Here is a 115,343-nt window from a genome sequence, read left to right on the forward strand (position 1 = left end):
GGAAGGTCAGAACATGCGTCCTGCCAACAGGTGCCGACGGTGTCGGCGTTGAACCCCTGTCCCCGATCAATTCAGGTGGGGGAGTTTGAGGTGGCCATAAGTGGGGGAATTTAGGTGGCCATCAGGGCACAGCGCTGCAAACCACCACAGCGCCAGCCAAAACACGGGCTGGGTGATGGCTGACATCAACTTGGATAAAACAAACATACCGCCTTTTCAGAACTCAAAAATGACAAAAGAGCTCAAGGCTCCTTTGTTTCAATGCCGACAAAATCAGACTTCCATTCAAATGGCTTCACGCTGATTTCGCGTTCTCCATCCACACCCAATCGACCACATCCCCGTCGGGTTGGTAGCCTGGCACCAGCTCTTTGAGCAAAGCGCGAATCTGGGGCACATCGTTGGCATCCAAAACCTGATTCAAAGCATGGAGCTTCGGCTGCAGCTGATCCCAAGGCACAAAGTCTTCGTGCGCTTTCATGATGCGTGGGTGATGGGTCGGCAACGGGTTGTCACCAATCAACAACTCCTCGTACAGCTTTTCACCGGGGCGCAAGCCCGTGACCCGAATTTCAATGTCGCCTGTGGGGTTCGACTCGTCCTTCAGGCCCAAGCCCGACAACTCAACCATCCGTTTGGCCAAATCCATGATCCGAACAGGTTCACCCATGTCCAACACAAACACATCCCCACCAGTGGCCATGGCCCCGGCCTGAATCACCAACTGAGCGGCCTCAGGGATCGTCATGAAATAGCGGGTGATCCGCTCATCCGTCAAAGTGATCGGGCCACCCTCTTTGATCTGCTTGCGAAACAGCGGCACCACCGAGCCCGAAGAACCCAGCACATTGCCAAACCGGACCATGCTGAAACGCGTCTTGCCCGCGCCCACGTGCGCCACAGCGGCATGAGACTGCAACACCATCTCTGCCAAGCGTTTACTGGCCCCCATCACATTGGTGGGGCGTACGGCTTTGTCCGTGCTCACCAGCACGAAATCGCTGACCCCATGCAGGGCAGACTGCAAAGCCGTGATCAAGGTCCCCGTCACATTGTTCTTGACGCCCTCGGCCGGGTTGTGCTCCACCAGCGGCACATGCTTGTAGGCCGCAGCGTGGTACACCGTGCTGGGCTTCCAGGTGCCCAATATCTCGCCCATTCGAGCGGCATCACGCACATTGGCCAGCAAGGGCACCAAGGTCACGCCCTGCTCAGGCGCATCGTCCAGCATTCGCTCCAACTCATGGTGAATGGAATACAGCGCAAACTCTGACAACTCAACCAACAACAAAGTCGACGGCCCCGTGCGCAAAATCTGCCGGCACAACTCCGAGCCGATGGAGCCACCGGCCCCGGTCACCATCACCACTTTGCCGCTGATGTTTTTAGCCAGCATCAATGAATTGGGGTTTACTGGGTCACGTCCCAGCAAATCCTCAATGTCCAAGTCTTTCAGATCGGACACCTGTACCTTGCCCTGGGCCAACTCCAGCACGCCAGGCAAGGTACGTACTTGCACATGGGCTGCACGCACCAATTCCAAAATCTCATTGCGCCTCGCACGCGAGGCTGAAGGCAATGCCAAGAAAACATGCGTCACGCGCAGCCTGGCAACCACACCAACCATGGTCGATGGGTCGTAAATCCTCAAACCATTGAGCACTTGGCCATGCAAGCGGTCATCGTCATCCAACAAGCCCACCACCACCAACTCTGCGCTGGTCTTTAAAGCGGCTGCCAATTGGCGGCCTGCAGAGCCAGCCCCATAAATCATCACACGGGGGGAGTCCTCTTTCCCGACGATGCTTTGGTATACGCCTCCCAACCAATAACGGACAAAAGCCCTCGACAAGGTCACGCCCAAAAGCAGCAACAGCGGCTGCAACACACCCACTGAGCGAGGTACCCCAGGCACCCCCACAAAACTGAAAGCGAAACAATAAATCACGGCATAAAGGGCAATCACCTTCAACACCGTCATCAAAGCAGGCAAGCCCGCATAACGGAAAATCGCCCGGTATAAACCGAACACAATAAACAGTGGCAAAGCAAAAGCCACAGCGCCAACAAACGCCGTAAAGTGCGCAGGAGACCAAGCCGTCCATGACTCCAGCCGCAAATTGAACGCCATCCACACCGTGGCTCCACAAACAAAAGCGTCGGCACCTAAAGCCAAAGCCCGCTTAAGCGGGCGTGGCAGCATGAGCAAAAAGTCAGTCAAATCAGCAGTTTTCATTTGAAACAATCAAAACAGTGAGGCCATATCATCGAGCCTCACCAGGCTTGAGTACAGTGCCCGCCTCAATTTGCACCCCATACCCAATGGCCGATCCCGCTTGCATCCAAGCCAATGCGCCCAAAACGCTGCCGCCAGCCATACAAGCGTTGACACCCAAATGACCAAACTCATGCACTTGCGCATGGTGGTCAACCACAGCACCACAATTAACGATAGCTCCTTGACCCAAAATGGCCTCAGTGCCCACGATGGCGCCAGCCATCACAGCCACACCAGCAGCCAATTGCGCACGTGGAGACACAATGGCCTTGGGATGGATGACACTTGCCAACGAAAACCCAACTGCCCGCAACTGCGCACACAACTTTTGCCGCAAAACATTGTTGCCAATCGCAACTACAGCATGCGCAGCATGACCCGCATATTTTTCAAATGCAGCGGCAGGCCCCAACACAGGCAAACCCCATACATCTTCGCCAGCGGCAAACGCACCATCGTCAGCAAAACCCACCAAGCTGAAATGGTCAGCCATCAAAACAGCTTCGGCCACAGACCGACCGTGCCCACCTGCACCCACAATCAGCAAGCGTGGCTTATCCGTCTTCTGCTGTTCATCGGTCAATGTGATACCCCATCGCGCCGAACAACTTTCACAAAGGTCAGCCACAAAATTCGGATGTCAAACCACAAACTCTGCTTTTGCAAATATTCAGCATCCAGAGCCACCTTTTGTGGAATCGGCAATTCATCACGCCCATTCACCTGCGCCCAGCCTGTCAAGCCCGGCACCAGAATGTGCACCCCCTGCTCTGTACGCAAAGCAATCAAATCTTCTTGATTGAACAAGGCCGGACGAGGCCCCACAAAGCTCATGTCCCCGACCAAAATGCTCCACAACTGAGGCAATTCATCCAGACTGCTTTTGCGCAAAAAAGAACCAATGGGCGTCAGATGCGCCTCAGGGCTAGACAGCAAGTGTGTTGCAACAACTGGCGTACCCACCCGCATGCTGCGGAATTTGGGCATTTTGAAAATGGCATTGTGACGGCCCACTCGATCTGACCAATACAAAGATGGGCCTTTTGAGGTCAAGCGAACTGCAGTAGCCACAACAATGATGGGCACCAGCAAGAAGACTGATGCGACCGCCCCAATGGCCAAATCGAAAAACCGCTTCATTTACACAGTCCAGATAGATATTTTTCCGCCAAATCAACGATCTTCTTTCGATCAAACGCCTGCTGACTGAATTCCATGCCATTTTTGCCCATCGCTTGTCTTTCGCTATTCGGTAATTCAGCCATCTTTCTGACCATTGAAGCCAATTCGGCTGCATTACCAGCAGGAGATGTCAACCCAGCATTGGCGAGGCGGATGACCTCTGCACCCTCACCATTCAATGCTGCAATGACCGGCATGCCTGCCGCCAGATAGGACTGCAACTTTCCCGGAATGGTCATTGCAAAAATTTCCTGATCGGCCAAAGTCACCAACATGGCATCCGCTTTGGCATAAAAGTCCGGCATTCGCTCAACAGGGTAACGACCCAACAAAAGTACATGCCCTTCCAGACCACGCAATGCGATCTGTGATGCAACCCACGCAGACATACGACCATCACCAACGATCAACCAGCGAATAGAACTGTGCTGCTTAAGCAAGGTTGCTGCAGACAAAATGCACTCAAAATCCTGTGCTTCACCGATATTTCCGGCGAACATTACATTGAAGCTTCCATCCTTATCAGGCACCTCAGGTGCCGGAATAGCTTTATGGCTTTTAAAAATTTCCTCTGCCCAACTCGGAAAATAAACAACAGCGGTATTTTTATCCATTGATTTTTTTATCTTAGGAATAAAACTCTGCGATTGCGCAAAAATTAAATCACATCGGTTGTAAATGAAGGTCACCAATTTACCTACAACACTGAGTAATCGTGGTGATTTAACAACCCCCATCGCTTTCAATGTATCTGGCCACAAATCAAGCACCCACATGGCCATTGGTGCATTTTTAAACCATGCCAGAAAGGCCCCTGGCAAGCCGACGGTCACTGGACTCAACTGGCATGTCAAAACGACATCAAATCTTTCACTCTTCAGCTTCCACGGCCCGAGCACACAAGCATTGATCGCAAAAGATAAATAATTTAAAAATAATCGAACCGCACCGCTACCTCTTGGGATAAGAGGCACTCGGATAATTTTAATATTTTCAAGGGCTGTGAAATTTTCAGCATTATCCAGAAAATCTTTGAATATTTTTCCGCTTGGATAATTCGGCAATCCAGTAAGCACTGTCACTTCATGCCCACGACGGGCAAATTCGATTGCAAGATCATTGATCCTAAAATTCTCAGGCCAAAAATATTGCGAAACGATCAGCAAACGCATTTCAATATTTCTTCCAAACCACCCGGTTCACGTAGTCCGTGTAGCTGTGAACAATGCGGACCACCTTGGCGCTCACATTGGGCATGCTGTAGTCGGCCACCAATCGCAAACTGCGCTCTTCACCTCGGGCTTGTTGCGCCACAATGGCCAACCCTTGGCGCACGCGGTCCACCTCCAAGCCCACCATCATCACGGCGGCCTCTTCCATGCCCTCTGGCCGCTCGTGCGCTTCACGCAAATTGAGTGCCGGAAAATTCAAAATTGAAGACTCCTCGTTGATCGTCCCGCTGTCCGACAAAACAGCTTTGGCGTTCATCTGCAGGTTCACGTAATCGTGAAAGCCCAGTGGCTTCAATAGCCGCACGAGCGGGTGAAACTGAGCCCCCGTTGCATCCACCCGTTTTTGCGTGCGAGGGTGGGTTGACACAATGACCGGCAAGCCATGTTCTTCGGCCACGGTGTTGAGCACCTGCACCAACTTGGTAAAGCTCTGCTCGGACTCGATGTTTTCTTCTCGGTGAGCGCTCACCACAAAATACTGCCCCACTTCTAGCCCCAGGCGCTGCAAAGCATCCGAAGCCTTGATTTGAGGGAGATAGTGGTGCAACACCTCAAACATCGGGCTGCCGGTCTTGATGACTTGGTCTGGCGGCAAACCTTCACGCAGCAGATAGTCTCGCGCAATCGTGCTGTAAGTGAGGTTGATGTCAGACGTATGGTCCACGATGCGGCGGTTGGTCTCTTCAGGCACCCGTTGGTCAAAGCAGCGGTTTCCTGCCTCCATATGGAAAATCGGCACCTTGCGTCGCTTGGCTGGAATCACCGACAAACAGCTGTTCGTGTCACCCAGCACCAACATCGCCTCAGGCTGCACCTGAGCCAAAACGCCATCCACCGCCGTGATCAGGTTACCAATGGTGTGGGCCGCACTTGTGCTGCCCTCTGCGCTGTTCAAAAAGAAATCAGGCTTGCGCACACCCAGATCATCAAAAAACACCTGATTCAATTCGTAATCATAGTTTTGCCCTGTGTGCACCAGCACATGGTCGCAGTGCTCGTCCAGTTCGGCCAATACACGCGAGAGGCGAATGATCTCTGGGCGCGTGCCCACAACCGACATGATTTTGAGTTTTTTCATGAGTAGATTAAAAAAGAAAAAACCGCATCGGGCAGATCATCCACGATGCGGTTAAGAAGCCGGGTCACCAGCCTCAAGTGAGTTTTGAATTAACCCTGCGGCAGCAGATGCTCCAGATGCCTGGCCTTGAGCTGTGCGGGCAATTCCTTTTGAACGTAATCGGCGATCGATTTCTTGCTGCGCCGCAGCGAGTCGATTTCGGATGCCGTCAATTGTGGTGAAGCCCACAAGGTAATTGGCTTCGTTGGCTGTGAGCGCTGAAGGCTCGATTCCGAAGACTTCGGTGAATTCATCATCAAACCGCTCCTTGATCAATTGAACAAACTTTTTGCTAGGGACCAGTGACTTGTCGCGGCCAGCGTTGACCAACACAACCACATCATGCACCACACCACCAAAAATCTGAACGTAGTTTGACAATTCTGCCAGAGTTCCACCAAGGTTAGTGACATCGTCCACCAGCACATACTTCGCACCTGAAATCACAACCCCTTCAAATTGAGCCCTGGCAGCCATGCGTTCCATGGGGTCAGCTCCTGTGTGGAATACCCGATCGGACTGAACAATCTCGTTGTCCACCGTACCTTGAAACATCAATGCACAAACCGTAGCCAAGGCTTGGGGAATCGCGTTGTCACCACTCGCTTCTGAAGCATGCGGCGCCAAGAAGATCAGGCCAGGCTCAAAGCGATCTCGGTGTTCGTAGAGCCATGACACAGCCAAGTCCATGAGCAGCCTCACTGCAGCCTGTTCATGCCCTGCTTTAGCTTGCAAATAAGCGCCCGACGCTTTGAGATCAGCATCTTGGGTGAAAAGAAAGAGCGGCTGAGTCTGAACAGGAAAACCAAACGAGCGCAGCATGACCACTCAAACCTTGCTGGTGATCGTGTCCGGATTGGCACGGTCAAATATTTCATTGGCCCAGAGCATGACCACCATCTCGTCATCGCCCACATTGGTGATGTCGTGCGTCCAGCCGGGCACAGTCTCCACCACTTGGGGCTTGGCACCCTCGGTGTCGAGGTGATAAACCTCGTTGGTCAGCATGTGCCTGAAACCAAAACGCGCCTTGCCTTTGATGACCAAAAACTTTTCGGTTTTGGTGTGGTGGTAGTGGCCACCACGTGTAATGCCCGGGTGCGCCGTGAAGAAAGAAAACTGCCCGGCATCAGGCGTTTTGAGCATTTCAACAAACACCCCACGCGCATCGCCATAAGCGGGCACTTCGTAGGCAAATTTGTCTTTGGGCAAGTAGCTCACATAAGTGGCATACAGCGCCCGTGTCAGGCCCGTTCCCACCCGTTCCGACACCAGAGTCGTGCGGCAATTTTTAAAGGCATCGATCTGCTCAGACAACTCACCCAAGGTGATGCTGTATTCGGGCGCGAGTACAGGCCAAACCAGGCCAGACCAAGGAGCCGCCAACGCAGACAGAAAAGCACTGACCACATCATCCACATACACCAAACGAATCCGCGCCGTCGCATCGTTGACCTGGACCGGAAGATCGTGAGCCTTGTTGTGGCAAAAGGTGGCGACCACAGAGTTGTAATGGGGCTTGCACCATTTGCCAAACACACCTGGCAGACGGTAAATAGCAACTGGGTTGCCATGGCTCTGCGCCAACTCAGCCGAGGCCCGCTCTGCAGCCAACTTGCTGCGACCATATGGGTTGTCCAACTCCGCCTGTGCAGACGATGCCAGCAGCAAAGGCGTGGTCTTGCCCAGGGCACGCAAGCCATCGCAAATCTGCCGGGTCAGTCCCGCATTGACTTGCTCAAACGCATCTGGCGAAGCCGGGCGGTTTTCTCCCGCCAAATGGACCACCACATCGGCCAGCACCAAAGCGGCCTGCAAAGCCGCATCGGTGTCGCCGCGTGCAAAAGTCAGCACCTCCGTGTCCGCTTGTTCGCGCAAGCGCAACACCAGGTTCTTACCAATGAAACCATTGGCACCTGTGACCAGCACTTTCATGGCTTATTCCTCCAGCTCGACATGCTCACCCCGCACAATCGCCTGCATGAATCTGAGCTTGAGCAACAAAGACTGCATACCCTCCACATCGAGGCGCGTGGTGTTGTGCGAGTTGTAATCCGTGGCTTCGGAAATTTTGATTTCGCCTTGCTCCACAAATTTGCCGTAATTCAAATCGCGCAAATCGGGTGGCACGCGGTAATAACCGCCCAGGTCTTCAGCTGCGGCCATCTCTTCACGGCTGAGCAAAGCCTCGTAGAGCTTTTCACCGTGGCGGGTGCCAATGACACGCACTTCGTGATCTGGCTTGCCCAACAAACCGGTCAACGCCTGAGTCAACACGTCGATCGTGGCTGCAGGGGCCTTTTGCACAAAGATCTCTCCCGGCTGACCGTGCTCAAAAGCATAGAGCACCAAGTCCACCGCATCGTCCAGCGTCATCATGAAACGGGTCATGCTCGGGTCGGTGATGGTGATGGGCTGAGCGGCACGAATTTGATCGACAAACAGCGGAATCACCGAGCCACGCGAAGCCATCACATTGCCATAGCGGGTAACGTTGATCACCGTCTGCGAACTGCTGCGCGACTTGGCCACGGCGACCTTTTCCATCATGGCCTTGCTGATGCCCATGGCGTTGATGGGGTACACCGCCTTGTCGGTGCTCAGGCAAACCACCCGTTTAACACCGCACTGAATGGCCGCTTCCAGCACATTCTCTGTGCCCATCACATTGGTCTTAACCGCTTCTAGCGGATGAAACTCACAAGACGGGACTTGCTTCAGCGCTGCGGCATGGTAGATGTAATCCACACCCCGCACCGCGTTCATCACCGACTGCGAATCACGCACATCACCAATGTAGAACTTCAGCTTGGGGCTGTTGTACTTCTTGCGCATGTCATCTTGCTTCTTCTCATCACGACTAAAGATGCGAATTTCGCGCAAGTCTGAGTCGAGGAAACGGCGCAACACTGCATTGCCAAAAGAACCGGTTCCACCCGTGATTAAAAGCGTTTTATTGTGAAACATAAAGAATTATCCTCGAGGGATTTATCAATTATTAATTTATCAACTGATGACATTTTACAATAATCGCACTCACAAGTTAACTTTTTTATGCAATGTTGCCGAATATATAAAAAAAGCGACCATATTACTGGCAATTAATCCAAAGATCGCCCCTTTAAATCCCCAACCCAAAACTGATAAAAAAGAAATTGATATGCCAGAAATCATCGCAATCGACATTAATCTTCCAGCCACTTTGGCTTCAAACGCACCGACAACACCCAGATGCACAATTCCAACTGCAGCCGCCAAAACTCCAGCAACAACAAACATAGGGAATAAGTTCAAATGTGAATGGTAATTTTCTGGGACAATGTATTTCAATATGGTGGAACCAATTGTATCTGCAAGAAAAAATCCAACCACACCTAGCAGAATAACTCCCCCAACGAGACGAATCATGAATTCATTAAACCTTATTAAATGCCCACCCTCTTTAGCTGAGAGTTTATATACAATGGGTGCAACGAATGTCTGTACAACACCAAAAATCATGACGACAGGTGAAAATCCAAGTTGAAAGAAAACATTAAATATGGCCAGGTCCTCAACACCTACATTTGCAGCAAGCACCCACCGCTCTCCAACACCCTTTAATGCAACGAAAAATGTTGGCAAATAGAATGGTGCAGCATTAATGAAGAAACTTTTAACAATTACACCAACATCAACCGATGAAATAAAATTCGAACAATAAACTCTCTTCAAATATAAACGCAATAAAATGTGCAACAGTACACATGCCAATGTAAGTGCGACGATCGACTCCAACAAACCTGACCCAAAAATCTTAAAAATTATCAGCAAAATAAATATCTTTACTATGGCCTCAAAAGTTATTGCAGCCCCATATAATCTTCTTTTTTTCAAAATATTCAAAACTGCCAAAGCCATTCCACCGGCACCATTGGAGGAAAAATACAAATAAAAAGTTAATGCAAAAGCAACAGCACTTAATTCATTGAATTTTATATACGCAAAAAGTGCGGCAATTAAGAAGATTAAACCAAACCAGAACAACAATCCGTCATTAATAACATTCATTGCCTTAACTTTATTATTTACCGATTCCCCCTGAGCCAATTGACCGCAATCACGAACTATCACATACGAGATTGGATCGTACAATATTTGCCTTAAAAAAATTGCCGCAGTAAAAAATAAAGTATAGTAACCAAACATCTCCATCGAAAGAGATTTAGTCAAAATACTTATTAAAAAAATATTAACAATCAAAACAAAAAATTGAGATAGAGCTACCGCAATAAAGTCTAATTTTTTATTTAGATCAACCATTATATTTTAATTATTTTTTGACTAAAGAATTTTCAAAATTTATATGAGGTTTTGTAGCGTACTCAAGGTCGCATGAAGGGCAATGCAAATTTCCACCAATAAGATTCAGTGCACCTTTACATTCCGGACAGATCAATATGTCATTAAGGTTGAAGTTTTTTAATCTATCCTTGCGCATGCGCTGTTGCAATGACTCATAAATTGATGATCCTAAAGACCTCCATCCAGTCCTTCTATTTTGATCAACAACAATCTCACTCACCTGAGAACTATTTTTGTAAACATCATCGATCCATTCGCATGATACATCAGGATTGGTTATTTCATAATCTATTTTACCTTCCCAAAAATATCTCACATGAAACAGATCCGGATCATCAAAGTACAACTCACCCCATCGCTTATTTGATCCGAGATAATTCAAATTTGAGATATACGGGTCCAGCAGGTACGATTTCTTTTTGTTGATTAAAAGTTTATTATTGCATAGCGCCACCTCCAAACAATGTGCATGACTTGGTAGAAGTCTTTCGCATATAAAATTTGGAGTTTCAATATAACCCGCCTTCGCCACTCTTTGCAGCTCAGATATGAATTTTCCAGGATCGGGCATATGCTCTAGAACGTGACTGGCAATGACATAATCAAAAGACTTATCTTTAAATGGCAAACTTGTTGCATCACCAATAATTGCAGGCCGATCAATTCGCATAGGATCCCCTCCTCTGTGCTCTGCGCCAATCAGTCTGTCAATGAGAACATCAGCTCTTGGATGAGGATTCCCCCCACTTCCCACATCCAATACGATCGCTGAACTACTCACAGGAAGACGGGTTTTTCTTAAAGCCCACATCAATCTTTTGAAATTTTTCATTTTTAATTACTTTTTTAATTGGCCAAATTTTCATAATTCACATGAAAATCCAATGCTTTATTTTTTATTGTCGCAAGATGTATTCTGTGCTCCAATATGGAACCATCAACAGATTTTTTACTAAAAATATCAAATACATTCATGATTAAAGCAAAGCAAAAAATATGAAAATCTATATTCAGAAATTTATTAATAAACTTGCTACCTTTTTCAAAACAAAACAATCTGTTTTTAATACGCACTCGCTCCAACCAACTCAATTCAGTGCAAATAAGATCCTTATAAACCCGAATTTTATCCTGCATAAAACGCTGATTAGCCACAATATATGTTGAACCCATGGTTCTTCTGTAATAAACCAAAACCCTGTCTATTAATTGATATTTATAATTTGGAAATTGCTGAGCTATGGCGATTTGTAACGGCCAATCCTCAACCACATCAAAGCGCTGCAAATACGCACGCACATTAGGGTGCATCAAACACTCTGTGGCATACAACAAATTCGGTGCGTTGGTGTAAGACAAGTGCTTGAACCGGTGCAACAGTGGGTCATTTTGATAAATTACTTGCGTTGCTGTAGCCAAATGGTTGGCTGTATGGTCCATGCCTAAGTCATTTCCAAACAGGTACAAAGCCCTTCCCGAGACCATCGCCACATCGGTGTCGTGTTGGGTCAATTCAAAAATGTTTTCAAACGAATACACATCATCGCCTGCGGTGAGCTTGCATCGATCGGCCACCATGTTGCTAAGCATATTGTTGACACTCGCGCAGGTGCCTAAATTTTGAGGGTTGTAAATTTTGATAGCGTGGCGAAACAGTTGTGAATTCAATTCCAACCAAGCATCTACCAAACTTCGGGTTTGGTCTTTGGAGCCGTCGTCGTTGACGATCAAGTCCACATCAATGCCTAAAGAGTAGGCTTGCACCAAGTACTTGATGCTTTCCAAGTGCTCCACAATGTATTCTTGGTGGTTGTACGCCAGCACCAAGAAAGCAAAAGACGGCTTGGCATCAACGGACATGGAGCTTGTCACGAACGTAACCCATTACAAAATACATAGCCTTCCAACCCACCATCCGAAATCCTGTTTGCATGAAGCGCAGCTTCCACAGCGTCGTGCGTTTCTCAAACACTGTGTCCGATGAAAAGCCGCGTTCAGACCAATCAATTTTCAAAGGGAAATTCTTGGCAACTTTCTCCACCACCTCCCGCACCCACTTACCACGGTAAATGGCTCCGCCTTTGTCGTGGTTGTAAGGGTAAATGTCTGGCTGTTGGGGGTTGAGTGAATAAAAGATCTTGCCATCGCGCCAAGTGCGGTAGCTGCCAAAAACCTCCCAAGCCCAAGGCGTATCGCCAGGGGCCGTGTACTCTATCAAAGCTTGTCGACGCCAAATGCCTGGTGCCGAGTTAAGCCGGTAATCCACCCGATCCTTGAGCGCGATGAAGGTGTTGTGGGTGTCGTTTTGACTCAATGGCAGCGAGGTGTTCATCAAATACGTCACTACGGCTTGGGCTTGAGACCGCAACAGATTTAAGGCGTTAATGATGCGTTCGTTGCTAACCGGACCATCAAGAATAAAGTCGTCATAGAGCATAAGCACAAACTCGGTGTCAATGCTGTTCAGGGTTTGCCTAAGTCGGTCTCCCCAATCATCCACCCCATTTTGGCTGCGGTGGTTGTGCACGCGCGCAGGGTAATCGTGCGTGTTGGATTCGGTGTTGATCACAACCGGGTAGGGGCAATCAGGCCAATGTGCTTTGAGTGCGCAGAAAAAAACCTCCAACACATCTTGATATGCGTCGCAGGTATTGACCACGATCGTGAGGTCTGAGCGGTTCACAGTTATTTTTTCAGAAATGTTGCCAAACAGGCTTCACGCCCGGAAAGCGTTAACCGCCTCAATCACCAACCGAACATCCCCCATAGCCATGCTTGGTCCTATGGGTAAGCTCACCACCTCTTGGTGAATCGCCTCGGTCACTGGCAACTGCAAGCCGTTGTAAGGCTTGTAGGCCTGTTGTTGGTGCGGTGGAATCGGGTAATGGATCAAGGTTTCAATGCCCGCCGCCTTCAGGTGCGCCTGGAAAGTGGCCCGCTGCTTCACTCGCACCACAAACAGGTGAAACACATGACTGGCCAATGTTTCCAAAGTGCTTTCAGGGCCAATGGGCAAGTGCACCAAAGGGTTGGTGATACCCTGGGCATAGGCCACAGCAATTTCTTGACGCACGCGGGTTTCAGCGTCCAGGTGTTGCAGTTTCACGCGCAAGAACGTGGCTTGCATTTCGTCCAATCGGCTGTTCAGCCCTTGGTACAGGTTTTCGTATTTTTTGTGACTACCGTAGTTACCCAGAGCCCGGACCGTTTGAGCCAGCTCGGGGTCATTGGTGGTCATGGCACCTGCGTCACCCAAAGCACCTAGGTTCTTACCCGGATAAAAACTGAAACCTGATGCATGCCCCCAGTTACCGGCGCGCTTACCGTCTACTGAGGCCCCGTGAGCTTGGGCTGAATCCTCCAAAACCAAGAGCGCATGCTCCTGGGCAATCGCCATGAGTGCTTTCATAGGCGCAAGTTGACCGTAGAGGTGAACCGCCACAATGGCTTTGGTCTTGGGCGTGATGGCTGCCCGCACCTTGTCTGGACACAGGTTGAAACTGCGCTCATCGGGCTCCACCAACACCGGCTTGAGCCGGTTTTCGGTGATGGCGAGCACACTGGCAATGTAGGTGTTGGCTGGAACAATGACCTCATCACCCTCTTGAAGCCTTCCCATTTCTATCCATGCACGCAAGGTCAAGACCAGCGCGTCCAAACCATTGGCCACACCCACACATTGCGTGGTGCCGCAAAAGGCGGCAAATTCTTGTTCAAAGGCTTTGACTTCCTGACCCAAAACATACCAACCGGAGTCGATCACTCTTGTGGCCGCATCGACCAAGGCCTGACGGTATTGCTGATTCACAGCTTTGAGATCAAGAAAGGGAATCATCTGCTAAATACCTCACAATTTTGGCTGGGTTTCCGATCACCACAGCACGTGCTGGCACGTCTTTGGTGACCACAGCACCTGCACCCACAATGGCTTTTTCGCCAACAGTGATCCCAGGCAGCAAGGTCGCATTGGCCCCTATGCTTGCACCGTTCTTGATGGTAACGCCCCGAAATGCATCCGGGTACTGCCGGGATCTTGGGTACAAGTCGTTTGAAAACGTGGCGTTGGGGCCAATGAATACATCGTCGCCAATGACCGACCCATCCCAAATTTGAACGCCCGACTTGACCGTTACCCGGTCACCCATCACCACATCACCTTCGATCAATGTTTGCGCGCAAATATTGCAATCAGACCCAATGCGTGCGCCCTTGAGCACCACCACAAATTGCCAGACTCGTGTACCTTCACCGATGTGACACTCTGCCACATCAGCCAGTGGGTGAATAAAACTCACGGTGCCACGATCCTTTTAAATTCGTCGTAAGAGCGGATGTAATCGGTCTCGTCGTAATGCTCACTGGCCAACACCAACAACACACAATCCGGACTGAAATCGTGCATTTCGCGCCAAACCAAATCGCCAATCAATAGCCCTTTGGTGGGCGAGTCAAGCCAAACGTCTTCACGCTTGTGTCCATCGTCCAACACCATGCGGCATTTACCCGTGACGCAAACGGACACCTGTTGGAGTTGACGGTGCGCATGGAACCCTCTAGATACACCCGATTTGGTGCCAAAAATGTAATAGACCCGCTTGACATCAAAAGGCACGGTTTTATGGGCTTCCAAAGCGACCAATGAACCGCGCTCATCACCCAAAGGTGGGAAATCTATACTTTTGATCAAACTCATCTACTGGCTCCGGTATGAAGAATAAGCACCCACCTTGGCTTGTTCAAATAATTCAAGGCAACCGCTCATCTTGGTCAGCACGCCTATCACCATTGCGGCCTTGGTTGATGTCAAAACCCACCACTGGGCGGTGCTGGCCAAACTCCACCGCCAAAGGCAGCCCCACATAGCCCTAGCCAATGACGGACAGCACTTGATTTTGAGAATTTGGCATGAATGGGCGCAACCTGTACTAAATGTTTGATTTTAAAGCACCCCTCCCCAAAAACGACCTTTTAGAGGGCACAAACAACAAAGGAGCCCAAGGCCCCTTTGAAATCTCAACCATCGGCATCTGACACCGCTCAACATCCACGCGACTCCCAAGCCCAAGCGTGCGCCACGATCGTGTCCAAATCTGCAAACTTGGGCTGCCAGCCCAACTGCTGGCGGATGAGGCTTGCATCGGCCACCAAGCGGGCAGGGTCGCCAGCACGCCGAGGCTCATTGACCACGGGCACCTTGCGGCCCGTCACCCTCTCTGCAGTGTCAATCACCTCTTGCACCGAAAAGCCATGCCCATTGCCCAAGTTGTAGGCCTGGCTGCCCGCCCCACCCATCAATGACTGCAGAGCCAACCAGTGCGCCGAGCACAAATCCTCAATGTGGATGTAGTCACGGATACAGGTGCCATCTGGCGTGTCGTAATCGCGCCCAAACACACCGATGTGCGGCCTGCGCCCAGACGCCGCCTGCAGCACCAAAGGAATCAAATGCGTCTCGGGCTCGTGCCTCTCGCCCAATTGCCCCTCTGGATCAGCCCCGGCGGCATTGAAGTAGCGCAAACACACCGACTTCAAGCCATAGGCACGGTCATAGTCGGCCAGCGCCTGCTCCACCATCAGTTTGGTGCGCCCATAGGGGTTGATGGGCTGTTGGGGGTGCTGCTCGTCGATGGGGGAATATTGTGGTTCGCCAAATGTGGCCGCCGTGGACGAAAAAATAAACCGGCTCACCCCGTGCGCCCGCATGGCATCCAACAGGCCCAGCGTGTTCACCACATTGTTTTGGTAGTACTTGGCGGGCTGCTGCACCGACTCGCCCACCTGAATAAATGACGCGAAATGCATGACCGCATCAAAACCCCGCGACAACACAGCGTCCAGCACACTGGGATCGGCCATGTCACCCTGCACAAAGTCCCCGCACAACACCGCATCACGATGCCCCGAAGACAAATCATCCAGCGTGGTGACGCTGCAACCCCGCTGGTCGAGCATCTTGACCATGTGTGAGCCGATATACCCGGCGCCGCCCACCACCAAAACCATTGTCATTTGTTCAATCTCTTCAAAACTAAGACTTGCACTTCGCTTGAAATACTCTTAAGCACACCGTTTGCGATAATAAAGGCGCTGGGTATTAGACGATATGAACCAGTCTTTTAGTTACAGCACCAATTTTTAAAAGTTATCCACACATTGAACAATGTTAAGTTGAGATCACCGAATAAAGTAAGCCAGAGGGTGCTTTACTTCCTTGCAAGATATGATCAGACTCGAACTTCGACACCCGCCATGTTGAGCGTAAGATCGAAGAGCCCGGCCACGTGGATAGGCGAATGCATACTGGGATCGACAGTACCCATGGGGAAAAATGCAAAGCCTTTTTTTGAGTGCATTCCGTTCTTAATTGCGACAAAGGCCACTTCTTCAAATATGCTGACTTCCTGCCCAGAACCTAGCATTACCTGAGCTGTGGAATGAATTTCGTCAGGGTACGTTAATGTGACGAAAAGACTAAGACCACGATCTTCGATCTCGCCGAAAAGATGTCGGCCATCATGTTTCATTCTCATGTCCTGCAATATTTGTATCGCACGGACAGTGAGCTGGCGGTCGGTGAATGAGACTTCAAAATCACGCGTCATACGTGGCAAAACTTGGCAATGCTCTATACCGACCTTGTTAAGGAAGCTTGAGTGGTTCTTCAGCCGGTAGTAAAACTTTACACGGTCGTAGGCGATTTGAGTGAGCCCGGTAGCGACGATTAGGTTGACATCAGAGTTGGCGAGCGCCAGGTAGTCGCCTAGCATTTGGTCATAGGCTTGAATCATGTCGAACACGGGATCTGCAGCCGGCGGGACATACCACGATGGATTCCGTAGTGGTGAAGAGGAATATGGAGAATTCAGAAAGTAATGATGTTGAATATGGGCGCCGGCGTTAAGAAAGACAAACGAGGCGTCAGGGTGCGTCTTCCTGAACTGCTTGAGGTGTATAAGATGAATCAGGTAGTCAAGAACAAGTGGCCTTATCCAAGACCGCTGTCGAGACCTAGCAATCAATCGGAAAAGTGGCAACGTTTTACGAAAACTTAGGGTACGCAAAATCATCTCGATAATAGATAATTTTGAACGCACTGAAACTGTACCTGTTGCATTTTCGTTGACCGTCTGGCGGAGCATCGCCGTGATACGGCACGAAAATCCAGATGGATCGCTCGGGGTCTCAGTCCACGGGTCTGGAATGAAAAACGCGGGTGAGCGCAGCTCGTTTCGCGCATTCATCGGCGAGATGGCACCTACCTTTAATCCCGCCTGCTCAAGAATTTCAAAAATCTGCATAGATTCAGAGGTGACAATGTCACCTAGGCGAAAAACGCCATGCTCTTCGAATGTTTTACCGGTTTGTGCGGAAACCCACTGAATCCACGGTTCAAGGTTCTGGTACTCATCTTCTCCAAAAGTTTCGATTTGATCGAATACAGAAAGCAAACGCTGAAAGGCTGGCAAATGACGAGTTTTGACGTATTGCCTAACGAGATCAAAGTTAATCTCGTTAAGTTGAACAAAAATGAACGGCTTAGTATTTTTTTTCATCAGTGAATCAATTATTTTAACGATATTTTAATTGCTAAGAATTCTCTTTCGAACCGCGTATAGCAGGTTTCTCGCGCGGCTTGGTAGTAGAATTTTTGAAATAAGGATAGCAAGCGCTAGGGCGATTGAATCCATACGCCAAGGCATTATGTTGATAACGTAGGTGGCGCGGATTCGAAATTCACACCAAGATTTTCGCAAGCCCGAGCGACGAACATCCGTTGCGAGTGTTTGTCGATAGTCTATTAGGTATGCTTCAAGATTCGAAAAACACACGCCCGCGCAGGCCATCCTAGCCCAGAGTGCTACATCCTCGAAGCGAATAGTGTCTGTGGGATAACGCCAGCCTTGGCGAAGGACGGTAGCACGGAAGACAACCGTGGGGTGAACGAAGGGCGAGTCGTATGCGAGCCTTAGTTTGAGGATTCGATCATCATGCGACTTGCAGATCTCGGAAGTTGTTCGACCGTTCTCGTCGATAATTTTTGCCCATACACCGGACACCCCTATGTCGGGTCTGCATCGCATGAATTCGACCTGCAACTTGAACCTTTCCGCATGGCTAACATCGTCTGCATCCATGCGGAATACGAACTCGCATTCTGGGTCAGAAAGTGAATAATCAATTAGATCGTTAAGCACATGTGCAAGCCCTCTATTCTCCGCGTAACGAATCACATCGACAAAGCGAGACTTTGATGCTGTCTCTAGTATTGCATCAACAGATTCCGAGACCGGTCCATCCACACCGATCAATACATGGCCTGCACCTTGGATCGACTGTAAAGCGAGGGCCAGATGATCAGGTCGGTCATTTCGATAAACCGACATGATTACATAGTTAGTCAAATGAACCTCTTAAGTAAATTACGAAAATAACCTAGTGAATTAGGTACCGGTGAGGCTCAACCGACAAAACAGCCCTTTTAGGTTAATGTCGGTGTGAGCCATAAGGACCGGCGGCGCTGTTTCCTCTTGTTTGTGGTGGATCGAATGATTTTTGTGCGTGCATCAACATTCACCACACATTCTTTGTAAAAAGCTAACGCGACGGCGTACACGACACTTGTGGTCAGGGTAGTGGTGAGAGATGCTAGGAATGCGAGTACAAAAAGGAACGCCCATGTGTCCGAGCGCTCGCCCTTCCTTGGAACTAATATCACCAAAACAAGGCAAACTACACCAATAATGCCAAACTGTAGCGTGCGTAGCATTATTTCAGAATCAAATACATGCTCAACCCCAGCTAGATCGGAAGAGGAAAAACCACCCGTAAGGGCGTGTTTTGGTAGATTCTCTAGGAAAATTTCAAGGGTCTTAAGACGCTCTACCACGGATGCCGTAGATCCGACACCGTCACCCAATTCCTCATTTAGGAACTTTAGTAGGTAGAGATCGATGCCCGCCTGCGATATACCCCACACCGTTAGCACGGAAAAAAAGACAAACCCAGATGCCAACGTAAAGAACTTGCGGAATCCTAGTAACCTGCACATTGAAATAGTCTCATATGCGACCAAAATAACTGCAAGGGTGCGATTTGCACTGAGCAGAATTGCGAACAGGGCGAACAATAGTGGCCAAGTCTTGCGCTGATAAAGAAAGATACCTCGGCAGACTATATAGATTACTGTACTGGCAAATATCCCAGTGGGAAAAAGTCCAGGAGGACGGATAGGTAACGTAAGTTTAAGAATTTCCCTTTCGTGGTCGCTTGATGCCACGAAATCGATGCCAGTAGACCATACAAAAGATAATTTTTCGTTGATGTCTGCTAAGTTGAATGCCTGCATTGCCATCACGGTGATGTTGACGCCACACAACCAGAGGGCCCATCGCTGGAGAGTGAGCATCCCGTACGTCGCTGCTAGCGACTGAACTAAGGCAACTGTGCCGATGGCGCCCAAGGGAATGAACAGGTATAGGGCGTTGCGGGTCTCAAAACCAAATAGAACAGCATTCAGCGCAAACAGACCCATCAGGATGGTTGTGGCAACGGCAACCGTCCGCCAGCGTGGTCGATCGTAGCTGCGAGATGCAATCGGGAGGAACGCAAGCGCGATGAGGGATGCGGGCGACACGGGCACCCCCATGATACGCAAACCGGGGAACAGAAAAGAGCTAAAAAAAGCCATTACTGCAAACCAAAGTAATGGTGCTGGAATACGCGTTTTTACGCTCATATCTTGCTATCAACGGCTACGATTTTAGAGCGGAACTTTAAATAGATCCAAGTGCCAATCGGTGCGGAAATACACAGGGTGACGAACGTGTAGACCGCAACGGCGCCAGCGGTTCCAGCCTGCGGGATGAACCAAGTAGACAACCCGGCCATCAGCACACCATTGATTACAGACAGTTTCATGAACGGCTCCTGCTTGTGGGTGCGCAGGTAGACCGACTGAACATAAATTGAATGGCTGCCGATGCAAGCCAGCGCGAGTATCCACGACTGACCCAATGGCAGTAGTCGTGTACTGATACTGAATTCGTGCCAATGGACAATGGTCAACAAAATCATTGCGAGCATAAGAGCTGCTACTAGCGCGGCGAATGATTGGACAACGGATCGTCTAAATAAAATGTCCAATTCAGACTGAATCCGGTTGGCGACCATTCGTCCAAATATTGGGATTCTTGCAGTAACGAAGATGATGCAGATACTGCTGATCGCTGAAAACACCTGCATCGTCATACCCATTCGGCCCGCAGCCTCTGGACCATGCGTGCTGAAAAGCAGTGGGGTTGTGTACTGAAAAACAAAGTAACCGCTCAGCCAGCTCACAGCGATGCGCCACTGAAATGGTAGTATTTCCCTGCGCCAGGCAAGTGCGTGGGAAGGTAGCTTTGCTCGAATCAAGTCCCAAATGAAGCGCCTACGATAGGTCAGGAGATAGGTGATCCCGATTACCAACATTACGCCATACTGAAGTGCAAGTGCTAATAGACCCACGCCCTGGGCGATGGCAATCCAAGCGGCAAAACCCCCTCCAATGAATTGTGCAAAGCGAACACCAGCGACCTCGGTGACGCGGCCCGTTCCTTCAATGATGTTGCAAATTGCCGTCACGATCAGGTTTCCACTTACAAAAAAGACCAGCAAATTCCAGTGCAGCAGCAGGTTCGCAGGAAGAATATTTACAGTGACCGCACGATTGAAGAACCATTCACCAGCAGGGATTAAGATCACTACTAGAAGTATTCCTGAGACGCCGAACCATCCTAGGGCAAAAATCAGAAGGGCCCTAAGGCGGGCCTTGGCTGTCTTGTCTCCCTCCACTTTGCCAGCTTCAGTCCAGTTTAGCTTTGCCATCTCGTGGGCAGAGAACTGTATCAGGACCATGCTCAGACCCATCTCCGCGAAAACCTGCAGCGCGATGAGACTATTGAAGGTGAAGAAATATCCTTGGGTACTCAGGTCGAAAAAGTGGGCTACTAGCCCTAAAGTGACGAACCCCGAAACAAGCTGGGTTGCTCGCGCTAGCAAGCTCCACACCTGGGCAGCCTCCAGCCTGAAAAGCAGCTGCCCTTTCAGGGTGGTACGCAAGTCAGAGCCCCGCATGTCTGGCGACAAACTTTCGTAAGTACTTGCGGCCTGTCGTCTTGCGGTAAAGATAGGCGAGCAGACGCTGCCCAATGGCTCCAAATAAAGGGCTCACAATCAGGGCTGCTAGGGCTACAAATCGCTTTAGTCCATGGCCAAAGAACAAATGTGTGCGTAACGCCTTACGTCGCAGAAAACGGGCCTCATCCTTCATTCGCGGGGCATTCTGGATGGAGACGATGTCCAGAAGCTCCCGGCCGACGTTATGCGCCGCATAGATTTTTCGAGTTATCGCATTTCGCTCATCGCGCGTCAATGGACTGTCTGTAAGGTAGTACGCACATAGGACCACATCAACTGGTGACCATGCCGCATCCTCTTCGTTAGCCAGTGTCCCAATCACCGGCGACAGGACGAAAGGGTGCTTACTGGCTGCGAGTAGCGCTATCTCAACATGTGGTGCATAAGCCGCATTCATAAGATAGCCGAATCGCATAAAAGGCACACACAATCGGCGTTGAAACAAGTATGAAGACATGAACAACAAACTGTTGAAGTCTCCGGGTGCATCCATGAGGGCTCGGACACCAGTGGCCTTGATGGTAGAGGTGTAGTTATGGAATCGCGAAGAAAACTTCACGAATGCAGCGTCGGGATTGGCATCGATTGTGCTGCGCAGTTCACCTAGTCGCAAGGGGTCGATAAGGTCATCATCTCCGCAGAGAAGGAACCAGTCAGTATCTACGTGCTCAAAGCACCTTAGGATGTTGGCTCCACCGCCGATGTTCGTTCGATTCCGAATGATCGTGAATGTTACACCTCTTGAAACGAGCAGCGCATGCAGATCTTGGTCGAAATGGATGGGAAGCTCTGACGCGTTGTCAACTACTAGAATGTGTATCCATGAAGGGAGTGCGCCCGCGACGGTCTTAAGGTTCGCCGCTAGCATTGCAGCACGGTTAAAGGACGGAATTGCAATGGTCAGCTTGTCTTTCGCAATCTCGGGCGCATACAAGTTAGGACTCACCATCAATTAAGACCACCCTCATTGTTGAGGTATTTCTGGGAACCGACTAAACCGCAAACTTCAGGATGCAGTGCCCTTACATTAATACGTGCTCGATTTTGCGGCTCACGGGCCATTGATTCGAGGAGCCAAGAGCCGAACCCGCCGTCCTCAAGGTGGTCTTCAAGTGTAGTAACACTGGCATGCTCGACTACCTGTGCAGCCTGGTCCTCCTTTGTGGCCATGCTCCATAAGGGTAGTGACTTTACAGCACAACCTTGATGGGTGCGAGACCGCAAGTCGAGCGCCAGCCCGAGCGTTGCGCCCGTAGTAAGGAGCACGTCCCTACAGCCGGATTCTGCTTCGGCAACAGTTAGCCACTTACCAGGTTCGACAACGGGTACGTCATGATGAAATACTGGTTCACCTGCCTTACCGAGCCGCAAGTAAGACGGCCCGGGGTGATCGACTAAGTAACGCATACAGGCGCGGGTTTCTAAAGGATCCCCTGGGGCAGCAATGAGCATATTCGGGAAGCAGCGCATCAAAGCGTAGTCCTGGATCGCGTGGTGAGAGTACCCGAGCGCACCATAAGAGAGCCCACCCCCTACAGCAACGATAGTGACGGCCAGCTTTTGGTAGTCGACATCGTTGCGAATCTGCTCGGCACAACGGAATGTTGGGAAGTTGGCGATGGAGTAAGTGAAAACATGATAGCCCTCTGACGCCATACCCGCCGCAAGACCGGTCATATTCTGCTCGGCCACGCCTGCATTGATAAACCGATCTGGGAAGCGGTCGGCAAAGGGCTCAACGACCGAATAACCAAGATCACCCACAACCAGTGCGATATGCGAGTGCTGCTCTGCGAGCAAAACAAGCTCTTCAATAAAGGCATTACGCATCGGGATCCCCTAGTTCTGCCAAAGATGCAGCCAATAGTTTGTCATCAGGGCTACGGTAGTGCCACTCGACCTGATTCTCCATGAAGCTAACGCCTTTACCCTTAACTGTATGGGCCAACAGCAAAGAAGGTTTGCCAGGCTGCCAGGGCGCTTCGGCGAGTCCTTTACACAGTGCGTCGTGGTCGTGACCGTCGACCTCACGCACAGCCCAACCAAATGCAGTCAACTTATCAACTAAAGGCTCAAGCCCAAGTGTCTGTGCGATGGTCGTCAGACTCTGCAGCTTGTTATAGTCGATAATCGCGACGATATTATCGAGACGGTGATGACTTGCAAACATAAGTGCTTCCCAGTTTGTGCCTTCGTCCATCTCGCCGTCGCTAAGCAGAACAAATACTCGCCATGTTTGACCTAGTTTTTTAGCTGCCAACGCTTTGCCAACGCCGAATGGCAATCCATGGCCAAGTGATCCGCTGGAAAACTCTACGCCCGTAATCTTGTGACTCACATGGGTCATGTATTGCGATCCGTCCATTCCATAAGTCTCAAGATCTGAGCGAGGAATGATCCGCATATTCGCAAGCACTGCATACACCGCCGCCGCCGCATGGCCTTTGCTGAGGATGAACCGGTCACGCAAATGCCAACTAGGTTCTTCCGGACGAAAATTCATAATTTGCCCATATAGGACCGCAAGTATGTCAGTTACAGAAAAGCAACTGCCGACATGCGAAGCTCGTGCCCGATACACCATTTTAAGCACGTCTTTACGCATGCTGCGGGCGAGAGCTATGGTTTGCACTGCATCCTGCTTTATTTTATTTACTTCTAGCATGGTAGGTTAAATTGGTTTTTGAGGTTGACTTAATTCAAGGTGGTGCCCGAGGACAAATATGTCACCCAGAAATTTATATTCATCACGCAGTGTCAGTTCAATCTCATTGCGATAAGCCATAGCAGTAATAACCACTGCGGCGAAATCCCCATTCGCAAGGATTGATGGTGCCTCGACTTTGAGGTGGGATACTGGAGTAAATAGACCTTGCTTATGTGGGTCGCCATCGACAAGGAGATCAAGGTCTTGAATACCTGCAGCCGCCATTACGCTTAAACCTTTTCCTCCTGCGCCCCACATCGCCACTTTCTTGCCTTGAGACCGATACTGGGCGATGATTTCTCTAAGCTCCTTACCAAGTGTGCTGACGGTGGTAGCCACTCGATCAAAAGAAGGGGAATCTGCTACCGTCACTAATGCCACGTTGTATTCGCCTAACATGTCATGATGCAGATCGACAACATCGAAGCCATTCATTTCCAGCGCCAGCCGTAACGAGCGCAAAGAGAAGTAGTTGACGTGATCCGGAAAGAAGTCATAGAAGCGCCGATCAATCAATGCCTTTTCCAAGCTTGGCACTTCGATCAGGCCCACGGCTCCAGGCTTTAGATTTAAGCGTATACCAGTAAGGAATCCGTGAATGTCAGGAACATGCTCCAACACTTGACGCGTTACAAACCCGTCATAGGGACCGCCTTCTAGTTGCCGCTGTGCGTCCACATAGCCACTTTCGACCTCGTAACCTCGCCCTACCGCAAGTTCGCGAAAGCGCATCGAGGGCTCTAAGCCAGAAACGACGGCCCCAGCATCGCGTAAGTGGTCAAGATAGCTACCGTCACCACATCCGATTTCCTTAACCGACTTACCTACCAAGCCGAAGCGTTGCACGAAATCCCTTGCCTGTCGCGCCTGATATTGCTGCATCTGCCGCGAGTGAGTCGTAGTCATTAGGTAGTCGTCATAGTACTCGTCCTCCAGAAGCGGTTCAATTTGCACAAAACCACATCTGCTGCAACCGAGTACCTCAAGATTGATAGCTCGATCAAGATGCAAATCATCGAAACTGAAAAGTCGTTGGATATTACGCGGTACATTAGGCACAGACATAACTATCGACAAAGAAGGTTGACTGCAAACTCTGCATATATTATTTTTCATTTGATTTCTCTTTTTTATACCACTCGACCGTTTCAGAAAGCCCCGATTTCAATGACACCGCCGGGCTCCAACCCGAAGCAGACGATAGCGCGGTAATGTCCGCAGCAAGATGCATAACCTGGTCCGGCCGATAAGGCACCTCGCCAAACCCCAAGGTCAACGACGGATCAATCATGTCGCGAATTAGTGAAATAATTTCACGTAAAGGACGCTCCTGACCTGAGCCAAGATTAAAAAATCCACATGCTCCTGCATCGAGTGCTGCTATAACCCCCGCAGCGACATCATTAACATGTATGTAGTCCCAGATCTGTTCCGCTTTTGTGAGGCGGGGTTTTTCACCAGCAAGCAGACTGCGTATCATGTATGGAATCAGCCAGCTTGGGTCGTCGTCTGGTCCGTATGATGAGAACAGCCTCAACCACGCAAATGGTCGTCCGGTGACTGCTGCCGTGCGCTCCAATACAAGACCGGTGGCGAGCTTTGCAGCACCATATGCAGTTGTAGGTCGCGTCGCATTCGACTCACTAATGCGACCCACGGCTGGCCCGTATTCAGCCTGCGAACCCAGGCCGACAAAGTTGCAACAGCCGATCTGCTCAGTCAACTGGTAAAGGTTGACCGATGCGACGATATTGTCCATCTGCACGGCACTATTACGGTCGACACCTTTAACGCCGTCCCAGGCTAAATGCACCACCGCCTCCGGCGAGAAATGCTTGAGAGCACCACGTATTGTCTCAATCTGCGCGAGATCGCCGCGAATCACAGTACATCGGTCAAGCAGATCGTCTATACGACGGCTGTTGCTAGATGCACGCATCAACACAGCAACTTCGCGGCCCTGCTCAACGAGTTGTCGAACTACGCGGGCACCAACAAACCCGGTACCTCCAGTTACAAAAATCTTATTCATCCGATTAACTTCTTTAATACGTGGTTTAGGACTCTCGTCTTCATGCAAAGTTCAACAGTCGCCGCCATTACGCAATTCCTGTCAAAGATGGCTGCAAACTGATACCCAAGTTCCGTCGTAGCTTGGACTCCGAGCTTGCATGCGGCTTGGGCCAAAGCAATATAAAGTTGGGTAGCAATTATTTAAAGAGAATTTGTACACGTTCTTATTTGCACGGGTCTTGTAAGGCTGACATTTAAGTCTCCTTTTGGGTTTGAGCGTAAGTTGCAATCTGCTTCAAGGTAAATTCATTCATGTTCGATACCCCCAGATATTCTTTATGCCAGGCAGCGACCATCTCCAGTGCAACAGCAAGGTTCCAACGGGGCTGCCAGCGAAGGCGCGCTTTTGCCTTAGAAATGTCAAGCTTAAGGTAGTTGGCTTCGTGCGGATGGACACCACTGTCTTGCTGCCAGCGTGTGCCTTTGCCCCAACTATTCACCATATGCTCCACGATCCATTGCACAGGTTTTGCATCTTCATCTTGGGGGCCAAAGTTCCAGCCCTCGGCATAGGCTTGGCCTTGGGTGTAGAGGTGTTCAGCCAATGTAAGGTAGCCACTTAATGGTTCGAGTACGTGTTGCCAAGGACGTGTGGCGTGCGGATTGCGGATAGTTACGGGTTGGTTTTGCTCGAAAGCGCGAAGAATATCTGGCACTAAGCGGTCTGCCGCCCAGTCACCACCGCCGATAACATTCCCTGCACGGGCGCTTGCCACGGCAATACCACGGCTCTGCAAGAATGAGCTGCGGTATGCACTTGTAACAAGTTCGGCGCAACCTTTGCTGTTACTGTAGGGATCGTGACCACCCATGGGCTCGTTTTCTCGGTAACCCCAAGCCCATTCTTTATTTTCGTAACACTTGTCGGTGGTTACGATCACTATTGCCTTGACACTTGGTGTGCTGTGAGCTGCTTCCAATACATGCACGGTACCCATAACATTGGTTGCAAAAGTTGCAACCGGTTCGGCATAAGACAGTCGCACCAAAGGCTGCGCGGCCATGTGGATGATGATGTCTGGTTGTGCTGCTTGCATGGCCTTTTGAACCGTATTCAGGTCACGAATGTCACCGATGGTATGGCTTGCCATACCAACTTCAACTTGCGCAACGGTGAATAGGTTCGGCGTGGATGGTGGCTCAAGCGCCAAGCCGTGTACTTGTGCGCCAAGGCTTTGCAGCCATAGACTAAGCCAACTTCCTTTGAAACCAGTGTGGCCGGTTAAAAAAATGCATTTGCCTCGCCAGAATTCTGAGTTTTCTGTCATGTCAGTCCCACTTCCTCCATGGGGCTTGACCACTGGCCCAGAGATTTTCTAGCGTCATTTTGTCGTGCAGTGTGTCCATGGGTTGCCAGAAACCGTAATGCTGATATGCCATCAACTGACCGTCTGCGGCAAGTTGCATCAGTGGTTGCTGCTCCCAGATTGTGCTGTCGTCTTCAAGGTGTCTGAGAACCTGTGGTGAAAGCACAAAAAAACCACCATTGATAAACGCGCCGTCACCCTTGGGTTTTTCCTTGAAGCGCATCACCTGGTTCTTTTGGATATCAAGTGCACCAAATCTACCGGGAGGGTAGGTAGCCGTAAGTGTGGCATCTTTGCCGTGACTTCGGTGGAAAGCGATTGTGGCAGTAATGTCTACGTCACTCACACCATCACCATATGTAAAGCAAAAGGCTTCTTCATCTTTAACGTAGTCGGCCACGCGGCGCAACCGGCCGCCGGTCATGGAGTTGTCGCCTGTGTCAACAAGTGTGATGGTCCAGGGTTCAGCGCGCTTTTGATGAACTACCATAAGGTTGGATTGCATCTCAAATGTGACATCCGACATATGCAAAAAGTAATTCGCAAAGTACTCTTTAATCAGGTAGCCTTTGTAACCGCAGCAGATAATAAAATCATTTATGCCGTGGTGGGAGTACATCTTGAGGATATGCCATAGGATGGGCCGACCACCGATTTCAACCATTGGCTTAGGTCGTGTCGCGGTTTCTTCGCTAAGACGTGTTCCCAACCCACCAGCTAGGATGACTGCTTTCATTTGTTTGATTCCTTTCTACTGAATTGAATTTTTCAGTTATATTTTGTTAGGCATTTTTAGCTCGGTATATGTACAATTTGCGATGATTTTTTATTACTACATCCACCATAAAATTATGCATAACCACTAAATTTATTATTGCAGAGCAACCAAAAATGCAATTATTTATCATTTGGTTTAACTTTCATTAATATCCTTAAATCCATCACAGCCCTCTTTTACCAAATACTAACTGTTTACATTTTGATAATTTTCAAAATCAAAGTGCATAAATTTGCCAAGCAGAGGAAATTACTAAGGTGTCTATACCTTGACCAGCAAAAAGCCAATGGGCGAACACCAGTGGTACCGCACCATGCGGGCATAAGTGGCGACATAGCCCAAGCTCAAGCCCACGAATGCGGCGGCAGACCAGCGGACCGACCCATGCGTGAGGCTGGCCAGGACGATGGCTGTCAAGGTCATGAAACCAATGAGTGCACCCGTGATGGAGTTGCGCACGCGGTTGCTGTGCTGCCCAAACCAGCGGCGCACATAGCGCTGCTTGACCAGGCTGTGAAAATGCAGACGGTCTGGTTGGCCGGGGCTGAGCTTTTTGATGCGGCGGCGGTAGATGGAAAACAGCACCTCGGTCACCGGGTGCACACACACCACCAAGGGGGCAAAGGCCGAGACGCTGGGGTTGCGCTCGATGAGCAGCACGGCCACCCAAGCCAGCGCAAAGCCAATGAAGTACGAACCGCCGTCGCCCAAAAACAGTTTGCCCAAAGGCCAGTTGACCCAAAAGAAACCCCACACACAAGCCGCCAACACCAGTGCGGTACCTGCCAGCGCGGTGTCGCCAACTTGCCAGGCGATCATGCCCAGGCCCATGAAGGCCAAGGTGGACATGGTGCTGGCCAGGCCGTTGAAGCCGTCGATGATGTTGATGGCGTTGGCCACGCCGCCCACGGCAAAGGCCGTGAAAAGGACCGACACGAGGGTGATGCCCAGCAACCAGTCCACGCCCCAGATGTCGACCCCGCTGATGGATTGGCCGGTGATCCACCACGCCAGAAAACCCGACGCCATGGTGGCCAGCAGGCGCTGCATGACGCCCACGCGTTTGGTGATGTCTTCGGCCACACCAAACATGAAGGCGGGCATGCCGGCCAGTAAGATGGGGGTGAGCAAGGCCTGCACGGCTTGCGGGGCTTTGGCCCAGGCCACCACCAGGCCCAACACAATGGGCACGCCGCCAATGCGGGGCGTGGGTGCGGTGTGGAACTTTTGCACCCCGTCGGTGAAGTCCATGGTCAAGGCGCCGTGCCAGCGCTTGGTGATGACCAGCAGCACGCACAGCACAAAGCTGGCAGCCATGCCCCAGGCGGCTGCGTGCAGTGCGGTTGATTCAAAAACGCCTTGGAGGGCGTGGAGGGGGGTCATGGTTTTCAGTGGTGCAACCAGGGGTTGATGAATTGCAGGCCGGTAATGCCTTCAAAGTCTTTGGTGTTGCGAGTCACCAGTGTCAGCTGCGTGGCCAGTGCGATGGCGGCTATTTGCGCGTCTGCAGTGTCGATCGGCCGACCGGCCAGCTGGCGTTGTGCCCTGACCATGGCGTAGTGCGCTATGGCCTTGCCCCCAAAATCAAAGCATCGGCCTGAAAAGTCTTCTTCAAAGATTTGGCTTGCCGCTTGTGCCATGGCTTCACGCCGCTTGCCTGCGGGCAAGAGTGCAATACCCGCCAGTATTTCTGCATGGGTGATGGCACTGGTTTGCATCAAGTTGGCGTTTTGACTCGCAAACCAGGCCAACACTTGAGGAGCGGGGTTTTCACGCATCAGCTCTGAGAGGACGTTGGTGTCGATGAGGAAACCCGTGTTCATGTGGGATCAAAACTGGGCACTGGGCGTGCCGGCAGGCGTTCGGGGACTGGCAGATCTTCAGCACCCAGACCCTTAAAGCGCTGATTGATGCGAAGCGCAAATTCAAGACCATTGGCTGGGCTGGCGTCTGCCGCCAGCGTGTTTTGCAGGATGTTTCGGACCTCTTGCTCCATGGACAAACCATGACGCGCAGCCCGCAAGCGCAGGCTGGCTTTGAGCTTATCGTCGAGGTTCCGGATGGTGATGCTGCTCATGATGCGCCCCAATTTGATTGCAATGATTGCATTGTAATCATTTGGGAGATTTTAAGAGTGACGCCATGGTGGCCAGCAGGCGCTGCATGACGCCCATGCGTTTGGTGATGACCAGCAGCACGCACAGCACAAAGCTGGCGGCCATGCCCCAGGCGGCGGCCTGCAGTGCGGGTGATTGAAAAACGCCTTGGAAGGCGTGGAGGGGGGTCATGGGGTGGGGGCCGTCAATGGGTTGAGCAGCCAAGTGGTGGCACGGTGCAGTTCTATGCCTTGGGGCAAGGCCAGCACAGCAGGCGATGTGAGGCTGATCAGCATTCGCCTGGCTTGTGGCCAGAGGGTTTGCGTGTCTTGCAGGGCGCGCACTTCGCGCTGCAGCGTTTCGGGGTCGGTCAGGTCTAGGCAGACTTGCACCAGCCAAGTTTCACCTTGGGGCAGTTGGGCACAAAAATCCACTTCGTAGCCGCCTGGTGTGTGCACATAGCCTGTGCTTGCCCCCAGGCGTTGCAATTCGTGCAACACAGCGGTTTCCAGGGCGTGGCCGGTATTGGGTTTGCCGCTCAGTTCAAACAAAGCCATGAGGCCCGTGTCCACCGGGTAAATTTTGCGTGGGTTGACTTGCCTGCGGCGCACCGAGTCACTGGCCAGCTCGACGCTGGTGAGCAAAAAACTGTCTTCCAGGTGGGCCAGCATTTGGTGCAGGCTGTCTTTGCCGATGGCCACACCGCGTGATTTGAGATCGCCATGAAATTTGTTGATGCTGAACGCGCCTGCGGCATTGCCCAGCAGTTGCTGCACAAGCCACCGCAGCACTTGCGGCTGTTGGAGGTTATGCCGCTCAATGATGTCGCGCAACAACACCACATCCACGTAGTTGCGCAACAGCTCAATGCGGCTGCGTGTATCGAGCTGCTGCGCCTCAGGAAAGCCGCCTGTGCTGAGGTAGCCCAGCAAGGCGTGCTCAAGCTTGGAGTGCTCGGCTTTGGTCAGTCGGTCGGTTGGTTTGAGGGGCTCTTGGCCCGCATGGCGCAAGGCTTCGCGAAAGCTGAATGGGGTGACCACGGCTTCAAGTGCGCGGCCACGCATGCTGGTGGCCACTTCGCGTGAAAGCAGTTTGGCGGATGAGCCAGATATGAAGAGTTCGATGTTTTCTGTGTCCAGAAGACGTCGCACGAAGAGTTCCCAACCGGTGATGGTCTGGATTTCGTCGAGAAAGAAGGTGCACCGTTGCGCGTCGCGCCATTCGGGGTGAAGCCGGTAGTATTCGTCAACAAGGACGTCAAGGTCGCTGGCTTTGAGGTCTGCCAGGCGTTCGTCTTCGAAGCTGAAATACAGCAGCGCTTCACGCGGTGCGCCTTGGCTGTGCCTTTGGGCCAGTTGTTGCCACAAAAAGCTGGTTTTGCCTGCCCGCCGCATGCCAATGACGGCCAGCGCCTTGCCTTGCACGGCAGGCAGCCACACATCACGTGGCGTGAGTGTCGGCAACGTGGCGGCTTGGCTGTCCAGAATTTTTTGCCGGACAATGGCGCGAAATTGACTTTGCATGAGGGTTATTTTATTGATTTATTGTCTTTTTGAAAAGGACAATAAATCAATCCTGGGGCTGGGCAGACTGTTTGACATGCCCGACCTGATCGGGGATTCAGCTTGATCTGCCCAAGGCTTTGCGCCAGCTGGTTTGGAGGCGCGCGAGTTTGCTGGCGGATTCTGGGTCTTGGCCTGCGTTGCGCAGGGCTTGGCGGATGAAGACGAAGAGCAAAAGGGCAAAGCCAGCGGCCAGGGTGGCGATGATGGCGATGAGGGCTTTTTTGGGTTTGGATTTTTTCTCGGGCGGCTGGGCGGCGTCGAGCACTTGGATGACGGCGCCTTCGCGCGACTCGTCAACCTTGGCCAGCTCAAACTGTTTGGCAAAGAGTTCAAACAAGGTTTCTTGGTATTTGAACTCGCGGTATTTGGCCACGTAGTCGCCCTGCCCTGTGCTGGCGGGTTGGTCTTTCTCTTGCTTGGCCAGTTGGGCGCGCAGGTTGCCCAGCTCGTTCATGGCTTGCTTGAAGTCGGGGGCCGTCTCGGCCAAGTAGCCGCGCATGGCGCCCACTTTGACTTCTTGTGCAGTGACTTGGGCTTGCAGTGCCGCCACGCCCGCGACGGCGGCGGTGGGGTTGGATTTGAGCGTGCTGCCACTGACGCCTGTGGCGCGCAGGGCCAGTTCGGCCGCGACCATTTTGTCTTTGACTTGGCCGAGTTGCTTTTCAAAGAACATGCGGCGTTGTTGGGCCTCGGTCACGGCCAGCTTGGCCAGCAGTTTTTGCAGCTCATCCACATGGGCGTTGGCGAGATCTGCGGCAAATTGGGGGTCTTTGTCGTCCACCTCGACGGTGATCAGGCCGTCTTTGCCACTGGTGGCGCGGGTGTTGCCGGTCAACGCCAAGCGAGTGTCTGCTTTGAATTTGGTTTCGTAGCGGTCTTGCAGTTTGAAGCGCTCGATCAACTCGTCTTGCACACGGTTGCTTTTCATGAAAGCGAGGTACTGGTCAGCGGGGTTTTTGAGGCCTGCTGCGGCCCCGGCCAAACCACCCAAACCACCCAGGCTGGCGAGCATGCTGGCCGCAGCGCTTTGCTGTTGCTGGGGGGGGAGGAATTTGACGGTGGCGGTGAAGGTAGGGGCAATGGCAAAGCTGATGCCCAAAGCGGCCAGGCCGACCAGCAGCGGGCCCAGAATGAGCAGGCGCAGGTTGTCGACGATGGTTTGCAGCAGGTCGAGCAGGCTGATTTCGTCTTCTTGCAGGTCGAGGGGGGTGTTGGGGGTGTCGGTCACGGTTGGTTTTTTGAGGGATTCGCTTGCGGGGGCAAGCTCCTACAGGGGATTGGTGGTTTGTTGCTTAGTGGTTGATTAAGCGTTGGGCTTCGATCATCATTTTTTGGCCCGCCGCAACCAGTGTGGCGACGTGTTGGTGTCCAGCTTGCAAAGCGCTGGCCAAGATCGCCAAGTCTTCAATGTACTCGTGCACCATTTGGTTGCGAAGTTTTCGAATTTCCAGCCATGTTTCAGCAGATTCGATCCAATCCAGTCGTTCTGCTCGGTCCAGGTTGTCTATGGCCGCGCCGGGTTTTTCTGCCAAAGCCAAGAGGAGTTGGGGCAAAAACTTGTCGCCCAAGTTGTCTTGCAATCGGCCAAAGCGGCTGACAAAGGCATCGAGTCTTTCAGCCAAGATGGGGTCTGTGTCGATTTTTTGCGCAGCATCGATGGTAAAAAGATCGGCAAACAAGCGACGGTCGGTGTCCAGCAAGTGCTGGATTTCTTTTTGGGTGATGCGGCAGAGGAAAGTCAGCCGCTCGTGTTGTGCTGGACTGATTTTCAAAGCCGTATGCCTTCTTGTTTGGCGATGCGGTGAATGGGCTGCTCCATCAAGTTGGGGGCCTTCAAGACCACATCGACTCTGCGCCCATGCATGGAACGAGACACCTGACTGGACAGGCGTGCCGCCAGCACCGCCGGATCAGCAATGGCTTGGGTCACTTCAACCATCAAATCCACATCCCCACCCTTTTGCTCGTCGTGCACCCGCGAGCCAAACAGGGTGACTTGCGCGCCCTCACCCAGCACGGCTTGGGCGGTGCTTTTGATGGTGTCGATTTGGGCGGGGGTCAAGCGCATGGCTGAGGGGTGGTTTGGGGATTCGCTTGCGGGGGCAAGCTACTACAGGGGATTGGTTATTTGGGGACTCGCTTGCGGGGGCAAGCGCCTGCAGGGATCAATTTCGAGGGTATGTGCTTTGGCAGAAGTGGATTAATTGCGCATGCCACTCCAACAAAGCAGGTGCTGACTGAACCATTTGCTCAAAGAACTCATGCAACACAGCGGGATCGTCTTCGTATTCATGGTTCACCGCATTGCGCAATTCACGAATCTCTTTCCACCGGTCCACTGAAGAGATACAGCCGAGCTTTTCCATGTAGAGCAACACGGACGTAAAGGGCTCAGAGGGTTTTTCTTCCTCCACAGCCAAGGCTTTCATGGTTTTGCCCATGTGCTCTTGGTATTCACTGAACCGGATACGAAACGCTGCCAGTGTTTCGTGATGCTCGGGTTGCAGGGCTTGCCAGTTTTGAATGGGCAGCAAAGCAGTGACCTGCTCAATGGAGTAAAGCAAATACACACGCATGCGGACCAGATGGTCCAACTTTTTCCAGATCAAGGCGATGTGCTCGCTCACAGCCGAATGCCTTCTTGCTTGGCGATCATGGCGATGGGGCTGTGGTCACCGTGGGGTTTGACGATGAGGTCAACCGGCATGTCGAGTTGATCTTGCAGGCTGACTTTGCAGCGGATTTTTTTCATCAAATCGGGGTGCGCGGTTTCAACGTACAGGTCCACATCCCCACCCTTTTGCTGGTCGTGCACCCGTGAGCCAAACAGGGTAACTTGCGCGCCCTCACCCAGCAAGGCTTGGGCGGTGCTTTTGATGGTGTCGATTTGGGCGGGGGTCAGGCGCATGGCAAGACACCCAGTCTTTGAAGTTCAGACTCTGTGTTTTTGATCACATCAAACAACATTTGGCTGGCCACTTGGGCAAGTTGCAAGCCCTCGAGGAAACTTTGTGTGTCTTGCATGTATTCATGAACCAAGACGTTGCGCAGTTTGCGAGCGGCCAAAAAGTCATCGGCACTGCACAAAATACCGGCACGTTCCGCAAAGTTCAACACATCAATTTGTGTTCTGTGCTGCTCGCCGACGAGCTGGGCATAGCGGGGGATGAGTTTTTCGCCCAGATGATCTTGCAACCTGCCGAAACGGCTGACAAAGGCCTCGACTTTTTCGGCCAATTCAGGGCGCTGTGCGAGGCTCTCTACCCACTGAAGGTCAATGGAGAGTGCGAACAAGGTACTGTGGCTGTATTGGAAATGGACCGCTTCTTTGCGGGCCAAGTCCAGCGCAAGAAGCGCATTTTGGGCGTGCTCGGAAAGATGCAAAGAGGTGCTCACAAGCGCACTCCCGTTTGTTTGGCGATGTCGACCACCTGGGCTGCAGGGCGCGTGCCATCGTGCAAAAGGATGTCAATTTTTTGGTCGCCCAATTGGCGCACGAGCTGGGCATAGAGTTGCCCCATCGCTTGTGTTTTGTTGGCCACGGGGGCACTCAATTCAACCAGCAAATCAATGTCGCCACCCTTGAGCGCATCGTGCACCCGCGAGCCAAACAGGGTGACTTGCGCGCCCTCACCCAGCACGGCTTGGGCGGTGCTTTTGATGGTGTCGATTTGGGCGGGGGTCAGGCGCATGGCTGAGGGGTGGTTTGGGGATTCGCTTGCAGGGGCAAGCTCCTACAGGGGAATGGTGGTTTGGGGGATTCGCTTGCGGGGGCAAGCGCTTACTGGACAGGTGTCCAGCAAGTGCTGGATTTCTTTTTGGATGATGCGACAGAGGAAAGTCAAGCTTGCAGACTCTGAACCAGTAAGTGTGTTTCAGGTTTCACAATGGCACCCCGGTCTGGCGGGCGATTTGAAAGATTTCGCGATCGGGTTCATCCGGTGAACGCACAAGCAAATCAACATGCGTGTCGCAGGACACTTCCAACTGCCATTGAATGGTGAGTTGGGTTTTTAGATCTATCGAGCGGCTGGTGTTCCAAAGCAAATCAATGTCTCCGCCCTTGCGCTGGTCATCCGCCCTCGAGCCAAACAGCAAAACTTCAGCCTGCGGATCTACAGATCGCAAAATCCTTGTAATGGCTTGTTGTTCGGATGTGGTCAGGCGCATGGAAGAGGGGTGGTTTGGGGGATTCGCTTGCGGGGGCAAGCTCCTACAGGGGAGAGCTGGTTTGGGGGAATCGATTGCGGGGGCAAGCGCCTACAGGGAGATCAGTTCTTCAGGGTTTTGATGGCGGCGGCGCCTATGCCGAGGTTGCTGAAAATTTGGGTCCAGTCGCGCAGGGCGCGCACCAGGAAGTTGTAGCCGCTTTCGCGGTCAACCCGGGCGGGCACGATGAGGGTGTCGCCGGGCATGACTTTGGTGGACTCGAAGCTGTTGAAGAAGCCGGCCGCGCGGCGGCTGAAGACAGACCCGTCGGCACGCAGCAAGAAGGCTTCGCTCGGGTCGGCTTCGTCGGTGGGGCTGGCGGATTTGATGACCTCGCCCACGGTTTTGCCTGTTTTGTAAATCATGACGTTTTCGTTGCTGACGCTGCCCACAGCAGACACAAACATGGGGAGCGAGGGCACGAGGATGGCGTCGCCGTCTTCCAGGGGCAGGTCGGGCAGCTGCTCAAAGTCGGCGGCTTTGCCGCGAGCGCTGCGCAGATGAATGGGTTTGGCGGACTCGCCGGCAGCGGGGTCGAGCTCAAGGGCCACGCGGCCTTTGCTCTTGAGGGCCTTGAGGCGGGCGATTTGGCTTTGCTGCTGTTGCTGCTGTTGCTGCTGCAAGATTTGCGCTTGGGCGGCACGCTCGCCCGTCAGGTTGGCAGCCAGGCTGGCGGCTGCGCTTTGCGCTTGGTTTTCCAGGCGGCGAATGACTTGGTCGAGGTTTTCTTGCTGCTGTTTGCGCACGCTTTCGCGGGTGAATTCAAGGCCGTAAAGATAGGCCTGGGGCATGACCCCACCGGCACGCAGCAGCAGTTGGGGCAGGGTTTCGCCCGGCCGGGCCTGGTAGACACCGGGGGCAGCCACTTCGCCTTCGACCCGAACCAGGCGGGTCTTTCGATCGGAGGGGAGCTGCAGGTCGTTGCTGCTCATGATGGTGATGACGTCACCCGACTGCAGCAACAGGTTGTGGGCCGGGTCTTTTTGGACCACGGCTTTGCCCAGGTTGAAGGGGATGAGTTCTGTGCGCAACTCGGCTTTGTTCAGGCGCTCGATGAGGGCGTAGTCCCAGTTGATTTGGTCGACCATGCCGCGCACACGTTCACTGACGTTGCTGCCAGCGCGTGACTGCGCGCCAGCCTCGGCGGTGCCCGTGATGATTTCGGTGGCCAGGGCCAGGTTTTCCGGCAGCTGCTGTGCTTTTTCGATGGCCTGAATTTGGGCCGGGGTGAGGCCTTGGGCTTTGAGGGTGACCGAGCGGTTTTGCACCAGTTGGTTTTTGCGGCGGTAGTACTCGGGGGTGATGAGGGCTTCGCGGTCGGGGATGAGGTCTTGCACCCGCATGCCCGGGAACCAGGCGTTGCGCAGGGGCTGGGCCACCGTGCCTTGCAAGGTGACGGCATTGCCAAATGCGGGGCTGATGGGCAGCAGGGTCAGGACGTCACCGTCTTGGAGTGGCTGGGCCAGGCCTTGGGCATTGAGCACCAGGTTTTGCACTTGGCGAGGGGCTGCGGCCTGCGCGGGGTCGATGCGTTCGACCAGGGCTTTTTGGGCGCTGGCCAGAGCAGGCACACCGCCGCCCAGGGCCAAGATGTCTTGCACGGTTTGGCCAGGCTTGACTTCGTAGATGGCGCCGTGGTCGGTGGCACCGGTCAGGGCCATGCGTGGGCCTGCGGGGGGAATCATGATGACGTCGCCGGGTTGCAGGCGGGCGTCTTTGCTTTTGTCGCCTTGGGCGATGAAGTCGTACAGGTCGAGCGTGGTGACGGTTTTGCCAGCGCGCTTGAGCTGGATGCCGCGCATGCTGCCGTTGACGCCGGGGCCACCGCTGGCAAACACGGCGTTGATGAGGGTGGACAGGCTGTTCAGGTTGTACGTGCCGGGCTGTTGGGCCTGGCCCACCACATACACCGTGATGCCGCGCAGTTTGCCAAGGCTGGCCGTGAGCGTGACGTTGTTGAACACGGTGGCCACGTGTTTGCGCAATGCGGCTTCGAGGTCTTTGACTTGCACGCCTGCGAGGTTGAGCGTGCCGATTTTGGGCAGGCTGATTTGGCCGTTGCGGTCGAGTGTGTGGGTGCCCGCGTAGTCGACGGCACCCCAGATTTGGATGCGCACTTCATCGCCTTGGCCGAGCACGTATTCGGCGGGTGCGGGGGCCGCGGCGTCGGTGGCGTAGGCCTGGGGGTTGTCAAACAGGTCGGCACCAAAGTGGGGCAAGAGGCGGCCGGTGCTTTCTTGCACAAAGCGCTGGAATTGGCTGGGGGCTTGGGCTTTGCGTGGGCGCGCTTGGCTCAAGAGGCGGTCGGCGTCTGCAGCGCCCAGGTCGGGGCGAACAGGCAATGCGGGCTTGACCGCGGTGTTGACGCCCGCAGCCGGCAGGGCAGCAGCGGGGTCTGTGGCTGGGATGGCGCTTGGCTGCGTCATGCCCGCTTGGGGGACAGTGCCCGCTTGAAACTGCGCTGCGGCAGGCAGACTGCAACTCAGGCAGGCCAGCATGGCGAGTGCAAAGAGGGTGTGCCTGGGGGCTGACTGAAGGTGTTGGGGCATGGGTAACGGCAGGTAAAACACGTGAAGGACCGACAGCGTGAGGGGGCGCGTTGAGGTGGGCGAATTGAGGTGGACGAGTTGAGGTGTCTGACTCGTGCGCCGAGCAGGCTACCGCAGTGTCTGATGCAGCTGAGAGCATGACACTGGGCCTGAAAAGACACGATTTGCGGCGTGGTGCCCCTGAACACCAGAGTGATCAGCACAAGACCACCCGAGTATTCGGCACAAGGCGCAAAACCTTCGATTCTAATTTATGAAGCGACTATGGGATGCTTTTTTTGAAGCATAAATAGCGCATTTATTTTTCTTATTTTTGGGTATTGAGCGTACGCCAGCGAACTGACAGCAAGCCTTCGCGCCAGCACGAATGTGCGGCTGCAAAACAAGAGGGGGCAGGCTCAGAGCGGCGCGGACGAGCCGAAGCGTCGGTCGCGCTGGGCAAACCAGTCGATGGCTTGCTTGAGCCGGGCTGGAGAAAAGTCGGGCCAGAGGTCGTCTGTGAAAAAAAGCTCGGCGTATGCGGCTTGCCAGAGCATGAAGTTGCTGATGCGCGACTCGCCCCCGGTGCGGATGAGCAGATCGATTTCAGGGGCGTAGGCGGTGCTGAGGTGCGAAGCCAAGGCCTCTTCGGTCAAGGCTTGCAGGTTTTGGTCGGGGTTGGCTTTTTGCCAAGCTTGAGCGGCCTGGATCATGTCCCAGCGGCCGCCGTAGTTGGCGCAAACCGTGAGTGTGATTTGGGTGTTTTGCGCCGTTTGCTGCTCGGCGCGGTCCATCAGGTCTTGCATGGCCGGCGAAAAGCGGCTCTTGTCCCCGACCAAGCGCAGACGCACACCGTTGGCGTTCATGTCATCGACTTCTTTTTGGAGATAAGTCATGAACAAGCCCATGAGGCTGGAGACTTCTTCTTCGGGCCGTTTCCAATTTTCGGTGCTGAAAGCGAACAGGCTGAGGTGGGCCACCCCCAACTCGGAACAAGCACTGACGATGTCACGGACCCGCTTGGCACCAGCGGCATGGCCCAAGGCGGCAGGCATGAACCGCTTTTTGGCCCAGCGGCGGTTGCCGTCCATGATGATGGCGATGTGCTTTGGAAACTGCATTAAGGAGGCGGATTGAGTCAAAAAGGGGTACCAAAAATAATACCTGATTCTAGATGGATCGGTGCCCTCTGCGCCTTCACGCCAAATTAAATGGTGTGCGAAGGCTCACACAAGCACGCCATGGGCCTGCTGGTGCGCAGCGCCCCTGCGTGCTCAGGTGCTCAGGTGCTCAGGTGCTCAGGTGCTCAGGTGCTCAGGTGGTCACTTCGACCTGGTGGTGCTCGAGCTGGATCACCAGAGGACGCCCCAGAATTTCGAGCAGCACCGCCACGCGTTTGCTGGAGACGCTTTGGATCAGGCCGTCGATGTTGCCCAGCGCCGTGTGCTTGAGGCGCACGGTTTGACCCGCTTGGAGGTTGCTGAGCTCTTGAAGGGTGGCGTGGTGGCGTTCTTCTTCAAGCTGGCGGATGCACTGCACCAATTCGTCGTGCAGCTGGGCGGGTTCAAAACCGAAACGAACCAGGGTGGCGATGCCTTTGGTGTTGCGCACCACCGAGATGCTTTGCTCGGGCTTGCTGGGCCTGAACAGGATGTAGCGCGGGAACATGGGCTCGAACACGGACACGGGGCCTTGTTCGGTTTTTTTGAACTTTTTGTAAAGCGGCAAATAGACTTCAAAGGCTTGCTGCTCCAGGTTGATCTGGGCGATTTGTTCTTGCCGGGGTTTGGTATAGGCCAAATACCACCGGTTTGATGGCGCATCTGTGCCAGAAAGGGTCTCGGAAGGGTCGGCGTTGCGGGTCATGAATGCGGTATTTGGGCGAGATTCGGCGGTTTGACAGGGTATTTTATGGGCAAGTCTTGAAATGGGCCCCTAAAGCTTTGGGGGCACCAAAACAAAACCCCGCTTGCGCGGGGTTGAGATGCTTGCACGGGATTAATACCGCGCCAATGGCGCTTGACCGTCACCCATTATCCAGTTGGGTGAATGGGCAGCGGCCAAATGCAGGCTTATTTAGGCAATCACGAAAGGTGCGCGGTCTTTGCCATCGATCCACTTGGGCGCTTTGCCTCGGCCTGTCCAGGTTTGGCCAGTGGCTGGGTCGCGGTATTTGGCAGCGACTTTGCTGGCCACTTTGGTGGAAGCCGATTTGGCTGCGCGGCCGGGGAAAACGTCTTGCGCGGTCAAGCCAAATTCGGCGACCAATTCACGCACTTTGGTCACAGCGGCAGAAATCTCGTTTTGACGCGCTTGGGCAATGGCTTGCTCCAAGGCTTCACGCTGGGCCAATAATTCTTTGTAGCTGGTAGTCATATTGATTTCCAAGAAAGTAAAAACCATGAATATACATGATTTATCACTGCCGCATCCATGACATTCATTTTTATTGTGCTGGATGGACGCATCTGATATTTAAAATCAAATTAATCCCAGACAGGTATTTTGATATGTCGAATGATTCACATCAAAACATCAAGATTCAATATCGGATGGTTTGTGTCTGCGTGACCCGGACACTTTGTCGATGCGCCGCCCTTCCAGGTCAAGCACTTGAAAGTGCCACTCCCCCACTTCGACCGTTTGGCCTTTGACCGGCAGTTGGCCCAGCGCGTACATCAGCAAGCCCGCCAAGGTGTTGTAGCGGTTTTTGTCTTCGGCCGGCAACTCTTTGATGTCCAAACGGGCTTTGAGTTCGTTGACGGGCATGATCCCGTCCAGCACCCAACTGCCGTCTTCATTTTGCGTGGCCCAGGCATCGGTTTGGGTCTCTGACTTGAGCTCACCGGTGATGGCCTCCAGCAAATCCAGCGGCGTCAACAGGCCCTGAACTTCTCCGTATTCATCCACCACAAACAGCATGCGGCTGGACTGGTCGCGCATTTGCTCGAGCAACTCCATGCCGGTCAGTGTTTCGGGCACAAAGTGGGCGGTTTGGGCGTGGTTTTCCAGGGAACGCTCGTCGTTGTGGGGCAGCGCCAGCAGGTGGGACAAACTGATGACGCCCATGATGTGGCCCAGACCGTCTCGGCAAACCGGGTACCAAGAGTGGTTGCCTTCGCCGCGCATCTGGTTGATGCGGTCCATGGCTTCCTGGGGCGTGAGGCTGGCTTCGAGCCATTGGATGTCGCTGCGCGGCGTCATCATGGAGGTGAGGGCGCGGTCGTCCAGGTGAAACACATTGCGCACCATTTGGTGCTCGTGTTCTTCGATGAGGCCTGCATCCACCCCTTCGACCAAGCTGGCGGTGATTTCTTCTTCCGTCACGGCGCGGCTGCCGGAGCTGTCAATGCGCATGAGTTTGAGCATGCCTTGCGTCGACAGCGACAGCAATTTGACAAACGGCCCAGCCGCTTTGGCCAGACCCGCCATGGGGCGAGCCACAAGGCGAGCGACGGCCTCGGGGTAGAGCTGGCCAATCCGCTTGGGCACCAGTTCGCCAAAGATGATGGTGGTGAAGGTGATGATGGTGACCACGATGGCCGTGGCCGTGATGGCGGCGACGGGCTCTGTGAGGCCCAACTGCACCAGTTGCAAAGCCAGACCAGCACTGAAGGCGGCCTCTCCCACGATGCCGTTGAGCACCCCAATCGACGTGATGCCCACCTGCACGGTGGACAAAAATTGGGTGGGTTCTTCCAGCAACTTCAGCGCTGCGGTGGCGCCTTTGTCACCGGCTTCGTCCATGGCGGCCAGGCGGGCTTTGCGGCTGGAGGCCAGCGCCAGCTCGGACATGGCGAACACCCCGTTGAGCAGGGTGAGAAAAACAATCAGTAAAAAGTCCATAAACCCCATTGTGCCAAGAGTGGCCACGGCCACCCGCTGCTGCGCATTTGCCAAGGGCATTGGGCATGGACGTTCAGGGTGCTGGATTTGGGACAATGGCCCCCAAGAGGTGCTTATGGCTGTTTATTGGGTCGGTGATGTGCAGGGCTGCGATGCGCCTTTGGGACGCTTGTTGGAGCGGGTTGATTTTTCGGCCAGTCGCGACACGCTGGTGGTGCTGGGCGATTTGGTGAACCGGGGCCCGGCGTCGGCGCCCGTGCTGCGGCGCTTGATGGCGATGGGCAACGCCGTGCAGTGCGTGCTGGGCAACCACGATTTGCACCTGCTGGCCGTGGCGGCCGGGGCCGGACGGCTCAAACCGATGGACACGCTGGACGGCATCTTGCAGGCGGTGGACCGCCCTGCCCTGCTGGACTGGCTGCGCCACCAACGCATGGCGATTTGGGGCCACGGCGTGCTGTCGGTGCATGCCGGTGTGTTGCCGTCTTGGACTCTGGATCAGACCTTGGCCTTGGCCGCCGAGGTGGAGTCGTTGTTGCGCGGGCCCGATTTGAGCGATTTTTTGCACCAGATGTATGGCAACGCGCCTGCGGCCTGGCAAGAGGATTTGGTGGGTGTGGACCGTTTGCGGGTGGTGGTGAACGCCTTGACGCGTTTGCGCTTTTGCTCGGCGCAGGGGGTCATGGAGTTCGCTGCCAAAGAAGGGGCCGATGCGGCTCCGGCCGGTTTCATGCCGTGGTTTGATGTGCCGGGCAGACAGACCGCCGATGTGACCGTGGCTTTTGGCCATTGGTCGACCTTGGGCCAGCTGCCACGCCATGACGTGTGGGCCATGGACAGCGGCTGCGTGTGGGGAGGCTGCTTGAGCGCCATGCGGCTCGATGCCAAGGGCCAGCGCGAGATGATTCAGGTGAAGTGCGAGCAGGCGCAAAAACCGGGCTGAGTAACAAATTCAGTCATAAGTGGGCTCTGCCCCCCTAATAACGTCCTGATGAATTCTGTAGGAGGCAGCCCCTGCTGCCGAATGTTGGCGCATGTTGGCGAAGGCTCAACTAAAAATGGGGTCTGACCCCAATTAAACCCCTGAAGAATTCTGTGGGAGGCAGCCCCTGCTGCCGCATGTTTGCGCATGTTTGCGGATGTTGGCGCAGCCTCAACCACCCGGCTTGAGCAAGACCACCAGCGCACCGGCGCCGCCCTCTGTGGCTTTGGCCTGAACAAAGGCCATGACCTGGTTCTTTTGAATCAACCAACTGTGGACTTTGGGCTTGAGGACCGACGTTTTGCCGGGCGAGCCCAGGCCTTTGCCGTGCACCACGCGCAGGCAGCGCAGGCCTTGTTTATGGGCAATGCGGATGAATTCGGCCAGCGCCACACGGGCCTCTTCGGTGCGCAGGCCGTGCAAATCGATCTCACGCTGGATGGACCAGCCGCCTTTTCGGAGTTTTTGGGTCACATCGATCCCGATGCCTGGGCGCCTGAAACTCAAGGCATCGTCGGTGTCGAGCAAGGAGCTCACGTCAAACCCGTCGCTGAGTGCATCGCGCAACACGGCCTCTTCGTCTTTTTGACGTTGGGCCGCCACGGGGGCCGGTGCTGGGGGCGTGAGGCTGGCTTGGTCGTTGGAAGGCATGCGCTTGACCACACCCACGGCACGCGCAAACAGGTTGGCTTCGGCCTCTTTCTGGCGGGCTGCAGCGGTGCGCGCAGCCTCGGCCGCTTGCGCTTTTTCATGCGCATCGGCGAGTTTCTTTTTGACCTGTTTCAGGTCTTGCAGGGTGTTGATTTTCACGGGCTGACTGTGCCACAAATGCGTGGCCGGTGATGTGGCTGCTCACCATAGTCACCTGCAGGCCCGGCATTTTGTGGGAGAAGAGATCGAAGTTTTGTAGGAGAAGGGATCGTTGTCTTTGTGGGAGCGAGCCCCTGCTCGCGAATGGCCCTGCAGACCACCACGCGCCTTCGGCCGCAGGGGCGGCCTCCCACGGGGGACGCGGCATTGGTGTCTTTGTGGGAGCGAGCCCCTGCTCGCGAATGGCCTTACAGACCACCCAGCACCTTCGGCCGCAGGGGCGGCCTCCCACAGGGGACGCGGCATCGGTGTCATGGTGGGAGCGAGCCCCTGCTCGCGAATGGCCTTGCGGACCACCACGCGCCTTCGGCCGCAGGGGCGGCCTCCCACGGGGGATGCGGCGTCGGTGCTACAGGGGACGCGGCATCGGTGTCTTTGTGGGAGCGAGCCCCTGCTCGCGAATGACTTCGCGAATGAATGCCGGAGTCACTGCATTCCTTCGGCCGCAGGAGCCGCCTCCTGCACACAGGTCACTGGCCGCGGTTGCGCATCCAGTCGGCGGTTTTGAAGAAGCTGGCGTTCAAGCGTTCGCGCAGCAGCGGGTCGACCTGGGTTTCCTGCATGGCTTGGTCCATGCAAGCGAGCCACTGGTCACGTTCTTGCACGCCAATCGAAAACGGCATGTGGCGCATGCGCAGACGTGGGTGACCAAAACGTTCGGTGTAGTGCTCTGGCCCACCCAACCAGCCACACAAAAACCAAAACAATTTCTCCCTCGCGTCTTGCAAGGTGCTGCCGTGCGCGGCGCGCAATTCCTGGTAGCCGGGCTCGATGTCCATCAGGTCGTAAAAGCGCTCGGCCAGCGCCTTGACGCGTGCCTCGCCCCCCATCCATTCAAACGGGGTGTCAAAAGGGGGTTTGTCTTCGATGGGCATGGTTTGTATTTTGCCGCAAGCCGTGGTCATGGCTTTGTGTGGGAGCGAGCCCCTGCTCGCGAATGACCTAGCAGGCCACCAAGCACCTTCGGCCGCAGGGGCGGCCTCCTACAGGGGAAGCGACGTCGGTGCCTTTGTGGGAGCGAGCCCCTGCTCGCGAATGGCCTTGCAGTCCACCAAGCACCTTCGGCCGCAGGGGCGGCCTCCTACAGGGGATGCGGCGTCGTTGTCTTTGGAAAATTGGGATCTGACCCCAATTCAACCTGCCCCCCATTCAACCATTTCAACTACTCGGTGGATTGACGCAGCGTCTGCATGACCGGTTGGCGCAAAACGCCCGACAGGCTGAGGCTGCCAGCGGCCCAGGCCAGCAAAGCGCCCAAAGCACCACCCGCCAAAGGCGCCCACAGCGGGGGCTGCCAGGCAAATTCGAAAGCGAACCGGGCCAGTGCCCAGCCTACCGCCAAGGCCATGCTGCTGGCCATGAAGCCGGCCAGCCAGCCCAGCCCCAACAGCTCGGTGCGCTGCACCTGGGCCAGCAAGGCGCGCCCGGCCCCGAGCGCCCGCATGATGGCGTATTCGCGCTCCCGCTCTTGCCGGCTGGCCCCCACGGCGGCCAAAAGCACCACCAGGCCTGCGGCCAATGTGAAGGCGAACAAATACTCCACCGCCCGCATCACTTGGTCCATGACCCGTTGAACCTGTGCCAGTGTGCTGCGCATGTCCACACTGGTGATGTTGGGGAACTGGTTGACCAACGCGTTGTCAAAGCCTGCAGCGCTTTGCGGCGAGCGAAAGGCCGCCATGTAGGTCATGGGCAGGTCGGGCATTTGCGAGACGGGGAACATCATGAAAAAGTTGGCACGCATGGAGGTCCAGTCCACTTTGCGCAGGCTGGTGATGCGGGCTTCGCGCGTCTGGCCTGCGATGTCGAAACGCAGTTGGTCCCCCAACTTAAGGCCCAGTGTGTCGGCGATGCCTTGTTCCACACTCAGGCCATCGGTTTCTTCGGGCACCCAACGACCTGCGGTCAGGGGGTTGTGGGCAGGCAAAGTGGCCGAATGCGAGAGGTTGATCTCGCGGTCAATCAACCTTTTGGCGCGGTCGGCTTCGAAGTCAATGGGGCTGACTTCACGCCCATTGATGGCCACCAAACGCCCCCGAATCATGGGAAACCAATCCGGCGACTGCACCCCGGCTTTGTCCAGACTGGCCAAGAAATCGCTGGCTTGCTCGGGCTGCACGTTGATGACAAAACGGTCTGGCGCATGGGCCGGCGTGGCCTGACGCCAGCTGGCGATCAGGTCCGTGCGCAGCAGCACCAACAGGGCCAAGGCCAACAAGCCCACCGACAAGGCGCTCACCTGCACCACCGCAAACACCGGGCGCGCTGCCACCTGGCGGGTGGCCAAACGCAACCAAGGTGGGGCCTGCTCGTCGGGCAGCGTTCGGCGCAGCAGCCAAAGGGCCGCGGCGGCAAGACCCGCGAACACCAACAAAGCGACGCCAAACCCACCCACGGTGATCAGGCCCAAAGTCAGGTTGCGGCTGACCATGAGCAGCGTCAAGGCAAAACCCAGCAAACCCATGGCCAACACCAAGCCCGAGCGCACTTGCAGGCTGCCCAGGTCACGGCGGATCACGCGCAGAGGCGGCACCTGCGCCAACTGCAGCACAGGGGGCAAGCCAAAAGCGACCAGCAGGGTCAGGCCCATGCCCATGCCCATCAGGGCCGGTTGCAAGCTGGCTGCGGGCAATTGCGCATCCACCAAGCCGGCGAGCAACAGCACAAAACCCAGGTGCACGGCATAACCCACCCACACGCCCAATGCACTGGCCAACAAGCCAGCACCCAAAAATTCCAAACCGTAACTCAGGGTCAAGGTGCGCTGGCTTTGGCCCAAGACGCGCAGCAGGGCACAGGCATCGAGCTGCCGCTGCGCAAAGCTGCGGGCCGCTAAGGCCACGGCCACGGCGCACAGCAAGGCGGCCAGCAGGGCCACCAAATTCAGGAACTGCGATGCGCGGTCCAGCGTCTGGCGCATTTCAGGGCGGCCACTGTCCAGCGACTCGATCTGCACACCCCGCACATGGGCCAACTCAACTTCGGGCTTGGCCCAGCGCACAAAGCGTTCGGCGGCTGCGGCATCACCGGCCACCGCCATGCGCCAAGTCACGCGGCTGGCGGGTTGAACCAATCCGGTCGACGCCAAATCGGCCGCATTCATCATGACGCGTGGCGCAAAGGTCATGAAACCTGCGCCCCGGTCGGGTTCGCGCTCGATGATGGCCGAGATGCGCAAACTGCGCTCGCCCAAGCCCAGCAGTTGTCCTGTTTTCAAGCCCAAGTTGTCCAGCAGTGCCGGGTCCACCCACACTTCGCCCGCGGGGGGAATGGTGGGTGCCACGCCCGAAGCGGGCGGCTGCCCCACATCCGGCAAGACGCGCAATTGGCCGCGCAGCGGGTAACCTGGCGCCACCGCTTTCAGCGCCACCAAGCGGCTCGCCCCGCCCTGCTCAGCCAAGGCGCGCGCCATGGTAGGAAAACTCACATTGGTGTTGGTTTGCAAACCCATGTTTTGGGCCTGCTGCACAAAAGCCAGCGGGGTGCTTTGGTCACTGACGACCACCGCATCGCCGCCCAGCAATTGCCGTGCATCGCGCCACAAACCCGACTGCATGCGGTCAGCCAAAAAACCCACCGCCGTGAGCGCTGCCACCGCCAAAGCCACCGACAACATGAGCAGGCGCAACTCGCCTGCCCGCAAATCACGCCACAAATTGCGCCCACCCAGCCTCAGGCCATGCATCCAACCTTGTTTGTTCATCTCTCAACCTTACCGCACAAGCCATTCACGGCGGTGACAAAGGCATTTTTCTGCGCCCTCAACCCTTCGGCCGCAGGGGCGGCCTCCCACAGGGGACGTGGCCACCGGTGTCTTTGTGGGAGCGAGCCCCTGCTCGCGAAGGGTTATCTGGCTAACTCGAATGACCTTGCAGACCACCAAGCACCTTCGGCCGCAGGGGCGGCCTCCCACGGGGGAAGCGGCAGCGGTGTCTTTGTGGGAGCGAGCCCCTGCTCGCGAAGGGTTAGCTGGCCAACTCGGCTTGCCAGAGCAGGCGCTCGGGGGCGCTGAAGCAGAGGAAGCGCTTGTTGGTGGCTCGGCCAATTGCACACAAGCCCAGGCGTTTGGCGACGTCCAGCCCCATTTGTGTGATGCCGCTGCGTGACACCACCACAGGCACCCCCATTTGCGCGGATTTGATGACCATCTCGCTGGTCAAACGGCCGGTGGTGTAGAACACCTTGTCTTGGCCGTCCACATCGTTCATCCACATCCAGCCGGCGATGGTGTCCACCGCGTTGTGGCGGCCCACGTCCTCGACGAACATGAGCATCTCGTCCCCTTTGAACAAGGCGCAACCGTGCACCGAGCCAGACGATTTGTAGGTGGTTTCTTGCAGGCGAATGGCGTTGACCAAGCCATACAGCTGGCCTTGCGTGATCTGCGCGGGTGGCAAGGCGATCTCGTCGATGTGGGCCATGAGGTCACCAAACACGCTGCCCTGACCGCAGCCGGTGGTCACCACGCGGTCGGCGCTGCGCTCGATCACGATCTGGGCGTTGGCCCGGGTTTTGACCGCCGCCACACCGGGCTCGCCCACTTCGCCTTCGCCTATCGTCCAATCCACGGTGATCGATTCGATCTGATCCACCGAGTCAATCAGGCGCTGGTTACGCAGGAACCCCAGCACCAGCCACTCGGGCTCAGCGCCCAAGGTCATCAGGGTGACCAGTTCTTTTTTGTCCAGGTAAATCGTGAGTGCGCGCTCGGCCGGGATTTGGGTTTCGGAGGTTTCGCCGAACTCATTGCAGACGGAGACATGTCGCGTGAGGGGTGCACGCGCATGGGTGAGGTGGGGCTTGGGCAGGACCGACTCGGCCGCAGGGACATTCATGGCAACAGACATGGCTTGAGCCTAACGTAAAAATCCCCCGCCGTTGCCGACGGGGGATTTGGCGATGACGCGAGTGAAAGGATCAGCCTTTTTTGGCAGGTGCGGCAGCGGGCTTGGCGCCGGCGGGTGCCGCAGCAGGTGCGGCAGGCGCAGCTGCTGTGGTTTCAGCGGGCTTGTAGGCACCCGGGTCGACGCAAGCGGGCGTGGCGGTGGGTGCCGCTTTGCCTTTGCCATTGGTTTTGTAATAGTGCGCAGCCACTTTTTCGCGGGACTTGCACAACTGGAAATCGGCCACTTTGTTGCCGTGCGCTGTTTTGGCAGCAGCTTCGGCTGCTTTGGCTTTGGCTTCGTCGCTCAATGCGGGCAATTTGGCCATGGCACCAAAACTGATGGCCAAGGCAGACAAGACAAGCAGGTATTTTTTCATGGTGTTCTCCTCGCTCAAACCGAAGCCGTTTTAACGGCTGTCGCTGATGTGGTGGACGCAGGCACAGAGCGCTGTGCAGGGATCTTGCCGGACTTGACGTCGTTGTACCAAAGCTCGTGGTGCTCTTTGGCCCAGGTTTCGTCCACATAGCCTTCGCGCATGGCTTTGTAGGCGCCGCGCATGCCGATCGTGCCCATGTAGATGTGACCGATGAACATGGCCATCATGAACAAAGTGGCGACGCCGTGAATCAGGTTGGCGATCTGCATGGTGCCGCGTTCATAAATCAGACCGGGGATGAGTTTGTCCAGCACCAAGCCAGAGCCCACCACGATCAAGCCGAGGAACAACACGCCGCCCCAGAACACCACCTTCTCACCGGCATTGAAGCGGTGCGAAGGCACTTCGGTGCCCGAAAACAGGCCGCCACCTTTGGCCAGCCACACCAGGTCTTCTTTGGAGGGCAGGTTGTCTTTCAGGAAAGTGACAAACACGATCACCAAAGACACAGCGAACAGGGGACCCGCAAAGTTGTGGATGTTCTTCAGCGCAAAAGACAACCAGCCAAACAAGGTGCTGCCTATGATGGGCAGCAAAAAGAACTTGCCGTAGGCCATGACGATGCCTGAAATGGCCAAGGCGACAAAGGCGATGGCATTGGCCCAGTGGGCGGAGCGCTCAAAGGGCGTGAAACGCTCGATCTTGCGACCGGTTTCTTGGCCATGCAGCTCCATGGTGCCTTTGCTGAAATAAAACAAAGCCATGGCGCCCACTGCGATCAGTAACAAAGCCGCGCCATAGGGGATGACGATGTTGTTGCGCACCTGACGCCACGCTTCGCCCGCCGAAGCCAGACGAGAGCCGGGGTATTGCACAAAGGGCTGAATCAGGTTGCCCGCTTCTGGCGCCTCGCTTTTGGGCAGGCTGCTGTAACCGGTCACGCCCTGGCCGACCGCACGCCACATGGGCGCGTTGTTGCCGGGTTGAACTTGGCCACGCTCGGCGTTGGTTTGGTCTTTGTACTTGGCATCGGCGTCAGCACCGGGGGCCAATTGAAAGACATTGGCGCTTTTCACACCCAAGCTGGTTTCAGCTTGGGCCGTGGGCGCGGGCGCAGCCGGTGCTGGCGTTTGGGCCACAACGCCCACCGCCGCCAAGGCCAGCCCTAAAGTCAATAACATGCGGCGCATGAACTTCTCCTTGGCGCTCACTTGGGTGCGCGGACGTGGTCGTTTTGGCCGTAAGTGGCACGGGCCTTGAGGTGGTTGGCCCAGCCGTCTTTGTCACCGGCTTTCCAGCCAGGTTCTGTGAAGTTGGCCACGCCCGTTCCGCTGTAGGCGGGCTTGTCGGTGCGCACGCCTTTGACCTCTTGCGGCTTTTCGCCACAAGCGACCAACAAAACCGCGCTGCCAAGAATGAAAGCTGCTTTCATGTTCAGGCTCCTTGTTTGGCCGTTTGGGCTTGATTGCCATAAGCAGTGCCCCAACCCCAGACTTCAGCGCCCTTGCCACGGCTGATCACGCGGCCACGCAGGATGTCGGTGATGACGTCGCCATCGCCGGCCAGCAAAGCCTTGGTCGAGCACATTTCGGCGCAAGCGGGCAACTTGCCTTCGGCCAAGCGGTTGCGGCCGTATTTCTCAAACTCGGACTGGCTGCCGTGCTCTTCGGGGCCACCGGCGCAGAAGGTGCACTTGTCCATCTTGCCGCGCAGGCCAAAAGTGCCGTTGGACGGGAACTGGGGCGCGCCAAAGGGGCAGGCATAAGAGCAGTAGCCGCAGCCAATGCAAATGTCCTTGTCGTGCAAGACCACGCCTTCTTCGGTTTTGTAGAAGCAGTTGACCGGGCAAACGGCCATGCAAGGTGCGTCCGAGCAGTGCATGCAAGCGACCGAGATCGACTTCTCACCGGGCACGCCGTCGTTCAAAGTGACCACACGGCGGCGGTTCACGCCCCATGGCACCTCGTGCTCGTTCTTGCAAGCGGTCACGCAACCGTTGCATTCGATGCAGCGCTCTGCATCGCAGATAAATTTCATTCGTGCCATCGTGTTCTCCAGGTGCGCTTAGGCTTTTTCGATGTTGCAGACGGTGGTCTTGGTCTCTTGCATCATGGTGACGCTGTCATAACCATAGGTGGTGGCCGTGTTGACGGCCTCGCCGCGCACGATGGGCGCTGCGCCTTTGGGGTAATGCGCCAACATGTCCGCGCCTTGCCAACGGCCCGAGAAGTGGAAGGGCATCCACACGGTGCCGGTGTCCACACGTTCGGTGACCATGGCTTGCACATTCAAGCGTGCGCCCGTGGCACCCAACAACCAGACGCGGTCGCCATCGCGCACGCCACGGTCGGCCGCTGTCTTGGGGTTGATCTCGACATAGGCTTCTTGCTGCAACTCGGCCAACCAAGGGTTGGAGCGGGTTTCTTCGCCGCCGCCTTCGTACTCGACCAAACGGCCCGAGGTCAGGATGAGCGGGTATTTCTCGTGCACTTTGTCCGCGATGTTTTTGTCCTGCACGGTTTTGTACAAGGTGGGCAAACGCCAGAACGCTTTCTTGTCGTCGTGCGTGGGGTACTTGGCCATCATGTCCGGACGGGTGCCGTACAAAGGCTCGCGGTGCTGCGGGATCGGATCGGGGAAGTTCCAGACCACCGCGCGGGCCTTGGCGTTGCCAAAGGGATGGCAGCCGTGCTCTTTCATGAACACGCGGATCATGCCGCCCGAGGAATCGGTCTTCCAGTTTTTGCCCTCGGCCTTGGCTTTTTCAGCCTCGGTCAACTCGTCCCACCAGCCCAGCTTCTTGAGCAGGATGTGGTCGAGTTCGGGGTAGCCGGTGGTGATGTCCGCGCCCATGGAGTGCGATCCGTCTTCGGCCAAGAGGCTCTTGCCTTCGCGCTCCACACCGAAGTTGGCGCGGAAGTTACCGCCGCCGTCCATGACGTGCTTGGAGGTGTCGTACAGGTTGGGCGAGCCGGGGTGCTTGAGTTCGGGCGTGCCGTAGCAAGGCCAGGGCAGACCGAAGTAGTCACCGGTGAAGTCGTAGCCGGTTTCCTTGTCTTTGCCGCCTTTGGCCTTGAGGGTTTTCACATCGAACACGTTCATGTTCTTCATGTGGGCCTTCAGGCGCTCAGGGCTTTGGCCGGTGTAGCCAATGGTCCAGACGCACTTGTTGATCTCGCGCAAGATGTCTTCGGGCATGGGTTCGTCCATGCCGCCGACTTTTTGCATTTTGTAATTTTTGGACAGCTCTTTGGCAAAGCCCAGCTTCTCAGCCAGCTGGTGCATGATCATGTGGTCCGAGCGGCTCTCCCACAAGGGTTCAATGACCTTCTCGCGCCACTGCAAAGAGCGGTTGGAGGCCGTGCACGAACCGCTGGTTTCGAACTGGGTGGCCGCGGGCAACAGGTACACCGCGCGGTTGGGGTTCAAATCTTCGGCCTTGCCGGGCATGGCGGCCATGGCCGCTGTGGCCGACGGGTAGGGATCGACCACCACCAACAAGTCCAGCTTGTCCATGGCGCGCTTCATGTCGAGGCCACGGGTTTGCGAGTTGGGGGCATGGCCCCAATAAAACACACCGCGCAGGTTGCTGTCTTGGTCAATCAGCTCGTTGTTTTCGAGCACACCGTCGATCCAGCGGGACACGGTGATGCCGTTTTTGCCCATCATGGCGGGGCTGGCGAACTGCTTTTTGATCCACTCGAAGTCCACGCCCCAGGTGTTGGCAAAGTGCTTCCAGGAGCCTTCGGCCAAACCGTAGTAACCCGGCAAGGAGTCTGGGTTGGGGCCCACGTCGGTGGCGCCTTGCACGTTGTCGTGACCACGGAAAATGTTGGTGCCGCCGCCGGTCTTGCCCACGTTGCCCAAGGCCAGTTGCAAGATGCAAGATGCGCGCACGATGGCGTTGCCGATGGTGTGCTGGGTCTGGCCCATGCACCAGACGATGGTGCCGGGGTTGTTCTCGTGCAGCATTTTGGCGATCTTGAAGACCTGGTCTTCCTTGACGCCGCAGGCCTCTTCCACCTTGTCGGGGGTCCACTTGGCCAACACTTCGGTCTTGACCGCTTCCATGCCGTAGACGCGGTCGTTGAGGTACTTTTTGTCCTCCCAGCCGTTCTTGAAGATGTGGTACAGCACACCAAACAAGAATGGGATGTCGGTGCCCGAGCGGATGCGCACGTACTCGTCGGCCTTGGCGGCGGTGCGGGTGAAGCGCGGATCGACCACGATCATCTTGCAGCCGTTTTCCTTGGCGTGCAGCATGTGCAGCATCGACACAGGGTGCGCCTCGGCGGCGTTGGAGCCGATGTACAAAGCGACCTTGCTGTTTTGCATGTCGTTGTACGAGTTGGTCATGGCGCCATAACCCCAGGTGTTGGCCACACCGGCCACCGTGGTGGAGTGGCAAATGCGGGCCTGGTGGTCGCAGTTGTTGGTGCCCCAGAAGCTCACGAACTTGCGCAGCAAATAGGCCTGCTCGTTGTTGTGCTTGGACGAGCCGATGTAGTACACGCTGTCCGGGCCGCTGGCTTTTTTCAGCTCCAGCATCTTGGCGCTGATTTCGTTCAAGGCCGTGTCCCAGCTGATGCGCTCGTACTTGCCGTTGACCAGCTTCATGGGGTAGCGCAGGCGGTACTCGCCGTGGCCGTGCTCGCGCAGTGCAGCGCCCTTGGCGCAGTGCGCACCCAGGTTGATGGGCGAATCAAACACGGCTTCTTGGCGCACCCAAACGCCGTTCTCGACCACGGCATCGACCGCGCAACCCACAGAGCAGTGGGTGCAGATGGTGCGTTTGACTTCGACCTTGCCGGCGCCCACGATGGCGGCGCCCGTGGCGGCTTGGGCTTTTTGCACCAAGCTCAGCTGCGATGCAGCCAAGCCCACGCCCACACCCAGACCCGAGCGGCGCAAAAAGCTGCGGCGGTCGAGTGTGGGCAAAGCCTGCGACAAACCACGGCGCAGGCTGTGGATGAAGGGGGACGAGGCAGCACCTGAGGTGCCAGTTTGTTTTTTGGTCAGCAACATGGAGGGCTCCAGTTGGGGGTGAACAGAAATGAGAACGGAATCGGGTTCAGACGCGGGTGGTCTTGTAGTACTGCTGCACGTGCTCGCTCAGGGTGTAGCCGCCGCCGCGTGTGGGCTTGGGCAAGGCGGTGGCCACTGGCGCAGGTTGTTGGACAACACCGGGCAAAACGGCGGTGGCGGCAGCCACCGCGCCAACGGTTGCCGCACCCGAAAAGAGGCTGCGACGCGAGACAGAGGAAGTTTTGGAAGACATCAAAGACTCCTGAAAAAAAGGGCGAGCCGGTGGCTCAGCGGAACTTATGGCCTAGGCAAAAAGTTACATAGGTGATCTTACTGTCTGCCCGGCCGGCTGGGTATGTAAAAACCCTTAGTTGAAATGCATGGTCGTCAAGCAGGTGACAGCCGGCACCCTCGCTGATCGAAAAAAAACGCCCAGGCACACCAGCCGTTTGGGCTTTGTGTGCATGGGCGCACGGTGTTCTTTTTATTTGTAAAGAACTTCAGGCAACCACATGCCGATGGCCGGGAACATGTAGAGCAGCACAATCGCAAAAACCTGGATGGCCATGAAAGGCAGCATGCCTGCAAAGATCTGGTTCAGCGTGACGTGCGGCGGGCTCACACCCTTGAGGTAGAACGCCGCCATGGCCACGGGTGGGCTCAGGAATGCGGTCTGCAGGTTCAAGGCCACCAACAAGCCAAAGAACAGCGGGTCGATGCCGAAGTGCGGCAACAAAGGGATGAAGATCGGCATGAAGATCACGATGATCTCGGTCCACTCCAAAGGCCAGCCCAACAAGAAAATGACGACCTGCGCCAAGATCATGAACTGCACCGGCGTCAGGTCCATGCCCAGCACCCAGCTGTTGATGATCTCTTGACCGCCCAGCAGCGCAAAGGCGGCCGAGAAGATGCTGGAGCCCACAAACAACCAGCACACCATGGCGCTGGTTTTGGCCGTCAGGTACACCGACTCACGAAGCACCACATAGTTGAGCCTGCGGTACGCCGCAGCCAACAGCAAGCCCCCCAAGGAGCCCATGGCCGCCGCTTCGGTCGGGGTGGCCAAGCCAAACACAATGGTGCCCAGCACCGCCAAGATCATGAGGGCCAAGGGGAAGAAGGAACCCAGCAGCATCTTGAAGATTTCAAGCCGCACAAAACTGAAGTACGCGTAGAAGATGGCCAGTGCCACGGCGCAGCTGGCCAAGCCGATCCAGAACGACAGGGGCGCTTCTTGGCGCTCAGCTGCAGGTACCTCAGCAGGGGCTTCAGCGGCGGCTGTCACAACCGCAGGTGCTGGCGTAGCTTCTTGCGATGCTTGTGCAGCGGGTTCGGCCGCAGCGGGCGCTGCTTCTGTTCCAGGCGGCTGTTGTAAGCCCTCTTCTTCGGGCTCGGACAAGCCACTGATGCTCTCGCCTTCCTCTTCGGTGGCAGCCGAGTCAGACAGCTCACCGCCCATGGCCACCACGCCCTCCACCGCCTCGACGGGAAGGGGTGCCGTGACCTTGAAATAAATCGTGCCCATGATGGCTGCGACCGCCAAAGCAGGCAGCAAAGCGATGCCCAGATGGTTGAGCAATTCACGCATGGGCACCGCCGCGTTGCGCTTGCCTTTGATCGCACCGATCAGGCCAGGCAACACAGTGCTGCTGATGTCTTTGGACACCACCTGCGCAAACGCTGGCAAAGGCACGATGCGGTCTTCGGCCGACATGGGGGGGGCCATGTGCGGCTTCCATTTGGCGATGATGATCACGTAGAGCACATACAAAGTGGCCAACATGATGCCGGGGAAGAAAGCACCCGCATACAACTTGACCACCGACACACCCGCCGTCGCGCCATACACGATCAGCATGACCGAAGGCGGAATCAAAATGCCCAAGCAACCGCCCGCGGTGATGGCACCCGCAGACAACTGCACGCTGTAACCTGCGCGCAGCATGGCAGGCAAAGCCAGCAAGCCCATGAGCGTGACGACCGCACCCACGATGCCCGTGGCGGTGGCAAAAATGGCACAGGTCACGATGGTGGCCACGGCCAAGGAGCCTGGCACGCGGGCCATGGCCAGGTGCATGCTCTTGAACAGTTTTTCAATCAGGTTGGCGCGCTCAATGAGGTAACCCATGAACACGAACAAAGGAATGGAGATCAGCACGTCGTTGGACATGACCGAATACGCACGCTGAACCATCAGGTCCAGGGTTTGCTGGACCGCCAAATCGGGGTTTTGACTCTTGTAGGCAATCCACGCGAAGATCATGCCCATGCCCATCAGGGTGAAGGCCGTTGGAAAGCCCAACATGATCGCCACCACCACCAGCGCCAGCATCAACAAGCCCAAATGCCCGTTGGACATCTCGGCAGGCGCAGGCAGCAAAACAAAGGCCGCCAACACGACCATGGCCATGATGGTCAGGCCAAACCAGACTTCTTTTTTCATTTTTGTGTTCCCTTGGCAGTCACCAGCTCGCCCAATTTAGCGATGTCTTCGTCTTTGACGTTGACCATTTCTTTGAGTTTCTCGACGTCGACCTCGTCCACGTCATCGCCCCGCTTGGGCCACTCGCCTTGCTTGATGCAGACAATGCAGCGCACGATTTCAACCAGGCCCTGCGCCAGCAAGAATGCCCCCGCAATCGGCAAGATGGTTTTGAAGGGGTACACCGGTGGACCGTTGGCCGTGATGTTGGAGTGCTCGTTGATGGCCCAGGACTCGGCGGCAAATCCATACCCTGCGTAAGCCAAAGCAACGACCCCTGGGATGAAAAACAAAATGTAGAGAATCAAATCCAACCAGGCTTGCAAGCGAGGCGGAAAGAAGCCGTACAAGACGTCACCGCGCACGTGGCCGTTCTTGGACAAGGTGTACGCACCCGCCATCATGAACAAGGAGCCGTACATCATGCTCATCACGTCAAAAGCCCATGGATGCGGGTTGTCCAGCGCATAACGCGAAAAGACCTCCCAAGAGATCAGCAGGGTCAACGCCACGATCAGCCAGGAAAAAAACTGGCCAATCCAGGTGCTGATTTTGTCGATGAAGAGCAACAGGTTTTGCATAAGGGGTCACATAAGTAAATCAGCCATCCGGTAGTGCCGGATGGCTGATGGGTTGGCTCAGATCAAATAATCAGGCCTTTTTGGCGCCGAAGAAATGGTTCACAGCCATGCGACGGCTGATGTTGGTGTCCTGGTCCCATTTCACAGCACGGGCTGCGAAGGCCTTTTGAGAAGCGACGATTTCCTTGAACAAGGGGTTTTCGGCGGATTTCTTTTCGACGATTTCAGTCCAGATTTTCAGCTGGTCTTGCAAGATCGCATCCGGTGTTTTGTAGAACTTGACTTTGTCTTTGGTCTGCAACTCGATGTAGTCTTTGGAGTAGCGGTCGATGGCTTTCCAAGACATGTCGGCAGAAGCGGCCTCTGTCGCACCGGCAATGACCGCCTTCAACTTGGCTGGCAAAGCGTCGTACTTGGTCTTGTTGAACATGATCTCGAAAGTCTCGGCGCTCTGGTGGTAGCTTTGCAGCATGCAGACCTTGGAGACATCGGGGAAGCCCAAAATGCGGTCAGACGTCGCGTTGTTGAACTCGGCGCCGTCCAGCAAGCCACGGTCCATCGCAGGAACGATCTCGCCGCCTGGCAAAGCGTTCACAGCAGCGCCCATGGCGGTGAACAGGTCAATGGCCAAACCGTTGGTGCGGAACTTCAAGCCTTTGAAGTCAGACGACTTGGTGATCGGCTTTTTGAACCAACCCAAAGGCTGGGTAGACATGGGACCGTACAGGAAAGATTGAACGTTGCCGCCAATGGAGGCGTACAACTTGGCCAACAACTCGGCGCCGCCGCCGTACTTGTGCCAAGACAAAATCATGTTGGCGTCCATGCCGAAAGCAGGACCCGAGTTCCACAAGGCCAAAGCGTTTTGCTTGCCGTAGTGGTAGCCCAACACGCCGTGACCGCCGTCCAAAGTGCCTTTGGAAACCGCTTCGAGCAAACCAAAGGCAGGCACCACGGCGCCAGCAGGCAGCACTTCGATCTTCAGATCGCCACCGGTCATGTCGTTGACCTTCTTGGCGTAGTCCAAGGCGTACTCGTGGAAGATGTCCTTGGCGGGCCAAGTGCTCTGCCAGCGCATGCTGATCGGGCCGGATTGGGCCTTGGCGATCATGGGGGCAGAGATGGCACCTGCGGCGACAGCGGCGCCCTTCAGGAGGTTGCGACGGCGTGGGGTTTGGGCTTCGGTCAAAGGAGTCTCCAGTGGTTATAAAACTTCTAAGCGTAAAAAGTTACCGCTCGGTTACGATTATGAGAGTTCTGGCGCGCCAGCCGCTAGGTGAAAACCCGAACCTGTTTGGCGATTTTTTTCACACCCGGTCAGAAAAATTTTCAAACCACCAAATCGAAGCCCTGCGACTCCACGCTGATGAAGGCTTCGGTGAATGCCGCCACCCGGGCATAAAAGACGGCACGTGGCTGCGTTTGCAACACTTGGCACAGCGCGGGCAGCCAAGATTGGACGTGTTGGGTGAAAAACGCCTGCTGGCGGGTCAGGTTCGACACCGCCACATCGTCGCCCGCGATCAGAAAGCGCATGACCTCGAACACATAAGCCACATGGTCTTCGGTTTCTGACATGCCTTCGCTTTTGCCCAGGCCCAGCTCGGCCAAATCGTCGCGCAGACGCACCAAGGGCTTTTCGTTCAAAAAACCACTGAGGTAGTGCGAGCCAAACAAATACACCTCGGGCTTGCCCACACCGCCAAACAGGCTGTTGTATTCGGCGGCGATTTGGGCCTGGTCCAAACTGCGGGCGCTGGCCACCAGCTCGCGCCAAGGCTCTTCCAAAAAGCCACCGGCATCGGGCGCTTCGGTCACCGCCACCTGCAATTGGCCCAACAGTTCCGCACTGGGTGCGGCGTAATACAGCTGGGACAACAAACCGTAGATTTCGGCGCGGGCTGTTTCTTCGTCCAGCGCATGGCTGCTGGCGGATGGATTCAGGTCTTGGCTCATGGCAGGTGCTTATTCGGGTTGGGAAGGGTTGAGACCAGAAACACGCGTCTGGTTCTCGTCCGTGAACATGTCCACCACACGGCAGTCGCCGCACATTTTCAGGCGCTCCAGCGCCGCGCCCTGGAACATGCTGTGCCCTGCCAAGCGGCCCAGCATGGCTTCGATGCCCTTGAGCGTGCCGAAGGGTTTGCTGCAGCGGATGCAGGCGTAAGGGGGGCTGCCATGCAAAACACGGACCTGGGTGCGCTCTGGCAACAAGGACAGCCGGGGCTGCAGGGTGATCGCGTTTTCAGGGCAGGTCTTGGCGCACAGGCCGCACTGGACGCAATTTTTCTCGACAAAACGGATTTCGGGCTGAAGCGGGTTGTCTTGCAAAGCCGAAGAAGGGCATGCGCCCACGCAGCTGATGCACAGCGTGCACTTGCTGCCATCGACCACGATGGTGCCCAGAGGCGATCCAGCGGCCGGCAAATCGAGCGCTTGGGGGCGGCTGGCCTCGTCGAGAGCCATCACCGGTGACTGGGCCATCAGGTGGTCGATCACCAGCTCCAGGTTGCTGCGCTTTTCGGCTTGCACCGCGTGGCGTGCCGCGATGGCTGGGCCTGCGGGCAGGCTGGCAGCTTTGAGGCTGCGGGCGCACAAGCGTTGCAGGTCTGCGTCCAAAGACGATGCCGTTTTGGCTTCCAGCAATTGGAAATGCACGCCGGTGTAGCCCAGGCCATTGAGCAGGCTTTGGGCCACGGCCATTTGTTCCATGAGCGCGGCGCGGTATGGCGGCGCTTCTTCGTGGGTGAGCAGCACCATGACCTGGCGGGCGCCGTAGGCCACGGCCGACAGCCACAGCTCCATGCCCACACTGGCGGTGTGCCACAGCGCCACAGGCATCACGCGGGCCGGCACGCCTTGCATGACGCCCAGCTGCGCGCCCCGGCCCAGCTCGTCGACCAGGGCTTGGCCTTTGTCTTGGCTGTGCAGCAGCAGCGCGGCGTCGCGCCCACCAGCGGCTTGGTAGGCCGAAAGCAACGCACGGATCTTGGCGCCCTGCTCTGCCGGGCGGGGGTAGGCGTAGGTGAGGGCCCCCGTGGGGCAAGCCGTGGTGCAGGCGCCGCAGCCCACGCACAGGTTGGGGTTGACCACAATTTGCTGGCGGCTTTTGTCCGAGCGCACGGCCTCCGCGGAGCAGATCTCGATACAGGCGTTGCAGCCCACTTGCTCGTTGCGGCTGTGGGCGCAGAGCTTTTGCTTGTAGGCAAAAAAGCGGGGCTTTTCAAACTCGCCCACCAACTCGCGCACCTTCAGCAGCGTTTGCAGGTCTTGCCCGTCCCAGCGGAAGTAACCCTGCGGCAAGGCGTGCGAGGTGAATGTGGGCGAGGCTTTGTCGCCGCGCAAATCCAGCACCACATCGAAGCGCTCGGTTTGCGGACGGGCGTCGCGGCTGAAATCGATGGCGCCCGCAGCTTCGCAGACCTTGACGCAGTCGCGGTGCGAGGTGCAGCGTGACAGGTCCACCTGGTAATCGAGCCCAATGGCCTGCTCGGGGCAGGCGGCCACGCAGGCGTTGCAGCGCGTGCACAGGTCGAGGTCGATCGGGTTGCTGGCGTCCCACGACACCTCAAAAGCACCCAACCAGCCCTTGAGGCCTTGCAAACGACCCGCCACCACCGGAAAGCGCCGCTCTTGACTCCCCCCGGCGTTGCCGGCGCCTTGGGCAAAAATCGTGACCTGCATCGCGTCGGCCAAAAGAGCAGCGGCGCGTTCGGCGGCGTCGATGGCCCCGATGATGAGCACACGGCCTTCGCTTTTGTAGGTGACGGTGGGTACCGGCTCGGGCTCGGGCAGGCGGGCGGCGGCCAACAAAGCGGCGATCTTGGGTGTGGCGTGCTCGGCTTCGTGGGCCCAGCCACCGGTTTCGCGGATGTTGACAAAACGAATCGGCGAAATCGCGCCTTCGGTTTGCTCGGCCAACTCCGAGAACAGACGTTTTTCCTGGGTGCAGGCCACGGTCACGGTCTCGCCGGTTTTCACGGCTTTTTGGAATTGCCCCGCCTCGCGGCGGCACAAGGTGGTGTGCAGGGTCAGGTCTTCACCCAGTGCTTGGCCCAAGGCTTGGGCTTGCAGGGGCATCGTTTGGTTGCAATTGCAAATCAGGGTCGTCATGTTCTGTCAATTCGGAGACGGGCAGCGCGGGTGGCGGCTGCAGGGTCGGTGCGGGGGCGTTAAGAGATTGCGGGGACTGTGCCACAAGTGGCGCGCCTTCTGCCAAGTCCGGGTCTTTGGGCGTGAACAAACCCAACAATTGGGCCCCCACCATCTTCTCGAGCATGCCAGCGGGCAAAGGGTCTGGGGTGTTGTAGTCGCCAATGTAGATGTCCAAGCCGTCCATCACATTGAAGTGGGGGTCGGTGAACAATTTCTTCATGGCCGCGTTGCGCACCTCGCCGGGCACGCCTTGGCGCATGAAACTTTGAAATTCAGAGGCGGGGGTCAGGTTCTCCACATCGGCCATGGTCGGCAGCGGCGGTTGAGGCGGTTGAGGCGCTGCCTCGGCCAAGTTGTCCTGCTGCGAAGCCGCGACCTGCGAGGCACCGGCAGGACCGGTGGCCCCATGCCCGGGCGGTGCGACCGAGGGGGCGGCTGGGGCTGGGCTGGGCTCTGTCGTCTCCAGGCCTTGCTTGCGCCTTGACCAGCGGCTGAAAAAATTCTCACTCATGGCGCAGGCCTTGCGCCCTTGCGCTTGCTGTCGGTGCTGACCGACACAGGCTGCCCAAAGCGATCGGTCAAGCGCTGAAAACTCTGGGGACGCTGGCGTTTTTTCTCTTCGGGCACAAAGTGCTGCTCTGCAAAGGCCTTCATCCAGTCCACCACCTCTGCCGCAACCGGCATGGTTTCCACGGTTTCCTGGGCATCGAGCCACCGGCCGGCATCGTGGTAGCTCAGGCTCACCGCTTGTGGGACAGCCACAGGCTCACCACCGTCTTCAGCATCGATCAAGCGCCACATCACAAAGTAACACGGCGTGGGTGAGGTGGCATTGAGCCAATAGCCTTCGGCGTCATCTTGAAAAAGGGCCACGGTCCAGCTGGGGTAAAGCCACAGGGTTTCGTGCTCAGTTTGGCGCAAACAACGGGGCTGCGCACCGAAACCGGTTTCCTGGGGCACGACATCCGCGAGCACCCAGCGCCAGGTCTGCCAACGCGACATGGGCCCTTGCACCGGCTCGCGGCGCATGAGCACCGCAACGTCAAATTGGGGTCGGGCAGTGGGAGGGGGCGGCGAAGTCATGCGCCGCATTATGCGGTGATCGCAGAGGCCACTCGCACGGCACAGTATTTGAATTCCGGGATCTTGCCAAAGGGATCGAGGGCGGCGTTGGTCAACACGTTGGCGGCCGCCTCGACATAGGCAAAGGGCATGAACACCGTCCCCAAGGGGGTGCCGCTGTCTTGGCGCAAGACCAGCTCGACGTGGCCACGGCGCGAGACCACTTGGATGCGTTGACCCGCCTGCAGGCCCAAGCGCGCCATGTCGGACGGGTGCATGGACGCGGTGGCCGCGGGCTCCAGCGCGTCGAGCACGGTGGCGCGGCGCGTCATGCTGCCGGTGTGCCAATGCTCCAATTGCCGCCCGGTGATGAGCACCATGGGGTACTCGGCATCGGGCTGCTCGTTGGCCGGGATCAGCCCCGCCGTGACCAAACGCACACGGCCATCTTGGGTCGGGAATTGGTCGTGGAAAACGATGGGCTGGCCCGGGTCGTCGGCGCTCACACACGGGTAAGTGACCGAGCCCGCATTCAGGCGCGCCCAGTCGATGCCGCCAATGGCCGGGGCCATGGCCTGGCGCATTTCTTCGTACACCTGAGCGACACCGTCATGCTCGCCTGCATAGGACCAGTCGAGGCCCATGCGCTCGGCCATCTGCTGGATGATCCACAGATCGGGTTTCGCATCGCCCGGCGGCAAGACCGCTTGGCGGCCCATCTGAACCGTGCGGTCGGTGTTGCTGACGGTGCCGGTTTTTTCGGGCCAAGCGCTGGCGGGCAGCACCACATCGGCCAGCCAGGCGGTTTCGGTCAAAAAGATGTCTTGCACCACCAAGTGCTGAAGGCTGGCCAACGCGTGGCGGGCGTGGTGCAGGTCCGGGTCGCTCATGGCCGGGTTCTCGCCCATGACGTACATGCCGCGCACCTTGTGCGGGTCGCTGTCGGGTGCGAGCGCCTTGTGCATGATCTCGACCACGGTGTAACCGGGCTGGTCATCCAAGGGGGTGCCCCAGAATTTCTCAAACCAGTCGTGCGCAGACTTGTCGCTCACGCGCTGGTAGTTGGGGTACATCATCGGGATCAGGCCCGCGTCGCTCGCGCCCTGCACATTGTTCTGGCCGCGCAGCGGGTGCAAGCCCGTGCCGGGACGGCCGATTTGACCCGTGATGCTGGCCAGCGCGATCAGGCAGCGCACGTTGTCGGTGCCGTGCACATGCTGGCTCACGCCCATGCCCCACAAAATCATGGCGGCTTGGGCGCCGGCATAGGCCCGCGCCACTTCGCGGATGCTGTCAGCGGGGATGCCGCAGATCGCGCTCATGGCCTCGGGCGTGTAGTCGCGCACATGGGCCTTGAGTTCGGCCACGTTGTCGGCACGTTCCCGCAAGAAGGTTTCGTCGCACAGGTTCTCGGTCACGATGACGTGCAGCATGGCGTTGAGCAGCGCCACATCGCTGTCGGCCTTGAACTGCAAAGTGCGCCAGGCGTGACGCCCGATGTCGGTGATGCGCGGGTCCATCAGCACGATGCGTGTGCCGCGCTGGGCGGCGTTCTTCATCCAGGTGGCGGCCACCGGGTGGTTGGCCGTGGGGTTGGAGCCGATGACGATGATGAGGTCGGCATGCGCCACATCGCGCACCGGGTTGCTCACCGCACCCGAGCCCACACCTTCGAGCAAGGCCGCCACGCTGGAGGCGTGGCACAGGCGCGTGCAGTGGTCCACGTTGTTGCTGCCAAAACCGGTGCGCACCAGCTTCTGGAACAAATACGCTTCCTCGTTGCTGCCTTTGGCCGAGCCAAAACCGGCGAGCGATTTGGGGCCGTGTTGTTGACGCAGCGTGTTGAGCGGCAGGGTGGCCAGATCCAGTGCTTCTTCCCAAGTGGCTTCGCGGAAAACGTCGCGCCAGTCGCTGTGGCCCTCCAGCAGTGCGACGTCCTTGACCACGCCCGCCTTGCGGATCAGCGGCCGGGTGATGCGGTCCGGGCTGTGGATGTAGTCCATGCCAAAACGGCCCTTGACGCACAAGCGCCCTTGGTTGGCCGGGCCTTCGCGGCCTTGGACGCTGATGATCTTTTCGTCTTTGACCTGGTAAGTGACCAGACAACCGACACCGCAAAACGGGCAGACGGAATCGATTTCGCGGTCCACCTTCTGCGGGCCCATGTGGCTCTTGGGCATGAGCGCGCCTGTGGGGCAGGCCTGCACGCATTCGCCACAGCCCACACACGAGCTGCCTCCCATCGGGTCGGCCAGGTCAAACACCACTTGGGTGTGTGCACCCCGAAAAGCCAGACCGATCACGTCGTTGACCTGCAGGTCGCGGCAAGCGCGTTCGCAGCGGTTGCATTGGATGCAGGCGTCCAGGTTCACCGCCATGGCCGGGTGCGACAGGTCGGCGGGCACGGCCTCACGCTTGATCGCAGCCAGCGCCGGGCGAACCTGCACCCCGAGGTGTTCGGCCCATTGGCTCAGCTCACCGTGCGGGGCCTCAGCCCTGTCGTCCAGCCACTTGTGGCCCTGCTCGGGCAGGTCGGCCAGCAGCATCTCGAGCACCATCTTCTGGCTTTTGAGCGCGCGTTCGCTGTGGGTCTGCACCTGCATGCCGGGCGTGGCGCTGCGGCAGCAACTGGGGGCCAAGGTGCGTTCACCGGCCACCTCCACCACACAGGCGCGGCAGTTGCCATCAGGCGCCAAGCCTTCCTTGTGGCACAGGTGCGGGATGGCAATGCCCAATTCTTGGGCGATGTTGAAAATGCTTTTCCCCGCCGGCGCTTCAACGCTTTGGCCATTGAGGGTGAATTGAACCGTGCTCATGCCCTGCCCTTCCCTGTGCGCCCAAGTCCCTGTGAGAGGCTGCCCTTGCGGCCGAATGCTTCAGGCTTTTGTGGGAGGCCGCCCCTGCGGCCGAATGCTTCAGGCTTTTGTGGGAGGCCGCCCCTGCGGCCGAATGTTTCAGGGGCTTGTGCCCACAGGCCATCGGGCTTCATCATGCGGCACCTACTTCGTGCGGGAAGTAGTCCAGCACACACCGAATGGGGTTCGGTGCGGCCTGACCCAAGCCGCAAATCGACGCATCGCCCATGACCTGCGCCAAGTCTTTGAGCGTATCGGCATCCCACACCCGGGCGGTCATCAGTTGCGCCGCTTTGTCGGTGCCCACGCGGCAAGGCGTGCACTGGCCGCAGCTCTCGTGCGCAAAAAAGCGCATCACATTCAGGGCGGCTTCGCGGGCGCTGTCGTGTTGGCTCAGCACCATCACGGCGGCCGAGCCGATGAAGCAGCCATGTGGCTGCAGGGTGTCAAAGTCCAGCGGCACATCGGCCAAGCGGGCCGGCAAGATGCCGCCGCTGGCACCGCCGGGCAAATAGGCGTAGAGCGTGTGTCCCTCGGCCATGCCGCCGCAGTATTCATCCACCAGTTCGCGCAGGGTGATGCCTGCGGGTGCAAGCTTGACGCCCGGGTGCTTCACGCGCCCGCTCACGCTGAAGCGGCGCAGGCCCTGGCGGCCGTGGCGGCCCTGCGATGCGAAGCTGTCTGCGCCCTGTTCCAGCAGTTCGCGGATCCAGTACAGGGTCTCAAAGTTGTGTTCCAGCGTGGGGCGGCCAAACAGACCGACTTCGGCGATGTAGGGCGGGCGCAGGCGGGGTTCGCCGCGCTTGCCCTCGATGCTCTCGATCATGGCCGACTCTTCGCCGCAGATGTAGGCGCCTGCACCGCGGCGCAGTTCGATGCGCGGCAAGGCACAGGGCGGATTCGCCTGCAGATCGGCCAGCGCCTGCGTGAGCAGCACACGCGCTTCGTGGTATTCGTCACGCAGGTAGATGTAGACCGCCTCGCAGCCCACCACGCTGGCCGCGATCAGCACGCCCTCCAGAAAGCGGTGAGGGTCGGCTTCCAGACCCGTGCGGTCTTTGAAGGTGCCGGGCTCGCCCTCGTCGATGTTCACCGCCATCAGGCGCGGGGCTGGCTGCTGGCGCACGATGCGCCATTTGCGCCCCGCAGGGAACCCCGCACCGCCCAAGCCGCGCAAGCCCGAGGACTCCAAGACCTGGATCACCGATTCGGCCTCGCGCTCGCCCGCGGCCACTTGCTGGGCCAGGCGGTAGCCCCCGGCTTGCACATAAGCGTCTAGGCCGATGGCGTCGGGCAAGGCATTGGGCGCCGTCTCATGCTGGGCCACACGCCGCGACACTGTTTCAGGCGTCGCATGCGCCACGGCCTGCTGTCCGACCTGCGCGGCCGGGGCCTGCTCGCAGCGGCCCAGACAGGGCACGGGCACGACTTTCACACCCGATCCCTGGCTCTGCACATCGTTTTGCAACTGGCGCAGCAAGCTGTCACTGCCCGCCAGGCTGCAGCTCAGGCTGTCGCAGACCCGCACGGTGATGCGCGGGGCCGTGGCGTCGTCTTTCAGGATCTCGAAGTGGTGGTAGAACGAAGCGACCTCGAAGACTTCCACCACGGACAGGCGCATCTCGGCCGCCAGCGCCACGATGTGGCGCTCAAAAAGACCATGAAAATGGTCATTCAGCACATGCAGGTGCTCGATCAGCAGGTCACGGCGGTGCCCCTCTGGGGGCGGCGCACCGATCAGCGCCTGCACCTGGGCGCGGGCTTCATCGCTGGCCTGTCGGCCTTTGAGCTGCGAACGCGGCTGGCGCAGTTGCTGGCGAAGCTGGTCCAGACCGATGTGGGTGGCGTTCGCCATGCTGGCTCAGTAAGTCTCGAGGTGCAAACGGCCTTCTTTCTTGAGCGTGCCACCGATGGCGTCCCAGTCCAGACCGGCGTTTTGCGCAATGTCGCGCAGCGCCATGACCACGCCCTCTTCCATGCTCTTCAAACCGCACACATAGAAACAGGTGTGGGGGTCTTTGAGCTGCAGTGCGATGTCGGCAGCGCGGTCACGCAGGGCATCCTGCACATAGCGCTTGGACTTGCCCACTTCACGCGAGAAGGCGAACTCGATGTCGATGAAGTCTTTGGGCAAGTTGTTGAGGGGCCCAAAGTAAGGCAACTCGGCGGGGGTGCGGGCACCGAAGAACAGCATGAGTTTGCCGCCCTCGAACTTGCCACTGGCGCGCAGGCGGCGACGCCATTCGGTCATGGCGCGCATGGGGGCAGAGCCTGTGCCGGTGCAGATCATGACGATGTTGCTCTTGGGGTGGTTGGGCATGAGGAAACTCGCGCCGAACGGTCCGATCACTTGCACCTTGTCGCCCACCTTCAGGTCGCACATGAAGTTGGAGGCCACACCGCGAACGGGTTTGCCGTCGTGGTCCTCCAGCACGCGCTTGATGGTCAGCGACAGGTTGTTGTGGCCCGGACGCTCGCCGTTGCGCGGGCTGGCGATCGAATATTGGCGCGCATGGTGCGGCTTGCCGTGGGCATCCAGCCCTGGCGGGATGATGCCAATCGACTGGCCTTCGAGCACAGGAAAAGGCAACTGGCCAAAGTCCAAGACGATGTGGTGGGTGTCGTAGTCCTGGTGCCCAGCGAGTTGGCCCACTTCGGTCACGCGCAGGTTGCCGGTGACGGTGGCGGTGATGGTTTTGTCTTGCGCCTTGGGGCCATACAGGTTGGTGTAGGCATGGGCCGCCGACCAGGGTGGGATGGTCGCGCCGAACAGCGCCGAGTTGAAGCCTGAAGCGGCGGCGGTGCTGACGGCCGAAGCCGAAGAAGCTGCCGCCGCTTGCACAGCGGTTTGTGCTTCTTCTTGCGCGGCATCCACCACACCACCCGCGGCAGCCAGTTCTTGCGCACTCAGTTCTGCGGGCAAGTCGAACCACTTGAGTTGTTCTTCGATGCTGTAGGCCTGGGCTTTGGGCACCATGCGCCAATTGTCAATCGAGCCGGTAGGGCATGGCGAGATGCAGTCCATGCAACCGTTGCAGACATCGGCCTTGACCACGTAATTGAGCGAGTCGTGGGTGATCGCGCCCACCGGGCAAATGGCTTCGCAGGTGTTGCAGCGGATGCAGATTTCCGGGTCAATCAGGTGTTGCTTGATCAGCGTCGCTTCGGTGCTCATGTCTTGACTCTCTTGTATTTGGCGTTTTATGTCTGTGGTCTGCGAGGTCCGCAACGGTATGGCTTGGGGCCGGGCGCCTCATGCTGGGGTAGCCCAAATCGGCGCCCGGCCCCAAGCCATACCGTCGCTCAGTGCCTGCATGAACGTGTCAAGTCTACTGGCAGCCTTGGCATGCAGCTCACCCATGTCATTGAAAGGGCAAGGGGCGGGTGACGATTTTCGGTACCCCGTCATGAGGAACCCGCCCCTTGCCCTTTCAATGACCGCCTCCACTCAAGGCAGAACATAGAAACGACCAGCCACACACCCACCCACAGACGCTCAACAAACACCATGCCGTTGACAGGGGAAGGGGCGGGTGACGATTTGGGGTACCCCAGCATGAGGAACCCGCCCCTTCCTCTGTCAACTGCTGCCCCCACAACGAAGCAGAGGCAGCAGTCAAATCAGAAACTCAATCAGTTGAAGCGGACGTAATCAAAGTCCACAGGCTGACGGTTGATGCCCATGACGGGTGGCGCGATCCAGTTGGCGAACTTGCCTGGCTCGACGACACGGCCCATCAGGCTGGCCACATAGGCGCGGTCTTCGTTGGTCGGCAGCCACTCGCCCACTTTGGCCATCCACTCGGCGTCGGTCACCACACGGCCTTCGGGCGTGATCTTGGAGCCGGACAAAGAACCGATGTTGCGGTGGAACGCCTTGTGAGGGGCGGTCAAGGTGAAAGGAATGCCGGCCTTGGCGATCACACGGTTCCAACGGTCGATACCGCCTTTGGAGTCGGTGATGTAGTCGTCGCGCAGCACTTCGTTCAAAGCGTTGAGCATCGGCACTTCTTTTTCGACCAGCTTGCCGTCTTCGACCGACAAGATCTTGTAGCTGTTGCCTTTCAAGACGTGGTCGTCGGTGCGCTTGCCTTCTTCGTAACGGCCTTTGAGGCCGGAGCTGTAGAAGGTGGCGGCGTTGGACGACTCATCGGCACCGAACAGGTCGATGGTCACCGAGAAGTGGAAATTGATGTAGCGCTGGATGGTCGGCAAATCGATCACGCCGGCTGCGCGCAGCTTGCCCACGTCGTCGGTTTTGAGCTGGTTCATCACGTCCACCGTGCGCTGGATGGTGCGGCTCACGCCCGACTCGCCCACGAACATGTGGTGCGCTTCTTCGGTCAGCATGAACTTGGTGGTGCGGGCCAGTGGGTCAAAAGCCGACTCGGCCAAGGCGCACAGCTGGAACTTGCCATCACGGTCGGTGAAGTAAGTGAACATGAAGAAGCTCAACCAGTCCGGTGTCTTCTCGTTGAAGGCCTGCAAGATGCGGGGGTTGTCTTCGTTGCCGCTGTTGCGCTGCAGCAGGGCGTCGGCTTCTTCACGGCCGTCTTTGCCGAAGTATTTGTGCAGCAAATACACCATGGCCCACAGGTGGCGGCCTTCTTCGACGTTGATTTGGAACAGGTTGCGCAGGTCGTACATGCTGGGCGCGGTCAGGCCCAGGTGACGCTGCTGCTCCACCGATGCGGGTTCGGTGTCGCCTTGCGTCACGATGATGCGGCGCAGGTTGGCGCGGTGCTCGCCAGGCACGTCTTGCCAGGCTTTTTCGCCGATGTGGTCACCGAAATGGATCTTGCGGTCTTGCTCACCAGGGTTCATGAAAACACCCCAGCGGTAGTCGCGCATCTTGACGTGGCCGAACTGGGCCCAGCCTTGGGGGTCCACGCTCACGGCGGTGCGCAGGTACACGTCCATGTCGGTCGAGCCCTCGGGGCCCATGTCGTCCCACCAGTTGATGAAGTTGGGCTGCCACTGCTCCAAGGCGCGTTGCAGGGTGCGGTCTTCCGACAGGTTGACGTTGTTGGGGATTTTTTCGCTGTAGTTGATACCGGACATGAGAGTCTCCAGAAATATAAAGAAGCAACGGTGGGGTCAAATTTCGGTTGCAGGGGGCACCACCGGGAGGCCCACTGCACAACGCCAAAACATCAAACGCGGTTCATGTCGAACTGGACTTTCTCGCCCTTGCCATACACCTTCAGGGCACCTTTTTCGCCCACGGCGTTGGGGCGCTGGAAGATCCAGTTTTGCCAAGCGGTCAAGCGGCCAAAAATGCGGGTCAACATGTTCTCTTGGCTCGCAAAACGCAGGTTGGCTTCGAGACCGGTCAAGGCGTCAGGCGACATGGACGAGCGCTCTTCCAGGGCCAGGCGGATTTCGTCGGTCCAATCGATGTCGTCGGGCGCTGCCGTCACCAAACCCAAAGCCAGGGCCGCGTCGGCGTCCAGCGCTTTGCCGATGGCGCCGCGTGCGGCTTCCATGGCGGGCACTTCTTCGTAGAAGCGGCGCTGCAGGCGGGTCTGGTCATTGACCATGGGGAAGAAACCGAAGTTCATTTCATTGAGCTGGATCTTGGGGGCCTTGGCTTCGTCGTCTGGCAGCGCCAGCATGTAAGCGCGGTCGGCGCAGAAAGCCAATTCGGCGAGTGTGCCGACAAAACATGTCCCCTCTTCGATCAGGGCGAACAGGCTGCGCGAGGTCACGTCCATGCGGGCCAGGGTGCGGCGCAGGTGGCCGATGGTTTCACGCACAAACCAGTGGTCTTTGTGGGCCAGCAGGGTGGCGTCCGAGGCCAAGACGGCCGCGGCATCGCCCGAGGTCTTGAGCACCCAGGTGCCGATGTCGAGTTCGTTGGTGCGCATGTGCAAGATGGCATCGTCAAGTTCGCGCACCATCTGCAGCGGCCACCAGTTCATGCCTGCGGCTTCGATGCCGGCGATGTCGGTGGGCTGGGCCGTGGCAGGCGCCTTGACGGTGAAGGTGGCAATGCGCTTGGCGCGGTCGATTTCCACAGTGATGTTGGTGTAAGTGAGCGCGTCGGCCGAGAAGTTGCGACTCAAGGGGGTCAGCTCAACGCCCTTGACCCCTGCGGGGCGGATGCTGCCTGCAGCCAACTGGGTGGCGCGTGCTTTGACCACGTCCTTGAACACGGCGGGCTTGGCAATCGCGTCCACCAGGCGCCAGTCAACGGCTTTTTGGCCACGCACGCCTTCGACGCTGGTGCAAAAGATGTCGGCCAGGTCGTGGCGCACATGGCGCTTGTCGGTCACGCGGGTCAGGCCGCCGGTTCCGGGCAACACGCCCAGCAGAGGCACCTCAGGCAAAGACACCGAAGAGGAGCGGTCGTCCACCAGCACGATGTCGTCGCAGGCCAAGGCCAGCTCGTAGCCGCCGCCCGCGCAAGCGCCGTTCAGAGCCGCCACAAATTTCAGGCCGTCGTGCTTGCTGGAGTCTTCGATGCCGTTGCGGGTTTCGTTGGTGAACTTGCAGAAGTTCACTTTCCAGCCGTGGGTGGACACGCCCAGCATGAAGATGTTGGCGCCGGAGCAGAACACGCGGTCCTTCAAGCTGGTCACCACCACCGAGCGCACTTCGGGGTGCTCGAAACGGATGCGCTGCAGCGCGTCGTGCAACTCGATGTCCACACCCAGGTCATAGCTGTTGAGCTTGAGCTTGTAGCCAGGGCGGATGCCAGCGTCTTCGTTGATGTTGATCGACAAGGTCGCGATCTCGCCATCAAAAGCCAACTGGATGTGCTTGTACTGGGAAGGGTTGGTTTGGTAATCAACCTGTGGTGCTGCGGTCATGGGTGTCTCCATCAAGGAAGGTGGGATTTGATTTTGGTCAAAAAATGCATTTCACTGCATGTTGGCCTGAAGTTTAGTGCAGACCACGACCCCCATCAATATGCACTTTAATGCATTTACTAAGTGTTTACCCTAGGAAGTAGAAAAAGCCCATCCCCGTTCAGGCGGGCATGGCCAGATGCTGGCGAACCGAAGTCCGCAAGGCGTCAAAAGCTTGGTCTTCGGTGCGGCCACTGGTGTTGATGGCCAGATCGGCTTTGGAATAAAACGCCGAGCGCCCTTCCAGAATGCGCTTGAGGTCTTCCATCGCCTCGCGGCTGGCGGCCATGGGGCGCATGTCGCCTTGCGCAGCCACTCGGCCCATGTGGTCGGCCGCGTCGGCCTGCAGCCACACCGTGGTGCAGTGCGAGAGCAACACATTGAAGTTGGCCGAATCGGACACCAAGCCTCCTGGCGTGGCGATCACCACCTCGGGGTAAATCTGGATCGCTTCTTCGAGGGCGCGGCGTTCGTAGCGGCGGTAGGCGTTGGCGCCATAGAGGTTGTGGATTTCGCTGATCTGGCAACCGGCAAACTGCTCGATCTCGCGGCTGAGCTCAATGAAGGGAAAGCCCATGTCGTCGGCCAAACGCTGGCCCAGCGCGGTTTTGCCGGCACCGCGCAAACCAATGAGGGCAATGCGGTTCTTGCGCTCTTGCGCGTTGCCGCCTTCGCCAAACAGCTCGCCCAACTGCACCCGAGCGCGGCGAAGATCGCTCTCGCTGCGCTGCGACAGGAGCTCACGGATCAGCAGCCACTCGGGCGAACGGGTGGTGACGTCACCCAGCAACTCGGCCAAGGAACACTGAAGGGCCTGCGCCACCTGCAGCAGCACCAGCACCGAGACGTTGCCGGTGCCGTACTCCAGATTGGCCAGGTGCCGCTCGGACACCTCGGCGGCCAGGGCCACCGCACGGCGTGTCATGCCCTGGCGCGACCGCAAGTTGCGCACGCGTTCGCCCAGCGCCTCCAGGAACGGGCTGCGCTTGGTCTGCGGCTCGGTGGGCTCCAGCAACGTGGATTCTTGACTGCTCATGTTCAACTTTGGATCAAAGGCAAGGGAAAACCCTTAATTTTCAACAAACCCAAAACATGCACTTTAATGCATACTTGCAGGCACGCACAATAGTGCATCAACCGGTGTTTATACCGCCAACTGGCCCACCCGAACAGTTTTTTGTTGCATGCCCCCGCCTGCAGCCCACCTGACCCCCCTCATTTCGAGACGACTGAAAGCCATTCACATGACCGCATTGCTCCCCAACTTCTTCGCAGGCCGCTGGCAAACCGGCACCGGCGCAGGCACGCCCTTGTTGGACCCGGTGCTGGGCACCGAGCTGGCCCGTGTGTCGAGCAGCGGCATCGACCTGGCCGAAGGCTTTGCCTTTGCGCGCACGCAAGGCGGCGCGGCGCTGCGCGCCCTGAGCTACGGCCAGCGCGCCGCATTGCTCAGCAAAATCGTCAACGTGCTGCAAGCCCACCGCGACGCTTACTACGAGATCGCCACCGCCAACAGCGGCACCGTGGCCAGGGACTCGGGCGTGGACATCGACGGCGCCCTCTTCACCCTGGGCTACTACGCCAAGCAAGGCGCAGCCCTGGGCGACGCCACGCTGCTGCTGGACGGCGAGCGCATCCGCATGGCCAAGGACCCGGCTTTTCAGACCCAGCACATCCAGGTGCCTACCCACGGCGTGGCGCTGTTCATCAACGCCTTCAACTTCCCCAGCTGGGGCCTGTGGGAAAAAGCCGCACCCGCTCTGCTCTCTGGGGTGCCCGTCATCATCAAACCCGCCACGGCCACCGCCTGGCTGACCCAGCGCATGGTGAAAGACGTGGTGGACGCGGGCGTGCTGCCGGTGGGTGCCCTGTCGGTGATTTGCGGCTCGTCTGCGGGCTTGATGGACCAGCTGCAGGCCTTTGACGTGGTCAGCTTCACCGGCTCGGCCGAGACGGGCAAGATCATCCGCAGCCACCGCGCCGTGACCGAGTTGTCGGTGCGCTGCAACATCGAAGCCGACAGCCTCAACAGCGCCCTGCTCTCGCCCGCCGCCACAGCCGAGAGCGAAGCCTTCCAACTGCTGGTGGCCGAAGTGGCGCGCGAGATGACGGTCAAGTCGGGCCAAAAGTGCACCGCGATCCGCCGCATATTTGTGCCCCGCGCCTTGTACAAAGCGGCCGCACAGGCGATTGGCGCACGCCTGGCCAAAACCACCGTGGGCAACCCCCGCCACGAGGCCGTGCGCATGGGCGCCTTGGTCAGCCTAGAACAAAAAGCCAGTGTGCTGGCGGGACTGGCCCGGCTCAAGACCGAAGCCACGGTGTTGTTTGACGGCAGCGCCGCTGGCCTGGTCGATGCCGATGCATCGAGCGCCTGCGTGGCCCCGGTGCTGCTGGGCACCGAGTCGCCCATGACGGCGCAGGTGCTGCACGCGCTCGAGGTGTTTGGCCCTGTGTCTACCCTCATGCCTTACGACAGCATCGAAGAGGCCTACGCCATGATCCGCCGCGGCGAAGGCTCGCTGGTGTGCTCGCTCTACAGCGAAGACCCGGCCTTCACCGCCCAGGCCTCGGTCGCGCTGGCCAGCAGCCACGGCCGGGTGCATGCGATTTCGCCCGATGTGGCGGCCCTGCACAGCGGCCACGGCAACGTGATGCCCATGAGCCTGCACGGCGGCCCCGGCCGCGCGGGGGGTGGCGAGGAGCTGGGCGGCTTGCGCGCCCTGAACTTCTACCACCGCCGCAGTGCGGTGCAAGGCAGCGCGTTGGCCCTGGACGTTTTGGCTGCACAGGGCGGCAAATTGGCCCTTTGATTTGGACAGGAGGCGGCCTCCTGCAAACCCCTATGGCCAGAACAAAAAATCTGAACAAGATCACAAACACCCCGAGGAGACCCCCATGACCCGCACCGTGACAGCCCCACCCGCCGACTTCAACTTTGCCCAGCACCTGATCGCCACCAACGCTGGCCGCGCCGACAAAACCGCTCTGATCGATGACATGGGCCAGCTCAGCTATGGCGAGCTGGCCGAGCAGGTGCGCCGGTTTGCGGGCGGTCTGCAATCCTTGGGCCTCCAACGCGAAGCGCGTGTCCTCTTGCTGATGCACGACTGCAGCGACTGGGTGGTGGCCTTTTTGGGCTCACTTTATGCGGGCGTGGTGCCCGTGGCTGTCAACACGCTGCTCACTGCCGAAGACTATGCCTTCATGCTGAGCAGCAGCCGCGCCCAAGCGGCCCTGGTCTCGGGTGCTCTGTTGCCCACCCTGCAAAGTGCGCTGGACCTGGTCAAAAACGAGGTGCGCCAGGTCGTGGTCTCGCAACCCACAGGCGCTTTGACGCAAGGCCAATTCAACATGGCCGACTTGGTGGCCCAAAACAAGCCCGCTCTTGCCGCCCAAACCCTGGCCGATGAACCGGCTTTCTGGCTGTACTCATCCGGCTCGACCGGCAAGCCCAAGGGCACCGTGCACAGCCAGGGCAACCTGTACTGGACGGCCGAGCTGTACGGCAAAGGCGTGTTGAACCTGCAAGAAAGCGACACCGTGTTCTCGGCCGCCAAGCTGTTCTTTGCCTATGGCCTGGGCAATGCCCTCACCTTCCCCCTGAGCGTGGGCGCCACGGTGGTACTGATGGCCGAACGCCCCACCCCGCCAGCGACTTTCAAGCGCATGGTGGACCACCAACCCACTGTTTTTTATGGTGCCCCCACGGGCTACGGCGGCATGCTGGCCCACCCAGCGTTACCCACCAAAAGCCAAGTGGCCCTGCGCCTGTGCTCGTCCGCTGGCGAGGCGCTGCCCCGCGACATCGCCGAGCGTTGGACCGCTCACTTTGGCTGCGAGATCATCGACGGCATCGGCTCCACCGAAATGCTGCACGTGTTCCTGTCCAACCGCCCCGGCGACGTGCGCTACGGCACAACGGGCAAAGCCGTCCCCGGCTACGAAGTGCAGCTGCGCAACGAAGACGGCAGCGTGGTCACTGGCCCGAACGAGATCGGCGACCTGTACATCCAGGGGCCCAGCAGCGCCCTGATGTACTGGAACAACCGCGAGAAGACACGCGACACCTTCCAGGGGGTGTGGACCAAAAGCGGCGACAAGTACACGCGCGACGCGGACGGCTATTACACCTACGCCGGGCGAAACGACGACATGCTCAAGGTCAGCGGCATCTATGTCTCGCCCTTTGAGGTCGAGTCCACCTTGGTGCAACACCCGGCCATCTTGGAGGCGGCCGTGATCGGCAAAGAAGACACCGATGGCCTGACCAAGACCAAGGCCTTCATCGTGCTCAAGCCCGGTCAAAGCCTCACACAAGAGGATGTCAAAGTGTTTGTGAAAGAACGTTTGGCACCCTACAAATACCCCCGTTTCATCGAGTTCGTGGCCGAATTGCCCAAGACAGCCACGGGAAAAATCCAACGCTTCCGGCTCAGAGACCAAGAGAAAAACTGAGATTTCAACGCGCAAACCCTCAAAAACCGCCCATCCACCATTTTTTCAATTGGATTCATCCCAACAAATTAAACCGTCAGCAACCTCGGTGAGTCAGTAGAAACCCTTAAGATTGACACGCTGACGCAATGGGCGTTTATTGGGGTGATGCATGCAAGTCAAAACAAGGTTGATGCTGGGGGGTCTGGCGACCCTGATCGGTTTACTGGCGGTCTCGGTGACGGCGCTGTTTTTGGAAAAGTCCAGCATGATGGACGACCGGAAAATCAAGACACGCCATTTGGTGGAAGCGGCGCACACGGTGTTGGTGCACTTTCATGAGCAGGAAAAGTCCGGCAATATGACGGGCCAAGAGGCCAAGGCAGCCGCCATATCGGCCATCCATGCCATGCGGTACGAGCAAAAAGAATATTTTTGGCTGAATGACCTGACCTCCCCCATCCCGAAAATGATCATGCACCCCACGGTGCCCGCGCTCAACGACAAGATCTTGGATGGCGCCAACTTCAATTGCGCCACCACCCTTCAAGCCGGAGCAGATGGCCCCGTGGAGCGGACAGACGGTCGGAAAAACCTGTTTGTGGCCTTCAATGAAGTGGTCCAAAAATCTGGCCACGGTTTTGTGACTTACAACTGGCCCAAACCCAAATTGGGGGGAGGCACCACCGAAGAGTTGTTTGAAAAACTCTCTTACGTCAAGAAATTTGAGCCTTGGGGTTGGGTGATCGGCTCGGGCATCTACGTGGACGATGTCGACAGCAAGTTCTGGCAGATGGCCCAGCAATTTGCGGCCATGGTCTTGGCGGTGATGCTCGTCATTGCCGCCATGATCCACTGGCAAGTGCTGAGCATCACACGGCCCTTGGATGAATTGCGTGCGATGGTGATCTCGATCGAGCGCTCATCTGACTTCTCACGTCGGCTGGGGATTGAGCGCCAAGACGAGGTGGGGCAAACGGCCATGGCGTTCAACCAACTCATGTCTGCACAGCAGTTGGCCATCGGTGAAGTCAATGCGGTGGTCGAAGCCATCGCTGCAGGCGACTTCAGCAAACGCGTGAACGCAGACCTCAAAGGTGATCTGGGCATCATGAAGGCGGCCGTCAATGCCAGCGCACAAAGTGTCGACTCCACCATGCAAGCGTTGCAAGAGGTGATGCACGCCTTGTCCAATGGGAACTTCAGCAAACGCATGTCCAGCGAAGTGCAAGGCGAGCTGCGCACGGCCGTGGACAGCGCCATGCAGGCCATGGAAACGCTGCTGAGCGATGTGGGCACCGTCATGAGGGGCGTGGCTCAAGGCGATTTACGCGGACGGATTCAAGCGCAGGGCCGTGGCGATCTGGCCACCTTGAAGGACAACATCAACCACTCGCTCGAAGCTTTGGGCAACAGCATGGTGACGATCAACAGCAACACCCGCCAAGTGGCGGCGGCGGCCAACGAAACCAGCCAAGCCATCAACCAAATCAGCGACGGTGCGCAAAATCAGATGCACGCCATCAGCCAACTGGCCAATGCGGTGCGTGAAACCGCGGTCTCGGTCACCGACGTGTCGCGCAACACCGAAACCGCCAGCGCCCGCTCTCAAGAGTCGATGGCCATCGTGCGGGCAGGCAAAAACAAGATGTCGCTCATGGTCGAGGTGGTCAACGGCATTGCCGCCAACTCGGAAAAAATCAACAAGATCACCGAAGTGATCGAGAAGATCGCCAACAAAACCAACCTCTTGTCGCTGAACGCGGCCATCGAGGCGGCGCGTGCTGGCGAACACGGCAAGGGCTTCTCGGTGGTGGCCGAAGAGGTGGGCAAGCTGGCCTCCAGCAGCGCCGAGAGCACGCAAGAGATTTCGCAACTGGTGCAAGAAGCCGTGGAACAAGCCCGCCACGCGGTGGCCACGGTGCAAGAAGTCAGCCGTGACATGGAACGCATTGAATCGGGTGCCCACGAAGCCAACGGCATGATGCAACGCATTTCCGCCGCGCTCGAGCAACAAAGTTCAGCGGTTCAAGAGATCAACTCGAACGTGGCCAATTTGAACAAGATCGCCGAATCGAATGCGGCGGCCAGTGAAGAGATTGCGGCCACGGTGATCGAGTTGTCCAAAATCGCAGACGGCACGCGCCACGAAGTGGACAAGTTCCAAGTCTGAGCGGGCCCCATTTCAAACCAAGGCCATCCCTGTGCGCCACGCCATCAGGGGTGGCTTGGTGCCTTCAAGCGGGCCAAAGTGGCTTCGATCTCTTTCTGCAAGATCGCTTGGGACATGGGTTTGGAGACATAGCCATCGGCGCCTGCCGCGATGAAACGCTCTTTGTCACCGGTCATGGCGTGGGCCGTGACCATCAAGACCGGCGTTCTGCGCTGACCCTGGGCTTCACGCGCACGCAGCTCGCGCAAAGCGGTCAAGCCGTCCATCACCGGCATCATCACGTCCATCAACACCACATCAAAGCGCTCTTGGGCCAAGCGGTCCAAGGCCTGCTGGCCGTCCGCCGCCGTGGCGTAAGGGCAGCCCATGCGTTGCAGCATGATTTCAGCCAACTTGCGGTTGATCTCATGGTCCTCCACCAACAAGACCGAACACGCCGGCATCTCGGTGTGGCCGCAGGACGGCAAGGCGGCCAGCTCCGGGGCTTCAGGCAGGCTGGGGCTGGCAGGCTGCAAGACGCGCTTGACTGGCAAGGTGGCGACAAAGGTGGCGCCCTGACCGGGCCGCCCCTGCGCGGTGACAAAGCCGCCCATCAACTGCACCAAGCTGCGCGTGATGGCCAGGCCCAAGCCCGTTCCCCCAAAAGAGCGAGTGACCGAGCCATCGGCTTGCGTGAAAGGGCTGAACAAGGCCTCGGTTCGCTCCGGATCGAAACCCATGCCGGTATCGGCCACGCTGATGCGCAAAAGAACGGTTGAAGCCTGGTCTGAGGGCAACAAGTCGGTTGTGACGGTGACTGCGCCTTGGTCGGTGAACTTGATGGCATTGCCAATCAAGTTGGTCAAGACCTGACGCATGCGCACCGGATCGAGCCACAGCAGCTCGGGCACATCGGGGGCCGTGACGGTGTGCAAATCAATCTGCTTGGCGCGGGCCAACTGCGCCAAAGACCGCACCGTGTCGCGCACCAATTGAGCGGGGCTCACCTCGAGCAGCTCCAACTCCAGCGCCTTGGCCTCGATTTTGGAGAAGTCCAAAATTTCATTGATGATTTGCAGCAAATGGTTCGCCGAGTCGCGCGCCAGCACCAAATACTCTTTTTGCTGTGCCGGCTCGCTGGTGTCCAGTGCCAACTCGGTCATGCCCACAATGCCGTTCATGGGCGTGCGGATTTCATGGCTCATGTTGGCCAAGAACTCTCCACGCATGCGGTTGGCTTGCTCGGCTTTGTTTTTGGCCTCCACCAGCAGGTCTTGGGCACTTTGGATGGCCGTGAAGTCTTGCATCACGCCGATGAAGAAGTGCTCCTTGTCCAGCCGTGTCTCGCTGATCGTCAAGCGCACGGGAAACAAACGGCCATCGCGCCTGCGGCCCTGCAGAACACGCGGCTGGTTCATCAACTTTTTCTCACCCGTGCTGAGGTAACGGTCCATGTAGTGGTCGTGCTGCCCTTGGTCAGATTCGGCCATCAGCATGTTCACGCGCTGGCCCATCAGGGCGTCCATGGGGTAATCAAACATAGCGGCTGTGGCGTCGTTGCATTGCACGATGTGCCCGCGCGAATCCGCCACCACAATGGCTTCCGGCACCGATTTGAAAATGCTGTTCAACTTGCTCTCACTCAAGCGCAGATGCCTTTCCACCTGTTCGCGTTCGGCGATCTCTTGGCTGAGCTGCCGGATGGCTTTTTTTCTCTCGCCCGACAGTTCACGCGAGGTCATCAAAGCGGTTCGGATGCGTTTGATGGAAAACCAAATCAGCAGCAAACCCAAGAACAACAACACCAACAAAACCACAAAGGTGCGGTTGAGCACGCCGGTGCTGGCCAGCTGCCATTGCGAGACGGGCAAGACCACCTCCAAAGCCCCCCGCACATCGTCGACTTGCCAGTCGGTTTTGGGAGAGCCGGGGTAACTGTTGTGGCACGCCACGCAGCTGGGCAACATGCGGTCGGCCTGCGCAAAGCGCAGCACGCGGGTCCCGTTGAGCAGCTCTTCGCGCACAAAGGGCTGGTTCGGTTGGTCTTTCAGATGCGCCAGCGCCTGTTTTTGGAAATCATCCAGCGAACGCTCCGCCACACGCCAGGGGAATGGCCGGTCGCTGTACAAGCGCACCTGGGTGCCACCATCGACTTTGGAGAGGTAATGGCCTAAATCGATCGTCAAGGTGGCGGGCAAGGGCAAGGCGTTGTCGAGCGCGTGGTAGTCGTGGGTGACCGCCAGGCCGCCTTTGATGGCCCGAGGCACCAGCTCCTGCGTATAGAAGTTGCGAAATTGGGTGATGGATGCCGCGTGCGCCTGCGCGCTTTCTGTGGCGTATTGGCGGACCATGACCTCGCTAGACTGGTAGGTGTAGAACACCATCCAAAGACCCGTGGCCAGCAGCACCCCGCCGAGCAACTCCATGGGCCAACGCACGAGCAATTGGCGCATCCCCTCCATCAGACCTTGCAAAGCTTTCATGGGCACCCCGTTGAGAGAGTGCATCATAGCAATGAAAACTTAACTACCCATCACGGGCAAATAGCCACCAACAAGGTCTCTTTCATGCGCTTGAGCGGGGGGGGCAGCGCCCAGCGCTCAAGTGTCCTTGCTGATCTTGATGCTGGGGAACTTGCTGGAAAAATCCTTGGCCTTGGCCGCGATCTTGACCGCGACTTGGCGGGCCACGGCCTTGTAAATCTGCGCCACTTCGCCGTCGGGGTCGTACACCACGGTCGGTTTGCCGCTGTCGGCCTGCAGCCGAATTTGCATGTCCAGGGGCAAGGCACCCAGGTAATCCATGCCGTATTCGGCCGCCATTTTTTTGCCGCCATCCGCGCCAAAAATGTGCTCGACATGGCCACAGTTTGTGCACACATGCACCGCCATGTTTTCCACCAAGCCCAAAATCGGTACGCCCACTTTCTCGAACATCTTCACGCCTTTTTTGGCATCCAACAGGGCGATGTCTTGCGGGGTCGTCACGATCACCGCGCCCGTCATGGGCACGCGTTGGCTGAGCGTCAACTGGATGTCGCCCGTGCCCGGCGGCATGTCCACAATCAGATAATCCAGCTCTTTCCAGTTGGTCTGGCGCAGCAGCTGCTCCAGCGCCTGGGTGGCCATGGGGCCGCGCCAAATCATGGCTTCGTCCGCATTGACCAAAAAACCAATCGACATGACCTGCACGCCGTAATTCTCGAGCGGCTCCATGGTCTTGCCGTCTTCGCTCTCCGGGCGGCCTTCGATGCCCATCATCATGGGCTGGCTGGGGCCGTAAATGTCGGCGTCGAGCAAACCCACCTTGGCGCCTTCCGCAGCCAAGGCCAGGGCCAGGTTGACCGCCGTGGTGCTCTTGCCCACGCCACCCTTGCCAGAGGCCACAGCCACAATGTTTTTGACCTGGGGAAGCAAGGCCACGCCGCGCTGGGCGGCGTGCGCCGTGATCTTGCTCGTCACGTTGGCCGACACATTGGACACCCCCGCCACACCCTTGGCGGCGGCAATCAGCGCCTGGCGCAGCACAGGGATCTGGCTCTTGGCGGGGTAACCCAGCTCGACGTCAAAGGACACATCGCCCCCTTCGACTTGCAGGTTCTTGAGGGTTTTGGTGGAGATGAAATCTTTGCCCGTGTTCGGGTCAATCACGGCTTGCAGGGCCTGGAGGAGTTGTTCTGGGGTCGCCATGGTCACTTTCTAGAATGGGGCGAAGTTTACCGACAAGCCAACGCGTAGACCCTAAAATCAGCGATTCCCCTACAAATTGCCCCACCATGTCTGCCCCCCACGCGCTCCGCCAGCTTTTCGTCACCACCGCCTTGCCCTACGCCAACGGCAACTTCCACATCGGCCACATCATGGAATACATCCAGGCCGACATCTGGGTGCGGTACCAGCGCATGCAGGGCAGCCAGGTGAATTTTGTCGGCGCGGACGACACGCACGGCGCGCCGATCATGATCGCGGCCGAAAAGGCAGGGAAAACGCCCCAGCAGTTCGTGGCCGACATCGCCGCCGGCCGTAAGCCCTATCTGGACGGCTTTCACATCGCTTTTGACAACTGGCACAGCACCGACGCGCCCGAAAACCACGAGCTGGCCCGCCAGATTTACCGCGACCTGCGTGACATTTCCGCCGCGGATGGCGGCTCGCTGATTGAAGTGCGCGCCGTCGAGCAGTTCTTTGACCCCGAAAAGAACATGTTCCTGCCCGACCGCTTCATCAAAGGCGAGTGCCCCAAGTGCCACGCCAAGGAGCAGTACGGCGACAACTGCGAGGTCTGCGGCGCGGTCTACGCCCCCACCGACCTGATCAACCCCTTCTCGGCCCTGTCGGGTGCCAAGCCCGAGCTCAAAACCTCGGAGCATTTTTTCTTCAAGCTGTCCGACCCGCGCTGTGTGGCGTTTTTGACCCAGTGGACGCAAGACGGCAAGCTGCAGCCCGAGGTGGCCAACAAGGTCAAGGAGTGGTTCAGCGTGCGCACCAACCCCGACGGCACCACCAGCGAAGGCCTGGGTGACTGGGACATCTCGCGCGATGCACCTTATTTCGGCATCGAGATTCCGGACGCGCCAGGCAAGTACTTTTATGTGTGGCTCGACGCGCCTGTGGGTTACCTGGCCTCGCTCAAAAACCTGCTGGACCAGCGCAGCGAGGACTACCAGGCCTACATGGCCAACCCGCATCTGGAGCAGTACCACTTCATCGGCAAAGACATCGTCACCTTCCACACGCTGTTTTGGCCTGCCATGCTGCATTTCTCGGGTCGCAAAACACCCAACAGCGTGTTCGTTCACGGCTTCCTCACCGTGAACAACGGCGAAAAAATGAGCAAGAGCCGCGGCACGGGCCTCGATCCGCTCAAGTACCTGAGCCTGGGCATGAACCCCGAGTGGCTGCGCTACTACCTGGCGGCCAAACTCTCCGCCCGCAACGAAGACATCGACTTCAACGCCGAAGACTTCATGGCGCGGGTGAACAGCGATTTGATCGGCAAGTTCGTGAACATCGCCTCGCGCTCGGCCGGTTTCATTGCCAAACGCTTCGGGGGCCAATTGGGCCCGGTGAGCGCCGACGGTCAAGCCTTGCTCAGCGCCTTGCAAAGCGCCGCGCCCTTGGTGGCGACGTGCTATGAACAGCGCGAATACGCCAAAGCCCTGCGCGAAGTCATGCTGCTGACCGACAAGGTCAACAGCTATGTGGACCAAAACAAACCTTGGGATTTGGCCAAGCAAGAAGGCCAAGACACGCGACTGCACGACGTGTGCACCACCTGCATCGAGGCATTCCGCTTGCTGACCCTGCAGCTCAAGCCCGTGTTGCCGGCACTGGCAGCGCAGGTCGAGGGTTTCCTGAACGTGGCCCCTTTCTCGTTTGACCAAGCGCAAAGCCTGCTGGGCGCAGGCCACACCATCAAGGCCTACCAACACCTGATGCAACGCGTCACCCCCGAGCAACTCGACGCTTTGTTCGAGCCGCCCGCCGTGGTCGAAGAAAAATGGGTCCCTGGCGGCGAAGACATCGCCCCGACGATCAGCATCGATGACTTCGCCAAAGTGGACCTGCGCATCGCCGAGATTGTGAACTGCGAACCCGTGGAAGGCTCGGTCAAGCTGCTGCGCCTGACCTTGAATGTGGGCGAAGGCCCGGACGCACAAGGACGCCCCATCCTGCGCAACGTGTTTTCTGGCATCGCCAGCATGTACAAGCCCGAAGACCTGATCGGCAAACTCACCGTCATGGTGGCGAATCTGGCCCCACGCAAAATGAAGTTTGGCGTCTCCGAAGGCATGGTCCTGGCGGCCAGCCACGCCGACGAAAAAGCCGAACCGGGCATCCATGTGCTGCACCCTTGGCCGGGTGCCAAGCCCGGCATGCGGATCCACTGACCCTCCTGGCAAAAGCGCTGAAGATGTTTCCTCTCATTCGTGGATGGACCGATGTACAGCGCAGCCCCGAGGCCAATCTGGGCTTGGGACGGGTTTTGAGTTTTGTGGCCGGCGCCACCAATGCGGGCGGCTTTTTGGCGGTGGGCAGTTACACCTCGCACATGACAGGCATTCTGTCCTCCGTGGCCGATGACCTCATTTTGGGCCACATCACCACCCTGCCCTTGGCCGCTTTGCTGTGGATTTTGTGCCTGCGTCCCTTGTTGACGGACTTGCGGGCCCGCGCCCAATGAACTGGATGCAGGCCACCCACTTCTTTCGCCCCCAATTGCTGGAGAGCTTGCAGGGCTACACCCGGCAACGCTTTGTGCAAGATGTCGGTGCGGGCATGACGGTGGGTGTCGTGGCGCTGCCCTTGGCCATGGCCTTTGCCATTGCCTCAGGCCTGAAACCCGAGGCGGGTCTTTTCACGGCCATCATTGCGGGTTTTTTGATCTCGGCACTGGGCGGCAGCCGGGTGCAAATTGGCGGTCCGGCTGGCGCTTTCATTGTCATTGTTTACGGCATCGTCGAACGCTATGGACTGGCCAACCTGATTTTGGCCACCGCCATGTCCGGCGTGCTGCTCTTCCTGATGGGCCTGTTCCGCCTGGGCAATTTGATCCGTTTCATTCCTGTGTCGGTCGTGATTGGCTTCACCAACGGCATCGCGGTGCTGATCATGCTCTCGCAAATCAAGGACTTCTTGGGTCTGAAAATCGTCAGCATGCCTGCCGACTTTTTTGGCATCTTGCATTCACTGTGGCACCACCTGCACAGCGCCAATTTGGCTTCTTTGCTGCTGGCCCTGGCTTCTTTGTCGCTGCTGATCGGCTGGCTGCGCATGAGCCGCCGCCTGGTGGGCACGCGCTTGCAAGCCCTCAGCATGGTGCCCGGCTCCATCCTGGCACTGGTGTTCGCGACTTTGGCCACTTGGCTGCTGTCCTTGCCCGTAGAGACCATTGGCTCCAAATTTGGCGGCATCCCATCGGCCATGCCCGCCTTGGAATGGCCCGCCTTCAGCTGGGACAGCGCCCGGTTTTTGCTCATGCCCACCTTGACCCTGACGCTCTTGGGCGCCATTGAGTCTTTGCTGTGCGCCCGCATCGCCGACGGCATGACGGGTGACCGCCACAACCCCAACCAGGAGTTGATGGCCCAAGGCGTGGCCAACTTCGTCACGCCTTTTTTTGGTGGCATGCCTGCCACGGGCACCATCGCCCGCACGGTGACGAACATCAAAAGCGGCGGCACCACCCCAATTTCAGGCATGGTGCATGCCCTGACCTTGCTGGCCGTGGTGCTGGTGGCGGCGCCTTTGGCGGCCCACATCCCATTGGCCGCGCTGGCGGCGATCTTGATGTTTGTCGCCTGGAACATGGGGGAGTGGCGCGAATTTTTGCTGCTGCGCCAGTACCGCATGCCTTACCGCGTGACCTTGCTGGCGGTTTTTTTCCTCACGGTGGTGTTTGATCTGACCGTGGCCGTTGAGGTGGGCCTGATCGCCGCCTGCCTGACATTCATTTACCGGATCTCCAGCCTCAGCCGCTGCGAAAACGTGGGCCCACAGGATCAACCCGCCTTGGCCGGCCACGAAGCACACATCCAGGCCTGGCGCGTCTATGGCGCCTTGTTTTTCGGCGCCGTCCAATTGATTGAGAAGATCGAAGACCAGATCAGCACGCCGGTGCTGGTGGTGGACCTGAAAAACGTGATTTACATCGACTCGTCGGGTGCCGACGCTTTGATGAACCTGATCGACACGTGCCGGAAAAAAGAGGTGCACCTGATCGTCTGCGGCTTGTTGCACCAACCGCTGGACATCGCGCGCCGCAGCGGTCTTCTGGCCCACCTGGAAGGGCAGCTGGCGGCCGATCTGCCTTCTGGCTTGCAAAGGGCTGTCCGTCAGTGGCCCCCTCAAGGCCAGTAAAATCCACCCACCCCAAGGTTTGCGCCAAGACGCAGGCCTTGCATGCGCCCTTGGCGCTCTTTGATTGCCCGACCGAAAGACCTGCATGTCCATTTTCCGCCGCCCCGACTACACCTCTGACACCACCCAATTCATTGAGCAACTCAAAGCGCAGCATCCTCAATTGGAAGCCGAACAACGCCAAGGCCGCGCTTTGCTGTGGGACAAACCGGTCAGCCGCGTGGAACAGCAAGCCTTCAAAGATGGCCGAGTGGCTCAAAAACCTTACGTCTACCAGACTCAGGCCTCTTGAGCCTTGCACCGACGCGACGCTGTCAGTCCTAGAACCGCATGGCCTCTGAGGCACGCCCCATGACGACCCCCACCGAACTGATCGACCTGTTGCAGGATGCCCCCGCGTCCATGCCCCAGGTGGTCGACCATGTGGCGGTGGCTCGCCTGTATGGCGAACCCTTGTTCTCCATGCCCACCGACCTGTACATCCCGCCCGATGCGCTGGAGGTGTTTTTGGAGGCATTCGAGGGCCCGCTGGATTTGCTGCTGTATTTGATTCGAAAGCAAAATTTCAACATCCTCGACATCCCCATGGCCGGCGTGACACGCCAGTATTTGGCCTATGTGGATGAAATCCGCCAGCGCAACCTGGAGCTGGCGGCTGAATACCTGCTGATGGCCGCCATGCTGATCGAAATCAAGTCCCGCATGCTGCTGCCGCCCAAAAAGGTGGCCGAGGGCGAAGAAGCCGAAGACCCCAGGGCCGAGCTGGTGCGCCGTTTGCTGGAGTACGAGCAAATGAAGCTCGCCTCCATGCAACTGAACGTGGTGCCGCAATACGGGCGTGATTTTTTGCAGGCACAGGTGTACATCGAGCAAAGCCTGCAACCGCGCTTTCCCGACGTGAGCATGGACGAGTTGCAAATGGCTTGGCGCGACATTTTGAAACGCGCCAACTTGGTGCAGCACCACAAGATCAGCCGCGAAGAACTCAGCGTTCGCGAGCACATGACCATCGTGCTCAAGCACTTGCAAGGCCGCAAATTTGTGGAGTTTGAACACCTGTTCGATCCCACGCTGGGCACGCCTGTGTTGGTCGTGACCTTCATCGCCTTGCTCGAGCTGGCCAAGGAAACCCTGATCGAAATCACCCAAGCCGAGGCTTTTGCCCCCATTTATGTTCGGTTGGCGTACACGCCCAATTGAATCTGTCTTAGAAAACGCCGACTCACCCGAGTCACGCCCACCTTGCCATGATCATTGCCCGTTCCATCGACGAACTGCGCCAAGCCCTGAGCGCATCCGAATGCCCCGCCTTTGTGCCCACCATGGGCAATCTGCACGCAGGCCACATCCAACTGGTCGAGTTGGCCAAGCCCCAGGGCGACTGCACCGTGGTCAGCATTTTTGTGAACCGGCTGCAGTTCTTGCCGCACGAAGACTTTGACAGCTACCCCCGCACCTGGGAGGCCGATTGCGCCAAACTCGAAGCGGCAGGTTGCGATGTGGTGTTTGCGCCGCGCGAAACCGACCTCTACCCCGAGGCCCAGACCGTCAAGGTGCACGCCGACCCGGCGCTGGCCGACATTCTCGAAGGCGAGTTCCGACCCGGCTTTTTCACCGGCGTGTCCACCGTGGTCATGAAGCTGTTCATGAGTGTCTTCGCGGGCAAGGCCCAAGGCGTGGCCGTGTTCGGCAAAAAGGACTACCAACAACTCATGGTGATCCGCCAGATGGTGCGCCAGTTCGCGCTGCCCATCAGCGTGGTGGGCATGGACACCTGCCGCGCCGAAGACGGCCTGGCCCTGAGTTCGCGCAACGGCTACCTGAGTGAAAGCGAACGCACCGAAGCGCTGCAACTGTCACTGGCGCTGCGGGCGCTGGGCCGCGACGCCCTGGCCGCCGCCGATGCGCTGGCCCGCCACCTGCCCGCCCTCGAGGCCAAAGCTATGACGGCCTTGAACCATCGCGGCTGGCAAGCCGACTACCTCACGGTGCGCCGCCGCCACGACCTGCAAGCGCCGCAAGCGGGTGATGCGCTGGTGGTGCTGGGCGCGGCCAAGCTGGGCTCCACCCGCTTGATCGACAACTTCGAAATCTGAGTCCGCTGCCCGGGCCGGGCCAAGCAGACAAAATGGCTTAAACCGCCTCGCCCCGGGGCCCACGCCCCATCAGCACTTGCACGGCATCAAAGGCTTTGAGATGGCCGTCCAGCAAGGCCACCACCGCTTCGGTGATGGGCATGTCCACACCCAGTTGGCGCGCGCGCTGGAGCACGGTGCGGGCGCTGTACACCCCTTCGGCCACATGGCCGAGGGAGGTCACGGCCTGCTCGAGGCTCAGACCTTGGGCCAGCAAAAGACCCACCTTGCGGTTGCGGCTCAGGTCGCCCGTGGCCGTGAGCACCAAATCGCCCAAGCCCGACAAGCCCATGAAGGTCTCGGGCTTGGCGCCCAGCGCCACGCCCAGACGGGTCATTTCGGCCAAGCCGCGGGTGATCAGTGCCGCTCGGGCGTTCAGGCCCAGGTCCAGCCCATCGCACAGGCCTGTGGCAATGGCCAACACGTTCTTGACGGCGCCCCCCACCTCGACCCCCACGATGTCGTCGTTGGCGTACACCCGCAGGGCCGCGCCATGGAAGGCCTGCACCAGCGCATCGCGCACCGAAGCGTGGGGGCTGGCCGCCACCAGGGCCGTGGGTTGGCTGCGGGCCACTTCTTGCGCAAAACTGGGGCCATTGAGCGCGCCCGCCTTGAGCTGAGGGGCCACTTGGGCCTGCACTTCGTGAGGCATGAGACCGGTCTCGGCTTCAAAGCCCTTGCACAGCCAGGCCACCGAGGCGGGCACCCCCTGCAGCGCCTGCAAAGCGCTGCGCAGGCCGGCCATGGGGGTGGCGATGATGAACAGGTCTTGGGCCTGTGCAGACGGCAGCAGTGCGCCCAAAGGGCCTGAGGTGATGCTCAGGGGTGCAGGCAACTCGATGCCGGACAAATAGCGTTCATTGCGACGCTGCTGCTGCAGGGCTTGGGCCTGTGCAGGGTCGCGGACATACAGACTCACCCGGTGGGCACCAGACTGGCGACTGGCGGCAATCGCCAAGGCCGTGCCCCAAGCGCCAGCACCGATGATGGTGATCTGCATGCCGGGTGCGTTTCGCTTTTACTGCTGAGGCGCTGCGGCTTGCTGGGCTTGCTGCTGCTCGTACATGGCTTGGAAATTGATCTCGGCCAAGTGAACGGGTGGGAAACCGGCACGGGTGATCAAATCGGCCACGCTGGCACGCAAGTAGGGGTAAACGATTTGAGGGCAAGCGATGCCCATGACGGGGCCCATTTGGTCTTCGGGCAAATGGCGGATTTCAAAAATACCGCCTTGCTTGCATTCGGCCAAAAAGACGGTTTTGTCACCGATTTTGGTGTGCACCGTGGCCGTCACGCAGACTTCAAACACACCCTCAGCAGCGGGCGTGGCCTCAACACCCAGCTGAATGTCCACGCTGGGTTGCTGCTGTTCAATCAAGATGGCGGGGGAATTGGGCTGCTCGAGGGACGCCTCTTTCAGGTAAACGCGCTGAATTTGGAAAACAGGGGCCAAAGCTTCGGTGTTGACGGCGGTATCGGTCATGAATTTCTCTTCAAAAATGAGGCGGACACGCCCAAACGGGGAGGTCCAAGGTGGGAACTGTTGAATTATCGGCGATCAACATCGCCTTCAAGTCAGGCGGATTGCAACAAAGGCAACAAACCACCCTTGGCGTCCAGGGCCATCAAATCGTCGCAACCGCCCACATGGGTGTCACCCACATAAATTTGCGGAACCGTGCGTCGCCCTGTGATTTGCATCATGTGGTCGCGTTGAACGGGGTCCAGGTCAATGCGGATCTCTTCAATCTGCGCCACGCCTTTGGATTTGAGCAACTGCTTGGCCCGAACGCAATAAGGGCAGACAGCGGTGGTGTACATCTTGACGGTTTGCATGGCATTTCCTTGGGGTTCAGGCTTTTTCGACGGGCATGCTGGCCGCTTGCCAGGCCTTCAGGCCTCCGGCCAGCGACTGCACATTTTCAAATCCGAGTTTGCGGGCAGTGGCGGCAGCGCGGGCCGAACGGGCACCCACTTGGCAAACCATGATCACTTGGGACGATTTGTTTTTGACCAACTGCGCCAGCTTGTCTTCGAGTTGACCCAAAGGCAAGTTTTTGGCGCCGATCACATGGCCGCGGGCGAACTCTTCGGGTTCGCAGACGTCGATGACGGTGGCTTTTTCACGGTTCATCAACTGCACCATGTCTTGCGGATTCAGGCCCTTGCCTGCGCTCAAAACAGGGAAAAGCAAAGCTGCCCCGGAGGCCAAAGCCACGGTGATGAGCATCCAGTTGTCGAGGAGAAATTTCACGAATCAGACCTTTAAAGGCAAAAAAACAAGGGCCTGTGGAAAGGCCGGGAACTGTGGATTCTAAAATGACGGGCTTATCCCTTGTTTTCACGACCCTCAGCGTCCCTTCTGCCCATGTACAAACTTGTCCTTATCCGCCACGGCGAATCCACTTGGAACCTTGAAAACCGTTTCACTGGCTGGACCGATGTCGACCTGACCCCTTTGGGCGTGAGCCAGGCCAAGTCAGCGGGCCAACTGCTCAAAGCCCAAGGCTGGGACTTCGATATTTGCTACACCTCGGTGCTCAAGCGGGCCATCCGCACCCTTTGGCTGACTTTGGACGAAATGGACCGCACGTGGTTGCCCGTGGTCAAGGACTACCGGCTCAATGAGCGCCACTACGGCGCCCTGCAGGGCTTGAACAAAGCCGATATGGCCAAAGAATTCGGTGAAGAGCAAGTGCTGATCTGGCGCCGCAGTTACGACACGCCCCCGCCTGCCCTGGAGAGCAGCGACCCCCGGTGCGAGCGCAGCGACCGTCGCTACCCTGAACCGCAAACTGTGCCACTGACTGAGTGTTTGAAAGACACGGTCGCTCGCGTCCTTCCTGCCTGGAACGACAGCATTGCCCCCAGCATCAAGGCGGGTCAGCGCGTGGTGCTGGCTGCGCACGGCAATTCCATCAGAGCCTTGATCAAGTACCTGGACAACATCTCCGACGAAGACATCGTGAACCTGAACATTCCCAACGGGATTCCCTTGGTCTATGAACTGGACGAAAACCTCCAACCCATCCGGCACTACTACCTGGGCGATGCACAAGCCGCTGCCCAAGCGGCTGCCGCAGTGGCCAGCCAAGGCAAAGCCTGATCCCCCCTGGCCGGGCATTGGCCGGCCCCTCGGGTGTATATTGACCGCATTCTGACTCGATAGACTCAAGCACATGGGACAAAAACTCAAGATCGCTGGCTGGCTCAGCGTTGGCGCATTGGCCGGCGCACTGACCACGGTGTCACTGCAGACGGTGGCACGCGGCAACCTGGCCCCGCTGCCCCTGGAAGAGTTGCAGCAATTGGCGGCTGTTTTTGGCATGGTCAAAAGCGATTACGTGGAGCCCGTGGACGAGAAAAAACTCATCTCCGAAGCCATCTCCGGCATGGTGGCCAGCCTGGACCCCCACTCTCAATATTTCGACAAAAAGAGCTTCAAAGAGTTTTCCGAGGGCACATCGGGCAAATTCGTGGGTGTGGGGATCGAAATCAGCCAAGAGGACGGTTTGGTCAAAGTGGTCTCGCCCATCGAGGGCTCGCCCGCTGACCGTGCGGGCCTCAAGCCCAATGACCTGATCACCAAAATCGATGACACCGCCGTCAAAGGCCTGAGCCTGAGCGAAGCGGTCAAACGCATGCGTGGCGAACCCAAAACCAAGGTGCTGCTCACCATCTTCCGCAAATCCGAGAACCGCACCTTTCCGGTCACCATCATCCGAGAAGAGATCAAGACCCAATCGGTCAAGTCCAAGGTGATTGAGCCTGGCTACGGCTGGATTCGCGTGTCCCAGTTCCAAGAACGGACCGTGGATGACTTCGCACGCAAAATCGAGGAGATGTACAAACAAGAGCCCAAGCTCAAAGGCTTGGTGCTCGACCTGCGCAATGACCCCGGGGGGCTGCTGGACGCGGCCGTGGCCTTGTCGGCCGCCTTCTTGCCCGAAAACGTCACGGTGGTCACCACCAATGGCCAGCTCGAAGAAAGCAAATTCACCTACAAAGCCACGCCCCAGTTCTGGCGTCGCAACAGCAGCAACGACCCCATCACCCGGATGACGGCGGCCACCGGGGGTGCACTGAAAAAAGTGCCTTTGGTGGTGCTGGTGAACGAAGGCTCGGCCTCGGCCAGCGAAATCGTGGCGGGTGCATTGCAAGATTACAAACGCGGCACCTTGATGGGCAGCCAGACCTTTGGCAAAGGCTCGGTGCAAACCGTGCGCCAGCTGGGGCCTGACACAGCGCTCAAGATCACCACCGCCCGCTACTACACACCCAGTGGGCGTGCCATCCAAGCCAAGGGCATCGTGCCGGAAGTGATGCTGGACGAAACCGAGAACGGCAATGTGTTCTCGGCTTTGCGCACGCGAGAAGCCGATCTGGAAAAACACCTCTCCAACGGCAAAGAAGCCGAAGAGAAAAAAGACCCCGCCCGCGAAAAAGCCCGCGAAGAAGCGATCAAAAAACTGGAAGAAGAATCCAAAAAACCTGTGGCGGACCGCCGTTTGCCCGAGTTTGGCTCGGACAAAGACTTCCAGTTGATCCAAGCCTTGAACCAACTAAAAGGCTTGCCCGTCAAGGCCAGCACCACCCTCGCCGAGCGCAAGGCAGAGAAAAAAGACGACTGAGCGCCATGGGTGACGCGCATGGATGACACGCAGCTGCTGCGCTACTCGCGGCACATCCTGCTCAACGAATTGGGCATCGACGGCCAAGAAAAGCTCCTGGCCTCGCACGCCCTGATCATCGGCGCGGGCGGCCTGGGCTCTCCGGTCAGTTTGTATTTGGGCAGTGCGGGTGTGGGGCACATCACCGTGGTCGACCACGATGAGGTCGACGCCACCAATTTGCAACGCCAGATTGCCCACACCTTGGAGCGCGTGGGCCAATACAAAGCCGATTCGGTGCGCACCGCCATCGCCCAGATCAACCCCGATGTGCGCGTCACCCCCATCACCCAACGCGCGGATGCGGCCCTGTTAGACCATTTGGTGGCCCAGGCCGATGTGGTCATCGACTGCTGCGATAACTTTGAAACCCGCCAAGCCGTGAACCTGGCCTGCGTTGCGCACCGCAAACCGCTGGTTTCGGGCGCGGCCATCCGCATGGACGGGCAGGTGTCGGTGTTTGACAGCACACAGCCTGAGGCGCCCTGCTACGCCTGCATCTTCCCGCCAGAACAGCAGCCAGAGGAAACCCGCTGCGCCACCATGGGCGTGTTCGCGCCGCTGGTGGGCATCATCGGCACGGTGCAAGCGGCCGAGGCCCTGAAAATTCTGAGCGGCATGGGCAGCCACATGGCTGGGCGTTTGCTCATGCTCGACGGGCGCGAACTGTCATGGACCGACATCCGCATGCAGCGCAATCCGCAGTGTCCGGTGTGCGCAGCCCACCGCCCCACTTGACCGTTCAGATCCGGCGATCCTTCGGGCGCAGGGGCGGCTCCCCACAAGGCCCGCAGTTTAGGCACAACACCTTGGTGGGGTAGCGCCCCGGCTTGCCTGTGCCTGCACGTTCAACGGCCATGGCAAAGTCCATGGAATTTCCTGAACACGGGCGGCGACATGGCGGCTTCGGGCACCGCAAACACCCCCATTTTTTGTTTTTGCGCCTGGCGTTGCAACAGGGCATAGGGTCCCTTGCCTGTGCGAAAACGGTATGCCCATGCCATGCCGGAGCGCACCATTTCGGCACCCAGGTCGAGGCCATTGAGGCTCAAGCGCCCGATTTGCCGACCGTACACATCCTGGCCCAAATCCACGACCTGAACAGATTTTCGCAACACCATGCGAATCAACTCATCGCGGGACTCTGCGCCGCCGGGCTGACAGCTCTCCGGCGCGTCGATGCCATCGATGCGCAAGGTGATGGGCTCATGCTGGCCTTCGCGCACCAACAACACCGTGTCGCCATCCATGACCCAGCTGACCCAACCCGTCCACACCTGCGAAGCTTGGCCTGTGCAAGGCAGCGCCAAGGCCAACGCACAAAGCCACAAACGCCATCGCGTCATGACGCATCCTTGACGCGCTGACCCCGGCGGCGATTGGCCTTAGGCAAATCGGGGCCCAGCTCGGTGAGCAAAACTTGAGCGCGGACTTGCAAGCGTTCCAGCACTTCGTCAAAGCGGGCGGCTTCTTCGGGCAGCAGCACACTCAGGATTTGGCTGTTGATGGCTTGAATTTGGGGCATCAACACTTCATAAAGCTGTCGCCCTGATGGGGTCAGGCTGACCAATGCGCTGCGACGGTCGTTGGCGGGGATGGTGCGCAGCACCAGCTGCTTGCGGCCCAAGGCCGTCAAGCTCCGCGAGGTGCGGGCGCGGTCACGGTGCATGCGCTCGGCCAGGGCCGATGGCGGCAAGCTGCCATTTTCATACAGTTGGGCCACCACGGCCCATTCGCGCCGCGTGATGCCATAACCGCCCTCACACAAGCGCACCACCATGGCCCCCGCCACGCTCGACAAACGACCGAGCCTGTACAAAAGCAGGTCATCGATCGAAGCCAGACGCTGAGATGGAGACAAGGACATCAGGGTTTTCCGGGGGGATGGTTGTTTAGATCAATTGTGCGTCAAGGCGCTACATTCTGAATGGACTTGCGCTTTCAACAAGGGACCCCCAAATCCCGTTCCACCGGAGACTTTCATGAATGCCATTCACCTCTTGACCCGCCGCGCACTGGGCCTGCTGGCGCTTTCTCTGGCAGTGCTCTCGCCCAAGCTGCACGCACAAGACAAACCACCCCTCAAGATCGTGGTGGGCTTTCCCCCTGGCGGCTCGGCGGACATTCTGGCGCGCATGGTGGCAGACGCCCTGCGCGAGGACTTTGGCACCATCGTGGTGGACAACAAGCCCGGTGCAGGTGGCCGCATTGCCCTGAACGCGGTCAAGGCCGCCAAGCCCGATGGCCAGACCGTGATCGTGCTGCCCAGCGGCCCGATGGTGCTGTTCCCCCATGTCTACAAAAAGCTCGACTACGACGCGGTGAAAGACTTCACGCCTGTTTCGCAAATCGCCCGCTTCCAGTTTGGCGTGGTCTCCGGCCCCGCCAGCAACGCGAAAACCGTGGCCGACATGGTGGCCAAGGCCAAGAGCGACCCCGGCCATGCCAGCTATGGCACGCCCGGCGCGGGCACCTTGCCCCACTTCATGGGGGTGTTGATGGAGCAGTCAGCGGGCATCAGCCTGAACCATGTGCCCTTCCAAGGCGGCGCACCGGCCAACAACGCCCTGCTGGGTGGCCACATCGGTTACAAGTTTGACGTGGTGTCCGAAACCGCAGAAATGCACCGGGCTGGCAAAGTCCGCATCATCGCCGTGACCGGCAACCAGCGCGACCCGCAAGTGCCCGAGGTGCCAACGCTCAAGGAGTCGGGCATCCACATGGATGCCACCGCCTGGTTTGCCATGTATGGCCCTGCGGGCCTCAAAGGCGATGCGCTCACCCGCCTTGAAAAAGCGATGATGAAGATGGCACGCGATCCGGCCATGAAAGACAAAATGCTCAAGCTCGGCTATGAACCCATTGGCTCCAACTCGGCCGATTTGGCTGTGGCGCAAAAGACCGACCTGGCCCGCTGGGAAAAGCCCATCAAGGCCACGGGCGTACAACTGGACTGAACCTCCTGAACCATTCAAGGGTGAACACATGCCACATCCATTTTCACGCACCGGCCTGATCCTCAGCCTCGGCCTGCTGCTGGGGTCTTTCGCACTGGCCCAAGCCCCCTCTTGGCCGAGCAAGCCGGTCAAGTTCATCAACAGCTTTCCACCTGGCGGTCCTTCGGACATCTTGGCTCGGGCCGTTGGCGATGTGCTGCAAAAGCAGTTTGGCCAGCCCTTTGTGGTGGACAACAAACCGGGCGCAGCAGGCAATGTGGGGGCAGATCAGGTGGCCAAGGCTCCCCCCGATGGCAACACCTTGCTGTGGGGCATCGACACGACCCACACCATCAACCCACACATTTACAAAGTCATGCCTTTCAAGGAGGCCGACCTCAAACCCCTGGTGGTGATCTCCAGCTCGGGACTGCTGCTCGGTGTGCATCCGGGCACAGGCATCAAGACGGTCAAAGACTTCATGAAAGCCGCGCGCGATCGCAGTCTGAACTTCAGCTCAGGCGGCAACGGCTCGCCTGGCCACCTTTGGGTCAACATGGCCAACATCTCGGCCGCTACGCGACTGGTCCACATCCCATACCGGGGAAACTCCCCTGCAGTAATGGCCGTGGTGGCGGGCGAGGTGGAGGGTGGCACGCTGGCCACCCCGGGCATGCTGCCGCAAGTCAAAGGCGGGAAAATCAACGCACTGGCTGTGACCAGCCAAAAGCGCTCGCGCCTGGCCCCTGAAGTGCCCACCGTGGCCGAGGTGGGGTTCAAGGATTTAGAAAGTGAAGTGCTCTACGTGGTCATGGCCCCGGGCAACACCCCTGAGCCCCTGATGCAAACCATGGCCAAGGCCATCACCGACGCCTTGGCCCGACCCGAGTTGCAAAACAGGCTGAACGAACTGGACATGGCCTATGAAGGTCTGAGCGGCAATGCCGCCACCCAACGCCTGAAAAGACTCTCTGACCAATATGGCCGGGTGATCCGTGCCACCGGCATGAAAGTTGACTGATCCCCGCCATGACCCTCCAACGCCCCAACATCATCTTCATCGTGGCCGATGACCTCGGCTTTGCCGACCTGGGCTGCTACGGCGGCCGTGACGCCAAGTTCGGCCCCGTCTCGCCGGTCCTCGACCGGCTCGCCGCCGATGGACTCAAGTTCACTCAGGGTTATGCCAACTCGCCCGTGTGCTCACCCACGCGCTTTGCGCTCATGACCGCGCGTTACCAGTACCGCCTGCGCGGCGGGGCCGACGAGCCCATCAACAGCAAGAGCAAAGGCAGCAAGGTGCTGGGCCTGCCGCCTGAGCACCCCACACTGCCGTCGCTGCTCAAGGCCAGCGGATACCGCACCGCCTTGATCGGCAAGTGGCACCTGGGCTACCCGCCGCATTTCAGCCCCATCAAGTCAGGCTACGAAGAGTTCTTTGGCCCCATGTCGGGTGGTGTGGACTACTTCACCCACGCCAGCAACAACGGCACGCACGACCTCTACACCAACGAAGAAGAAAAGCACGAAGACGGCTACCTCACCGATCTGATTTCCAACAAGGCGGTGGACTTTGTGAACCGCATGGCTCCGGGGGCTGCGCAGGGCACGCCCTTCTTTTTGAGCCTGCATTACACCGCGCCACACTGGCCTTGGGAAACCCGTGAAGACCATGCGCTGGCCCAAGAAGTCAAAGACAACCTGTTCCACCTGCATGGCGGCAACATCCACACTTACCACCGCATGATCCACCACATGGACGAGGGCATTGGCTGGGTGGTGGACGCGCTCCAAAAGACAGGCCAGCTCGAGAACACCCTGATCGTCTTCACCAGCGACAACGGCGGCGAACGCTTTTCAGACAACTGGCCCCTGGTGGGCGGCAAGATGGACCTGACCGAAGGCGGCATCCGGGTGCCGTGGATCGCGCACTGGCCCGCCGTCATCGCGCCCGGGGGCAGCTGCGCCCAGCACTGCATGACCATGGACTGGTCGGCCACCCTGGTCGAGCTGGCAGGCGCAAAGGCACATGCCGACCACCCTTTTGACGGCGTGTCGCTCGTCCCCGTGCTGCGCGACACCCAGCACCAGTTCGAGCGCCCCTTGTATTGGCGCATGAACCACCGAGGCCAACGTGCCCTGCGCATGGGCGACTACAAATACCTGCGGGTGGACGGCAACGACTATTTGTTCAACATCTCCGCTGACGAACGCGAGCGTGCCAACCTGGCACAGCACCAACCCGATAAGTTGCAAAACTTGCGTGCCGCCTGGGAGGCCTGGGACGCCACGGTGCCCGCCATCCCAGAAGACGCGACCGTCAGTTTGGGCTACTCTGTCAAAGACATGCCACAGCGCTGACGCCATGACGGCTAAGATCGCTCATGGCTGATGTTCGACGATATTTAACTTTCCTTCAGTGGCCCCGCCTGACAGCACCTCTGGCCCGCACCGAGGTGCTGGCGGGTCTCACGGTGGCGCTGGTCATGATCCCGCAAGCGGTGGCTTATGCGGGCCTGGCTGGCATGCCCTTGATCACCGGGCTTTACACCTGCCTGATCCCGGCTTTGTTGGCCGTGCTGTTTGGCAGCGCCAACCGCTTGTCGGTGGGTCCGGCTGCGCTCACTTGCGTGCTGATTGGCGCCTCGCTCACCGGCATGGCAGAACCGGGCTCGCCCGAATGGGTGGCGCTGGCGGTGTGGCTGTCGCTGCTGTCGGGAGCCATTCAGTTGCTGCTGGGCTTGGGGCATTACGGCTGGCTCATCAATCTGGTCAGTGCCCCGGTCATGACCGGCTTCACCCAGGCCGCGTCTTTGCTCATCATGGCCTCGCAAGTGCCCGGCTTGCTGGGCGTCAAAGCCTGGAGCTGGGACGTGCAAACCTGGCCTGCTTGGCTGAGCAGTTGGCCGGCCCTGTTTGGCCTGGGCAGTCTGGCCATGCTTTTGTTGCTGAGGCGCTTCAAGCCACGCTGGCCCGGCATCATGATCGTCATGGGCCTGGCCTCGGCCATCGCGTATGCCACCGACTACCAGGCGCATGGCGCGGTTGTCGGCCTGCTGCCCTCGGGCCTGCCCGAGTTTTATGGGCCCGTGTGGCCGGGCTTGGACATGCTCAACCAGCTGTGGGTACCCGCCATGGTGATCGCGCTGGTCAGCTTCCTGGAAACGGCGTCGAGCGCCCGCATCGAATGCCGCCGCGAAGGCAAACGCTGGGACGACAGCACCGAACTCTTCGGCCAAGGCTTGGCCAAAATCGCCTCGGCATTTTCGGGCAGCTTTCCCACCAGCACCTCGTTCTCTCGCTCAGCGCTCATGTTGTATGCGGGCGCCCGCTCGGGCTGGGCGGTGGTGGCCTCGGTGGGCTTTGTGCTGCTGGCTTTGCTCATCCTCATGCCTGCGCTGCAATACGTTCCGCGCTCGGTCATGGCTGCGGCCGTGATCGTGGCCGTGCTCAATTTGTTCCAGCCCCGCCAGTTTTTAAACCTCTGGCGAGTGGGCCGTGTCGAAACGGTGACGGCAGGCATCACCTTTGCCATGACCTTGCTGACCGCACCGCGCATTTACTGGGGCGTGATGACCGGGGTTCTGGTGGGCCTGAGCCATTTTTTGCACACCCGACTGCACCCGCGCATCATCGAAGTGGGTTTGCACCCCGACGGCAGTCTGCGCGACCGACATCTTTGGAAACTGCCACCCTTGGCCCCCCAGCTTTACGCCCTGCGCATGGACGCCGAACTCGATTTTGCTGCAGCCAGCGAGTTTGACCGGGCCATCACCGACCACCTGGCCCAACACCCCGATGTGCAACATGTCTGCCTGTTTGCGCAGCCCATCAACCGCATCGACGTGACCGGCGTGGAGACTTTTGCCCAGCTGCACCGCCAACTGAGCGGTCGGGGCATCACGCTGCACATCAGCGGCATCAAGCTGCCGGTCGAAACCACACTGCGCCGAGCAGGCGAGCTGGCAGAAGGCCCCTACCTCCAGCTCTACCGCACCGACGCCGAAGCGCTCAAGGCGCTGGAAAACCTCGACCCGCACCCCGCAGAGGCGGCCGCGCCCGCCGTTTGAGCCCAGCCCCGTGGCAGCAGGGCTTCAGGCCAGCGCCTTTTCAAATTCCGACAAGCGCTTGTAAATGGAACGCAACTCGGTGATGTCGGTCCAGCGCTCGATCAGGTAAGAAAAAGCGTCATTGACCTTGCCGAAGGCGTTGCTCACCTGCTGAATGGCCCCCAAGGTGATCAAGCCTGTGAACAGCGATGGCCCCATGAGCAGGTATGGAAAAATCACCATCGTCTGGCTGTAAAAATTGCTCCACAAATGGAAGTAAGCGTAGTGGTTGAACAAACGGAAATTGTTCAAGCGCACGCCCGTGAACAAGCCCATCACGGTGGGCAAATCCATGCGGGCGCGGTCGTCCTCGGCATAGACCAAGTCCTTGCGCAACGCCGCTTCGGTGCGTTGGTTGTTGTACTCCAGCCCCGGCAAGCGAATGCCCACAAACCAAGACAGCACCGTGCCCCCCACCGCCGTGACCAGGGCCACCCAAAACAGCGAGCCCTCGAACTGCAGCCACGCGATGGCCATGCCCTTGGAGAGCAGCCACAAAATCGGGATGAAGGACACCAGCGTGAGCACTGCCCGCACCAGACCCAACCCCAAGTTTTCTGTTTGGCGGGCAAAACGCATGCAGTCCTCTTGGATGCGCTGCGAAGCACCCTCGACCGTCGTGTGGGTGCGTTGCCAGCGCGGCAGGTACACCTCGGTCAGGGCCTGACGCCAGCGAAAAGCGTAATGCGAAGCCAAATAAGTCTCCAGGCTGCGCAGCAACATGTAGGGAAAAGCGATCCAGGCAAACTGAACCATGAAGCCCCAGAACTTTTCCACCCCGCCCGCCTGCTCTGGCTTTTGCAGCAGGTCATAAAACTCGCCATACCAAGTGTTGAGCTTCACGGTCTGTTGGACCGTGATGAACACCATCGCCACCAAGAGCAGCAAACCACCCCAGGCCCAAAAAGCCCAGCGGCGAGAAAGAAAGAAACTTCGGAACATTGAATCAAGCCTCTTTGGGGTTGACCTCGTCCACCGTCACGGTGTCAAAGTCTGCAGGCAGTACCACCTCCAACAACTCGACATCGGGGCTGTGACCGAGTTCGCGGTGGCGAATTTCGGGCGGCTGGTGCACGCACGAGCCCGCCTCCAGGCGCACCACCCCCTGACCCTCATACTCAAACTCGATCCAGCCCTTGAGCACGTACACCAGCTGGAACTGAGTCTTGTGAAAATGCGGCTGGCTCGAAAAAGCACCGCCCTCGGCCGCTCGGATCACACTGGCCGTGACCCGCCCACCCGTGGCCGCCTTCATGCCCAGATCGCGGTATTCAAAAAACGAACGCAGCCCTTTTTCAAACTGCGCGTCTTTGGCGTGGGTGACCACGAAGCCTTGTGTCGTCATTTGCATCTCCTGAGGGGTGCGCTGAATTCCAGCGAGCCATCAGGCCTATCCTAATGCCAAGTGGTAGGCATAGAATTTTTGATCACGCTCCCAGCCCATGGACGCGTAGAGAGACTGTGCAGGTAAATTTTGCACATTCGTCGTCAAGGACAGGCGCACAGCACCCAATTGGCGAGCATGGTCCGCAGCAGCTGTCAACAAGGCTTCGCCCACGCCGAGCCGCCTGGCCGTGGGTGCCACGAAAAGGTCGTTGAGCACAAAAACCCGCGCCATCGACACCGAAGAAAAGCTCGGGTACAGCTGCGTGAAACCTACGGCTTGGTCTTGTGACTCGGCCAACAGCACCACCGATTGCCCATGCTCAAAGCGGGCTTGCAGAAAAATCTTGGCCGCTGCTTCATCGCTGGCTTGACCATAAAACTGGCGATAACCATCGAACAAGATAGCTACCGCATCCAGATCTGCCAACACAGCTTGGCGGATGGTGATTGAATTCATGGTTTCTCCTGTGATGATGGATTGACGTTGTAGGCCCTCAAGGCCGAAGCGATCTGGGATGCCTCGGTGGTTTCGCCAGGATAAAAGCGGTAACTGGGTGCCACGATGGGGACCACGGATGTGACGCGAATGACCAGAACACTGTGGATGACAAAGCGCTGCCCCACCATGGCCAGCAGCGGTGCGGCCCAGCGGGCGAATGCCGAATCACCGGCAAGCACCTCATGCGCCGAGCCATTGAGCTTGAAGCCCTTTTGCACGAACACATCCACAAAGCTCAAACACACCTGCGGCTGCTGCGCGATGTTGCGGACCGACATGGGTGAGGCGATGTTCGCCACCACCACATGCTGGTCGTCAAAGACGGTCCACACCTCTTTGGGCGAGACATTGGGCAGGCCATCGGTATCCACCGTTGCCAACCAGCAAAGCACGCTGCGGCGGGCAGCATCGCGGACGGATGCATTCAATATAGACATGGGCAATCGCTGAAATAGAAAACGCTCAGAGTGACCGTTTTGACGGTGCCCCAAAGGGTTAGTCCATCATCGTATCCCGCGTCGCCCAAGTTTAGCTATTAAGAAAACATTTATGAAGAAAAATTCTGTACCCGGAAATTCCCCATTGACCTTGATGGACCCTTCAGTATTGACAAGCGGATGACAGGGCATCTATCCAAGGTTCAGGCTTCGTTCAGTCTCAAAAACACAGACATGCGATGCAGTTCATCGTCCAGGGCCACAGCAAAGGCTTTGTCCCTAGGAGCTGTGCTCACCAAGCCCACATCAGGCGTGAGCACCCCCGACTTGGCACTGACGTTGGCCCAGCCGATGACCTGATCACGCCAGAGCAAGGGCATGGCGTAGTGGCCGCGCACACGCTTGGCAGCCGGGGTGTAGGCCTCAAAGCGGTAGGCCCAACCCCACAATTGCTCAAAGCGGCGGCGATCCCACACCACCGGGTCAAAAGGTGCCAGCAAGCGCACCTGATCATTCACAACATGGCGACGCGATGCCGGGTTTTCGCCCTCAGGCCAAAACCAAGTTGTCCCATCCACTTCAGCAGTGGGCAAGCGCAGGCGCGCACGCTGCAGCATGGCCTGGCGGTGCTGCAGCCACTGCGGTACACCGCCCGCCAGCAGCCCAACCAACTGCCCCAGACTGGCTGCAGACAATGGGGCGTACTTGGCCACGATCACATCCACCAGTGCATCCATGATGGCATCGGGGCTCAGCCCACTCGGTTCGTGCTCGCGAACGGCGTACAGGCGCTGACCGCCTTCGCGTCGTACCACACGCAACAGCCCCCGATAGTGCATGCCTTCGAGCAGCTGCGTGCTGGCCTTGCTGTTGCCACCGAACCAGTTGACCACGCGGCCATGGTCAAAGTGGGCGTCCACCTGTGCGGGCCGAACAACACCGACCTCACGCACAAAAGCCAACACCTCTTGCGCTTGCTTCATGCGGGCAGCCGACCAGACAATTCGAGCTGTGCGCGGGTGCATCAGATGGTGCAAGTCACGCCGCACAAAACCGTAGTTGACGAAAAAATCTTCCTCGATGGGCAGCTTGGCATAGCGCGACTCCAGATCCCCCACCCGATAACCCGCCACACGGTGGCGCAGCGTCAGGTCTTGTGCGCGGGCAGGTGCACGCAAGGGGTCAGCCTGCACAAAGCCCAGGCGTTGCAATGCCTTGGGCAAGGTGGTGGGCGCGAACAGGCTGCGCGCCACCGCATAGCGGCGCAGCTGGTCCAGAGTCAACACGGGTGATGCCATGGCCGCACCATGCCGCAGACGTACCTTATGGGGCTGTTATTTTTTAGCCGCCATCCAATAAGCCACAATGGCATTGGCGTGGCCATGTCCCATGCCATGCTCGGTCTTGAGCCACGCCACCATCTCCATGTGCTTCATGCCTTCGCACGATTGGAGCAGCGCCAGCCAATGCGCGATGGGCTGGCCGTACTTCTTCTCGATGGACGGGAAATACGATGCGGGGCCTTTGGGTTTTTCAGGGGTGTTCATCAGGCGGTTCTCCTTGTGACGTTTTTTCGCCTCACGACTTCAGCGCTTCGAGCGCCGCCGCCCTGGCATGAATGGCCGTGGTGTCAAACAGCGGGACCGGAGAGTCCTGGGCGTTGACCAACAGCGAAATTTCTGTGCAGCCAAGGATGATGGATTGCACACCCTGAGAAGCCAGGTCCTGCATCACCCTTGTGTATTCGGCGCGTGACTCCGCCTTGACGATGCCCAGGCACAGCTCTTCATAAATGATGCGGTGAACAATCTCCCGGTCAGCCATGGCAGGGACTTTGACCTGCAGGCCATGGTGATCGCGCAGCCGGTCTTTGTAAAAAGCTTGCTCCATGGTGAAGCGCGTGCCCAGCAGGCCCACAACGGTGTGGCCCGCTGTCTTGATGGCGGCGGCGGTGGGGTCTGCGATGTGCAGCAGTGGGATACTGACGGCCGCTTCGATGGGGTGCGCGACCTTGTGCATGGTGTTGGTGCACAAAACCAAGAACGATGCGCCAGCGGCTTGCAGCGAGCGCGCCGCATGGGCCAAGGCCTGGCCGGCACTGTCCCAGTCGCCCTGGCGCTGGAGCTCTTCAATGTCGTGGAAGTCCACGCTGTACAAAATGAGCTTGGCCGAATGCAAGCCACCCAATTGCGCTTTGACCGTTTCGTTGATCACCCGGTAATAAGGCACGGTGGATTCCCAGCTCATGCCACCGATCAGACCGATTGTTTTCATGGGGACTCCTTGGGCTGCTGATGACAGCCAACGTTCCAGCCTAGCCGTCGGCTGAGGCCAGCAATGCTGACTCGGTCACTGCAAATAATTTTTCCATCGATCTCTATTGTTCAGCAGGTCACCCCACACGGGTGGCCCACTGCGTCACCCCAAAGACAGGTGCGTGGCTGAGCGCAAAGCCTAGGCCGTCACGATCCAGCCCTCCAGCGGATCACATGGGGGCAAGCCGTATTGCGGGTGCCCCGCCTCGTGCTGCTGCTGCGCCCAGGCCGCTTGCATCAGGCACAGGGTGGCGTCGAGCGCGTCGCCGCTCGCGTCGTCGGCCAAGCGCCCCAGCAGCGCGTTGCTGGCCACCAGGCGCAGGCCCAGGCGGGTCTGGCCGCGCTCCAAGGCGCTCAGCAGTTCGCGCCGGGCCAGCAAGCGCTCGGGCGTTTGTTTGGCTTTGTCGTCGCTTTTGTAGCTTTGCTTGCCCAGCACCTCACGCGCCAGCAAGCCGGGGTAGGCCTCCAGCGCCACGCGTCGCGCGTCGCCCGCGCACAGGCCGGGCAGGTGCACACCCGCTTGGCGCAACAGGGGCACGCCTGCGTGCAGCATGTAGGCCACGGGCGGGTTGACCCATTTCATGGAGGGGCTGGAGCCTGCGGGGTGGTCGGCGGCGCGGTGCGCGAACTTGCCGCCTACAGGGCGGGCATTGCAAAACGCGGCAAACTGCTCGCGAATCTGGGGGCGCTCCAAGGCGCAGTAATGGTCCATGCAAGCGGTCCAGTCGGTGGGCCAGCCCAAGGTCTCGACCAATTCGCGCGGCAGGCCAAAAGGCAGGTCAAAACCGCCCACCCAGTCGGCAGGCTGCGCCAGCCAGTCGCCAAAAGCGTTCAGCGTCTCAAAGGTCTGCAGCGCTTGCAGTTGCACCCGGCCCTGCCGGGCCTGACCCAGCGCCAGCACAATGGGTTTGCGTTGGCTGGGGCTGCTGGAGAAATCGCAGCCAATCAGGTTCATGGTTCACTTCGCGACGCAGGCGTCGCGCCAGCAAGGCTCAGGCGCGGCCGATGATGGAGGCCGTGGCCATCAGCTCTTCGAGCAAGGCCAACGAGACTTTGCCCGACACGTTGTACGGGTCCAACTCGGCCCGCTCGGAGTACTTGAGCAAGATGTTGGTGTTGACGCGCGATGCATCGACTTGTCCCATGGTCCAGCCACCGAAGCGGCGCTCCGAGATTTCTTCGTAGTGCAGCAACACCACCTCCTTGTGGCGAGCGTCTTTCTGGATGTGGCCATACAGTTCGCTCACGGCGGTTCGTCCGCCTTCGATGGCTTGCAAAAAGATGCCGCCGCCGTAACACAAGATGCCCGTGATGCCCGATGCCGGATTGAACTGGCGCGACTGGCTCAAGATGGACTCAATGGTTTCAGGTCGGGTATCCACAGCGCGGCTGGCGTAAAGCAGGCGTACCAACATGGTCAGTCCTTTTTGGGAATCAGAGACAGAAATTCACGGCGCAGGTTCGGGTCTTTGAGGAAGGCACCGCGCATGACCGAGTTGATCATTTTGCTGTCCATGTCCTTCACACCCCGCCAACCCATGCAGTAGTGGCTGGCCTCCATCACGATGGCCAGGCCATCGGGCTGGGTTTTGCGCTGGATCAGGTCGGCCAGTTGCACCACGGCTTCTTCTTGAATCTGGGGCCGGCCCATGATCCATTCGGCCAAACGGGCGTATTTGGACAGGCCGATCACGTTGGTGTGCTCATTGGGCAGCACGCCGATCCAGATCTTGCCGATCACCGGGCAAAAGTGGTGGCTGCAGGCGCTGCGCACGGTGATGGGGCCGACGATCATCAGCTCATTGAGGTGCTCTGCGTTGGGGAACTCGGTGATCTCGGGTGCATCGACGTAGCGGCCTTTGAACACTTCCTTGAGGTACATCTTGGCCACACGGCGGGCGGTATCGCCCGTGTTGTGGTCGTTGACGGTGTCGATGACCAAGCTGTCGAGCACGCCCGCCATTTTGACGGTCACCTCGTCGAGCAATTTGTCGAGTTCGCCGGGTTCAATGAACTCAGCGATGTTGTCATTGGCGTGAAAACGCTTGCGAGAGGCGTTGATGCGCTCGCGGATTTTTACCGAAACGGGTACGCCGTCATCTTCGGGCGTGGCAGCAGAAGCAGTCATGGCGTCTGGGTTTTGTTGAATGTGGGCTTCATCCTACCAGCGATTGGCAGCTCCTTAGGGCCAGCGGACCAACGCCCATGTCGGCCAAGGGGAAACCTCTTGTCAATAACGGTTGCCTGTCAAAAACAAGGCCAAACGCATCAGGGCGAAGGCCAGCAGGTCACGCAACCTCAAATGCCACGGACTTTGTGCGAAAGTTTGCACCTCTACAGGCTTACTTTGTTGCTCGATCGCCAAGACCAAACGCTGGTGCAATTGCTGGGCAAAGGCTTTGTCGGCCACCACCACATTGGCCTCGCGCGCCAACAACAAGCTGAGCGGGTCCAAATTGGACGAGCCGACGGTGGCCCAAGGTCGGTCATGGTGCGGGTCCATCACGGCCACTTTGGCATGCAAAAAACTGGCCGAGTATTCGTGGATCTCCACCCCTGCACGCAACAATGCACCATAAACAGGCCGGGCGGCGTGGTATTGCATGAAGTATTCGTAACGCCCTTGCAGCAGCAAACGCACACGCACCCCCCGCTTGGCCGCATGCATCAAGGCCTGGCGCACGCGACGGCCTGGCAAGAAATAGGCATTGGCAATCACGATGTCATGCCTGGCTGCACCAATGGCCTTGAGGTAGGCGCGTTCGATCTGGCCACGGTTCAACACGTTGTCGCGCAGCAGCAAGCCCGCCTTGGCCACCGACAGTGTGGGCATGTCCACACCTTGCGCTTGTGTCCAAGGCAAATGAACCCCACCCGTGCGAAACGAGTTCAAGGCCTCGGGAAACTGCTGGTGCTTGGCATGCTTGACCCCCTGTATGCGCCACCACAATTGGGCCATCGTCTCTTGCATTTGCTGGACCAAGACACCCCTTGCCGAAACGGCAAAGTCCAGGCGAGGTTGCGCCAAGGTGCCGTGATGCGGGTCGTACCAGTCGTCCAAAATATTGATGCCGCCACAAAAGGCCAAGTCCCCATCGATCACACACAATTTGCGGTGCAAACGCCGCCAACGACTGGGGATCAACAAGCCCAAGGTGCCCAACGGGGAATACACGCACCACGCCACACCCGCACGCGAAAACCGCTCTTGCCATTCAGGCGGCAGCCGTGGTGTTCCCACCCCATCCACCACCACCCAGACGCGCAAGCCCCGCCAAGCCGCACGCTCCAAAGCCTCGGCCACCCGAGCAGTCGCCGCGTGAAAGTCAAAAATATAGGTTTCCAGATGCACTTGGCTGCTGGCTTGGTCGATCGCAGAGACCAAGGCATCGAAGTAGGCCTGGCCGCCTTCGATCAAACGAATTTGATGCCCATCGTGCAATGGCATGCCGTGTCCCATGCTCAATCCGTCCAAGCGAATTCGGCCACCAAGGGCAAGTGGTCCGACATGCGCTGCCAAATTCGACCCGAAGGCACCATGGCGTGCAAAGGCTTCAGGCCCCGTGCATAGATGTGGTCCAACTGGTTCAAGGGCAAGCGCGAGGGGAAAGTCGGTGTGGCTTGCTCGCGCCATTCGCCAAACCCTGCCTGCGCCATGCGGCGGCCCAAACCCGTGCCCCAGTCATTGAAGTCTCCCGCGACCAGAACCGGCGCGTGGTCAGGAATGGTTTGTTCGATGAATGCCAACAACTGAAGCACTTGGCGGACACGACTGGCGGGCACCAGACCCAGGTGCACCACAATCACATGCACCACCCTGTCCACCACTTGCACCGTGCTGTGCAGCAAACCGCGTTGTTCAAACCGGTGGTCTGAGATGTCTTTTTGTTGGGACGACAACACCGGCCAGCGTGACAACATGGCATTGCCATGCTCGCCGTGGCGGGTGACCGCATTGGTGCGGTAAACCGCCTCGTAGCCTTCAGGGGCGAGGTAGTCGGCTTGCGGTTGGCTAGGCCAATGCGCAAAATACCGCTCTTCCCGGCGATGCATGCGGCGAACCTCTTGCAGGCAAACGATGTCCGCATCGAGTTGCTCCACCGCATGGCCCAAATTGTGAATTTCCAAGCGCCTGGCAGGCCCCAGCCCCTGTACACCCTTGTGGATGTTGTACGTGGCCACACGCAAAACCGGGTGTTCATGTCGTTGGGGCATGCTCAGCCAACGGGTCTCAAAAAACGCGGCAGCATCAAAATGGCCTCCGCATTCGACGGTGAAAAACACAGGTCTGCGGCCGCCTGCCAAGGCTGCAATTGCCACTCGGTGTGCTCCGATGGGCTCAGTGTGATGGGCCTTTTTTCTGGCACACACAAACCAAAAACACGCTCGGTGTTGCGACTCACTTCAGGCGCGTAACGCCAGCGCCACACGGGATAAATGTCGTATTGGTTTTCAAGTTCCCAGTCGTGCAAAAAGCAGCCCGCTTGCTGGGCATCGATGCCCGTCTCTTCTTTCACCTCGCGGATGGCGGTCTCCAGCCATGTCTCGCCCGGATGGTCTTTGCTGCCCGTGACGGACTGCCAACTGCCCATGTCGGCGCGGCGAATCAGCAACACTTCTTGCGCAGGCGTGTGGATGACCACCAACACCGATTCGGGAATTTTGTAAACCACGGAGACAGACATGGACTTGGATCCTACGTGGGACAGGTACCACTTGGGTTCATTGTAGTCAGCACCTCGCCGGCATGGCGTGTGCCGTCTCAAGCAGCTGATAGCATTGGCGCCATGTTGATTTCGACCCACTTTCATCCGTCAGAAAAACGCCCAGCTGCACTGCAAGTCAGAGGGTTAAACGGCGGCCCGGGCGAGCTGCTGCTTTTCAAGGACTTGAATCTGCAGCTGCCGCCGGGCTTGTCTGCGCTGCTGGGGGACGAAGGCTCAGGAAAAACCAGCCTCTTGCGCTTGCTCTGCGGTGATTTGACGCCCCAATCCGGAGAAATTGAGGTGCGCGGTGAAGTGGCTGCGGTGCTCCCACCACAGGGGTCGGTTTTTTGGACCGATCTGCGCCTGCCCCATGGCGACGAGCACACACCAGGCCATTGCTGGGATGCTTTGGCGCCCTTGTGGCCGGCTTGGTCTGAACAAGCCCAACAATCTTGGTGCACGGCTTTGCAACTCACGCCCCATCTGGACAAGCGCTTGAACATGCTGTCCACAGGCACGCGTCGCAAAGTCGGCTTGGTGGCCGCGCTGGCCTCAGGCGCCGCAGTCACCTTGCTTGACCAACCCTTTGTGTCTCTGGACCAAGCGTCCATCCGCGTTTTACAAGACATGTTGGCAGACAGCTACCGAGACTCAGAGCGCGCCTGCTTGATTGCGGACTATGAGAAACCACCGCACATGCCATGGGCGGCGGTGTTCCAGTTGTGATCGGCCACCTGGGAATTTTTTTGAATGTGGCCCATTTCGTTTGACCATCGCCTGGGGGTTCTCTCGGCGTTTTGCGTCGGGGCGATGACCTGGGCCCATGGCATGGCTTGGAGCCAGACCACCCCCACCGCCCCAACACATCAAGCCTCTGCGGCAGAGCGCTGCTTGGCACCTGCAGCGCAACGACATGGCGTGAACCCCAAGATACTCCGGGCCATTTTGCAAGTCGAGTCCGGCATGCGCGCCCATCTCGTGAACCACAACGCCAACGGCACCATGGACGTCGGGATGGCCCAAATCAACTCCATCCACTTTCCAGAATTGGCGCAATGGGGCATCACACCCGATCGACTTCTGGACCCCTGCGTGGCCACGCATGTGGCAGCTTGGCACCTCAAACGCAGTTTGCTGCGTCACGGCAACACTTGGTTCGGCGTCGCGGCTTACCACTCCACGACACCCGAGCACAATTTGCGCTACCAAGAATTGGTACGGCGCGAAATGGCGCGCACCGGCTCTTTGCGCTGATGCGCCGCCCCCACTCGGTTCAGACCATCGGTCCCTTCCTCTCACAGCGCGCCACCCCCATGGCTTTAGGTTGTGGCCTATTTCCAGCACGCAATGTGCTGGGATCCAGGGTCGCGGCTCAGGGGCAAATGGGCGTTTGCTGGCCTTTTTGAAACAAGGGCAAAAAGATAAGCCGCGTCAGTTTCTCCGGCTTTTCACGCTATGCCCCATAATGTGCTTGTGCACGTCGTGAAAAACGGCACAAGTCAGGTGATCGGTCAGTTTCGCGCGCTACGGCGGCAGTTTTCAGTTTGTTGTGCTTTCGGGACCCCATCGCTTTGTTTTTTTGTATTTCTGAGGAGTCCTCCATGGGCAATAAACTTTACGTCGGCAACCTGCCGTACACCGTTCGCGACGAAGACCTGCAACAGGCATTCGGCGAATTCGGCGCCATCACCAGCGCCAAAGTCATGATGGAACGCGACACAGGTCGTTCTAAAGGTTTCGGCTTTGTCGAAATGGGCAGCGATGCCGAAGCACAAGCTGCTATCGCTGGCATGAACGGCCAGTCTTTGGGTGGCCGTAGCATCACCGTGAACGAAGCCCGTCCGATGGAGGCACGTCCTCCACGCACCGGTGGTTTCGGTGGTGGTGGCGGTTACGGCGGTGGCGGCCGTTCCGGTGGCGGCGGCTACGGCGGCGGTGACCGTTCCGGTGGCGGCGGCTACGGCGGTGGCGGCGATCGCTCCGGCGGTGGCGGCTACGGCGGCGGCGGTCGCGGCGGCTACTAAGCCCTGCACCCTGTCAACGGCGCAAACGCCGTTGCAAAATTGCTGGCTCAGCGCCCGCTGAGCTCAGACATCAAAGGCTTCAAGACTTCGGTTTTGAGGCCTTTTTTGTCGGCGGCACACCATCCCTCTTGCCGGCCCAAAGTCAAAAAGCCAACGCCACCCGAAGGTGGCGTTGGCTTTTGTCGCTTGTCTTTGGCGGTCAGGCTGCTTTGGCCGCATCCAAATTGCGCAAGCGGATGTGCAGTTCGCGCAATTGCTTCTCGTCCACAGGGCTAGGCGCTTGGGTGAGCAAACACTGCGCTCGTTGTGTCTTGGGGAAGGCAATCACGTCTCGGATGGACTCAGCGCCGGTCATCAAGGTCACGATGCGGTCCAGACCGAAGGCCAAACCACCGTGAGGCGGTGCGCCGTATTGCAGCGCGTCGAGCAAGAAGCCGAACTTGAGCTGGGCTTCTTCAGGTGTGATCTTCAAAGCGTCAAACACTTTTTGCTGCACGTCGGCGCGGTGGATACGGACCGAGCCGCCGCCCATTTCCCAACCGTTGAGCACCATGTCGTAGCCTTTGGAGATGCACTTCTCGGGGGCGCTGACCATCCAGTCCTCGTGGCCGTCCTTGGGCGCCGTGAAGGGGTGGTGCACCGCCGTGTAGCGCTGGTTCTCGTCGTCGTATTCGAACATCGGGAAGTCCACCACCCACATCGGCGCCCAGCGGTCTTCAAACAGGCCGTTTTTCTTGCCGAACTCGCTGTGACCAATTTTGATGCGCAGAGCACCAATGGCGTCGTTGACGATTTTTTCCTTGTCGGCGCCAAAGAAAATAAGGTCGCCGTTTTGGGCACCCGAGCGCTCCAGCACGGCATTCAAGGCCGCATCGTGGATGTTCTTGACGATGGGCGACTGCAAACCATCACGCCCTTTGGACAGGTCGTTGACGCGGATGTAGGCCAGGCCTTTGGCGCCATAAATCTTGACAAACTCGGTGTACGCGTCGATCTCGCCGCGGCTGATGCCGCCGCCTTCGACCGAGCCGTTCGGCACGCGCAAGGCCACCACGCGGCCGCCTTTCATGTTGGCGGCACCCGAGAAGACCTTGAAGTCCACATCGCCCATCACATCGGTGACTTCGGTGAATTGCAACTTCACACGCAAATCGGGCTTGTCCGAACCATAGAGATGCATCGCGTCTTGGTAAGTCATGACGGGGAACTCGCCCAGATCAACGCCAATGGTCTTCTGGAAGACCCGCTTGATCATGCTCTGGAACATGTCGCGGATTTCTTCTTCGGTCAGGAACGATGTTTCGATATCGATCTGGGTGAATTCGGGCTGGCGGTCCGCACGCAAATCTTCGTCACGGAAGCACTTGGTGATTTGGTAGTAACGGTCATAGCCCGCCACCATCAACAGCTGCTTGAACAGCTGAGGGGACTGAGGCAACGCAAAGAACTGGCCATCGTGTACGCGGCTGGGCACCAGGTAGTCGCGTGCGCCTTCGGGCGTGCTCTTGGTGAGCATCGGGGTCTCAATGTCGACAAAGCCGTTTTCATCGAGGTACTTGCGCACTTCCATCGCCACTTTGTAGCGCAGCATCAGGTTGTTTTGCATGTACGGGCGGCGCAGGTCCAGCACGCGGTGCGTGAGGCGGGTCGTCTCGGACAGGTTTTCTTCGTCGATCTGGAAGGGTGGCGTCACCGAGGCATTGAGCACGATCAACTCATGGCACAGCACTTCGATCTTGCCGCTTTTCATGTTGTCGTTGGTGGTGCCGTCAGGGCGGGCACGCACCACCCCTTTGATCTGTACGCAAAACTCGTTGCGCACGTCTTCAGCGACCTTGAACATGTCAGGACGGTCGGGGTCACACACCACTTGGACATAACCCTCGCGGTCGCGCAGGTCAATGAAGATCACGCCGCCGTGGTCACGGCGACGGTTGACCCAGCCGCACAGGCTCACGGATTCGCCCGTCAGGGCTTCGGTCACCAGACCGCAGTAGTGGGAACGCATGGACATGTTGTACTTTCAGGATTCGCAGGAACAGGATTCAAAAAGGGGTCAAACGGACTTGGGCAATGCGCTGTCGTTTGCAGGCACAGGGGCAGGTGTGCCAGGCACCACCACCCCCATGGAGATGATGTATTTCAAGGCATCGTCAACGCTCATGTCCAGCTCAATCACATCGGCCTTGGGCATCATCAAAAAGAAGCCGGAGGTCGGGTTGGGCGTTGTCGGCACATAAACACTGACCAAGGGCTGATCAAAGTGGCTGGCGACTTCACCGCCGGGTGTGCCCGTCAAGAAAGCGATGGTCCAGGACCCCTGGCGCGGATACTGCACCAGCAATGCTTTGGAAAAAGCATTGCCACTGCCCGAAAACAAGGTGTCAGCCACTTGGCGGACGCTGGTGTAGATGCTGCGCACGACAGGGATGCGGTTCATCAAGCCGTGCCAGCTGCGCAACCACCATTGGCCAAACATGTTGGCCACAAAAACACCTGTTGAAAAAATGAACAAGGCCACAATGGCCACACCCAGACCGGGCACGCCCCGCAGGTATTCGGCATTGACGTGGATGCCAGGAATCAAGGTGTCGGCCGCATGCAAAACCGCCAAGAACACGGCATCCAACAAACCGACCAACCACATGAGCACCCACACGGTGATCGCCAAAGGCAGCCACACCAACAAGCCGGTGATGAAATACTGTTTGAAGCTGCGGTGTTTCATGGTTTTTTGCAATCGGTGAGGTCAGGCACAAACGTGCTCAGTGGCAGGCGCAGGATGCTGCGCAGCCACCCGCGCTCGCTGTCGTTGCGGCGGGCGATGTGGCGGCGGGTGCCGCTGTGTCCGCACTCGGAGATGGCGCGGGGCTTGAAACCGCGTCAGCGGCCGTGCCAGAAGCTGCTGGCACAGCGGCCGCCCCGCCGCCTTTGAAGTCGGTGGCATACCAGCCCGTGCCTTTGAGCTGAAAGCCTGGCGCGGTGAGTTGTTTGTTGAATTGAGGCGCCGCACAGACCGGGCAAACGGTCAGGGGGTCATCGCTCATTTTTTGCAGGACATCCTTGGCATGGCCGCAGGCGTCGCATTTGTAGGCGTAAATGGGCATGGA

At 58.0% G+C, this 115,343-nt stretch carries 111 protein-coding genes and 1 pseudogene; 20 read left to right on the forward strand and 92 right to left on the reverse strand.

From position 1 onward, the window contains the following. Positions 1-295: 295 nt before the first annotated feature. From B9Z31_RS08505 to B9Z31_RS08720, 45 genes are all read right to left on the reverse strand, one after another. Entirely contained in the window at positions 296-2,236 is a 1,941-nt protein-coding gene (locus tag B9Z31_RS08505) for a nucleoside-diphosphate sugar epimerase/dehydratase (RefSeq protein ID WP_100119147.1), read from the reverse strand. Positions 2,237-2,264: 28 nt separating this feature from the next. Then, positions 2,265-2,816 carry an acetyltransferase gene (locus B9Z31_RS08510; RefSeq protein ID WP_255408653.1) on the reverse strand — a complete coding sequence of 184 codons (552 nt, stop codon included), beginning with the start codon at positions 2,814-2,816 and terminating at the stop codon, positions 2,265-2,267. A 41-nt stretch (positions 2,817-2,857) separates the two neighbouring features. Continuing rightward, positions 2,858-3,418 (reverse strand): sugar transferase, encoded by a 561-nt coding sequence (locus tag B9Z31_RS08515; protein WP_100119149.1) that lies wholly within the window; start codon positions 3,416-3,418, stop codon positions 2,858-2,860. Then, the gene (locus B9Z31_RS08520; protein WP_100119150.1) at positions 3,415-4,632 is read right to left on the reverse strand and encodes a glycosyltransferase family 4 protein; all 1,218 of its coding nucleotides are present in this window, start codon (positions 4,630-4,632) and stop codon (positions 3,415-3,417) included. Before B9Z31_RS08520 ends, B9Z31_RS08515 begins: the two co-directional genes overlap by 4 nt. A 1-nt stretch (position 4,633) precedes the next feature. Continuing rightward, a complete protein-coding gene (gene wecB / locus B9Z31_RS08525; RefSeq protein WP_100119151.1) occupies positions 4,634-5,770 on the reverse strand; it encodes a non-hydrolyzing UDP-N-acetylglucosamine 2-epimerase in 1,137 nt (378 codons plus the stop codon). Between the two features lie 51 nt (positions 5,771-5,821). Continuing rightward, positions 5,822-6,631 (reverse strand): conjugal transfer protein TraN, encoded by an 810-nt coding sequence (locus tag B9Z31_RS08530; RefSeq protein WP_199174465.1) that lies wholly within the window; start codon positions 6,629-6,631, stop codon positions 5,822-5,824. Positions 6,632-6,637: 6 nt separating this feature from the next. Beyond that, the gene (locus B9Z31_RS08535) at positions 6,638-7,744 is read right to left on the reverse strand and encodes an NAD-dependent epimerase/dehydratase family protein (RefSeq protein WP_100119152.1); all 1,107 of its coding nucleotides are present in this window, start codon (positions 7,742-7,744) and stop codon (positions 6,638-6,640) included. 3 nt (positions 7,745-7,747) lie between these two features. Continuing rightward, positions 7,748-8,776: a polysaccharide biosynthesis protein gene (locus B9Z31_RS08540; protein ID WP_100119153.1), complete on the reverse strand. Its 1,029-nt coding sequence runs from the start codon at positions 8,774-8,776 to the stop codon at positions 7,748-7,750. 69 nt (positions 8,777-8,845) lie between these two features. Next, positions 8,846-10,111 carry a hypothetical protein gene (locus B9Z31_RS08545; protein ID WP_100119154.1) on the reverse strand — a complete coding sequence of 422 codons (1,266 nt, stop codon included), beginning with the start codon at positions 10,109-10,111 and terminating at the stop codon, positions 8,846-8,848. 10 nt (positions 10,112-10,121) lie between these two features. Beyond that, positions 10,122-10,985 carry a methyltransferase domain-containing protein gene (locus B9Z31_RS08550; protein WP_100119155.1) on the reverse strand — a complete coding sequence of 288 codons (864 nt, stop codon included), beginning with the start codon at positions 10,983-10,985 and terminating at the stop codon, positions 10,122-10,124. Between the two features lie 14 nt (positions 10,986-10,999). Continuing rightward, positions 11,000-12,013 (reverse strand): glycosyltransferase family A protein, encoded by a 1,014-nt coding sequence (locus B9Z31_RS08555; protein WP_100119156.1) that lies wholly within the window; start codon positions 12,011-12,013, stop codon positions 11,000-11,002. Further along, positions 12,003-12,836 carry a hypothetical protein gene (locus B9Z31_RS08560; RefSeq protein WP_100119157.1) on the reverse strand — a complete coding sequence of 278 codons (834 nt, stop codon included), beginning with the start codon at positions 12,834-12,836 and terminating at the stop codon, positions 12,003-12,005. The genes B9Z31_RS08555 and B9Z31_RS08560 overlap by 11 nt, the downstream gene beginning before the upstream one ends. Before the next feature lie 33 nt (positions 12,837-12,869). Continuing rightward, positions 12,870-13,961, reverse strand: coding sequence for a DegT/DnrJ/EryC1/StrS family aminotransferase (locus B9Z31_RS08565; protein ID WP_369804682.1), 1,092 nt, complete (start codon positions 13,959-13,961; stop codon positions 12,870-12,872). A gap of 10 nt (positions 13,962-13,971) precedes the next feature. Further along, on the reverse strand, positions 13,972-14,448 hold the full coding sequence (locus tag B9Z31_RS08570; protein WP_100119159.1) for an acyltransferase: 477 nt from the start codon (positions 14,446-14,448) through the stop codon (positions 13,972-13,974). Further along, positions 14,445-14,846: an FdtA/QdtA family cupin domain-containing protein gene (locus tag B9Z31_RS08575; RefSeq protein ID WP_100119160.1), complete on the reverse strand. Its 402-nt coding sequence runs from the start codon at positions 14,844-14,846 to the stop codon at positions 14,445-14,447. The genes B9Z31_RS08570 and B9Z31_RS08575 overlap by 4 nt, the downstream gene beginning before the upstream one ends. 344 nt (positions 14,847-15,190) lie before the next feature. Next, the gene (gene galE, locus B9Z31_RS08580; protein WP_100119161.1) at positions 15,191-16,162 is read right to left on the reverse strand and encodes a UDP-glucose 4-epimerase GalE; all 972 of its coding nucleotides are present in this window, start codon (positions 16,160-16,162) and stop codon (positions 15,191-15,193) included. Positions 16,163-16,377: 215 nt separating this feature from the next. Continuing rightward, positions 16,378-17,706, reverse strand: a complete 1,329-nt coding sequence (locus B9Z31_RS08585; protein WP_100119162.1) for a hypothetical protein — start codon at positions 17,704-17,706, stop codon at positions 16,378-16,380. Positions 17,707-17,733: 27 nt separating this feature from the next. Beyond that, complete coding sequence (locus tag B9Z31_RS08590) at positions 17,734-18,537, reverse strand: glycosyltransferase (RefSeq protein WP_100119163.1); 804 nt, start codon at positions 18,535-18,537, stop codon at positions 17,734-17,736. Between the two features lie 95 nt (positions 18,538-18,632). Further along, entirely contained in the window at positions 18,633-19,889 is a 1,257-nt protein-coding gene (locus tag B9Z31_RS08595; protein WP_143473830.1) for a hypothetical protein, read from the reverse strand. Next, a complete protein-coding gene (locus tag B9Z31_RS08600; RefSeq protein WP_158235670.1) occupies positions 19,886-21,253 on the reverse strand; it encodes a lipopolysaccharide biosynthesis protein in 1,368 nt (455 codons plus the stop codon). Before B9Z31_RS08600 ends, B9Z31_RS08595 begins: the two co-directional genes overlap by 4 nt. Before the next feature lies 1 nt (position 21,254). After that, positions 21,255-22,265: a glycosyltransferase gene (locus tag B9Z31_RS08605; protein ID WP_158235671.1), complete on the reverse strand. Its 1,011-nt coding sequence runs from the start codon at positions 22,263-22,265 to the stop codon at positions 21,255-21,257. A 14-nt stretch (positions 22,266-22,279) separates the two neighbouring features. Then, positions 22,280-23,161, reverse strand: coding sequence for a transketolase family protein (locus tag B9Z31_RS08610; RefSeq protein ID WP_100119167.1), 882 nt, complete (start codon positions 23,159-23,161; stop codon positions 22,280-22,282). Further along, a complete protein-coding gene (locus tag B9Z31_RS08615) occupies positions 23,154-23,996 on the reverse strand; it encodes a transketolase (RefSeq protein WP_100119168.1) in 843 nt (280 codons plus the stop codon). Before B9Z31_RS08615 ends, B9Z31_RS08610 begins: the two co-directional genes overlap by 8 nt. Positions 23,997-24,002: 6 nt before the next feature. After that, complete coding sequence (locus B9Z31_RS08620; RefSeq protein ID WP_100119169.1) at positions 24,003-25,154, reverse strand: class I SAM-dependent methyltransferase; 1,152 nt, start codon at positions 25,152-25,154, stop codon at positions 24,003-24,005. Beyond that, on the reverse strand, positions 25,144-26,070 hold the full coding sequence (locus tag B9Z31_RS08625) for an NAD(P)-dependent oxidoreductase (RefSeq protein ID WP_100119170.1): 927 nt from the start codon (positions 26,068-26,070) through the stop codon (positions 25,144-25,146). Before B9Z31_RS08625 ends, B9Z31_RS08620 begins: the two co-directional genes overlap by 11 nt. 235 nt (positions 26,071-26,305) lie before the next feature. Continuing rightward, entirely contained in the window at positions 26,306-27,379 is a 1,074-nt protein-coding gene (gene rfbG / locus B9Z31_RS08630) for a CDP-glucose 4,6-dehydratase (protein ID WP_100119171.1), read from the reverse strand. A 1-nt stretch (position 27,380) separates the two neighbouring features. Then, positions 27,381-28,154, reverse strand: a complete 774-nt coding sequence (rfbF, locus tag B9Z31_RS08635) for a glucose-1-phosphate cytidylyltransferase (protein WP_100119172.1) — start codon at positions 28,152-28,154, stop codon at positions 27,381-27,383. A gap of 303 nt (positions 28,155-28,457) precedes the next feature. Continuing rightward, a complete protein-coding gene (locus B9Z31_RS08640; protein WP_100119173.1) occupies positions 28,458-29,579 on the reverse strand; it encodes a glycosyltransferase in 1,122 nt (373 codons plus the stop codon). Positions 29,580-29,584: 5 nt separating this feature from the next. Then, on the reverse strand, positions 29,585-30,019 hold the full coding sequence (locus tag B9Z31_RS08645) for a type II toxin-antitoxin system VapC family toxin (RefSeq protein WP_100119174.1): 435 nt from the start codon (positions 30,017-30,019) through the stop codon (positions 29,585-29,587). Continuing rightward, positions 30,016-30,273, reverse strand: a complete 258-nt coding sequence (locus B9Z31_RS08650; protein ID WP_100119175.1) for a pantothenate metabolism flavoprotein — start codon at positions 30,271-30,273, stop codon at positions 30,016-30,018. The genes B9Z31_RS08645 and B9Z31_RS08650 overlap by 4 nt, the downstream gene beginning before the upstream one ends. Positions 30,274-30,310: 37 nt before the next feature. Further along, on the reverse strand, positions 30,311-30,484 hold the full coding sequence (locus B9Z31_RS15485) for a hypothetical protein (protein WP_158235672.1): 174 nt from the start codon (positions 30,482-30,484) through the stop codon (positions 30,311-30,313). Further along, on the reverse strand, positions 30,481-31,815 hold the full coding sequence (locus B9Z31_RS08655; RefSeq protein WP_100119176.1) for an ATP-binding protein: 1,335 nt from the start codon (positions 31,813-31,815) through the stop codon (positions 30,481-30,483). The genes B9Z31_RS15485 and B9Z31_RS08655 overlap by 4 nt, the downstream gene beginning before the upstream one ends. A 97-nt stretch (positions 31,816-31,912) precedes the next feature. Next, the gene (locus tag B9Z31_RS08660) at positions 31,913-33,085 is read right to left on the reverse strand and encodes a Wzz/FepE/Etk N-terminal domain-containing protein (RefSeq protein ID WP_100119177.1); all 1,173 of its coding nucleotides are present in this window, start codon (positions 33,083-33,085) and stop codon (positions 31,913-31,915) included. 64 nt (positions 33,086-33,149) lie between these two features. Then, a complete protein-coding gene (locus B9Z31_RS08665; protein ID WP_100119178.1) occupies positions 33,150-33,629 on the reverse strand; it encodes a hypothetical protein in 480 nt (159 codons plus the stop codon). After that, on the reverse strand, positions 33,626-33,925 hold the full coding sequence (locus B9Z31_RS08670) for a nucleotidyltransferase domain-containing protein (RefSeq protein WP_199174466.1): 300 nt from the start codon (positions 33,923-33,925) through the stop codon (positions 33,626-33,628). Before B9Z31_RS08670 ends, B9Z31_RS08665 begins: the two co-directional genes overlap by 4 nt. Before the next feature lie 97 nt (positions 33,926-34,022). Continuing rightward, the gene (locus B9Z31_RS08675; protein ID WP_100119179.1) at positions 34,023-34,484 is read right to left on the reverse strand and encodes a hypothetical protein; all 462 of its coding nucleotides are present in this window, start codon (positions 34,482-34,484) and stop codon (positions 34,023-34,025) included. After that, entirely contained in the window at positions 34,481-34,765 is a 285-nt protein-coding gene (locus B9Z31_RS08680; protein WP_100119180.1) for a nucleotidyltransferase family protein, read from the reverse strand. The genes B9Z31_RS08675 and B9Z31_RS08680 overlap by 4 nt, the downstream gene beginning before the upstream one ends. After that, positions 34,756-35,253: a hypothetical protein gene (locus B9Z31_RS08685; protein ID WP_199174467.1), complete on the reverse strand. Its 498-nt coding sequence runs from the start codon at positions 35,251-35,253 to the stop codon at positions 34,756-34,758. The genes B9Z31_RS08680 and B9Z31_RS08685 overlap by 10 nt, the downstream gene beginning before the upstream one ends. Beyond that, the gene (locus tag B9Z31_RS08690) at positions 35,250-35,549 is read right to left on the reverse strand and encodes a nucleotidyltransferase domain-containing protein (protein ID WP_100119181.1); all 300 of its coding nucleotides are present in this window, start codon (positions 35,547-35,549) and stop codon (positions 35,250-35,252) included. Before B9Z31_RS08690 ends, B9Z31_RS08685 begins: the two co-directional genes overlap by 4 nt. A gap of 190 nt (positions 35,550-35,739) precedes the next feature. Beyond that, entirely contained in the window at positions 35,740-36,027 is a 288-nt protein-coding gene (locus B9Z31_RS15365; protein ID WP_143473831.1) for a nucleotidyltransferase domain-containing protein, read from the reverse strand. 101 nt (positions 36,028-36,128) lie between these two features. Then, the gene (locus tag B9Z31_RS15620; protein ID WP_233200861.1) at positions 36,129-38,615 is read right to left on the reverse strand and encodes a polysaccharide biosynthesis/export family protein; all 2,487 of its coding nucleotides are present in this window, start codon (positions 38,613-38,615) and stop codon (positions 36,129-36,131) included. A gap of 398 nt (positions 38,616-39,013) precedes the next feature. Further along, complete coding sequence (gene uppS, locus B9Z31_RS08705; RefSeq protein ID WP_100119183.1) at positions 39,014-39,715, reverse strand: polyprenyl diphosphate synthase; 702 nt, start codon at positions 39,713-39,715, stop codon at positions 39,014-39,016. A 193-nt stretch (positions 39,716-39,908) separates the two neighbouring features. Then, positions 39,909-40,460 (reverse strand): transcription termination/antitermination protein NusG, encoded by a 552-nt coding sequence (locus B9Z31_RS08710; RefSeq protein ID WP_100119184.1) that lies wholly within the window; start codon positions 40,458-40,460, stop codon positions 39,909-39,911. Positions 40,461-40,670: 210 nt separating this feature from the next. Continuing rightward, complete coding sequence (locus B9Z31_RS08715) at positions 40,671-40,970, reverse strand: H-NS family nucleoid-associated regulatory protein (protein WP_100119185.1); 300 nt, start codon at positions 40,968-40,970, stop codon at positions 40,671-40,673. A 159-nt stretch (positions 40,971-41,129) separates the two neighbouring features. Then, the gene (locus B9Z31_RS08720; RefSeq protein ID WP_100119186.1) at positions 41,130-42,440 is read right to left on the reverse strand and encodes a hemolysin family protein; all 1,311 of its coding nucleotides are present in this window, start codon (positions 42,438-42,440) and stop codon (positions 41,130-41,132) included. Between the two features lie 115 nt (positions 42,441-42,555). On the opposite strand from B9Z31_RS08720, the gene B9Z31_RS08725 reads away from it, so the two are divergent. Then, positions 42,556-43,383 (forward strand): symmetrical bis(5'-nucleosyl)-tetraphosphatase, encoded by an 828-nt coding sequence (locus tag B9Z31_RS08725; RefSeq protein WP_100119187.1) that lies wholly within the window; start codon positions 42,556-42,558, stop codon positions 43,381-43,383. 210 nt (positions 43,384-43,593) lie between these two features. Here the strand turns inward: B9Z31_RS08725 and B9Z31_RS08730 are convergent, their stop codons facing one another. The 23 genes from B9Z31_RS08730 to B9Z31_RS08840 form a co-directional block, all read right to left on the reverse strand. After that, positions 43,594-44,232, reverse strand: a complete 639-nt coding sequence (locus B9Z31_RS08730; RefSeq protein ID WP_100119188.1) for a Smr/MutS family protein — start codon at positions 44,230-44,232, stop codon at positions 43,594-43,596. A gap of 530 nt (positions 44,233-44,762) precedes the next feature. Beyond that, on the reverse strand, positions 44,763-45,167 hold the full coding sequence (locus B9Z31_RS08735; RefSeq protein WP_100119464.1) for a group II truncated hemoglobin: 405 nt from the start codon (positions 45,165-45,167) through the stop codon (positions 44,763-44,765). A gap of 287 nt (positions 45,168-45,454) precedes the next feature. After that, on the reverse strand, positions 45,455-47,995 hold the full coding sequence (locus B9Z31_RS08740; RefSeq protein ID WP_100119189.1) for an ABC transporter permease: 2,541 nt from the start codon (positions 47,993-47,995) through the stop codon (positions 45,455-45,457). Between the two features lie 262 nt (positions 47,996-48,257). Continuing rightward, the gene (locus tag B9Z31_RS08745) at positions 48,258-49,139 is read right to left on the reverse strand and encodes a formate dehydrogenase accessory sulfurtransferase FdhD (RefSeq protein WP_100119190.1); all 882 of its coding nucleotides are present in this window, start codon (positions 49,137-49,139) and stop codon (positions 48,258-48,260) included. 70 nt (positions 49,140-49,209) lie between these two features. Beyond that, entirely contained in the window at positions 49,210-49,554 is a 345-nt protein-coding gene (locus tag B9Z31_RS08750; protein WP_100119191.1) for a hypothetical protein, read from the reverse strand. Between the two features lie 14 nt (positions 49,555-49,568). Further along, positions 49,569-50,744, reverse strand: a complete 1,176-nt coding sequence (locus tag B9Z31_RS08755) for a formate dehydrogenase subunit gamma (protein WP_100119465.1) — start codon at positions 50,742-50,744, stop codon at positions 49,569-49,571. A gap of 17 nt (positions 50,745-50,761) precedes the next feature. Then, a complete protein-coding gene (locus tag B9Z31_RS08760; RefSeq protein ID WP_100119192.1) occupies positions 50,762-50,986 on the reverse strand; it encodes a hypothetical protein in 225 nt (74 codons plus the stop codon). A 2-nt stretch (positions 50,987-50,988) separates the two neighbouring features. Next, on the reverse strand, positions 50,989-51,600 hold the full coding sequence (fdh3B, locus tag B9Z31_RS08765) for a formate dehydrogenase FDH3 subunit beta (RefSeq protein ID WP_100119193.1): 612 nt from the start codon (positions 51,598-51,600) through the stop codon (positions 50,989-50,991). Positions 51,601-51,618: 18 nt separating this feature from the next. Then, positions 51,619-54,579 carry a formate dehydrogenase subunit alpha gene (locus B9Z31_RS08770; RefSeq protein WP_100119194.1) on the reverse strand — a complete coding sequence of 987 codons (2,961 nt, stop codon included), beginning with the start codon at positions 54,577-54,579 and terminating at the stop codon, positions 51,619-51,621. Between the two features lie 46 nt (positions 54,580-54,625). After that, on the reverse strand, positions 54,626-54,832 hold the full coding sequence (locus B9Z31_RS08775) for a formate dehydrogenase (RefSeq protein ID WP_100119195.1): 207 nt from the start codon (positions 54,830-54,832) through the stop codon (positions 54,626-54,628). Between the two features lie 231 nt (positions 54,833-55,063). Continuing rightward, positions 55,064-57,025, reverse strand: coding sequence for a TRAP transporter large permease subunit (locus tag B9Z31_RS08780; RefSeq protein ID WP_100119196.1), 1,962 nt, complete (start codon positions 57,023-57,025; stop codon positions 55,064-55,066). Further along, the gene (locus B9Z31_RS08785) at positions 57,022-57,645 is read right to left on the reverse strand and encodes a TRAP transporter small permease subunit (RefSeq protein ID WP_100119197.1); all 624 of its coding nucleotides are present in this window, start codon (positions 57,643-57,645) and stop codon (positions 57,022-57,024) included. Before B9Z31_RS08785 ends, B9Z31_RS08780 begins: the two co-directional genes overlap by 4 nt. A 70-nt stretch (positions 57,646-57,715) precedes the next feature. Then, the gene (locus B9Z31_RS08790) at positions 57,716-58,834 is read right to left on the reverse strand and encodes a TRAP transporter substrate-binding protein (RefSeq protein ID WP_199174468.1); all 1,119 of its coding nucleotides are present in this window, start codon (positions 58,832-58,834) and stop codon (positions 57,716-57,718) included. A 140-nt stretch (positions 58,835-58,974) separates the two neighbouring features. Further along, a complete protein-coding gene (locus B9Z31_RS08795; protein WP_100119199.1) occupies positions 58,975-59,601 on the reverse strand; it encodes a molecular chaperone in 627 nt (208 codons plus the stop codon). A 9-nt stretch (positions 59,602-59,610) separates the two neighbouring features. Next, the gene (locus B9Z31_RS08800; protein ID WP_100119200.1) at positions 59,611-61,725 is read right to left on the reverse strand and encodes a 4Fe-4S binding protein; all 2,115 of its coding nucleotides are present in this window, start codon (positions 61,723-61,725) and stop codon (positions 59,611-59,613) included. Then, entirely contained in the window at positions 61,685-62,311 is a 627-nt protein-coding gene (locus B9Z31_RS08805) for a DUF3306 domain-containing protein (protein WP_100119201.1), read from the reverse strand. Before B9Z31_RS08805 ends, B9Z31_RS08800 begins: the two co-directional genes overlap by 41 nt. Further along, entirely contained in the window at positions 62,308-62,883 is a 576-nt protein-coding gene (locus tag B9Z31_RS08810; RefSeq protein ID WP_100119466.1) for a DUF3305 domain-containing protein, read from the reverse strand. The genes B9Z31_RS08805 and B9Z31_RS08810 overlap by 4 nt, the downstream gene beginning before the upstream one ends. Before the next feature lie 8 nt (positions 62,884-62,891). After that, positions 62,892-65,678, reverse strand: a complete 2,787-nt coding sequence (gene fdhF / locus B9Z31_RS08815; RefSeq protein WP_100119202.1) for a formate dehydrogenase subunit alpha — start codon at positions 65,676-65,678, stop codon at positions 62,892-62,894. 172 nt (positions 65,679-65,850) lie between these two features. Beyond that, positions 65,851-67,572, reverse strand: a complete 1,722-nt coding sequence (locus tag B9Z31_RS08820; protein WP_100119203.1) for an NADH-ubiquinone oxidoreductase-F iron-sulfur binding region domain-containing protein — start codon at positions 67,570-67,572, stop codon at positions 65,851-65,853. 6 nt (positions 67,573-67,578) lie between these two features. Next, positions 67,579-68,892 (reverse strand): benzoyl-CoA 2,3-epoxidase subunit BoxA, encoded by a 1,314-nt coding sequence (gene boxA, locus B9Z31_RS08825; protein WP_100119204.1) that lies wholly within the window; start codon positions 68,890-68,892, stop codon positions 67,579-67,581. Positions 68,893-69,350: 458 nt separating this feature from the next. Continuing rightward, a complete protein-coding gene (gene boxB / locus B9Z31_RS08830) occupies positions 69,351-70,778 on the reverse strand; it encodes a benzoyl-CoA 2,3-epoxidase subunit BoxB (protein WP_100119205.1) in 1,428 nt (475 codons plus the stop codon). Positions 70,779-70,870: 92 nt separating this feature from the next. Next, the gene (gene boxC / locus B9Z31_RS08835; RefSeq protein ID WP_100119467.1) at positions 70,871-72,529 is read right to left on the reverse strand and encodes a 2,3-epoxybenzoyl-CoA dihydrolase; all 1,659 of its coding nucleotides are present in this window, start codon (positions 72,527-72,529) and stop codon (positions 70,871-70,873) included. 160 nt (positions 72,530-72,689) lie between these two features. After that, a complete protein-coding gene (locus tag B9Z31_RS08840) occupies positions 72,690-73,604 on the reverse strand; it encodes a helix-turn-helix transcriptional regulator (protein WP_100119206.1) in 915 nt (304 codons plus the stop codon). 208 nt (positions 73,605-73,812) lie between these two features. Here B9Z31_RS08840 and B9Z31_RS08845 point away from each other — a divergent pair, with 208 nt between their 5' ends. The 3 genes from B9Z31_RS08845 (at position 73,813) to B9Z31_RS08855 (ending at position 79,178) form a co-directional block, all read left to right on the forward strand. Beyond that, complete coding sequence (locus tag B9Z31_RS08845) at positions 73,813-75,381, forward strand: 3,4-dehydroadipyl-CoA semialdehyde dehydrogenase (RefSeq protein WP_100119468.1); 1,569 nt, start codon at positions 73,813-73,815, stop codon at positions 75,379-75,381. An 85-nt stretch (positions 75,382-75,466) separates the two neighbouring features. Next, positions 75,467-77,026 (forward strand): benzoate-CoA ligase family protein, encoded by a 1,560-nt coding sequence (locus B9Z31_RS08850; RefSeq protein WP_100119207.1) that lies wholly within the window; start codon positions 75,467-75,469, stop codon positions 77,024-77,026. A gap of 151 nt (positions 77,027-77,177) precedes the next feature. Next, positions 77,178-79,178, forward strand: coding sequence for a methyl-accepting chemotaxis protein (locus B9Z31_RS08855; protein ID WP_100119208.1), 2,001 nt, complete (start codon positions 77,178-77,180; stop codon positions 79,176-79,178). Between the two features lie 44 nt (positions 79,179-79,222). On the opposite strand, the gene B9Z31_RS08860 is transcribed toward B9Z31_RS08855, so the two are convergent. After that, positions 79,223-81,667: a response regulator gene (locus tag B9Z31_RS08860; protein WP_100119209.1), complete on the reverse strand. Its 2,445-nt coding sequence runs from the start codon at positions 81,665-81,667 to the stop codon at positions 79,223-79,225. Positions 81,668-81,757: 90 nt separating this feature from the next. Then, a complete protein-coding gene (apbC, locus tag B9Z31_RS08865; RefSeq protein ID WP_100119210.1) occupies positions 81,758-82,846 on the reverse strand; it encodes an iron-sulfur cluster carrier protein ApbC in 1,089 nt (362 codons plus the stop codon). Between the two features lie 86 nt (positions 82,847-82,932). On the opposite strand from apbC, the gene metG reads away from it, so the two are divergent. The 6 genes and pseudogenes from metG to panC all read left to right on the forward strand — a co-directional run bounded on the left by metG (position 82,933) and on the right by panC (position 89,112). After that, entirely contained in the window at positions 82,933-85,047 is a 2,115-nt protein-coding gene (gene metG, locus B9Z31_RS08870; protein ID WP_100119211.1) for a methionine--tRNA ligase, read from the forward strand. Positions 85,048-85,070: 23 nt separating this feature from the next. Beyond that, positions 85,071-85,283 (forward strand): annotated as a pseudogene (locus tag B9Z31_RS08875) (DUF1275 family protein); the annotation flags it as partial. 53 nt (positions 85,284-85,336) lie between these two features. Beyond that, complete coding sequence (locus B9Z31_RS08880) at positions 85,337-87,016, forward strand: SulP family inorganic anion transporter (RefSeq protein WP_233200863.1); 1,680 nt, start codon at positions 85,337-85,339, stop codon at positions 87,014-87,016. Between the two features lie 85 nt (positions 87,017-87,101). Then, the gene (locus tag B9Z31_RS08885) at positions 87,102-87,308 is read left to right on the forward strand and encodes a DUF3460 family protein (RefSeq protein ID WP_100119212.1); all 207 of its coding nucleotides are present in this window, start codon (positions 87,102-87,104) and stop codon (positions 87,306-87,308) included. Between the two features lie 59 nt (positions 87,309-87,367). After that, complete coding sequence (locus B9Z31_RS08890; RefSeq protein ID WP_100119470.1) at positions 87,368-88,216, forward strand: ScpA family protein; 849 nt, start codon at positions 87,368-87,370, stop codon at positions 88,214-88,216. 47 nt (positions 88,217-88,263) lie between these two features. After that, positions 88,264-89,112 (forward strand): pantoate--beta-alanine ligase, encoded by an 849-nt coding sequence (gene panC / locus B9Z31_RS08895; RefSeq protein ID WP_100119213.1) that lies wholly within the window; start codon positions 88,264-88,266, stop codon positions 89,110-89,112. Positions 89,113-89,149: 37 nt separating this feature from the next. On the opposite strand, the gene B9Z31_RS08900 is transcribed toward panC, so the two are convergent. From B9Z31_RS08900 to B9Z31_RS08915, 4 genes are all read right to left on the reverse strand, one after another. Continuing rightward, the gene (locus B9Z31_RS08900) at positions 89,150-90,151 is read right to left on the reverse strand and encodes an NAD(P)H-dependent glycerol-3-phosphate dehydrogenase (protein WP_100119214.1); all 1,002 of its coding nucleotides are present in this window, start codon (positions 90,149-90,151) and stop codon (positions 89,150-89,152) included. Positions 90,152-90,169: 18 nt separating this feature from the next. Further along, positions 90,170-90,634 carry a protein-export chaperone SecB gene (secB, locus tag B9Z31_RS08905; protein ID WP_100119215.1) on the reverse strand — a complete coding sequence of 155 codons (465 nt, stop codon included), beginning with the start codon at positions 90,632-90,634 and terminating at the stop codon, positions 90,170-90,172. 92 nt (positions 90,635-90,726) lie between these two features. After that, entirely contained in the window at positions 90,727-90,987 is a 261-nt protein-coding gene (gene grxC / locus B9Z31_RS08910) for a glutaredoxin 3 (protein ID WP_100119216.1), read from the reverse strand. A gap of 16 nt (positions 90,988-91,003) precedes the next feature. After that, positions 91,004-91,405 (reverse strand): rhodanese-like domain-containing protein, encoded by a 402-nt coding sequence (locus B9Z31_RS08915; protein ID WP_100119217.1) that lies wholly within the window; start codon positions 91,403-91,405, stop codon positions 91,004-91,006. A 114-nt stretch (positions 91,406-91,519) separates the two neighbouring features. Between B9Z31_RS08915 and gpmA the strand changes: the two genes are divergently transcribed. The 3 genes from gpmA (at position 91,520) to B9Z31_RS08930 (ending at position 94,559) form a co-directional block, all read left to right on the forward strand. Continuing rightward, positions 91,520-92,257 (forward strand): 2,3-diphosphoglycerate-dependent phosphoglycerate mutase, encoded by a 738-nt coding sequence (gpmA, locus tag B9Z31_RS08920; protein ID WP_100119218.1) that lies wholly within the window; start codon positions 91,520-91,522, stop codon positions 92,255-92,257. 73 nt (positions 92,258-92,330) lie between these two features. Next, a complete protein-coding gene (locus B9Z31_RS08925) occupies positions 92,331-93,782 on the forward strand; it encodes a S41 family peptidase (RefSeq protein WP_100119219.1) in 1,452 nt (483 codons plus the stop codon). Between the two features lie 18 nt (positions 93,783-93,800). Continuing rightward, entirely contained in the window at positions 93,801-94,559 is a 759-nt protein-coding gene (locus tag B9Z31_RS08930) for a molybdopterin-synthase adenylyltransferase MoeB (RefSeq protein WP_100119220.1), read from the forward strand. Positions 94,560-94,669: 110 nt separating this feature from the next. Here B9Z31_RS08930 and B9Z31_RS08935 read toward each other — a convergent pair whose 3' ends face one another. Then, a complete protein-coding gene (locus tag B9Z31_RS08935) occupies positions 94,670-95,167 on the reverse strand; it encodes a thermonuclease family protein (protein ID WP_233200865.1) in 498 nt (165 codons plus the stop codon). Continuing rightward, the gene (locus B9Z31_RS08940) at positions 95,164-95,688 is read right to left on the reverse strand and encodes a MarR family winged helix-turn-helix transcriptional regulator (RefSeq protein ID WP_100119221.1); all 525 of its coding nucleotides are present in this window, start codon (positions 95,686-95,688) and stop codon (positions 95,164-95,166) included. The genes B9Z31_RS08935 and B9Z31_RS08940 overlap by 4 nt, the downstream gene beginning before the upstream one ends. A gap of 115 nt (positions 95,689-95,803) precedes the next feature. On the opposite strand from B9Z31_RS08940, the gene B9Z31_RS08945 reads away from it, so the two are divergent. The 4 genes from B9Z31_RS08945 to B9Z31_RS08960 are packed head-to-tail and all read left to right on the forward strand — an operon-like array spanning position 95,804 to position 100,827. Beyond that, on the forward strand, positions 95,804-96,778 hold the full coding sequence (locus tag B9Z31_RS08945; protein WP_100119222.1) for a tripartite tricarboxylate transporter substrate binding protein: 975 nt from the start codon (positions 95,804-95,806) through the stop codon (positions 96,776-96,778). A 28-nt stretch (positions 96,779-96,806) separates the two neighbouring features. Next, positions 96,807-97,778, forward strand: coding sequence for a tripartite tricarboxylate transporter substrate binding protein (locus B9Z31_RS08950; RefSeq protein WP_100119223.1), 972 nt, complete (start codon positions 96,807-96,809; stop codon positions 97,776-97,778). 8 nt (positions 97,779-97,786) lie between these two features. Beyond that, positions 97,787-99,118 (forward strand): sulfatase, encoded by a 1,332-nt coding sequence (locus B9Z31_RS08955; RefSeq protein WP_100119224.1) that lies wholly within the window; start codon positions 97,787-97,789, stop codon positions 99,116-99,118. Positions 99,119-99,141: 23 nt separating this feature from the next. Next, the gene (locus B9Z31_RS08960; RefSeq protein ID WP_100119225.1) at positions 99,142-100,827 is read left to right on the forward strand and encodes a SulP family inorganic anion transporter; all 1,686 of its coding nucleotides are present in this window, start codon (positions 99,142-99,144) and stop codon (positions 100,825-100,827) included. A 24-nt stretch (positions 100,828-100,851) separates the two neighbouring features. Here the strand turns inward: B9Z31_RS08960 and B9Z31_RS08965 are convergent, their stop codons facing one another. From B9Z31_RS08965 to nudB, 13 genes are all read right to left on the reverse strand, one after another. Further along, positions 100,852-101,808, reverse strand: a complete 957-nt coding sequence (locus tag B9Z31_RS08965) for a putative transporter (protein ID WP_100119226.1) — start codon at positions 101,806-101,808, stop codon at positions 100,852-100,854. A 4-nt stretch (positions 101,809-101,812) separates the two neighbouring features. Then, positions 101,813-102,211, reverse strand: a complete 399-nt coding sequence (locus B9Z31_RS08970) for a cupin domain-containing protein (RefSeq protein ID WP_100119472.1) — start codon at positions 102,209-102,211, stop codon at positions 101,813-101,815. 45 nt (positions 102,212-102,256) lie between these two features. Beyond that, positions 102,257-102,709 carry a GNAT family N-acetyltransferase gene (locus B9Z31_RS08975; protein WP_100119227.1) on the reverse strand — a complete coding sequence of 151 codons (453 nt, stop codon included), beginning with the start codon at positions 102,707-102,709 and terminating at the stop codon, positions 102,257-102,259. Continuing rightward, entirely contained in the window at positions 102,706-103,188 is a 483-nt protein-coding gene (locus B9Z31_RS08980) for a pyridoxamine 5'-phosphate oxidase family protein (protein WP_100119228.1), read from the reverse strand. Before B9Z31_RS08980 ends, B9Z31_RS08975 begins: the two co-directional genes overlap by 4 nt. 203 nt (positions 103,189-103,391) lie before the next feature. Beyond that, positions 103,392-104,486, reverse strand: a complete 1,095-nt coding sequence (locus B9Z31_RS08985) for a DNA glycosylase AlkZ-like family protein (RefSeq protein ID WP_100119229.1) — start codon at positions 104,484-104,486, stop codon at positions 103,392-103,394. A gap of 36 nt (positions 104,487-104,522) precedes the next feature. Next, entirely contained in the window at positions 104,523-104,735 is a 213-nt protein-coding gene (locus B9Z31_RS08990; RefSeq protein ID WP_100119230.1) for a DUF4287 domain-containing protein, read from the reverse strand. A gap of 31 nt (positions 104,736-104,766) precedes the next feature. Then, positions 104,767-105,462: an aspartate/glutamate racemase family protein gene (locus B9Z31_RS08995; RefSeq protein ID WP_100119231.1), complete on the reverse strand. Its 696-nt coding sequence runs from the start codon at positions 105,460-105,462 to the stop codon at positions 104,767-104,769. A gap of 180 nt (positions 105,463-105,642) precedes the next feature. Beyond that, entirely contained in the window at positions 105,643-106,458 is an 816-nt protein-coding gene (locus B9Z31_RS09000) for a DUF429 domain-containing protein (RefSeq protein ID WP_100119232.1), read from the reverse strand. 37 nt (positions 106,459-106,495) lie between these two features. After that, positions 106,496-106,918 carry a BLUF domain-containing protein gene (locus B9Z31_RS09005; protein ID WP_100119233.1) on the reverse strand — a complete coding sequence of 141 codons (423 nt, stop codon included), beginning with the start codon at positions 106,916-106,918 and terminating at the stop codon, positions 106,496-106,498. 2 nt (positions 106,919-106,920) lie between these two features. Further along, positions 106,921-107,631, reverse strand: coding sequence for a GTP cyclohydrolase I (gene folE / locus B9Z31_RS09010; protein WP_100119234.1), 711 nt, complete (start codon positions 107,629-107,631; stop codon positions 106,921-106,923). A gap of 102 nt (positions 107,632-107,733) precedes the next feature. Beyond that, entirely contained in the window at positions 107,734-108,951 is a 1,218-nt protein-coding gene (gene clsB / locus B9Z31_RS09015) for a cardiolipin synthase ClsB (RefSeq protein ID WP_233200867.1), read from the reverse strand. 14 nt (positions 108,952-108,965) lie between these two features. After that, positions 108,966-109,718 carry an endonuclease/exonuclease/phosphatase family protein gene (locus B9Z31_RS09020; RefSeq protein WP_100119236.1) on the reverse strand — a complete coding sequence of 251 codons (753 nt, stop codon included), beginning with the start codon at positions 109,716-109,718 and terminating at the stop codon, positions 108,966-108,968. Positions 109,719-109,720: 2 nt separating this feature from the next. Further along, positions 109,721-110,188: a dihydroneopterin triphosphate diphosphatase gene (gene nudB, locus B9Z31_RS09025; protein ID WP_100119237.1), complete on the reverse strand. Its 468-nt coding sequence runs from the start codon at positions 110,186-110,188 to the stop codon at positions 109,721-109,723. Between the two features lie 102 nt (positions 110,189-110,290). On the opposite strand from nudB, the gene B9Z31_RS09030 reads away from it, so the two are divergent. From B9Z31_RS09030 to B9Z31_RS09040, 3 genes are all read left to right on the forward strand, one after another. Further along, positions 110,291-110,935, forward strand: coding sequence for an ATP-binding cassette domain-containing protein (locus tag B9Z31_RS09030; RefSeq protein WP_100119238.1), 645 nt, complete (start codon positions 110,291-110,293; stop codon positions 110,933-110,935). A gap of 84 nt (positions 110,936-111,019) precedes the next feature. Continuing rightward, positions 111,020-111,463 (forward strand): lytic transglycosylase domain-containing protein, encoded by a 444-nt coding sequence (locus B9Z31_RS09035; protein ID WP_158235673.1) that lies wholly within the window; start codon positions 111,020-111,022, stop codon positions 111,461-111,463. A 347-nt stretch (positions 111,464-111,810) separates the two neighbouring features. Next, a complete protein-coding gene (locus B9Z31_RS09040; RefSeq protein WP_100119240.1) occupies positions 111,811-112,233 on the forward strand; it encodes an RNA-binding protein in 423 nt (140 codons plus the stop codon). Between the two features lie 199 nt (positions 112,234-112,432). On the opposite strand, the gene aspS is transcribed toward B9Z31_RS09040, so the two are convergent. From aspS to B9Z31_RS09055, 3 genes are read right to left on the reverse strand one after another with little or no spacing between them, the layout of a single operon-like run. Next, the gene (aspS, locus tag B9Z31_RS09045) at positions 112,433-114,247 is read right to left on the reverse strand and encodes an aspartate--tRNA ligase (protein WP_100119241.1); all 1,815 of its coding nucleotides are present in this window, start codon (positions 114,245-114,247) and stop codon (positions 112,433-112,435) included. A 42-nt stretch (positions 114,248-114,289) separates the two neighbouring features. After that, positions 114,290-114,961 carry a DUF502 domain-containing protein gene (locus tag B9Z31_RS09050; protein ID WP_100119473.1) on the reverse strand — a complete coding sequence of 224 codons (672 nt, stop codon included), beginning with the start codon at positions 114,959-114,961 and terminating at the stop codon, positions 114,290-114,292. A gap of 37 nt (positions 114,962-114,998) precedes the next feature. Further along, positions 114,999-115,340: an FmdB family zinc ribbon protein gene (locus B9Z31_RS09055; protein ID WP_100119242.1), complete on the reverse strand. Its 342-nt coding sequence runs from the start codon at positions 115,338-115,340 to the stop codon at positions 114,999-115,001. Positions 115,341-115,343 lie beyond the last annotated feature (3 nt).

It is taken from the genome of Limnohabitans sp. G3-2 (assembly GCF_002778275.1).
Lineage (GTDB): Bacteria > Pseudomonadota > Gammaproteobacteria > Burkholderiales > Burkholderiaceae_C > Limnohabitans_A.

Coding starts and splice junctions, on each gene's coding strand:
- B9Z31_RS08780 (WP_100119196.1), bottom strand. CDS start 57,025: ATGAAAAAAGAAGTCTGGTTTGGCCTGACCATCATGGCCATGGTCGTG.
- B9Z31_RS08590 (WP_100119163.1), bottom strand. CDS start 18,537: ATGTCGGTTTATCGAAATGACCGACCTGATCATCTGGCCCTCGCTTTA.
- B9Z31_RS08785 (WP_100119197.1), bottom strand. CDS start 57,645: ATGCAAAACCTGTTGCTCTTCATCGACAAAATCAGCACCTGGATTGGC.
- B9Z31_RS08855 (WP_100119208.1), top strand. CDS start 77,178: ATGCAAGTCAAAACAAGGTTGATGCTGGGGGGTCTGGCGACCCTGATC.
- B9Z31_RS15485 (WP_158235672.1), bottom strand. CDS start 30,484: ATGACCCCCCTCCACGCCTTCCAAGGCGTTTTTCAATCACCCGCACTG.
- aspS (WP_100119241.1), bottom strand. CDS start 114,247: ATGTCCATGCGTTCCCACTACTGCGGTCTGGTGACCGAAGCCCTGACG.
- galE (WP_100119161.1), bottom strand. CDS start 16,162: ATGACAATGGTTTTGGTGGTGGGCGGCGCCGGGTATATCGGCTCACAC.
- B9Z31_RS08985 (WP_100119229.1), bottom strand. CDS start 104,486: ATGGCATCACCCGTGTTGACTCTGGACCAGCTGCGCCGCTATGCGGTG.
- B9Z31_RS08515 (WP_100119149.1), bottom strand. CDS start 3,418: ATGAAGCGGTTTTTCGATTTGGCCATTGGGGCGGTCGCATCAGTCTTC.
- B9Z31_RS08625 (WP_100119170.1), bottom strand. CDS start 26,070: ATGAATAAGATTTTTGTAACTGGAGGTACCGGGTTTGTTGGTGCCCGC.
- B9Z31_RS08930 (WP_100119220.1), top strand. CDS start 93,801: ATGGATGACACGCAGCTGCTGCGCTACTCGCGGCACATCCTGCTCAAC.
- B9Z31_RS08615 (WP_100119168.1), bottom strand. CDS start 23,996: ATGCTAGAAGTAAATAAAATAAAGCAGGATGCAGTGCAAACCATAGCT.
- B9Z31_RS08545 (WP_100119154.1), bottom strand. CDS start 10,111: ATGGTTGATCTAAATAAAAAATTAGACTTTATTGCGGTAGCTCTATCT.
- B9Z31_RS08845 (WP_100119468.1), top strand. CDS start 73,813: ATGACCGCATTGCTCCCCAACTTCTTCGCAGGCCGCTGGCAAACCGGC.
- B9Z31_RS08940 (WP_100119221.1), bottom strand. CDS start 95,688: ATGTCCTTGTCTCCATCTCAGCGTCTGGCTTCGATCGATGACCTGCTT.
- B9Z31_RS08530 (WP_199174465.1), bottom strand. CDS start 6,631: ATGCTGCGCTCGTTTGGTTTTCCTGTTCAGACTCAGCCGCTCTTTCTT.
- B9Z31_RS08735 (WP_100119464.1), bottom strand. CDS start 45,167: ATGCCCATCGAAGACAAACCCCCTTTTGACACCCCGTTTGAATGGATG.
- B9Z31_RS08745 (WP_100119190.1), bottom strand. CDS start 49,139: ATGTCTGTTGCCATGAATGTCCCTGCGGCCGAGTCGGTCCTGCCCAAG.
- B9Z31_RS15620 (WP_233200861.1), bottom strand. CDS start 38,615: ATGCCCCAACACCTTCAGTCAGCCCCCAGGCACACCCTCTTTGCACTC.
- B9Z31_RS08555 (WP_100119156.1), bottom strand. CDS start 12,013: ATGTCCGTTGATGCCAAGCCGTCTTTTGCTTTCTTGGTGCTGGCGTAC.
- rfbF (WP_100119172.1), bottom strand. CDS start 28,154: ATGAAAGCAGTCATCCTAGCTGGTGGGTTGGGAACACGTCTTAGCGAA.
- fdh3B (WP_100119193.1), bottom strand. CDS start 51,600: ATGGCACGAATGAAATTTATCTGCGATGCAGAGCGCTGCATCGAATGC.
- B9Z31_RS08795 (WP_100119199.1), bottom strand. CDS start 59,601: ATGAGCCAAGACCTGAATCCATCCGCCAGCAGCCATGCGCTGGACGAA.
- B9Z31_RS08800 (WP_100119200.1), bottom strand. CDS start 61,725: ATGCCCCTGCAAGCCCAAGCCTTGGGCCAAGCACTGGGTGAAGACCTG.
- B9Z31_RS08840 (WP_100119206.1), bottom strand. CDS start 73,604: ATGAGCAGTCAAGAATCCACGTTGCTGGAGCCCACCGAGCCGCAGACC.
- B9Z31_RS08890 (WP_100119470.1), top strand. CDS start 87,368: ATGACGACCCCCACCGAACTGATCGACCTGTTGCAGGATGCCCCCGCG.
- B9Z31_RS08670 (WP_199174466.1), bottom strand. CDS start 33,925: ATGCGCTTGACCCCCGCCCAAATCGACACCATCAAAAGCACCGCCCAA.
- B9Z31_RS08770 (WP_100119194.1), bottom strand. CDS start 54,579: ATGTTGCTGACCAAAAAACAAACTGGCACCTCAGGTGCTGCCTCGTCC.
- apbC (WP_100119210.1), bottom strand. CDS start 82,846: ATGGCGACCCCAGAACAACTCCTCCAGGCCCTGCAAGCCGTGATTGAC.
- clsB (WP_233200867.1), bottom strand. CDS start 108,951: ATGCCATTGCACGATGGGCATCAAATTCGTTTGATCGAAGGCGGCCAG.
- B9Z31_RS09040 (WP_100119240.1), top strand. CDS start 111,811: ATGGGCAATAAACTTTACGTCGGCAACCTGCCGTACACCGTTCGCGAC.
- B9Z31_RS08820 (WP_100119203.1), bottom strand. CDS start 67,572: ATGGCGAACGCCACCCACATCGGTCTGGACCAGCTTCGCCAGCAACTG.
- B9Z31_RS08645 (WP_100119174.1), bottom strand. CDS start 30,019: ATGAACACGGGTTTCCTCATCGACACCAACGTCCTCTCAGAGCTGATG.
- B9Z31_RS08755 (WP_100119465.1), bottom strand. CDS start 50,744: ATGCGCCGCATGTTATTGACTTTAGGGCTGGCCTTGGCGGCGGTGGGC.
- B9Z31_RS08885 (WP_100119212.1), top strand. CDS start 87,102: ATGTCCATTTTCCGCCGCCCCGACTACACCTCTGACACCACCCAATTC.
- B9Z31_RS08900 (WP_100119214.1), bottom strand. CDS start 90,151: ATGCAGATCACCATCATCGGTGCTGGCGCTTGGGGCACGGCCTTGGCG.
- B9Z31_RS08620 (WP_100119169.1), bottom strand. CDS start 25,154: ATGAAAAATAATATATGCAGAGTTTGCAGTCAACCTTCTTTGTCGATA.
- B9Z31_RS08960 (WP_100119225.1), top strand. CDS start 99,142: ATGGCTGATGTTCGACGATATTTAACTTTCCTTCAGTGGCCCCGCCTG.
- B9Z31_RS08805 (WP_100119201.1), bottom strand. CDS start 62,311: ATGAGTGAGAATTTTTTCAGCCGCTGGTCAAGGCGCAAGCAAGGCCTG.
- boxA (WP_100119204.1), bottom strand. CDS start 68,892: ATGAGCACCGAAGCGACGCTGATCAAGCAACACCTGATTGACCCGGAA.
- B9Z31_RS08935 (WP_233200865.1), bottom strand. CDS start 95,167: ATGACGCGATGGCGTTTGTGGCTTTGTGCGTTGGCCTTGGCGCTGCCT.
- grxC (WP_100119216.1), bottom strand. CDS start 90,987: ATGCAAACCGTCAAGATGTACACCACCGCTGTCTGCCCTTATTGCGTT.
- B9Z31_RS09035 (WP_158235673.1), top strand. CDS start 111,020: ATGACCTGGGCCCATGGCATGGCTTGGAGCCAGACCACCCCCACCGCC.
- B9Z31_RS08550 (WP_100119155.1), bottom strand. CDS start 10,985: ATGAAAAATTTCAAAAGATTGATGTGGGCTTTAAGAAAAACCCGTCTT.
- B9Z31_RS08990 (WP_100119230.1), bottom strand. CDS start 104,735: ATGAACACCCCTGAAAAACCCAAAGGCCCCGCATCGTATTTCCCGTCC.
- B9Z31_RS08760 (WP_100119192.1), bottom strand. CDS start 50,986: ATGAAAGCAGCTTTCATTCTTGGCAGCGCGGTTTTGTTGGTCGCTTGT.
- fdhF (WP_100119202.1), bottom strand. CDS start 65,678: ATGAGCACGGTTCAATTCACCCTCAATGGCCAAAGCGTTGAAGCGCCG.
- B9Z31_RS09000 (WP_100119232.1), bottom strand. CDS start 106,458: ATGAACCTGATTGGCTGCGATTTCTCCAGCAGCCCCAGCCAACGCAAA.
- B9Z31_RS08750 (WP_100119191.1), bottom strand. CDS start 49,554: ATGAAAAAATACCTGCTTGTCTTGTCTGCCTTGGCCATCAGTTTTGGT.
- B9Z31_RS08955 (WP_100119224.1), top strand. CDS start 97,787: ATGACCCTCCAACGCCCCAACATCATCTTCATCGTGGCCGATGACCTC.
- B9Z31_RS08715 (WP_100119185.1), bottom strand. CDS start 40,970: ATGACTACCAGCTACAAAGAATTATTGGCCCAGCGTGAAGCCTTGGAG.
- B9Z31_RS08650 (WP_100119175.1), bottom strand. CDS start 30,273: ATGAGCAGCATCACCATCCGGAACCTCGACGATAAGCTCAAAGCCAGC.
- wecB (WP_100119151.1), bottom strand. CDS start 5,770: ATGAAAAAACTCAAAATCATGTCGGTTGTGGGCACGCGCCCAGAGATC.
- B9Z31_RS08860 (WP_100119209.1), bottom strand. CDS start 81,667: ATGATGCACTCTCTCAACGGGGTGCCCATGAAAGCTTTGCAAGGTCTG.
- B9Z31_RS08520 (WP_100119150.1), bottom strand. CDS start 4,632: ATGCGTTTGCTGATCGTTTCGCAATATTTTTGGCCTGAGAATTTTAGG.
- uppS (WP_100119183.1), bottom strand. CDS start 39,715: ATGCAGTTTCCAAAGCACATCGCCATCATCATGGACGGCAACCGCCGC.
- B9Z31_RS08945 (WP_100119222.1), top strand. CDS start 95,804: ATGAATGCCATTCACCTCTTGACCCGCCGCGCACTGGGCCTGCTGGCG.
- metG (WP_100119211.1), top strand. CDS start 82,933: ATGTCTGCCCCCCACGCGCTCCGCCAGCTTTTCGTCACCACCGCCTTG.
- nudB (WP_100119237.1), bottom strand. CDS start 110,188: ATGTCTGTCTCCGTGGTTTACAAAATTCCCGAATCGGTGTTGGTGGTC.
- secB (WP_100119215.1), bottom strand. CDS start 90,634: ATGACCGATACCGCCGTCAACACCGAAGCTTTGGCCCCTGTTTTCCAA.
- B9Z31_RS08965 (WP_100119226.1), bottom strand. CDS start 101,808: ATGTTCCGAAGTTTCTTTCTTTCTCGCCGCTGGGCTTTTTGGGCCTGG.
- B9Z31_RS08950 (WP_100119223.1), top strand. CDS start 96,807: ATGCCACATCCATTTTCACGCACCGGCCTGATCCTCAGCCTCGGCCTG.
- boxB (WP_100119205.1), bottom strand. CDS start 70,778: ATGTCCGGTATCAACTACAGCGAAAAAATCCCCAACAACGTCAACCTG.
- B9Z31_RS08995 (WP_100119231.1), bottom strand. CDS start 105,462: ATGAAAACAATCGGTCTGATCGGTGGCATGAGCTGGGAATCCACCGTG.
- B9Z31_RS09005 (WP_100119233.1), bottom strand. CDS start 106,918: ATGTTGGTACGCCTGCTTTACGCCAGCCGCGCTGTGGATACCCGACCT.
- B9Z31_RS08740 (WP_100119189.1), bottom strand. CDS start 47,995: ATGAACAAACAAGGTTGGATGCATGGCCTGAGGCTGGGTGGGCGCAAT.
- B9Z31_RS15365 (WP_143473831.1), bottom strand. CDS start 36,027: ATGCGCCTGACCACATCCGAACAACAAGCCATTACAAGGATTTTGCGA.
- B9Z31_RS08710 (WP_100119184.1), bottom strand. CDS start 40,460: ATGACCCGCAACGCCGACCCTTCCGAGACCCTTTCTGGCACAGATGCG.
- B9Z31_RS09050 (WP_100119473.1), bottom strand. CDS start 114,961: ATGAAACACCGCAGCTTCAAACAGTATTTCATCACCGGCTTGTTGGTG.
- B9Z31_RS08720 (WP_100119186.1), bottom strand. CDS start 42,440: ATGGACTTTTTACTGATTGTTTTTCTCACCCTGCTCAACGGGGTGTTC.
- panC (WP_100119213.1), top strand. CDS start 88,264: ATGATCATTGCCCGTTCCATCGACGAACTGCGCCAAGCCCTGAGCGCA.
- B9Z31_RS08970 (WP_100119472.1), bottom strand. CDS start 102,211: ATGACGACACAAGGCTTCGTGGTCACCCACGCCAAAGACGCGCAGTTT.
- B9Z31_RS09030 (WP_100119238.1), top strand. CDS start 110,291: ATGTTGATTTCGACCCACTTTCATCCGTCAGAAAAACGCCCAGCTGCA.
- B9Z31_RS08540 (WP_100119153.1), bottom strand. CDS start 8,776: ATGTTTCACAATAAAACGCTTTTAATCACGGGTGGAACCGGTTCTTTT.
- rfbG (WP_100119171.1), bottom strand. CDS start 27,379: ATGACAGAAAACTCAGAATTCTGGCGAGGCAAATGCATTTTTTTAACC.
- B9Z31_RS08640 (WP_100119173.1), bottom strand. CDS start 29,579: ATGACCCCCCTCCACGCCCTCCAAGGCGTTTTTGAATCAACCGCACTG.
- B9Z31_RS08725 (WP_100119187.1), top strand. CDS start 42,556: ATGGCTGTTTATTGGGTCGGTGATGTGCAGGGCTGCGATGCGCCTTTG.
- B9Z31_RS09055 (WP_100119242.1), bottom strand. CDS start 115,340: ATGCCCATTTACGCCTACAAATGCGACGCCTGCGGCCATGCCAAGGAT.
- B9Z31_RS08975 (WP_100119227.1), bottom strand. CDS start 102,709: ATGAATTCAATCACCATCCGCCAAGCTGTGTTGGCAGATCTGGATGCG.
- B9Z31_RS08850 (WP_100119207.1), top strand. CDS start 75,467: ATGACCCGCACCGTGACAGCCCCACCCGCCGACTTCAACTTTGCCCAG.
- B9Z31_RS08880 (WP_233200863.1), top strand. CDS start 85,337: ATGAACTGGATGCAGGCCACCCACTTCTTTCGCCCCCAATTGCTGGAG.
- B9Z31_RS08680 (WP_100119180.1), bottom strand. CDS start 34,765: ATGCGCCTGACCCCCGCCCAAATCGACACCATCAAAAGCACCGCCCAA.
- B9Z31_RS08655 (WP_100119176.1), bottom strand. CDS start 31,815: ATGCAAAGTCAATTTCGCGCCATTGTCCGGCAAAAAATTCTGGACAGC.
- B9Z31_RS08775 (WP_100119195.1), bottom strand. CDS start 54,832: ATGTCTTCCAAAACTTCCTCTGTCTCGCGTCGCAGCCTCTTTTCGGGT.
- gpmA (WP_100119218.1), top strand. CDS start 91,520: ATGTACAAACTTGTCCTTATCCGCCACGGCGAATCCACTTGGAACCTT.
- B9Z31_RS08690 (WP_100119181.1), bottom strand. CDS start 35,549: ATGCGCCTGACCCCCGCCCAAATCGACACCATCAAAAGCACCGCCCAA.
- B9Z31_RS08505 (WP_100119147.1), bottom strand. CDS start 2,236: ATGAAAACTGCTGATTTGACTGACTTTTTGCTCATGCTGCCACGCCCG.
- B9Z31_RS08610 (WP_100119167.1), bottom strand. CDS start 23,161: ATGCGTAATGCCTTTATTGAAGAGCTTGTTTTGCTCGCAGAGCAGCAC.
- B9Z31_RS09020 (WP_100119236.1), bottom strand. CDS start 109,718: ATGCCCCAACGACATGAACACCCGGTTTTGCGTGTGGCCACGTACAAC.
- folE (WP_100119234.1), bottom strand. CDS start 107,631: ATGACTGCTTCTGCTGCCACGCCCGAAGATGACGGCGTACCCGTTTCG.
- B9Z31_RS08535 (WP_100119152.1), bottom strand. CDS start 7,744: ATGAAAGTGCTGGTCACAGGTGCCAATGGTTTCATTGGTAAGAACCTG.
- B9Z31_RS08575 (WP_100119160.1), bottom strand. CDS start 14,846: ATGAGTTTGATCAAAAGTATAGATTTCCCACCTTTGGGTGATGAGCGC.
- boxC (WP_100119467.1), bottom strand. CDS start 72,529: ATGACCGCAGCACCACAGGTTGATTACCAAACCAACCCTTCCCAGTAC.
- B9Z31_RS08585 (WP_100119162.1), bottom strand. CDS start 17,706: ATGAAAAAAAATACTAAGCCGTTCATTTTTGTTCAACTTAACGAGATT.
- B9Z31_RS08595 (WP_143473830.1), bottom strand. CDS start 19,889: ATGAGCGTAAAAACGCGTATTCCAGCACCATTACTTTGGTTTGCAGTA.
- B9Z31_RS08980 (WP_100119228.1), bottom strand. CDS start 103,188: ATGTCTATATTGAATGCATCCGTCCGCGATGCTGCCCGCCGCAGCGTG.
- B9Z31_RS08810 (WP_100119466.1), bottom strand. CDS start 62,883: ATGACTTCGCCGCCCCCTCCCACTGCCCGACCCCAATTTGACGTTGCG.
- B9Z31_RS08925 (WP_100119219.1), top strand. CDS start 92,331: ATGGGACAAAAACTCAAGATCGCTGGCTGGCTCAGCGTTGGCGCATTG.